Origin of the sequence: Mesorhizobium sp. M0174 (genome assembly GCF_040322275.1) — a bacterium.
Taxonomy (GTDB): domain Bacteria; phylum Pseudomonadota; class Alphaproteobacteria; order Rhizobiales; family Rhizobiaceae; genus Mesorhizobium.
The window spans coordinates 1-103,512 of the sequence record NZ_JAMYTB010000015.1; the positions used below are offsets into that span (position 1 = coordinate 1).

A 103,512-nucleotide genomic window follows, 5' to 3' on the forward strand; every position below is an offset into this window, starting at 1 on the left:
ACCGGATCGCGGCGCAGCCGGTTGGCGTCGTTGCCGTCCTCGTAGCCGGCGGCGATCATCTTCATGCGAAAGCCGATCATGTCCGCCAGGCTGTGGACGACCTCGTCCGGGCAGCGCGGATCGTCGATGCAACGCGCCAGACGCTCGGCCACCCGCAACTGCTTTTCCACCTCGGCCAAGGCCAGAACGCCGCTGTTGGACGACAGCATGCCGCCGTCGAAACGGGCGACGACGGACTTGCCGCCGACTGATGACAAACCGCTCCGCGGCAGCGCAAGATCGTTCATGGTGGGTGTGGTCTCCGGGAAATGGTTCGGATCGGCTTAAGCAACCAAATCCTACGTCATTTCAACGATCAGATCCCGAGCAGCCAGCCAGTATTCGACCGTCGCTGGCGCCTCCGCCCACTGAGGCCTTGTGCTTCCTCCAGCGAGTCAAGCCGATCACCATGCGTGTCGCCAGTTCTGGTGCTCACCCACGTGCCATTTGCGATCTTGTGTCGGTGAGAGCACCGCAAGCACCTCCCCTGCTAGAGGGCAAGGCGGCTTGCGTCGCCCGTGTTGTTACTATTCTTCGCTGTGGTCGGAGTTTTTTCCTTGGCTTCGGAATCGGGACATTCGGCTTTGCAAAAAAATAGGCCATCGTGGTCGATCGTCACGCCCCCGAGTTCGGCGGCACGATGGGACGACAACGGCAGCGCAAGCTCCATTTGCGCGAGGGGCTCGTCCCTTCAAATACTTGATGCATTTGCGCTTTGCGTACCTCCGTGCATGTTGCTCGATGCGGGCGGAGACCTCTGTCTAAACGATCGCGCATCGATGCAACGCCCACGCGTAGATCGCCATCATCGCGGCGATCGCTTTGCCGCGATCGCCGCAGCCGTTTTCGAGCACGACAATCATGCCGGCGCTGTCGGCAGCGATGCGCATGCAAAAATTCACAGATGCATTCTGGCCAAATGCTAGCTGCCCAGCAAATGTCCGGCATTTCGCAAGGCCCCTAGGAAGAGACTGGCATGGCCGTTGGCATCGATCTTGGCCTGCATCGACAGGGGCATGTTGTGCCAGTTCTCCAAGGGCGCAGTGAAATGTGAGAATGTACCGTTGACGATGCAATGGTGGGTAACAAGGCCCTGTCTGTCCAACGCCAGCACGCCGATCTGGTCGCCCTGATATCGGATGGCTGCGACCCGCTGGACCTCCGCGTCACCGTCGACCCGCACGTCGAAAAGCAGGATGCCGCGGCTCCTGGTGGCTACCTCGGCGGCCTTTTCAGCGAAGCTTAAGGAGAGCGACCGGACGCTTTCGACCGCCAGCTGTAAAACCATCAAATCCAGTTCATCCACTGCCATAAGGTACCTGCGCGCAACACATGGGTGATAGCAATCGACCACACTGCTTGTTCACAGATGTCGGCTCACGACCGATCATTCAGGGTTTGCCGGTCGTCCATTGACCGAGGGCGTGCTCCGGTTCGAACCGATCCTGAAGCGGAATGCGCTGGATCTACGGAACCCGAGGAGCAGGCCAGCCAAAGTTGCCGCGACAATTGATGTCGTGATCATTCCAGGCATCTGCATCGGCGTCGCTGAACATCCCACTGGTAAGTCCGTTCTCTTGCGGCAAGCCCAACCTCGGGCCGTCTTGTACCTGAAACCCTCGCGGTGGCGTCCCTCGAAGCTCGGGACCGCCGGGCGCTTGATCGTCGAGAACTTTGTTTACGAAGGTCCGGACCTCCTGCAGAGCATATTCTGGTGCGCTCGCCTTTGAGCATTCCGCTGAAGCGTGACGTTCCGCTAGTCCGTGTTCCTTGCAGACTCACCGCGAGGGCGCCTTGCACACAGCGGCACGTCAGCGCATGAAACTCGTCCCCCGTTCACTTCACAAAATGGATTTCCTGAAGTACTGGGAGCGCAGAGAAATCTCCGGTCGCAGCCTACCCGGTTAAAACAAGGACCCAATGATGAAGACTCTCGTCGTCTGCTCCGGCGGATTGGACTCGGTTACCCTTGCTCACAAGGTGGCAGCGGAGCACGAACTCGCCGGCCTCCTATCTTTCGATTACGGCCAACGTCATAGGAAGGAATTGGGCTTCGCCGCCCTTTGCGCGGAGCGACTGAGCGTCCCGCACCGCATCATCGACATCCACGAGATCGGCGGCGGCCTTTCCGGCTCCGCGCTGACCGATAATGTGGACGTGCCCGACGGGCACTACGCCGAAGACACGATGAAGGTCACGGTGGTGCCGAACCGCAACGCCATCATGTTGGCCATTGCCTTCGGCTTCGCCGCAGCGCACGACGCTGACGCGGTGGCGACGGCCGTGCATGGTGGGGATCATTTCATTTATCCCGACTGCCGTCCGGCCTTCATCGACGCTTTCCAGATGATGCAGGACCACGCGCTCGACGGCTACGCGAAAATTCGCATTTATGCACCCTATGTGAATCTCACGAAGGCGGACATTGTTAGGAATGGAGCAGCATACGGCACGCCATTTGCGCAGACCTGGTCCTGCTACAAGGGCGCCGAGCGTCACTGCGGGAGGTGCGGGACCTGCGTCGAGCGGCGCGAGGCGTTTCATCTCTCTGGGCAGCCGGACCCCACCGACTACGAGGACTCCGACTTCTGGCTCGATGCGCTACGAAGGAGGACCGCGTAATGTTCCGCATCACCAAGGAATTCCACTTCTCAGCCTCGCATCAGCTCACCTCGTTGCCACCCGATCACCAATGCGCGCGCCTGCACGGGCATAACTACATCGTTGAAGTGGAGCTTTCAGCGAATGGACTGAACGAGAACGGCTTCGTGCGCGACTATCACGATTTGGCGCCATTCAAACGCTACATCGACGAGAGCTTCGACCACCGACATCTCAACGACGTGCTGGGACATGAGCAAGTCACGGCGGAATATCTGGCCAGACATTTTTATGAATGGTGCAAGGCACGCCTGCCCGAAACCTCGGCCGTGCGGGTGAGCGAAACGCCGAAAACCTGGGCGGAATACCGGCCATGACCGATACGCATCCCGCAATCCGCGTGAGTGAGATTTTCGGGCCGACGATCCAGGGCGAGGGCGTGCTCGTCGGTTTGCCGACGGTCTTCGTCAGAACCGGCGGGTGTGACTATCGCTGTTCCTGGTGCGACAGCCTGCATGCGGTGGACAATCAATTCCGCCATGAATGGGAGATGATGTCCATTGGCGCGGTGTGGCAAAACGTGCTTGCGCTTTCCGGTGGCCGCCCGCTGATGGTATCGCTGTCAGGCGGCAATCCGGCCATCCAGCCGCTCGGCGCGCTCATCGAGCGAGGCCATGGTGAAGGTTACCGTTTTGCGCTGGAAACCCAAGGTTCGGTGGCCAGGGACTGGTTTGCCGACCTTGACGTGCTAGTCCTCAGCCCAAAGCCGCCGTCAAGCCAAATGACGACCGATTGGGCCGCTTTCGAGGCGTGCCTCCAGGCGGCACAAGGCAGGCCGCAAGTCGTGCTCAAGCTCATTGTTTTCGACGAAAGTGACTACGCCTACGCGAAAGACGCCGCTGCGAGATTTCCGCGGCTTCCGATCTATCTGCAACCCGGCAATCACACGCCGCCACGCCCCGCAAATGAAGACGCGCCTGTCGACCTTGACGGAATATTGAAGCGCATGGAGTGGCTGGTTGATAGCGTGACCCGCGACAGGTGGTTCGAAGCCCGTGTGCTGCCGCAGCTGCACGTTATGCTCTGGGGTAACAAGAGAGCCGTCTAGCCTGGGCCCGCTTTTCACTGAAACTGCGCCGGCGGATATTCGGGTGGACGGGTTGTCCCACGCTTGACGGCGCTGCCGGGGTGCTTGCGGACTTTCTGCCACCGGCACCAAGAGCGTGGCCAGCCGCTTACGATTAGGATTGTTGCCGAGGCTCGGTTTCGACGGGCGTCGGCCTGGCGGGAACCAATCAAAGGTTAGCGCGAGCCACGGGTGGAATAGTATGGTGTTGCGATCCGGCGGCGCCTGCTGCAGCTGGCACGGTCCTTGCGGATTCTCGTTGCAAGGCCGAAGGGAGCTGTCGGCCGACAACCATGATCTGGCCAGGACGATTGTCGACTGCTTCCGATACAGAAAAGAGGCCGGACTCGACGTGGCGCTTCAGGGACTGCGAAATGGAATACGGCGCCGGAAGGCACGACCGGACGATATCGTCGCTATGCCAAGACGCGTCTGGTCCGCTCCGAATCCTGTCTTGACACGACGGTCGCCGGTCAACAGTGAAAAACGTAGCGCAATCGGTTCACGATCGACTGAGAACCATGACCGTTCCTCTGCGGTGCTCAGACTGCCGCTGAGTGCCTGGCCGTTCCAATTTCGAAATATTTGTCGAACTTTGCCGCGATGCTCCTGACAAAGGGCCGGCTTTCCGCAGGCACGACGAAGCGGTCACCATCAAGTTCAAGCAACCGCGCAGGATCTTGGAGGGCCGTGGAACTCGCCTTGAGGAGAAGTCTTTGGCCGGCTTCGCCAAAGCGCTCCACCAGCTCAATCGCCGAGAAGGCGAAGTCACACATCAATCGCTCGATGATCCAGCCGCGAGCGCGGTCGTCTTCGGAAAGCGCAATGCCGCGGACCGCAGCCAGCCCGCCGTCTTCGACCATGCGCCCATACTCGGCGGTCGAAGGCATGTTCTGTGCATAGCCCTGGCGAAACTGGCTGATGGACGATGGGCCGAGGCCGATCAAGGTCTCGTAGCGGTCCTCGGTGTAGCCTTGGAAGTTCCGGTGCAGTGTTCCGGCGCGGGCGGCAAGCGCGAGGGCATCGCCCGGCTTGGCGAAATGGTCGAGCCCGATTGCTTCGTATCCCTGGTCCATGATCGCCCGCGCCGCCAGTTGCGATTGGGCAAACCGCTCCGCCGGACCCGGCAGCCATGCCTCGTCGATCATCGTCTGATGTTTCTTGAACCACGGCACATGGGCGTAGCCAAAAAGCGCGATCCGATCCGGTTCCAGGGTCAGTGCCTGTGCAACCGTGGAGGCGACGCTCTCCCTGGTCTGATGCGGCAGGCCGTAGAGCAGATCGAGATTGACGGATTCGACGCCGCGCGAACGAACGCCATCAACAACCGTCTTGGTCTGCAGAAAGCTCTGCTCGCGGTTGATCGCTTTCTGCACCTTCGGGTCGAAATCCTGGACGCCGAGGCTCGCCCTTGTCATGCCGATTTCGGCAAGTGCATCGAGGCGGGCATCGTCCATATCGTTGGGTTCGATCTCAACGCTGATCTTTGCACCGGGGAGAAAGGTGAAGCTGTTGCGCAGGACGGTTCCCAGCGCCACCAGATCCTCCGGTTTGAGCATCGTTGGCGAACCGCCGCCGAAATGGACGGCACGCACGCGGCCCTTGCCTGCGACAAGACTGGAGACGGTTGCGATCTCGGCATGCAGTGAGCGCAGATATGTGGTCACTGGTTCGTAGTGGCGTGTCTGCTTGGTGTGGCAAGCGCAGAACCAGCAAAGCTTGTCGCAATACGGGATGTGCAGATAGAGCGAGATCTCATCGCCATCGTTGAGCGCCTGCAGCCAGCCACGACAAATTGCAGCATCAATGCCTGTATGAAAATGCGGCGCTGTCGGATAACTGGTATAGCGCGGGACGTTCTCGCCAAGTCTGGCAGCTAGCTCCAGTCGCATGTCGTGGTCCACCGTGTTTGCGTCGCCGGAACTGTGGATGCTTGGATGAGCCTAAGCCCTGATTTCGATCAACGTTCAGCACGGACAAACTGCCGCAAGGATTTTTCTACCGTCGATTGCTATCCTGCCCGCACTGGACCGGTAGAGCGATCGAATGACATTACGGCAGGACATTCACAGTTCCGGCATTCCCGTTCTTTGCCTGTCTTGCGAGGCACGGCACCGCGGTGTCTGTGGTGCGCTCGAACCAGACCATTTGGCTCAGCTCGCCAAGACGTCGTCGCGGCACAATATCGAGCCGGGGGTCGAACTGATCGGCGACGCCGAGGCGGTCGACTGTTATTCAAACGTGCTTTCAGGCGTGGTGAAGCTCACGAAGAGCCTTTCGGACGGCCGCCAGCAGATCGTCGGTCTCCAGTTCGCGCCGGATTTTCTGGGACGGCCCTTCAAGATGAAAAGCGCGATCAATGCGGAAGCGGCAACAGCTGTCTCGCTATGCTCGTTTCCGAGAGCGGCCATCGAACGGATGATGAAGGAATCACCGGAATTTGTGCATCGCCTGCTCAAGCAGGCGCTGAACGAACTCGACGAGGCACGCGAATGGATGGTGACTCTGGGGCGCAAGACCGCACCGGAGAAGGTGGCGAGCTTTCTCCTCATGATCGCCCGGAACATCGGTTCCAGTGTTGACCCGGCGGCTAGGTCGGCGTGCTTCGAGCTGCCGATGACGCGTGCCGACATCTCTGATTTCCTTGGAATTACAAACGAGACCGTGAGCCGTCAGCTGACCAGCCTGAGAATGGACGGCGTGATTCGGATCGAGAACAACCGCCGTGTCACCGTGGACAGCATGAGCCGGCTGGAACGGCGCTGCGGCGGCCGAGGCGCAACCGCCCTTTGAATGACACCGAAGCTGCATGGCCTACGTCACTTACTTCGTTCGGGGCAGGGCATGCTCGCGTTGGGCTTAGAAGAAGTCGCATAGCGATAGCCCGCTCTCCATCCGATCGGATGAGCCAGGTGCGTTTCGGCCAACTCGTCGGCGAAGCATCCATCCTCGAGGTGCTCGACGTGCAACCGGCTGTTCCAGGCAGGATCGCACTCGGCCGAAGTCAATACGCCTCATACGCAGGGGAAAATTGCCGTTCCCCCGAATCATGAATGTCACGAAGGCAGCGCAACGCTGGCGCTGGCTGTCCCAAGGCATTGAAACGATCGACGTTCGGCAAGGCATCGGCCTACTTTCCAGCGTCACAGAAGGCGCGCTTCCCACACGCCCGCGATCGCCTCCATACCCGGCCAGACCGGGGACGCCGGGCCTGTCCATAAGCGTGGCGGCCGGTGCTGCGCTTCCACATTCGATCGCCACAGTCTGATCGCACCGAACTCGATGCTGCTCGAAGCAAAATCGTGCGGCTCTGACATGGATCAGGGCGAGCAGGCCACGGCTGCGCAATAAGGCACTGCGGTTTGGCGCCCGCCGGAATCGGAAATCGGGGCTTGCGATGAAATTCGGCACAGAGATCGTCCTTCTAAGCCTGTTTGCGTTTGCGGCCCTGGTGGCTGCCGGCTTCGGCGTAGATGAACCTTTTCGGCGGCATATGTGGGTTTTGTTCTTCGCCGTGGCTGGCTTCACTGCGATTCTGTTGCGCAACACGGAGTTCAAGCCGGCAGTTCCGATCGACCCCGCCGCTTACATGGATGGGCCGATCCGCTACGGTGCCATCGCCACCGTATTCTGGGGCGTCGTCGGCATGCTGGTCGGCGTGGTCATCGCCCTGCAGCTCGCCTACCCGGATCTCAACATCCAGCCCTGGTTCAATTTCGGCCGACTGCGGCCGCTGCACACATCCGGTGTTGTGTTCGCTTTCGGCGGCAACGCGCTAATTTGCACGTCTCTCTATGTGGTGCAGCGCACGTGCCGCGCGCGTCTGTTCGGCGGCGATCTCGCCTGGTTCGTGTTCTGGGGCTATCAGCTGTTCATCGTCATGGCGGCAACCGGCTACCTGCTCGGTATCACCGAGAGCCGCGAATACGCCGAGCCCGAATGGTATGTGGACCTGTGGCTGACCATTGTATGGGTCGCCTACCTCGCCCTGTTCCTCGGCACGATCCTGAAGCGCAGGGAACCGCACATCTACGTCGCCAACTGGTTCTATCTGTCCTTCATCGTCACCATCGCGATGCTGCATGTGGTCAACAACCTGTCGATGCCCGTGTCGTTCGTGGGTTCAAAGAGCTATTCAGCGTTTTCCGGTGTCCAGGATGCCTTGACGCAGTGGTGGTACGGCCACAACGCCGTCGGCTTCTTCCTCACCGCTGGCTTCCTCGGCATGATGTATTATTTCGTGCCCAAGCAGGCCAACCGACCGGTCTATTCATACCGGCTGTCGATCGTCCACTTCTGGGCTTTGATCTTTCTCTACATCTGGGCCGGTCCGCACCACCTCCACTACACCGCCCTGCCGGACTGGGCCCAGACGCTCGGCATGGTGTTCTCGATCATGCTCTGGATGCCCTCGTGGGGCGGCATGATAAACGGCCTGATGACGCTCTCGGGCGCCTGGGACAAGCTGCGCACCGACCCGATCATCCGTATGATGGTGATGGCCATCGCCTTCTACGGAATGTCGACCTTCGAAGGCCCGATGATGTCAATCAAGGCCGTCAACTCGCTCTCGCACTACACCGACTGGACCATCGGTCACGTCCATTCGGGCGCGCTCGGATGGGTTGGCATGATCTCGTTCGGCGCGATCTATTTCATGGTCCCGAAGTTATGGAACCGCGACCGGCTTTATTCGCTGCGGCTCGTCAACTGGCACTTCTGGCTGGCGACGCTTGGGATCGTCGTTTACGCGGCGGTGATGTGGGTGTCCGGCATCATGCAGGGCCTGATGTGGCGCGAATACAACGAGCAGGGCTTCCTGGTCTACTCCTTCGCCGAAACCGTCGCCGCCATGCATCCCTACTACATCATGCGTGCCATCGGCGGCGCGATGTATCTGTCGGGCGCCCTCATCATGGCCTGGAACATCGCCATGACCATCCTCGGCTACCAGCGCGAGGAGGATCCGATGCCGCGCTCCATCCCCGCCCTCCAGCCTGTGCGATCAGGAGCCAGAAAATGGGCCTGATGGACAGACACGCGGTCATCGAGAAGAACGCCACACTTCTTCTCCTCGGGTCCCTGCTGGTCGTAACCATCGGCGGTATCGTCGAGATCGCGCCGCTCTTCTATCTCGACAACACCATCGAGAAGGTCGAAGGCATGCGGCCCTATTCGCCGCTCGAGCTCGCCGGGCGCAACATCTATGTGCGTGAGGGCTGTTACCTCTGCCACAGCCAGATGATAAGGCCGTTCCGCGACGAGGTCGAGCGCTACGGCCACTATAGCCTGGCGGCCGAGTCGATGTACGACCACCCGTTCCAGTGGGGCTCGAAGCGCACCGGGCCGGATCTCGCCCGGGTCGGCGACCGCTACTCGAACGGATGGCACGTCCAGCATCTCACCGAGCCGCGTTCGGTGGTGCCGGAATCGATCATGCCGAGCTACGCGTTCCTGAAGGACATGCCAATCGAGGTGAAGGATTTCTCGACGCATCTGATCGCCAACAGCCGTGTCGGTGTGCCCTATTCAGACGACATGATCGCTCATGCCAATGCCGATCTCATGGCGCAGGCCGATGCGAATGCCGATACATCGGGCCTGGAGAGACGCTATCCGAAGGCCAAGCTTGGGGACTTCGACGGCGATCCGCAGCAGGTCACCGAAATGGATGCGCTGGTCGCCTATCTCCAGATGCTCGGCACGCTGGTCGATTTCAGGACCTATGACGAAGCCGCCGGTTACCGCTGAGGAGAATGGCGATGACCTACAATTTCATGCGGGAGTTTGCCGACAGCTGGGGCCTGCTTGCCATGGCACTTTTCTTCCTCGGATGCGTTGCCTTTGCATTTCGTCCCGGCAGCCGCAGGCAAGCCGAGAGAGCCGCTCACATTCCTCTCAAGGACGACTGATCATGGGCAGCGAGCATATCGACGAGGTTTCGGGCATCTCGACGACCGGCCATGAGTGGGACGGCATCAAGGAACTCAACAACCCGCTTCCGCGCTGGTGGGTCATAACCTTCTACATCACCATTGCCTGGGCGATCGGCTACAGCGTCGTCTATCCGGCATGGCCGATGCTGACTTCCGCGACCAGGGGTGTGCTGGGGTATTCGAGCCGCAGAGACGTCAAGAATGAACTGGCGGCGGCCGAAGTGGCCAAGGGTAAATTTGTCGCTGCCATTCAGGCGAAGACCGTCTCCGAGATTACAGCCGACAATACGCTACGCGAATTCGCCATCGCCGCAGGTGGCGCCGCGTTCAAGGTCAATTGCGTGCAGTGCCATGGCTCGGGCGCTCAAGGGTCCAAGGGTTTTCCCAACCTAAACGACGACGATTGGCTGTGGGGTGGCAACGCCGAACAGATCCAGCAGACGATTGCGCACGGCATCCGCTTCGCATCAGACCCGGATACGCGCCTGTCGGAAATGCCTGCTTTTGGCGACATCATCACGACGGATCAGATCAAGCAGGTCGGCGCCTATGTCGCAAGCCTCTCCGATCCTGTTCAGGACACAAGCCTGATCGAACTCGGCGCCAATGTTTTCGCCGAGAATTGTGCGGCCTGTCATGGTGAGAATGCAAAGGGCAACAGGGAGCTCGGCGCACCCGACCTGACCGACGCGATCTGGCTTTACGGGTCTGGCGAAACAGCCATCGCCGCGCAGGTCCGCGCCCCGAGGCATGGCGTCATGCCGGCCTGGATCGGGCGTCTCGGCGAGATCAAGGTCAAGGAACTCGCGGTCTATGTCCATTCGCTTGGCGGCGGAGAATAGGAACGCAAGCCTATTCTCGTCCTCCCCCCAACCGCCAAGCGACGAGGCCCGGCGCGAGCCGGGCCTCGGCATCATCCAGAAACCGACGGGTCGGGCTTCCGGCGAAATCGTCGCTGGTGACTGGAGCTTCTCGTGCTCGATAACACGCAAATAGAACGGCTCGAAGCCAATGCGGTCAACTCCGCCAAGACCCGTCAGCCGCTCTATGCCGGACGCAAGAAGATCTTCCCGAACCGGGCTTCTGGCAGTTTCCGCCGCTTCAAGTGGTCGGTGATGGCAATCACGCTGGGGATCTACTACCTGACCCCCTGGCTGCGGTGGGATCGCGGGCCATTTGCCCCTGACCAGGCCGTGCTGGTCGATCTTGCCAACCGCCGCTTCTACTTCTTCTTCATCGAGATATGGCCGCAGGAATTCTACTACGTCGCCGGCCTGCTGGTCATGGCCGGTGTCGGCCTTTTCCTGATCACATCCACCGTCGGCCGGGCCTGGTGCGGCTATACGTGCCCGCAGACCGTGTGGGTCGATCTGTTTCTGGTCGTCGAGCGAGCCATCGAGGGCGACCGCAACGCGCGCATGAAGCTCGATGCCGGGCCCTGGACTGCGCGCAAACTCGTGCTGCGAACATGGAAACACGCCATCTGGCTGGTCATAGGTGCGGCGACCGGCGGCGCGTGGATCTTCTATTTCGCCGACGCGCCGACCCTGCTCGGCCAACTCTTCACGGGCACCGCAGCCGCGGTCGCCTACATCACCGTCGCCGTGCTGACGGCGACGACTTATACGTTCGGCGGGCTGATGCGCGAGCAGGTCTGCACCTACATGTGCCCATGGCCGCGCATCCAGGCGGCCATGCTCGACGAGAATTCCCTCACCGTCACCTATAATGACTGGCGCGGCGAACCGCGCTCGCGTCACGCCAAGAGGGTCCTTGCCGCCGGGCAGCCCGTCGGCGACTGCGTCGACTGCAATGCCTGTGTCGCGGTGTGCCCGATGGGGATAGACATTCGTGATGGCCAGCAGCTTGAATGCATCACCTGCGCGCTCTGCATCGATACCTGTGACGGTATCATGGACAAGCTCGGCAGGGAGCGCGGACTGATTTCCTATGCGACGCTGGCCGACTACAACGCCAATATGAGGCTGGCGACCCCGGGCGGCTCCGGTTCAGTCAACCCGCCACCGGTCAGGAGCGCTGACGGCCTGTTCTCCGACAAGGTGGCCCGTTTCCATATCCGCAAGATCTTTCGCCCGCGCACCTTCATCTACATGGGCGCCTGGTCGGCGGTCGGTCTCGCGCTGCTCTATTCGCTGCTAACCCGCGAACGGCTCGAATTGAATGTCCTGCACGATCGCAACCCGCAGTTCGTGACGCTGTCCGACGGTTCGATCCGCAACGGCTACACCGTCAAGCTGCTCAACATGATCCCCGAACCAAGAACGATCATTGTCACGATGCAGGGCCTGCATGGAGCCGAAATGAGCGTTGTCGGTATCGACCTGGCGGCGGATCGCTCCTTCGCCATCCCGGTCGAACCCGACCGGCTCAAGATGCTCAAGGTTTTCGTGCGTCAGCCGGCAGATCAGGTTCGGGGTGCAGCGCAAAGCTTCAAGTTCCGGGTCGAAAACAAGGCAACGTTCGAGTCGGACGAATACACGGCCACTTTCAACGCACCGGAGATCGCCAGATGAGCGACACCTCGCGACAATCCCGCGAATTCACCGGCAGGCATATGCTGTTCACCATCCTTGGCTTCTTCGGCGTGGTCATAGCGGTCAATCTGACGATGGCGACGCTCGCCAACACGAGCTGGACCGGCCTTGTCGTCGAAAACACCTATGTGGCGAGCCAGCAGTTCAACAAGAAGGCCGAGGAGGGGCGAGCTCAGGCAGCCCTCGGCTGGACTGGCAAACTGACCATCGCAGGCGGTGAGGTCCGCTACAGCCTCACCGATGCTGTCGGCAAGCCGGTTGCCTTGCATGGCGTCAAGGTGCTGTTTCGTCATCCCGCCTACGAGGCCGAGGACAAATCCGTCACTCTTGCCGCTGCCTCCGGTCAGATATTCGCCGCGCACCACATGCCCACGGATGGCGTCTGGATCGTCGAAATCGACGCCGATGCGAGCCTTGCGGAACCCTATCGCGACGTTCGCCGGATCATGATTTCCCACGGGGCGCTGCAATGAGCTGCTGCGCGCCAGGCGCCGAAATGGCATTGGACCTGGAAAAGGTCACACTGGTCCTGCCTTCTGGCCAGGAAATCAGACTGGCGAGCCGCTCGATTGGCGAAAATCTTCGCCAGACCGACCTTTCGGTGCCGGCTGTGCATTGTGCCGCCTGCATCCAGACGATCGAGACGGCGATCGGCAAGCTGGATCGCGTCGAAGGCGCTCGTGTCAATCTTTCAACGAAACGTGTTTCGGTCCGGTGGCGCGGCGACGAGGTTCCGCCATTCGTCGCCACACTTGGACGGCTGGGCTATGGCGCGCACCTGTTCGATCCCGAGGCTGACGGGAAGGACAGGACGCTCTCGGAACTGATCCGCGCCGTCGCGGTCGCCGGCTTTGCGGCGGGCAACATCATGCTGCTATCAGTCTCCGTCTGGTCCGGCGCGCAAGGCGCGACCCGCGACCTGTTCCATTGGGTCTCGGCCTTGATTGCCATTCCTGCGCTCGCTTTCGCCGGCGGCATCTATTTTCGCTCGGCCTGGAATGCGCTGCGCCACAGCCGCATGAACATGGACGTGCCGATCGCGGTCGGGGTATCGCTCGCTTACGCCATGAGCCTCTACGAGACGATCAACCATGGCGACCATGCTTATTTCGACGCGTCGGTGTCGCTGCTGTTCTTTCTGCTGATCGGCCGCACGCTGGATCACGTGATGCGGGAACGGGCACGGACGGCCGTGAACGGACTGGCTCGGCTGGCGGCGCGCGGCGCCATGGTGCTGCGCGAGGATGGTTCGCGCGACTACTTGCCGGTTGGCGAGATCGAACCAGGAATGGAGCTCTTGATCGCGGCCGGCGAGAGGATGCCCATCGACGGCAGGATCATTGGCGGGGCGTCGGATCTCGACTGTTCCCTGGTTTCCGGGGAAAGCACGCCCAGAACGGTGGGCCCGGGGGCGCAGGTCCAGGCCGGTACACTCAATCTCACCGGTCCGCTGACCATCGAGGCGACGGCCGCCGCGAAGGATTCCTTCCTGGCCGAAATGGTTCGGCTGATGGAAGCGGCAGAGGGCGGCCGCGCCCGCCATCGCAGGATCGCCGATCGCGTCTCCGCGCTCTACGCCCCCGTGGTCCACCTCACCGCCTTTGTGACGTTCCTCGGCTGGATGGCGGCGACCGGCGACTGGCACCGGGCAATAACAATCGCGATCGCCGTTTTGATCATTACATGCCCGTGTGCGCTCGGTCTCGCCGTGCCGATCGTGCAGGTGGTCGCTGCGCGGCGGCTGTTTGAAAGCGGCGTCATGGTCAGGGACGGCTCCGCCATGGAGCGCCTGGCCGGGATCGACACGGCATTGTTCGACAAAACCGGCACGCTTACGCTCGGACTGCCCAGGCTGATCAATGCGCCGTCCATCGATCCGACGATGCTCGCCATGGCGGCCGAGATGGCAGCGCATTCCCGCCATCCCTTTTCGAAGGCAATCGCTGGCAATGCAGCCTTTGCCGGCCAGCCGAAACTCGCGTCCGTCAGCGAGCATCCGGGCTTCGGCATCGAAGCCATCGCCGAGGGCAGTACCTGGCGGCTGGGTCGCCGCGGATGGGGTGAGTTGAAAGCCCGGACCGGCGGCGAAGGCAAACAAGGCTATGGCGGAACCGTTCTGACGAAGGACGGGGTCATTGTCGCGACTTTCGATTTCGAGGATGAGCTGCGTGCCGATGCCAAGGCGGCCATCGAGCAACTGAACGGCGCCGGCGTGTCGGTGGAGATGCTGTCGGGCGACACAGAAGCTGCCTGCGGCGAGGTGGCGGAAGCACTGGGCGTCGAGCGCTTCCTTCCCGCGTTGCTTCCCTCCGGGAAGGTCGAACAGATCGAAGCATTGACCCGAACTGGCCACAAGGTGCTGATGGTCGGAGATGGGCTCAACGACACGCCTGCATTGGGCGCCGCACACGTTTCGATCGCTCGGGCCACGGCGGCGGATATCGGGCGCAACGCCGCGGATTTCGTGTTCCTGCGTAAAAGTCTCCTGGCGGTCCCACTTGCTTTAGACATTTCGCGGAGGGCCGGACGGCTGATCCGGCAGAACATCGCCATCGCGATCGTTTACAATGGCATCGCCGTGCCGGTCGCCATTCTGGGGCACGTTACGCCACTCGTCGCGGCGGTCGCGATGTCCGCCTCCTCCCTCCTGGTCATCGGCAATGCGCTACGCCTGCAAGGTTTCGTGTCAAGTGCATCGGTGCAAGATGCCCGACATGACAGGCGCTCCGACATTGGCGCACTGGCACAATCCTCATGACGACGCTCGCCTACCTCATACCTGTGGCCCTGTTCCTCGGAGCGCTTGGGCTGGCGGGGTTCCTGTGGGCCTTGAGGAGCGGCCAATATGAAGATCTCGATGGCGCCGCCGAGCGGATCCTGATCGACCGCGACGAGCCACGCAGTTGACCCAGCCTGCCCTGCGAGGACTCGCTCGAATATTTTCCGCGGTTGCTTCGCGTCATGCCGATTTCGGCGCGCGACGGGTGCGAACGGATCAGCCAGAATACGTTGCCGAACTTTCGGCCAGGAAAGGGCCGCACCGAACGGGAAGCCGGCCATTCCATGATGACCTGACCAGACCATGGCGTGGCGATCGACCAGTCGACCGTGAACCCGCCGTTGCCGCGTTTATCGAGTCTGGTTGATCCACATCAGGGTTATCTCTTCATCGGCATGGTTTATTGAGCATTTTTGAACGGAGAACGGATGTCTAACGGACGGTTAGGTCGCGTGGAGACGCTTGGGAGATGAGCCGCAAACCGTGGATCGATTGCGATGCGTTCCAGTGCCCTTCGTCGCAGATAGCCGACGCAATGGCGGCACGCTGATGGCCGGCTCTGTCGATAGATTCGACGTTATTGTCGTCGGAGCCGGGCCGGTCGGACTTTCCTTCGCCGCGTCGCTTGCCCAGAGCCGACTCAAGGTGGCAGTGGTTGAACGGCAGTCGCTCGAAAGCCTGGCGAATCCGGCTTTCGACGGTCGCGAGATCGCGCTGACCCACGCATCGGTTGGAATCCTTCGCGAGCTCGGCGCCTGGGATGGCATCCCCGCTTCGGACAAATCACCGCTACAAGGCGCGCGCGTGCTCAACGGATCGAGCCCTTTCGCCCTGAGCTTCGATTCTCCCAGCGGATCTGGGGAACCACTCGGAATTCTGGTCCCAAATTGTCGGATCCGCGACGCCCTGTTCAAGATTGTCCGCTTCCAGGATCCTGCCCGGCTGCTGTGCGGCCACTCGGTCGTCAATGCAACAACCAGCCACAAAGAAGCAGTCATAACGCTCTCTGATGGCAGGCAATTGGCCGCTCGGCTGCTCGTTGCAGCGGATTCGCGTTTGTCCGCGACGCGCGACCTGCTCGGCATTGGCGCCGACATCAATCGGCTTGGCAACTCCATGCTGATTTGCCGGGTGAGGCACGAGCGCGCCCATCACCAGATCGCGGTCGAATGGTTCGATCACCATCAGACGATAGCGATGTTGCCGCTCATGGAAGGCGTGTCGTCGCTGCTTCTCACTTTGCGCTCAAGCGAGGCCGACAGACTGCTTGCTCTCGACGACGATTTGTTCCTCATGGAATTGACGAGCCGGTGTCGAGGACGCCTCGGAGAGATGACCTTGGCAAGCACCCGCCATGCCTATCCGCTGGTCACGACCTGGGCGCACAAGTTCTGGGCTCCGAGTGCGGCACTGATCGGCGATGCTGCCCTCGGCATGCACCCGGTGACCGCGCATGGCTTCAACATCGGCCTCAGTGGCCAGAAGCAACTCGCCGATAGAATCCTGGCGGCATGTCGCGAGCGCCGCGACATTGCTGATCCCGACATGCTCGGCAGATACGAAAGCCGGCTGCGTCTGTCGGCGGCACCACTCTATCATGCTACGAATGTACTTGTCGCTCTCTACTCAGGCGAGCACCCGACGGCACGGCTTGCAAGACATGCGGGGCTTCGCTTTGCCCAATATCTTCCCTTTATCCGCCATGGCATTTCGGCCATGCTCAGGCGGTGAATCGCAGGCAGCGCTGCCGCTCTGGAACGCTATCTCGGCCCGGCTTTTTGTCTCGCCGGGCGCGTTGATGCCGTTGGCAGGGCTGCTTCCATGGTGACGTTGCCGATTCTGGGATGATTCGGATCAAGGCACGCGTGCGGGCAAGAGCTCGATGGTCAGACGGCAAGGCCAAGAGCAGACGTGCGCCCCGAAGACATGGTGAGCGCACTGGTTAGCCCCGCTGGATAGTTAACCCGTCCTTCAGTGGGCCTGCGTAAGCTTGTCCTCGCGAACAACGATGGGAGCAAGCCGGTCCGTCCATGGCCCCGAAGAAAGTAGACACGCTGGAGGCCAAAATCCGTCAGGATCAGCTTGCTGACCTGAGGACCGGCCTCTTCGTGTCGATGCCGATAAGCGCTATCCTGTCAGGCCTGATTTTGACGGTGCACGCCCTTTCTGGCAGCGGCTTTGCCGCTGCAATCTGGTTCCTGGCCGTCAATGCGATAAATGCCGCCCGCCTTGCACTCGCGCGTTATCAGCTAAAGGAAACGGGGCGCCATGACGGATTAGTGGGGGTTTTGCCGCGGCTTCGCTGGTTTGGCATCCTTGCTCTTCTGGCAGGGTTTGCCTGGTCCTTCCTGGCCGTCCTGACTGTTGGATACACGACACCTCAAGCACCGCTGCATCTGGTCATTCTGGCGGGCATTTCCGCTGGTGCGGTTACATACGGCAGTTCGTATGCCGCGGCGGCGATCAACTTCATCACACCTCCGCTCCTCATCACGGTGGGTTGCCTTTTGGCGAAAGGCAATTTTGAAGACTACATTCTGGCTTTTACCGTTCTGCTCTTCATGGGCGGCTTGGTTCGAGCTTCGTTTGTTGGGCAAGCACGGTTCCGCGAAGCGAGCCGCCTGAGGCATGAGGCCGAGCGGCTTGCGGCGGAGATGAAGGCCAGTTCCAGGCAGGACCACCTGACGGCCCTTCTCAACAGGCGTGGCCTCGAACACGCTATCGGACGGTTCGAGACTGCGGATAGCCCCTTCGTGGCAATGCTGATTGATCTGGACGGGTTCAAATCCGTCAACGATACCTACGGTCACAGGACCGGTGATGAACTGCTTGTCAGGATCGCCCGCCGCATAGAGGAGGAAGCACCGGAAGGCTCAACGCTCGCTCGTATCGGCGGCGATGAATTCGTGCTGTTTTTTCCCTCAACGAGGGTTTCGCTTTCTGCCAGTGATCTCGCCTCCAATATCATAGCCAAAATTGCCCGCCCCTATCGGGAGGTCGCGTCCGTCCGGGTCGGGGCATCAATAGGAATATACCTGGCGGAAAGCCCGGGCCTGACCGAAATGTTGTTGCGGGCGGATATCGCCCTTTACACGGCCAAGCGTCGTGGCAGGAACGAATTTTGCCTGTTCGATGCCGAACTCGACAGGGAACTGCAACGCCGCCAGTCCGTCGAACGGGACCTTCATTCGGCGATAAAGACGAGAAGCTTGCAACCTTGGTTCCAGCCGATCGTGAAACTCGACACCGAGGCCGTGGTCGGTTTTGAAGCCTTGCTGAGGTGGTCCCATCCGACTCATGGTGCCATCTCTCCACCCGAAATCATCACAGCTGCACGCGAAACCGGAATGCTTCAGCTGCTGACGCAAACCGTCTTCGCCGACTGTTGTGCTTTTATCGACGGCTTGGTGAAAGCTGACTGTCGTGATTTCCGTGTGGCGATGAATGTTTCGCCGCGCGAACTGGAAGCCGGCGATATCGACGACATGGTTTTGGATGGTCTGGCGGCAAAAGGCGTCCCTGCAACGATGTTCGAAATCGAGATTACCGAAGAATCCCCGGTGGACCCGGACAGAGTGGATGAAAAGCTCGGACGGCTTTCACATGCGGGCATTTCCATCGCGCTCGATGACTTCGGCACCGGCTTTTCTACGTTGGCATCGCTCAAGGACAGTCGGATACGCAAGGTCAAAATAGACCAGGGCTTCATTCGCGGCTTGGCCAAGTCCCGAGAGGACCGACTGCTTGTCAAATCGGTCATCGATCTCGGTAACATGCTCGGGATCGAGGTCATGGCCGAGGGCGTCGAAACAGAGGCGGATCGGCAAACCCTGCACAAGCTTGGCTGCCGAACCGCTCAAGGCTTCCTGTTCTCCAAGGCTGTGCCTCTGAGCCAAGCACTGGAAATGGCAGTCAAACAGCACGCGAACCAGTTGTGACCGCTCCCGCCGCGCCGTCTCTCGCGGCCGTGCGCTCATGAGTGAGGGGTATCTGAACTTCCTTGTTTGAAGAGCATGACAATCCGTGCTGTGCGTCAGCCGGCGAACAGTTCCTTGTAGCCGGTCGTCACCATCCAGTTCGCCCGGTCGATATGGCTGCGAAGAGCCTTGCGGGCGCGGACCGGTTCAAGGGCCGGGTCGATGCCTAGAATGAGATCGGCCATCTCCTCTTCGCTGGCATTGTCGGCGCAGGCATCCAGGATCCGCAGGTAGATCGTGAAATGCTCCCTGTCGTAGCTCGTGAGGTTCTCCGACCAGGGGACTTCATCGCTCAACGTTGAGCTTCGACTCTCATCTGTTCCCATTGATCGATTCATGCCTGTTGCGAGCCTCGGCTGTTGAGCGCTGGATGCAACGCAGCATATCCCAAAATGGGATAATCCGAAACCGGGATTAGTCGCTGATCCGGTCTTTACCCGACCGGTTCGCCTACATGCCCAAGTCTCTTCGATCGCCCCGCCACCAGCGGTTTCTGGCCCAGTTGGTTTGCCTGCGCAAGGCCAAAGGCCTGACTCAGGCGCAGGTGGCCGAGAAACTTGATCGTCCCCAATCCTTCGTGGCCAAGTACGAGGGTGGAGAGCGGCGTCTCGACGTCATCGAGTTTCTCGACTTAACTGCGGCGCTTGACGCTGATCCGTGCGAGATTCTGTCCAGCCTGCGGTCCTAGCGGGCGCCCACGCACCAACGGCTCGCGCCGGTGCCGTGAACCGAGCGCGCTTTTCGTCGGCAAGCTGCCATTCCGCTGCGGGTGGGTCTTTACCCGGCCATGCCGATATAGGATGATAATCCTAGGTGGGGCGATTCCTCAACGGAGATCGCAATGGCTAGGACCAAACATTCCAAGCAGCTTTCACAGGCTGAAATCGAGCGCTTTCTGGCGGAGGCGGAACGGCTGCACAAGAGCATCGTCCAGCCGCTTCTATCACCTACCAGCAACCATTACCGGGCTCTCCAACGCACCCATGAAGCGCTGTTAAAGACGGTGAAGGATATCACGGGTAAGGATGCGCCGTTCATTCAATGGTTCGGAACAGGACCGGTGAATTAGACCCGACTTGTAGACCCCAGGCCGCAAACGTCGCATTCTCTCTTCGGAGGGAAGGAGCGTGGGCACCATCGCTATCAAGACAACTCCTGGCTGGCTTTCTTGCCTTCGAATCGACCCTGCCGCTCTCGGCTGCAACATCAAAGCCAATATCAGCTACAACACGGGCGAGCGCATCTATCATGTTCCCGGACAGGAATATTACTGGGAGACGCGCATCAACCTGTTGAAAGGCGAGCGCTGGTTTTGTTCGGAGGAAGCCGCGCGCAAGGCTGGGTGGCGGAAGTCTCGGGTCTGAGCGTCTGTGGTAAATGCTTGCGAAAATGCTGCATCGCACATGTTTTCGGTGCAGCATTCATTTGAAGTATTTATCGCGATCCGTTCGAAAAATCTGTCCAGCCTGCCGTCCTGGCGGGCGCCCGCGCGCCTGACGACGCGCACCAGGTGCTCGTGAACCGAGCCCGCTTTTCTTCGGCAAGCTCAGGCGGTCTCGGCCATTCGGCTTCGCCCCTTGGCGTGGGCAGCCCTTCGGGCTGTGACGGCCGCCGCCCTTGCGGGCGGCGCGGTTTGTCTGTTGGCCTTTCCCGGTGGCGCGGGGTGGGCGGCACTCCCTTCTAGGCCCGCCGCGGCAGCCCGCAACCCTTCGCGTGCCGCTCAGGGTCCTCCTCTTCGTTCCGGTCCTTCGGATGCGGTCCGCCTACCACGGCGGGCCTTTCCGGTCGCGACTCGCCGCCCATCCCGCTTCCGGGGAAAGGCGCGGCGATTGGCGAGCGGAGGATGAGACGATGCATGCAAACAGCAAGCGTTGTGCCAGCACAGAGGCTGGCGCAGGCAAGGGCGGGCGCCCCGGCGCCAGCCTTTATCAGGAGATCACCGACCGCATCATTGCCGAGCTGGAGCGCGGCACCGTGCCATGGGTCAAGCCATGGGGCAGGGCAAAGGCAGGCCTTGGCCTGCCGAGGAATGCATCCTCTGGCCGCACCTATTCCGGCATCAATATCCTTATCCTGTGGGGCGCGGTGATCGAGCGCAGCTATCCCAGCCAGAACTGGCTCACCTTCCGGCAGGCGCTCGTCCTTGGCGGCAACGTCAGGAAGGGCGAGCGCGGCACGACCATCGTGCATGCCGACCGCTTTGTCCCCAAGGACGAGAAGGAGCGCGCACGCCACGAGGGCGATGAACCACAGGCCGTGCCTTTTTTGAAGCGCTTCACCGTCTTCAATGTCGCGCAGTGCGATAATCTTCCGGAAGACCTCTATGCCGCCGCCGAGCCGCTGCCTCAGTGCGAGATCGTGCCGCAGGCCGAGACGCTCATTCGCGCCAGCGGTGCGGATTTCAGGGTCGGCGGCGATCGCGCTTTCTACATGCCGGGCAGCGACCACATTCAGGTGCCGCCGCAGCCGGCGTTCCATCACCAGATCGACTATTACCGGACCTGCTTTCACGAGCTTGGCCACTGGACCGGCCACCCGACGCGGCTTGCTCGCGACCTCTCCGGCTCGTTCGGCTCCAAGGCTTACGCGCGTGAAGAATTGGTCGCCGAAATCACTGCCGCCTTCGTCTGCAGCAATCTCGGTATCGAGCCGACCGTGCGTCATGCCGATTACATCGGCTCATGGCTGAAGGTGCTGCGCGAGGACAATCGCGCCATCTTCCGTGCCGCCAGTCTTGCTTCCAAGGCCGCCGATTTCCTGCTCGGCCTTCAGGCCGATGCCGAAGGCGAGGCGCAGGAAGGGATTGCGGCATGACGATGCGCGATCCTCAACTGACCGCGAGCGAGCCGACGCCGCAAGGCGAGCAGATGCTCATTCCCGGTGTCCGGCCGATCACCACGCGCGATCGGCTCACCCTCCTGATGGACGCGCCGATGTGTCCGCGCGCGGCGCAAAAGCCGCTCGATATCGGCCTCTTCGATGAAGCCAGCAGAAATCAATTCGACCTGTTCTGACAAGGAGTCTTCTTTCCATGATCCTGATCACCGATCCACTGCGCGCACGACTGCTCGCCAATGGCGCCGCCGACGCCGACATCGACCATTTTCCCGTTGTGAAACTGTTTAATCCCACAGGTGCCGCCACGTGGCTTCTGAGCGAACTCGACGCCGATGGCGACACGCTGTTCGGCCTTTGCGATCTCGGCTTCGGCTTCCCCGAACTCGGCAGCGTCAGTCTGGCCGAGCTTGCATCCGTAAAAGGTCCGCTTGGCCTCGGCATCGAGCGCGACCTGCATTTCCAGGCGCGCTTTCCGCTCTCCGTCTATGCCGAAGCCGCCCGCATTTGCGGCCACATCACCGAGGCCGAGCGACTTCTGCGGCAGGCAGCAGACGCCCTTTCAAAGCCCCATTCCGAGCTTCCGCCCGACACGGCGGAACAGCAGCGCCGATAGGGGCAAAAACCGTCCCGCCGCGCCGGCCTTCGGCCTCTGCGGCGGGACAACCTCAACCAAAGCGAAGGAGAGTAACCATGCAGCTTGCCCACATCCGTTTGGATCGGCTCAACATTTCCGCGCTCAACATGCGCCATGGAAAACGCGCGCCCGACATTTCCGACATCCTGCCATCCGTGCGTGCGCGCGGCGTGCTGGTGCCTCTCCTTGTGCGGCCGAACGGCCAGCCGGAAACCTTCGAGATCGTCGCCGGCAGGCGGCGCTATTTCGCCGCGAAATCGCTTGCCGACGAGCGCGGCGAAGGCGATCCCTTGCCCTGCGCCATCATGGAGGACGGTGACGACGCCGATGCGCTGGAAGCCTCGCTGATCGAAAACCTCGCCCGCCTCGATCCTGACGAAGTATCGCAATGGGAGACGTTTTCGCGGCTCGTCAGGCAAGGCCGCACCGTTCCAGACATCGCTGCGACCTTCGGCATCACTGACCTGAAGGTCAAACGCATTCTGGCGCTTGGCGACCTCTTGCCCAAAATCCGCGAAGCCTATCGCCGCGAGGAGATCGACGCCGAGACGGTGCGCCATCTCACCATGGCGTCCAAGGCGCAGCAGAAGGACTGGCTGGCACTCTGTGCCGATCCCGATCAATACGCGCCGCGTGGCTTTCAATTGAAGCAATGGCTGTTCGGCGGCCAGTCGATTTCCACCAAGGTGGCGCTGTTTGCCATCGACGAATATCCCGGCCTGATCACCTCGGACCTGTTCGGCGAGGACAGCTATTTCGCCGATGCCGACCTGTTCTGGCAAAAGCAGAACGAAGCGATTGCCGCCAGACGCGACACCTATCTCAACGACGGCTGGAGCGAGGTGGTGCTGCTGGAGCCGGGCCAGTATTTCCACCCATGGGACCACGAGAAGACCCCGAAGAAGAGGGGCGGCAAGGTCTTCATCGCGGTCACGTATCGCGGCGAGGTCGAGTGTCACGAGGGCTGGCTGTCACACAAGCGAGCCCGCCGCGCCCGCGAGGGCGGTGAGCAAGAAGAAACAGCCGCCAAGCCGCCGCGCCCCGAACTCACCGGCCCGATGCAGAACTATGTCGATCTGCATCGCCATGCCGCCGTGCGCGCGGCCATGCTCGACCATCCCGCCGTGGCGCTGCGCCTCGTGGTGGCGCACGCCATCACCGGTTCCGGCTTGTGGCAGGTGCGCCGTGAGCCACAGCGCGCAGCCAACGAGACGGTGACTGCCAGCCTTGACGGCTGCAAGGCTGAAGCTGCATTCGGCAAAAAGCGGCGCGAAGTGTTGGCCCTGCTCGGATCACCGGATGAGGATGGCGTGGTCGCCGGCGGCAATGGCGACGCCTTTGCTATCGCCGGCGTGTTCGCGCGCCTCTTGGCGCTGTGCGACGACGATGTCATGCGCGTTCTCACCCTTGTCATGGCCGAGACGCTTGCAGCCGGCAGCACCGTCATCGAGGCGCTCGGCAACCATCTGAACGTCGATATGGGCACATGGTGGCAACCGGACGATGCCTTCTTCGACCTCTTGCGCGACAAGGAAATCGCCAATTCGATGCTCGCCGAGGTCGGCGGCAAGCTGGTCGCGGACGGCAATGTCGCCGAGAAGGTCAAGACGCAAAAGAAGATCATCCGCGACTTCCTGGCGGGCGAGAATGGCCGCCTCAGGGTCGAGACCTGGCTGCCGCGCTGGATGAAATTCCCGGCCGAAAGCTACACCAGCCGCGGCGGCTTCCGCACCGCCGATCAGTGGGCACAAGTGCAGCCGCTGTTCGCGCGCGAATAGTCGATCAGGGCCCGAGCGGCGGTTCTCTCGAGTGCCGCCGCTCAGGTCGCGCGCGCCGCTCCGGACCGCGCCGGCTGCCGATCGGTCGTCATGTCGAGCCAGTGCCGCGCGCGAGAAATCCCGACGCCAATTCGCCCCCGTTTCGGCAGCCCTGCACCACGCCGGGTTGCTTGCCGAGGCGCCAGGCGCATGGGTCCAATTGTCCGATCCGGTTGCCGACAGAGCCCGCGCAGCCGGCGCCCTGTAATGCCGCCTGCTCGTTGTGCCGCCGATCGCGCCACCTGTCTCCATGTGTCTCAGGGACCATTCCCCTGCGGCTGGCTTGACGACCTATGGGCGGATCCGGCCCGCCCGAAACCCTCGCCAGCAGCTTTTTTCCCCGCCGCCTGCGGCGGCTTCCTCGCGCCGCTTCGCTTCAAAAAAGCTGTCCGCTCGGGTCCTCCGCTATCGCTGCGGCCGTCCCGGTTCCGGCGGTCCGGACGCGCCCATCACGGTCCGCCATCGCAGGGGAATGGTCCCCGGCGAGCACCAAAAGGAGACTAAAATGACCGCGATCGGATACGTTACCAAACAGGAAAACGGCGGCTACAAGGGCCAGCTCAAGACGCTTAGCGTCCGCGCCGACATCGACATCGTGCCCAATCAGGCAAAGAGCGCCGACACCCATCCCGACTTTCGGGTGCTGACGCAAGGGGTCGAAGTAGGGGCCGGCTGGATCCGCACCGGCGAGACCTCCGGCAAGGACTATGTGAGCCTGTCGATTGCCGCCCCGGAGTTCGGTCCGCGCAAGCTCTACGCCAATCTCGGCCGCGCCGCCGGCCAGGACGACGACGACACATACGCCATCATCTGGAACCCGGTCGACTGAACCGCCAGCCTCGAGCCCCGCGCCGCCACCGGCGCGGGGCTCTTCTCAAGAAGGGGCGGCGAAAACTCGCCCCCCACTCTTCGCCCGTCCCCAAAACGATCTCGCTCGCCGATCCTCGCCTTCGCTTGTCCGTAACGAAACGAGGACCATCATGGACGACGAAAACGAACGCGCGGCCCGCGCGAAGAAGGGCAGTCCGTTTCTCAACACCGCGCAGGCCGCCTTCTATATCGGGCTATCCCAGCGCACGCTGGAGAAGATGCGGCTCAAGGGCGGTGGCCCGCAATTCCGCAAGCACGGCCGCTATGTCCGCTATCACATCGACGAGCTCGACGACTGGTCGAAGGGACGCGCGCAGGAGACCAGGCCCGAGGATGGCGGGCACAATTCCGGCTCGGCCGGTGAGGGAGGCCGCTCATGAGCCGGCGTCCCACTATCCGTCTGATCGGCAGCCATCTGCGGCGCATTCGGGCGCGCAAGACGATCGCCGTGGCCACAATAGGCCTCGGCCTGATCGGCTTCGCCGCTTTCGACAACCCATCGCCCTGGCTGGTCTGGAACGCCTCGGCCAGTGCGCCGGTCGGCCTCTATCGCGTCGCGTCCGGATCACCGGCTCGTGGCGATCTGGTGCTCGTCCGCCCGCCAAAACCGGTCGCCGATCTCGCCGCCGAACGCTTCTATCTGCCCAGCAATGTGCCGCTGGTCAAGCGCCTTGCCGCGCTGCCTGGCGAGCATGTCTGCGCCTTCGGCGACGCCATCATCATCGGCGGCGAGATTGTCGCGCGCCGGCTGGCAACCGACACGCAGCACCGTCCGCTGCCTTGGTGGAATGCCTGCCGCAAGCTCGCCGCCGACGAGTTTTTCCTGCTCGGCAACGATAGAAACCGCTCCTTCGACAGCCGCTATTTCGGGCCGGTGCCGGCCGAAAATATTGCCGGGAGGCTCGTGCCGCTATGGACCGAGTAACCCTCCTGATGCTGGGCATGGTCGCGATAGCGCCATGCGCCTGTTCCGCCGCGACCGACGCTCAGCCGGCCGCCATCTCCCGTGGTCCGCAGCTCCAACGATGGCAGCACTTGATAGCCGAAGCAAGCCGGCGTTTCAGCATTCCACAGCCCTGGATTTATGCCGTCATGGATGCCGAAAGCCGGGGGCAGACAATGCTGGACGGACGGCCGATCGCCTCACACGCCGGCGCCATTGGCCTCATGCAGGTGATGCCCGGCACCTACGAGGAGATGCGCGCAGAGCTTGGCCTGGGGGCCGATCCGCACGACCCTCGCGACAACATTCTGGCAGGCACTGCCTATCTGCGCGCCATGTATGACCGCTTCGGCTTTCCCGGCCTGTTTGCCGCCTATAACGCTGGGCCGGACCGCTACGAACAGCATTTGCAGCGTGGGCGACCGCTGCCCAGCGAGACGGTTTCGTATCTGGAAGAGCTCAAGGCTGCGGGGATTTCGGCCGCCGACATGGACGCGTTCACCGGCAAATCCCGTTCCGGAAAAGCGCCGGAAATCCCGTCCGGGCAGTCGCTGTTTTTCCTGCGAAACGGTGTTTCCGCGACCGATCCGAATGGCCAAATTGTGGTGCCGCTCGGATCGGAGCGAGCAAGGTCAGGCCGGCCGGATCGCAGGTGAGGGCAGGGGTACCGTGGGTCGCGCCGGGCAGGGAGGCAGGTCCGCGGAAGGCAAGATAAAGGCATCGCCTCCTGGAGGCGGCGAAGTCTTTGTCTGCACATCGTTTTTCACGGAGGCTGCGTTCAGCGTCAGGAGAGCTTCTGCCGACAAACCTTTGATTTTGTTAAAGATTGCTAGGAGGCTCAATGCAGGATGAAGAGTTCAAGCCGAGCCTGGGCAAAATCGGATCGCGCGGCTCGAAGGCAGGCAAGCGTTTCGCCGGCCAGATCCGCGCCGCGATCAACCGAGCCGGCGGCGGCAGCGGTCGCCGTGGCCGCTTCATCGGAAGCCGGGCGGGGCGCGGCGGGGCTGCTGCCGCCGTTCTCAGAGCGCGCGACCCCCACGCGGCGTTTCGGCAGCGGCGCGCCGTCGTCAAGGCGCGTATCGTCAAGCTGGCCGGCAAGGGTGTTGACGGGGCACGTGCACACCTTCGCTACCTCCAGCGCGACGGCGTCACCCGCGAAGGCGAGCCTGGCGAGCTCTATAGCGCCGACAGCGACCGTGTTGATGGCAAGGCCTTCATCGATCGTGCCGATGGCGACCGGCATCAGTTCCGCTTCATCGTCGCCCCTGAAGACGGCATCGAGTATGACGACCTGAAGCCGCTCACGCGGCGCCTCATGGCGCAAATGGAAGAAGACCTCGGCACCAAGCTCGACTGGGTCGCTGTCGATCATTTCAACACTGGTCATCCGCATACCCATATTATCGTCCGCGGCAAGGACGACCGCGGCGAAAATCTTGTCATCGCGCGAGACTACATCTCGTCTGGAATCCGTGAACGGGCGGCCGAGCTGGTCAGCCTCGACCTTGGCCCGAGAACGGACCGCGAGATCGAGCAACGCCTGCGCCAGGAAATGGAGCGGGAACGCTTCACCAGCATCGATCGGCAGCTGCTCCGCATGCGCGACCATGAGGGGCATGTCTCACCGGCCAGCCGAGACACGTTTCGCCAGACGCTGCACCAGGGCCGCCTGCGCAAGCTCGAGCGGATGGGTCTGGCTGAGGAAGTCGGCTCGGGCCGCTGGCGCCTTGATGGCGAGCTTGAAGCGACGCTGCGCCGCATCGGCGAGCGGGGCGACATCATCAAGACCATGCACCGCGAACTGACCGGCAAGGGGCTCGCCCGCAGTGCCGCCGACTATGTTGTCCATGATCGATCTGCAGAGCAGATGCAGCCTGTCGTCGGCCGCATCATTGCGCGCGGCCTGGCCGACGAAATCACTGACCGCCATTACCTCGTCGTCGACGGCGTGGACGGCAAAAGCCACTATGTTGATATCGGCAAAGGCGAGGCCACCCAACCGACGCCAGAGGGCTGCATAGTGCGGGTCACGCCGAGGGACGCCGGGCCAAGGCAAGTCGACCGCACAATTGCCGAGATCGCCACGGCCCATGACGGGCGCTACAGCATCGATATCCATCTCAAGCATGACCCGTCGGCCACCGAACGCTTTGCCGAAACGCACGTGCGGCGACTGGAGGCGATCCGCCGGGCGACCGGTCGTGTCGAGCGCGAGCCGGACGGTACATGGACTATCGCGCCGGACCATCTCGACCGCGTCGCGGGCTACGAGCGTGAGCGAGCGAGGGCCGAGCCTGTTGTCGTCGACAAGCTCTCGTCAATGCTGCTGGAGAGCCAAGTCAGCTTCGACGGCGCCACCTGGCTCGATCGAGAGCTGGTTTCCGACATACCGGAGGCCTTGCACAGCTCTGGTTTCGGCCGCGATGTCCGAGAGGCGCAAGGCCGCCGACGGCAGTGGCTGATTGCGCAAGGTCTTGCGCATGAAGCGCAGGATCGGGTCGTCTATCGCGCGAACATGCTTTCGATGCTGCGCCAACGCGAGTTGAACCGCGTGGCCGGCCAGTTGTCGAACGAACTCGGTCTGTTCTATTCTGAAGCCCAGAGTGGAGATCGAATAGACGGCACGCTCCGCCGCTCCGTCGAGCTCGCCGGCGGAAAATACGCTGTCATCGAGAAATCGCGCGAGTTCACGCTGGTGCCATGGCGGCCGGTGCTTGAGCATCATATCGGCAAGGAGGTTTCCGGCGTCGCGCGTGCAGAGGGGATTTCATGGACCATCGGCCGGCAGAGAAGCGGACCAAGCATTTCGTGACATGGCTACACAACTTCTTTTGCCCGCGTTGAAACAGGTACTCAGTCCGGACGGAGTTCGCCTGCTAACTGCCCGCGGCATTGATCTCGCGAGGGATAAATGGCTGGTCGTGCAAGACTTATCGTTCGCTCTACAAAAAGCGCCGCGATGATTCATCGTGTTCCATGATTCTGAGCCAAAACCCTCCTGCGACACCACGGCACTCTTCCCGGTGCCACGGAGCCGCGCCGACGACGGCGGTGCCGGCCTGGTTGCGCAGGGCTGCCCCGACCCAAACAGTTGCGGCGCATTGAGGACATTGCAATCACTGCCGGTGCGGCCATCGGCGCGCTCGATGAGATGGTCCGCCAGCTAGAGAGGTGGGCTGGCGCCTTGTGACAGCGCGTAGGGCTTTCGGCGGCCGCAGTACGGCGAAGCAGGCTCGCGGCGTCGAGGATGAGGCCGCACTTCGCGATGTTCTTCTGCTCACACGACCGGAAGACGAGGTCGGCCCTGCGGGCCGGATGCTGTTGGCCGGGCGTGAACTGGCAGCCCATCCCGCTGAGGATCTTCTAACGGGAGAAACCTCGCTGCGGTGGGGAAGATTTTGGTCGACGCCCGCGATGACGAGGCGGTCAGCGACCTGGCCAGACGAGCTTCGGCAGTTTTCCGCTGCGGCATGGTGACGTGCGCGATCATGGCCGCCGAATGAGATCGCTTCGAACGCACCGTCGGATGCTGGCTCGCCGACGCTTTACTGGCTGGGTTGGGGCCATGCGGTGCCGCTACTGGGCACCGAGGCAGCTTTGGGCATGAGACCCGATCAATCGCGGCGGGCCCGACGGTCATTGCGGCATCTGGAGTCGAGGCCGGGTCAGACCGGGCGAAAAACCTGCTCGTCGCGCAGGAGCCCCGCGTTGCGCCGTCGATCTTTCCGCCCAACTCAGCGCCGCGCCGACCAGGGCTTGCCATTGCCCCGAAACTGAGGCCAAGGCGACGGACCCCCCTGCGTATACCGACGCCATACGCGCGCCCGTCGGCGAGCGAACCGTGGACCTCACACAATCTGAGGTGCTGGTGACGATGTGCATCGCCTACTTCCATCCGCACTCCACCCACGAGCTCACCCGTGCGCCCGCGGTGCTGCGAACCCGCCGACGAATATTTGGCAGAAGCCGGAGTAGGCGCTCACCCGCGACGATTTTTTTGGCCTTGACCGGGCCGGGCGACGCGACCCGAGCGTCGGGACAAAAAGCCGGGAAGGGGAGGGCACCAGCCCGGTTGAAGCCAAGGGCATGATGATGTGAGGACGATCTGCTGGCAAGAATTTGCGGAGATCGATGCTGTCATGGCGCGCTCGTCGAAGACTCTGAGCGGCGCCGACGTGGCTGCTCGAAGGAGAACACTTCACTCCGTGACCGGCCGGACCTGATTACGATCTCCATTGGAATAAAGAAGAACGACGGGCCGAATGGCAGGGTTGATCGCCAAGATGCGCGATCTGCCGGCTGTCCTGCGCGCGTGCGGGAGTCGCCACCATGAGCTTTACGACAAAATTGCCGGCAGAGGCCGATTTCAAGAAGGTCTTGCTCTATGCTATCAGGAGGCGGTCGCACGCAGCGCAAGATCGGCGGAGAACTTTGGGATCTCACGAGCAGAATCGAGTTCGCCACTTTGCTTGGTGCGGCGATTGCTGTCACAGCGATGACAATTCGCAGGATTGTGCGCCACCTTGGATTTGTGTCGCGGAGCTATGCTTAATTTATGATGTGACTGCCGACAGTTGGCATTGAAGTCATTGGCGAGCCATGCCGGCGTGGCATTCCCCTCACGGATCACTTGATCCGCCGCCCGAAGTAAGGCGTGCCTGTAGGCCGGGATCGGTCCCGAATGCTCGTAGGACGGCAATTCGCTCGGGAGCCCGATCAGATTTGAAGCTCCGCGACCGTCTGGCGCCGACGGCAGCCAATAGAAGCGCGTCTGACCGATCGTGCGTCCATCTCCAGAAGCCCGCTAGCAGGTTGTGACCATTGCTATGGCAATGCAGCAGTCCTGGATGGCTGCATCAAATCCACGCGCGCGCTGAAGCATCGTGAAAAATTCATGGAATATTTCAGCTGATAAAAATGAGCCGATTCAATTTCGATCGATCAATCAGCGCCCTTCTCGGGGCTGTCGGTCCGCGTCGCGCCTGACGGCGGCGCTATGCTGGTGCTCCTACGGCCGCCCTGTTGAACCGCTTTCTCCAGCACCGAACTGAATTGGTCCCGCTGGCGGACATTTCGATGCTTCCGCCTTGTAGGCCTTCTTTGTTGCGGCCGGCTCTGCGGCACGGCTGCGCCGACGTGAACGTGCTTGGCGGCACGTTTTGTGAGGGAGGGAAAGAGGCGCGCGGCCCTCTCCCTGCAAGCCGCCGATGGCGGATTCCTCCGTCTGCCCGCTTCGCTCCGTGCAGACCGGGGAGATCCCTCCGCCCCCTTGCTCGCCGCTGCTCGCCACGATGCAGGGGGACAGGCGACCTGAACCCGTGCCCAAGCCGATCTGATGGCAGAGGCGGTGGGGCTGGACATGGGCCCGTGGTGGACGTACGTGCCACACAAATCCTCATGCTCGCCTAACCGGCCGCAACGTATGGCAATCCGGGCAGTCCCGACGAAAGATGGAGTAGGTCTCCGCCATTCCCGTGTCCGAACCCAGAAAAGTTACTGGTTTCCTTACGGGCGCGATACAAAGGGCACAGGCTGGACTTGGCTGCCGGGGGCGGGGCTTGTCGACCGCTCGATCGAAAGTGAGAGACGAGGAGGAGAATCACCGACCTGCAGAGCGGCAAGGCGCTCGCCTACCTCCCTGTCAGTCACCGTTAGCCGATGGTTTAGACGAAGATAGTCCGTCCATGTCGGCGTGCGGAATGTCTCGGTCCAAAGAGTCGAGTTCTGAAGATCGCGCTGGAGAGTCCAGTCCCGCGCACCGGCACGGCTCTGAACGCGCCGCCTTTCGCGCATGCAGCTCAGAAATTCCTCGATATTCTCCTCGGGTATCGAGTACTCCACCTTGATCACGATCGGGCCGCTCCTGGGCTTCAAATCGAGGGCCAGTTCTGGTGGCCTGAAGTCGAAGGCCCCTTGATCCGATTCCTCCCATAGCCGTACCGGCAATAGCTTTCCCACGGCTGCAACCAGCAACAGCGCCGCTGCAGCACCTTCCAAAGCCCACGTCAGGGAATAGTACTGCGCGACAGCACCCCAGATCCAGCTGCCCGCTGCCATGCCGCCGTAGGTCAGGGCGTAATAGATCGACAGGGTGCGACCAACGACCCACCTTGGGCTTGCCAACTGCACACACACGTCGGTTCCGGTCCAGGTGACAACCCAGCCTGCGCCAGCGATTGCAAGCGCGATCGCTGCTACAGCCACCGATGATGTGAGAGCCAGTAAAAGGCAACACGTTGCGCAAGCAACGGATGCGAGCGTGATCAATCGATTTTGGGACGTGATGCGTCGCAAGTAGCTATTGCCAATGCCCGCGATGAAGGCGCCTGTGCCGAAGCCGGCTAACAGGACGCCGTAAACAATTGGCCCCCCCGCCAGTTGGTCGCGAACCACGAGGGGGAGCAGAGCAAGGATCGAGATGCTTGACAGCCCGAACAGGGTTGCGCGCACGATCGCCACTCTGATCTCCGAGGAGATTGCCGTGAAGCGCATGCCATCATGAATGGCCGTCGTCATCCGCTCGCGCGGAAGAGGCGAAGAGCGAACTTGCCACTTGGAGCGCAGCACAGCGCTCAACGGGACCAGGTCGGTCAGCGCAGCGAAGGCGAAAGCCGTAAGGGGGCCCAGCAAAGCCAAAATTACACCGCCCAGCGCCGGTCCTATGCTCCGAACCACGTTGTACCCCACCGACATCAGCGTCACTGCAGCGGGTATGTCGCGCTTTTCCAGGATGTCGCCGACCGAGGCGTGCCAGGCTGGATCATTCAAGGCAAAGCCGCATCCCGCCAAGAAACTCAGTCCCAAGATCATCCATGGACTGACAAAGCCGAGTCCAACAGAGAGAGCCAGCGCCGTGGATGCCAGTGCGATCAGGCAATGTCCGGCAAGCATCACGCCGCGGCGGCTGAAGCTGTCTGCAATCGCTCCAGCAAGGATCGACAAGAAGAAGGCGGGCAGTGTCGATGCAGCCTGCACGAGCGCAACCATCAGATCGGAGGCTGAAATCGTTACCATAAGCCAGCTTATAGCCACGCTCTGCACCAGCCAGCCAAGGCTGGATATCTGCGTGGCTGTCCAGATCGAACGAAAGACCGGATTCTGAAGAGGGATCAGTGTGTTTGCCGCAAAGGGCGGGGAATCTTGACGCCGCATGACTTCTCACCTCCACCACGTAGTTCTTTCGCTCACTCACTTGCTGACAGCGGTGCGCTTACGCACAGCTGCGTCACAACCAAGTTCCGATATCGCGCTCGCAACAAAGTAGATGTCGCATCCACGGTGCTGATGCGCGATGAGTGTGCCAGTTGGGCGTCAGCTGGTCTGGGTCGCGCAGCCCGATGGGGTGCGGTCTGCCCTGCGACTCTTGGCCTTGGACGGTGCTACCGCCCCGATGGCCGGGTTGTCAAACTGCCACGGTGCTAGCAGCGAATCCTCTGCCGATCGTCGGCCGCAGGATCGCGGTGGTGGCGGACGAGTATTCTGATCCGGAGAAAGGCAGCGGCGCGGTCAAGATCACGCCGGCGCACGACTTCAACGAATTTGAGGTCGGCAGGCGCCATAAGTTGCCGGCGATCAATATTCTCACCGTAGAGGCGGCGGTCACCCTCACGGACAATGACGACTGTCTCGCCGGGCTGGAGGTGACGCCGTAGCGCCATGCGGTCCGGGACGAGCTCGACGGTCTGACGCTTACATCTCGCCGAACTGGTATCCAAGCAAGCATGAATTCCATAACCAGGTGCCGACGTGGAACTATCTCGTCGTCCACGCCCACGGACGCATCACTGTCCGGGATGATGAGCGCTATGTGCGCCGTAACGTGGCGAAGCTCACTCATATGCATGAAGCCTCGCAGCCTGCCCCGTGGAAGATGGGCGACGCGCCGAAGGACTTCATTGACACGATGGTGAAGGCGATCGTCGCCCTGGAAATCGAGATCACCGGCCTGGTTGGTAAATCAAAACTCAGCCAGAACAAAGAGGTGCGCGACATTCAGAACGCTGGTGAAATGCTGAATGCCCGAGGCGTCAATGGGATGGGAGAAGCGATGCTCGCGGTTGCGGCGGCCAAATCCCAATAGCAACTATCTTGTCCCGACAAGCCGCTGGTGCTGGATTTCCAACGGGTGACCTTGAGAGACAAATGCTTCGGCTCGCCGGAAACGCGACCAGCATCTGACCACCCGCTATGCGGCAGATGGACAAGAACTCAGGCCGCCATCGCCAGCCACATCCGCAATGCCGCCGGATCGATGGAAGCTGCTTACCCCGCCAGCCTCTCCGGTCATGCCGCTTGAGTCGTTAATACCTTGAACAGCAGCCTGGCGGTTAAACCGCCTTGCGTGTTCGGTATGGCGGCACAGCGGTTTGGAGGTCGGAGCCGACTGGCAGCGAACGCCACGCCCCACGGTAGCGATGCCTCGCAGCCAGGTTGGATGACCAAGCAGCGGCATGTGCGGCAGGCTTGCACCCGCTTCAGATGCGAGACGGGTCAAGACAATCATCCTGCACAACGCCACGCGGCGGTGAGCCGGTTTCGAAAAGGGCGGCCCCGGCCGTTCATACAAGTGGAGTTGGGGGCGCGGGGCCGGATCAAGTCTATCGCGTTGGACCCGCCGGGACCGCGCGTACATCATCCCGGCAACGCCAGGCGCTCGCCTCGCGTCATGCGGGCTTCGGCTTGGCGCGCCGAATGTCTGGACCGGCATCGCGGAGCAATGGCGCACCAGTCTACGACATGGTGCGTAGTCGCCATGCTGCCCCTGGCCAGATCGTAGATGACCTCGGCTTGTTCGCCATGGCGAGCCGAAGCACGTTGACGGCCGTGCCGGGTGATGCGCCGTCCCAGACTATCATCCCAAAATCGGCGCGCGCCATCTCCCGGTCTTTGGCGGCGTAGATCCAGTATCCTCTAGCACCTTCAGGAGACGGGACCCGGTAGGCAGCCCAGTCGTCCAGACCATTGCGGGGTTCCTTGGCCGCATGGAAGACCCCGACATGTTTGTAGCCGTAGCCCGCGAGCAGGCCCTGCGCCTCGGCATCGGCTCCAGACGCGTCGCCAATCAGCACGCCGTGCACGGCAACAACGATTGGGCGGATCCGAGCGATGGCAGGTTCCGTCAGCTCAAATATCTCGCGTGAACCCCCTATGAATATCATCGACATCATGACTTTCCCTTCTCTCCAGGGCTCCCTCGCTCTGACCGCCGTCTCCCTCTGGCCCTGCGTGAGGGGTCACCCGAACGCCGAGACGGCGAAGCCGGCTCGGGGAGCGGCGGGACGCCGCAACTAGAGCCCGGTCGGCGGCAGGCCGGCGCGCAGACCTGCCGCTTCCGGAGGCGCTACGCGCGCGGAGCTAGTGGCCTTTGTCGGCCAGCCAGAGGCTCACGTCCTGGATCGAGCGCATGAGCACCGACGGATTGTCCCGCGCGGGAATGAAGCCCCAGCTCTGCCAGTAGCGCTCTGCCTCGGCATCGATCGCCCGCACCACCACCGCGCGGCCGCCGACGATGTCGGCGCCGGCGACGCAGCGATACAGCGCGTCCTTGACCAAGCCGCTACCGACGCCTTGTCCGGCATAGCGGTGGTCGACGGCGAGTTGTCCGATCAGCAGGCAGGGGATCGGATCGGGCGGGCGTCCGGTGCGGATGGCGCGCGGTGCGCTATTTGGCTGGATCACGCCCGGCGCGAGGCCGTAATACCCGACGACTGTTCCCTCGTCGTGAACGACCAGGACGCGGGTAAACCCGCGGGCCTGGTTCGTTCGCGCGAAGCCGGCCAGCCAAGCATTGAGCGCCGGCTTGCCGCAATCGAAGCTGTCGAGGCGGTGTGCATGGTCGAGGAGTTCGATGCCTGAAAGCGCCACCTAGCGGTCCCAGGGCGGGGACCGACGCAGCCGCTCGGCCGCCTTCGCCGGGGGCGCAGCGGCCGGGGCTGAGATCGCCTGCATGAAGGCGTCATAGGCTTCCGGGGACACGCGGATGACGGTTTCGTTGAGGATGGCCGCCTGCGCCTCGTGCAGCGCGGCGCGCCGCATGAACTCCGTGCGCGACAGGCCGAGCAGCTCCGCGCCGCGGTCGATGATGGTGAGATCATCGTCGCGAAACCGCATCGAGACGGGTGCTTCCTTCCTGGTGGGTGTGGTGGCCATGGCGCGCTCCTGTGCTGCGGACGTATATACGTTAGTGTAACGCGGAACGCAATACTACGTTCCCTGGCGACGTCTCGTGGCGGATGGTCTCAGGATTTCTCGCCGCATCGGTTCTTCTCGGCTTCTCGCCCCAGTCGCCATTGCCGCAACCCAGAGCAAGGTGGCTTTGGTCAGCTCCGGCGGATCAATTACGGCTTAGAAAGCGCATTTGTTTTTGGCGGCCGGATGAGCGGGTCCAGAAGCGAAGTCGCTGCCATGACTGTCGCCGGACGAGCCCCGGCTATCCCGAAGCTGATGAACATCTGACGCGATGGCGACTTTCGGGCCGTCACGCCACAAAGGAGGAACGGCTATGAAGGCTGGGCGGCGGCACTTTCATTCTCAGGCGCCGCTCTATGCCACCTGTCGGCCAATGTGACATCGCCACTGCGGTCCTTCGAACAAGTCGATTCGATTCTGAATTTCGGCCTTTAGATGATTGTAGCGATTGAATCAGCGACAAGGGCTGGGCAATCGCGGTTGTGGTGACCGCGAGCCACTAAGCTTGTGCCGTACCCTTACAATGATTCATCAAGGCGTTTACCTCGGCAATCACGAGATCCGGCGTGATGTCGAACTTGCATCGGACTTTGACCGGACAATGCCGCACTTGGTCCAGACCACATCCGCGACATTCAATAACACTCATAAGCATGCTGACCAAGGGACCTCGAAACCCCCAAATCTCCGGTAGATGTGACGCCGTGAAAATGCCGATAGTAGGGCGGCCAAGCTGGGCAGCGACATGGCCGGTGCCTGAATTGTTCGAAACGACGAGGGCGGCCGAATTCACGAGACAATTGAATTCCAATTCTGACAAGTCGACAGCCGTCCGAATGTTCGCGGCCCCACGTTCCCTAGCTATCTTCGCAACCTCCTCAAGCGCTTCCAGGCATTCGCCACGGCCAACGAGGACCACCTCACCACGGGTCGAAAGAGCAGCGACAACTTTGCCAAAACTTTCAATCGGCCAATCTCGCAGGCTGGAATTGGAGAACGGAGCCACGACAATCGGGGCATTGCCTGTAGTCGAATTCTGTGGGTGACCCGCTCCGCTTTCGAAATAGGCAGCTGCCTTTGCGACCAGAAAGAGGAGGATTTCTGACACATGCTGGAGACGCACCTGCTTACGGTCAATGAACCAATCAAGCCATCTACGGGGGATTTTGTTAGCAAGCCCTATTTTTTGGACCAGCTTGTAGAAAATGGTTCTGCGCAGTTTCAGATTGAATGGCGCTATCGCAATATCGATCTGATGCATGCTGTACGGATCAACTATCGCCGCACGGTGCCTGGCGGGAACTTCAAGCAAGATCGGCCTTGTTTCTTCCGGAACACGCATATCAATGGCAAGATCAAACTCGCCGGTCAGCAGCGGCCTTATGTCCGCGGCTTCTTTGCGCGTTTTGACTTTTGGGTTGCGAGGAAAAAAGTCAAAAGCAACGTGATCGTCGGCGAGGTCGAACTGTTTTGCAGTAGCGATGTTCCAGCTTCCCACCACCAGCGTAATGTGGGCATGCGCAAAACGCTGACGAAGGTCCTTTAAAGGCCCTAGAGACATCCAAAAGTCGCCGACATGATCAAGCTTGAGGACCAAAATTCTCATCCTTGCGCTTGACTGTTCCGGCTCTTCCCAGCTGCGGTATATAATTTGATTGCCGTCGTGCTTTGTAAAATATGCCATTGCCATTCCGAAGATTATACGGTCAACACTGATAGCCCGGTGACGCGTGTGTAGGTTGGAGTGCTCCCCACTTTGTCCGCGTCTCCGCAAGAATTCTGCCATCAGATCCAAGCCGCGCTCCAGCAGGAGCTGTTGGGCGAAGTCTGCATCTCTAGCGATGGTAGCGCGCCAAGAAAGCCAGCTATGTCCCGACCCGCAATGTGAGGGGCTTCGTCACGGTCTCGCATGCAGTGAGTTCGGCAACGCCGAGTAGACGGTGACCGCCAAGCCGCCGTCCCCAGATCTCGGAGCATAACGGCAGTGGCCTCGCTCTTTGGTCGATGCTGATCCTGAATGCGACCGTCGCCGCCGGCGACGACACCGCCGGCCGCATTGACCGTCTCGGGCACGCCCTGTCGCTGTGGTCCCGCATCACGGTCGCTAGCAAGGACCCGCCGCAGCCGCTTTTTTCTGCGCGTCCGGTCGTCCAAGGTGAAGTGGACGAATCAACCCTGTGATGAAGTCGACTGCCTGCCAGCGGTGAGGTGGCAGGCGGCATCGATGAACACCATTATTCGCCGAGCTTGGATAGCGGCACCTCTATCACGCTGAGAGCCTGTTATGCTGGTCCAGCGTTTGATCGCAGTCTTGATCCATGCGAGCAGCTTGTGAGGGATGCAATCGAACGAGGCGCTGCTCCCACAGCCGTCGCAGGCCCTCCATCAGAGCTTCACGCTTAGCCTGATCCGGCGCAATTGTATTGAGGAGATCTCCCAACACGGCTTCGCCCTCAATCCGCATCAGCAGATTAAACAAGTCGTGTGAAATTCGTACACTGTCACTGCTGAAGTGGGTCGTGCTGATCTCGCAGTGAGTCTCCCGACGATCTGGCGCTTTGTAAGCGCGGGTTTGATGGAGGGACACATAGGGTGGCAACGAAACCGCAAGCGCAGTCCAATCCTGCAGCGTTGCAGCCCGCTTTTTTACCAGGAAGGGCCCGACCACAAGTCCATCCAGCTCTGTCGTCAGAAAGGTGGCAATCGCGTCTGCAACCGAATCCACGATCGGTTCGGCATTGTTGTTAAAGGACGTATTGAGCAGAATTGGAGTGCCTGTGCGCTTCTTGAACGCATTGATGACCTCCCAGTACGCGGGATTGGCGTTGCGCGATACTGTTTGCAGGCGAGCGGTACCGTCGACGTGCGTGATGGCACCGAGCAAGGCGCGCTTTGAGTCACGCACGCGAACGACGAAATTCATGAATGGAAATTCGTGCCTACCGTCCGGGAGGTCGAAAAATTCGCTCGCATCCTCCTCCAGCACAGATGGCGCGAAGGGCCGATAGCCTTCGCGCTTCTTGACCATCGCATTGATCCGGTCCTTGTTTGCGGCGGGCCGAGGGTCGGCAAGAATGCTGCGGTTGCCCAGCGCACGTGGCCCAAACTCCGAACGACCCTGCACCCAGCCGATCACGGCGCCGTTGGCGATCCAGTCGGCTGCACTGCTTGCCACGTCATCAGAGCGTTCAACCTCGAGATGTCCGGCCCATGCATTCAGTTCCTGTTGCACGGCGCGCTCGCTCCCGAGATCAGGACCCCAATAGACCCCCTGCAGTCGCTCACACGGCGCGGGGCGGCCCATCTCGTTAGAGACTATCAGCGCAGCTCCCAATGCGCAGCCAGCGTCGTGAGACGCGGGTTGCACGAAAATGTCTTCGAAAAGCCCTGAATACAGCAGCTTACCGTTCATCGTGCAGTTGTGGGCCACCCCCCCCGCCAGGCACAACCGCTTCATGCCGGTGGCCTCACGGTGATGCCGGAGAATGTGGAACACGATCCGCTCAAGCGCTTCCTGCAGTGACGCACTCACATCTCGATGCTGCTGGGTGAAGGGCATTCCCTTTCGCCTGACCTCGATATTGCGGAGCAACGCCGGACCGATGCGGTCGAGGTGAACACGGTAGCCACCGCCGTTGGCGGAGAGCTCGTAGAACTGCTCGAAGAGCTCGCGATAGGGAGCGGGGTCGCCGTAGGGCGCGAGTCCCATTACCTTATACTCGTCGAACAAGCCGTAGCCGAGATAGCGGATCGTCTCGAGATAAAACAGCCCAAGAGAATTGTTCTCGGGGAAAGCCTCGAGTTGCGTAATTTCTGTGCCAGACCCTACCGCCAAGAGGCCCGATAGGAAATCACCAGAGCCATCAATCGCTAGAATGAGACTTTGTTCGAAGCCCGACATTGCAAAGGCGCTCACGGCGTGCGCCTGATGATGACTTACGAATGAAATACGCGAATTGTCCAACTTAGTGCCGAACTCACGCGTTAACAGATCCTGCACCAACGTTTTAGCATCCAACGGAATGGAGAGAATGTCCGGGTGGGATGCGGACATACCTTCAAGCATGGCGTTGGCATAGGGCTCGCTGGCGTAGAGCGCGACACGATCAATGTCGTTGAGCTGAACCCCCGCCGCTGACAGACAGTATTGAATCGAACGAATTGGGAGCTTGTTGGAGTGTTTCATCCGATTGAGGCGTTCCTCTTCGACGGCTGCTATCACCCGTCCGTCTCGGACGAGCACCGCGGCGCCATCGTGCATAAAGGCATTCCGAAGCTCGAATCGGTTTTCATGGACTTGGTCAAGTCCGCCGCTAATTCCTAGACACAGCATTTCTTTCTCCACATAGTGACGGGCAAGCCAAATTGGCCTGCCTCAGACCGTTTCCAACTAAATAGGCCGCGTTGTCGCTTGCAGCTGCAACCGCCTGTCAGGCATCACCGGCATCAAAGAACGCCTCATAAGGGTCCGCCTGAATCAACATGAGATGCTTCGATCGTGGCGCCTGCCATACCATGACGCCGAGAGCTTGGCTGGATCATCGAATCTTGAGCGGCTGCTGACTTGCATGCCGGCGATGCCGTTTTCATCTGCAGCACGAACTTGTGACGCGGGCTGCCTATATCCTTGCGAAGGGGCGGCTGTTGACGAATAATGCCGCGCCGTGAACTGGCCCGATTTCATTCCCCGAAAGACCGTCGCACAGGCGACTGACATGTGCTGCACTGTCCGCCTGCTTCCCGGTCGCACATCCGATAACGCCTTCGCTTGTGCAGGAGGCCGCATCGCGTCATTCGTCGGCCAAACATGGCACCGACTGGAAGCCCGGCAATACCGCGTAGATGTAAAGTGCGCTGATGTTGTATGGTAGCGCTGCCGGCCGGGTCTCCAATCCTCTGCCCAAACGAGCGGACTGCCTGCGGCAAAAAGCCCGCCACAAGCAGAATCGCGCTGGGCAGCTGGCTCGCCTGCAAGACTTCGCAGCTCAGGAACATTGGGGACGACTAGCGTCGAACCGCCGACATGATCGGCCAGTTGCAACTCACTTCTCGGCACGACCTCCACTGCACGTCAGGGCGCATGGAAGATTTTCTCCTTTGGATGGGTGACCGGTGCGGACGTGCTTTTGTCCATGCAAGATTTCCGAAGAGTTATGAAATCGTTTGTTTCGATCAAAGTCATCCACGCTATGAATAGCTGCCGGACATGCGCTTCAAAGGGGCTTAGGCTTCCCGGATGGCTACTCCGATTCGAAGCGCGTGGCATTCCATGCGCTCTATGACAACATTTTTCAGCAAAGGGTATGAGAGCAAACCCACACTTCTTTTTCAGAAGTCGCTTCGAAGCAGCCGAGGCCTTGATGGGCTTCTTCACCAAGTTCGGCGATGGTGCCGCAGACATTCTTCCTCTTTCCGGGCTGAACAAGCGCAGAGTTCGCGCCTTGGCAGTGTATCTGGGCGCTCCGTCTGATCTTGTTGAAAAGATCCCGACCGCCGACCTGGAGAACCTCGTCCCGGTCTCACATACGAGGAGATTGACGACTTCCTCGAAGGCCAAGAGATCAACGAAGCGGCGCACAGGCGTATACTTCATGCGCATTCCAGCACAGCCCATAAGCGAGCGCTTCCTTCCCGTCACAACGATTGCCATGACGGGTTCGATATTTAGGCATCGGCAATAGCGTCTCAACATACACGATCGATGGGCTTGCCGCAGTTAGGCAGCTAGCGGCCTGAATTACCGCTGGAGCGAAGCGCTGCTCTTTCAGCCCGCATGCGGTCATGAGGTTGACAGTGTCGGCACGTATCGCCGAGGCCGGCACGCGAACTCATTCTCCCTGAATGCCTGCTCTATCGATCTTCCGCAGCGTACCCACTTGACCGGTCGCTTCGACATTCCAGGCACCTGGATTCTAGCCGATCCTTGCCGCTCTCCTTCGGCCGGTCGCAATGCTGGACGTGCGGCCGTTACGCGATGCAGAGCTGTTTGTCAGATGCGTGATGCGAAACGTGAGATGCAGCTCCAGTTTTGGCGATGGCGGGCTCGCCGCATTGTTGATATCATCCGCACAGAACAGGCGCGCAAATGACATCGGATTCAGAGAAGGCTGAGGCGGTCGAGCAGTTACTTGATACACCTGACCTTGCAACCGCACTGGAAAGCGAACAGTTCAAGAAATTCCTCGACCAGGTGCCGATCGCCATAGCCGTTTCGGACCTTGCCGGTGAAGAGCGCGTGGTCTACGCCAATCCGGAATTCGAGAAACTCTCAGGCCTGATGGCCGCCAGGCTCACCCAAGAAAACTGGGCGGCCCTTTTAGGCATGGGCCTCCATCAGCAAAAGGACAGGCCGCTAGCCGAGGCGGTGGTCGAGGGAACCGATTTGGTCGGCACCTTCAGGCTGGAGCGCGGCGAGGACAAACCCGCGATCGTCGACGTTTATTCCAACGTGATCGAAGACGATAACGGCAAGGTTTGCTTCCGGCTGGTGGCGCTGGTCGACGTATCGGCTCACGGCGAGGCGGGAGATCAGCGCTCGGTGGAGGAGCGTGTCAGCGAGAAAGACACGCTGCTGCGCGAACTGCAGCACCGGGTGAAGAACAACCTGCAGATGATCACCGCGCTGATCCGGCTGGAAAGCCGCAACGCGACCGAGGCCGACCGGAGACGGTTTGAGCGGCTTGCCGGTCGCGTCGACGCTCTGGCGATCCTCTACCAGACGCTAACGGCCGACGAGCCGAAGGAGGAGGTCGATCTTGGCGTCTATCTCAGCCAGATCGCGTCCGCGGTGATGAGCTCGCATGCAGTCGAGGGGATCCGGCTGGATATGAAGGTGGATACATATCCCGTGTCAATAAACGTCGCCATGCCGGCCGGGCTGGTCGTAAACGAATTGCTGACCAATTCACTAAAGCATGCGTTCCGGGGCCGCGATGGCGGCACGATAACACTGCACAGCGTCGTCGATGGCGACGGCTGCCGGGTTATAGTGGCGGACGACGGAATCGGCCTGCCGGAAGGCGAGGTGTGGCCCAAACCAGGCAAGCTCGGAGCGCTGATCGCGCGATCGCTGACCGAGAACGCCAAGGCGCAGCTAGCCGTCGAGTCCAGCGCCAACAAAGGGACGAAGGTGACCATCGTTTTCAAGCGGTCGGCGGCAGCAAGCTGAACGGTTGCTGTCGAACTAGCAGGCTGGCGGCTGGCTTCATGTCGCGGCTTTGAGCAGGTGGCTGCAAATAGGCTAGGTCGCCCTTCACGGCCTGCTTCACATGGTCGAGGTCTTCCATTATGCTCCAGGCTTGCTGCTTCCGACTTCGGCGGCCAGTCCATCCCCACCTAGCGGAAGGCACTCCCGCCTGATTACGTTGCGGCTTGAGTCTTGACGGCGGGGGCACCTGACGCCTTCGCGCTCATCACGCGCGGGCCGGCAATTCAGCAGCGAGTCATCGCTTGGCCAATCTTGCCGAGGACGAAGGTCTAACCTACAAATAAAATTGGTCCGACTGTTCGTGGCCGGAGGTAACCGCTAATTTGCGCTATCGGGACAGGAGAGCAGTGCTGTAGGCAAACCGCGATGCGTGCATTCGTTCGATTGGTTCTACGATTATCCTGACGCCTGGGGTGACCAGTTGCACCAGTATTTCCTACTACGCGCAATCTTTGTAGGGTCATGTGCAGATCATCGCGGCCCGCCAAGACATCGGAAAACTGATCGACGATCCTTCAACCCCTGAGATATTGCGCGCCCGAATGGCATCGGCGGCCGCCACATAATAGTTTGCGGCAAAGACGGCCGCGATCGAACGGCTGAGGACGCGCTCGCCAACAGATTGCGCGACAGACGATGGGGTGGATACCGCGGATACGACGCCTGGTTCGATGCTCCGATCAACAACGTGAAGCTCGCCGCGACTTCCGTCTACAGCGATTCGGTTCAAAGGCTTGGCGCGTTGGACAAAGCTCGCCGCGCCGAAGCGCGATGCATAGAAGCCGGGATAGTCGCCCGAACACAAGTCGAACAAGCGGAGTGGTCGACCGTTTCGTCCTCCCCGGGGACGAGCCGGTTGCTCTGGCCTGGGGCGACCTGATGGGTCTTGCGGAGCACCGTCTCCAGCATGGCGATCAGGTCTTCGGGAAGTATGGCCTCATTCTGCACAGACGGTTTTGCATGGCTGTTACGGATGCCGGCGGGCACGGTGGCGATATGGCGGTCCTTTCGATCGAGCGGCTCGCCACGCTGCGTATAATTCCACGCCAGGGAGGAGAGACGGCGCTCGATCGTCGCCACAGAGTTTGGTTTCTTGTCTCCTGTAACCTTTCTGGATGCACAGGCCGTGATGTAGAGGCCGACGGTCTGCGGATCAGGCGGCAACACCTCCGAGGTGCTGCCGGCGCGCCCAGGCGCAAAAAATCCGCTCTCGACCGAGCGGCGTCAGACCGGTATTCTTATGGATGTTCATCCGGTCCCCCTGGAGTCACTGAAGCTTCGACAATCTCAGCTTTCCCGGTTCGGACCGGATGGACAAGCTACTGAAAGCTCACAACTAGCTACCAATGCGATCAGCTTTCGGGCTATCGGGCGCATCCAGGGAGGATGGGTATGTTCTTGGCTAACGGGCTCAAGCTGCGGGACCGCGGGTGCACGCTGGCACTGATGTTGGCGATCATATGTGTATGTGCGCCTGCACTGGCGGCAAACGCGTCGGATCAGGCGTGCCGGTCCATCGCCAAGCTCAAAATTCCAAGCGTGATCTTTACCGAGGCTAGCCTTCAAAAGCCGCAGGAGATCCCCGCAGATCCCTTCACTGCATTCACCGGCGCCTCGCCTCAGGCGGTAAAAGTGGGCGGGCACTGCCTTGTCCGAGGTGTTATCGGGAAACGCCAGGGGGGCGATGGTCAATCATATGGCACCCGGTTTGAGGTGCGTCTTCCGACGACCTGGAACGACATGTTCCTTTTCCAGGGCGGCGGCGCAGTTGATGGCTTCCTGGCGCCGGCCGTCGGGACCATTCCTTGCCGGAACTCGACCGCGGCTCCCGGGCTCTTGCGCGGCTACGCTGTTGTAAGCATGGATGGCGGGCACCCAAGCCCCGATCCGGCTTTCGGGGTCGATCAAGCCGCACGCATTGATTTTGCGTACGCCTCCATTGGCAAAGTCACTTCGGTCTCGAAGCAGGTGATTGCAAAGTTCTATGGGGCGGCTCCGAAAAAGTCGGTGTTCATGGGATGCTCGAATGGCGGTCGTGAGGCGTTGATAGCGGCTCAGCGATATCCGCTCGAGTTCGACGGCATTGTTGCAGGTAGCCCGGGTTTTCGTCTCAGTGCCGCCAACATTGCCGAAGCCTGGGATACTCGCCAGTACATGAGCATCGCTCCCAAGGATGAGGCCGGCCATCCCATTCTATCCCGCGCCTTCTCCCAGCAGGATCTGAACATCGTCGCCAAGGCGGTTCTCGCTGCCTGTGATGCTCGCGATGGCATTGAGGATGGCGTCATCAACGCCTGGCAGCAGTGCCGGTTCGACCCAAAGGTCCTGTCCTGCCAAGGCGATAAGACGGACAGCTGCCTCACGGCTGGTCAAGTGCAGGCCATGAGCCGCGCGTTCGCGGGTCCGGAAAGCTCCGATGGCGAAAAGCTTTACAGCGATTGGCCATATGATACGGGCGTTGCGGGCGCGGACTGGAGAATGTGGAAGCTGGGCAATTCCCCCACTTCCCAGTCGGATGCAAATAACATCGTTCTGGGAGCCCGCTCGCTTCAATACTACTTCATGACGCCCCCGGCGCCGAATTTTGACCCCCTGAAGTTCGACTTCGACAAGGATCCGGCACGCGTTGCGGATACGGCCAAGCTCAATGATGCGACCGGCACGTATCTCGCCAGCTTCGCTGCCCACGGTGGAAAGCTGCTCTTGTTTCAGGGACTTTCCGATCCGGTCTTCTCAGCCAACGATCTGGTGCGCTGGTACAAGCAAGTCGTCGAGGTCACAAGCGGCGGCGATTTGGAAGCGACTCGCCGTTTCGTGCGCATGTTCATAATCCCGGGGATGACCCACTGCGGCGATGGCCAAGCCTTCGACGACTTTGATCCTTTGGCTGCCATCGAGGGCTGGATAAACCAAGACAAGGCTCCGGATTCTCTCGCGGCTGGCAGCAAGGCATTCCCCGGCAAGCACCAGCCGATCTGCGCTTATCCCACTCAAGCTGCCTATGGCGGTAAGGGAAATCCCGATGAGATCGCGAGCTATTCGTGTCGGGGATAAGAGACCTCGTCATTTGTTCGCTTCAATCTGCGCGCATTCCCGGAACAGGTCTCCCGGACCTAGGATCGGTTGGAAAAGCTAAACCCGGAATTTGTGGGCCGTGCCATAACGCAGTTGATGATCATGCCTGACTACGAAGCGTCGCCGCCGATAGTCTGGACACAGCGCTCGCTGTGCTCGATGAGGTAATTGTTATCGCCTGAGATCTGACCGCCTCATCCCAGCGGACAAAACGGGGGCATCAGAGCCCGGACGCCTTGGTGAGATTTACGCGGAAACGATCGCGCCGGCGCTGATAATTTCGCGTCATCTCCGCGGAGGCATGGCCGAGCTGTTTTTGCACATTGCGTTCGTCGACCTCGGCCGACGAGGCGAGGCCGGCGCGCAGTGAGTGGCCGGCGAATTTCTTGGCCCGTTCGCCCTCCGACAGATCGCCACGCACGCCGGCGGCGAGCGCCGTGCGCTTGACCAGCCGCGCAACCTCCTGGTCGTTAAGCCGATCGGCGCCGACTCTTTTGCCTTGCCCTATTACCCTTCGGAACAAAGGGCCATGGCCGATCCGCGCCAGCTTCAGCCAGGTTTGCAGCGCGACCACCGGGCAGGTGGCGTCGGAGGAGCCGCGGCCAACCTCGACCTCGCGCCAACCGGTTTTGCCGCGCAATGTGACAAGCAGACCCTTATCGGCAAAAATCTCGACCCAGCCGCGCCCGTCCTCGGTCTGATGCCTGCCGACGTCGAGGCCGACGATTTCGGATCGGCGAAGGCCGCCGGCGAAACCCAAAAGCAGCATGGCGCGGTCGCGCAGACCACGCAGCGTGCCGCGGTCGAGGGTCTCGAAGATGCGATCAGATCCTCGGGCAGGACCGCTTCCTTCTGCCGGGGAGGGGAGGCGTGGGTGTTTCGAACGCCAGCCATCACCGTGGCGATATGCCGGTCCTTGCGGTCCAGCGGCTGGCCGCGCTGGGCAAAATTCCAGGAGAGCGACGAAAGCCGGCGCTCGATGGTTGAAACGGTGTTGGGCTTTTGTCGCCAGTGGCCGTACCTGACGCGCAGGCGGCGATATAGAGCCCGACGACCTCAGGATCGGGCGGGAACATCTCGATGCCTTGGCGCCGGCACCAGCTCGAAAAATGCTTCCAGTCGGCTGCGTAGGCGCGGCGCGTGTTGGCCGAACTCGCCGCCTCGATATAATCGCGCGCGCGGCCGGCGAGCGCCTCAAGCTGCGCAGGCAGGCTGGGATTGGCAATGGCTGGAAGGGGAGGGGACGAGGCTAGGTCGGCATCGCCCATCTGCATGACGATATCGATGATGTCGGGCAAAGCCGCGGCGCTTTGTGTGTGAAGCTTGTCCGAAATTCGTAGCATATTTCGGACATCTTGACCGTCACTTCGTCCGAAATCGGACCACAGATTTCGGACAAAGCCCCGGCATCAACCCGCCAATATCTCGATCTGCCGTCGCCGCTGCAAACGTCGCCTGTGAGAGGCGAGCCGCCTCTAAACTGGTCGTATATCCCGATTAATAATAAGAATGTAGTCAACTTCCATATTTTAGAGGGCACGCATGCTGCCACTCAACCGGCCTGATCACCACACAAAGTGAGGAAGAACCTGGTTAGGTGCAAAGCGACAATTGCCTCGACAGCGGGTCCCGGAAGGTTTATGCTGCCCAATCTTACCGCAATCCGAAATGGCGATTGAGTACCTTCACGAGTGAAGGGATTCCCGCGGTCTTAGAGATGAGTTGTCGAATGGCGCGAAGTCGCACAGAATCGCGAAGTCGCACAGAATCGTGTGTTTGATACCGATCAGGATCGCGAGCTATTTCAGGCGCAGAGAGGTCTTGCGCCCGATGCACGAGTTGCTCCCGGTCCAACGGAAGTGAATGGGGTGGAACTGCTTTGTCGACCAAATTGTTGACGGAACGTCCGGCGCCCATTGTTGCTACATGTCTGGATTCTTGGGGCGTTTTGGATGATGCAATCCACCATCTCACTCCAAAGGGCAGTGGAATCTGGAACAATGTCGCTTTTGTACGCAGGACATCCTTCGCGCCCGATTGGCATATTGTCTTTAACTCTGCTTCTATTTTTGGGCTCCCTGTTGATATCGAGGCGAGTCCAAACAGGACAATTTTTGCAATCGGCGAACCGCCGACGAAAGCTCATCGCGCATTTCATGAAGGGCAAGGGAAAAATACCATCGTCCTGACGTCTGACGCAGAGCTGGCTGCTCGGCAGAATGCAGAGCGCCGATTCGTTTTGTCTCCACCTATCACTCGGTCTTGGTCTGTAACAAAGACATATGACCAACTTCTGGTCAGCGAAGTCGTGGACAAGCCGCTTCGGCTCTCATGGATTACCAGTAACATCGCCCTGCTTAAAGGGCATCGATATCGGCTGGCGTTTCTGGAACGGCTGAGAGAGGAGCTCGATTTTGACCTGTTCGGCCGAGGTTTTCGGCTGATTGGAGATAAATGGGACGCACTCGCACCGTACCGTTACAGTATAGCTTTCGAGAATACTCGTGCTGATTACTATTTTACAGAGAAGCTTATGGACTGCTTCGTTGCTGAAACAATGCCGATCTATTACGGCAGCCCGGCAATCACGAGGTTCTTCCCTTCCGACTCAATGGTTCTGATTGACCCAGAGGACAAGAACGTAATCCAAAAAATTCAAGAAATCATCGACTCGGACCTCTGGAAGGAGCGTCGCGGCGCAATACAAGAGGCGAAGCGGTTGGTTCTTGAGAAATACAATACGTTTGCTTATCTCGCGGGCTTCATCGAAAGCGTTCACGATAAACCCTTACCGCCGGAAGTTATACACATCGGTTCGCCTGCGGTCGATTTTGGGACAGACGAATGAAGTACTCCAACGCTCGCTTCGCGTGCCCGGCGGTTGGTGGTCTGGCGAGATCGGTACGGAGCGCTCGGCGGAGAATGCCTACCTGCGCAGACGGGCCGGCACGGGCGCACGAGGTCATGCGCCCCCGGCTGCCGCTGATCAGACGAACTGGGGAAGGCCAGGAACGGAATTGAGGACCTCGTCCACGAGTTCGTCGCCGGCATGTTCCTTGGCGAAGGCGATCGTCTCGTTGGCGATGGCGGCGATCTTTAGAATGCTGAGACCCTCACTCATCAATTGCTGGCCGAGCCCCATGAGGCCGCCTCCGCCCTCTGGGTCGTTGCCATGATACTTCGCCACTAATTCCGAAGCTCCGGGAATGGCCGCGATCATGCGCGCAACGGGACCGTCGGCCGCGTGGCGTTGCAGGAAACCCAGCATTAACCCAACGGCCTTCTCTGCGAGAGCCGGGCCGATGCCGGCACCAGTGGCGATGCGCGATAAGAATTCTTCCATGGCAGGGTTCGTCTCTCTTTAATGAGGTTTACACGGGGCCGGTCCGGCGCCCAAAGCGCCCTTGGCCGAACCACAATTGAACTCCACAAAAATAGGCCGGCGGAAGTGCTATTGCAACTGCGCGTAAAACCGCCTCTGTCAACGCAAGCTGCGTCGGACGTGCGTATTTCGCAAAAACGGGACAGTCGTTCCGCTAAATCGCGGACAGCAGTTTCACTAATTCGCGGACAGCAGGATGGGGTCGGCGCTCGGTTGCCTGGTTGAAGTCATTTGCGATTGATTTCGCCGTTTTCGGCGCCGGTCAAGGGCGGCGGTGTTTTTTGCTTTCTCATGCTGTCGCCTTCGAGGGTGATGCGATGGGCGTTGTGGATGATCCGGTCGAGAATGGCGTCGGCTATTGTCGGCTCCGCGAATGCTTCATGATGCACCTTTCCTTGATCGCCTGGTCCGTTGCAGTCGGCGTTGAAGTTGATCGATCTGGTCGCTGGAAAGGTTTCCGCTTGGCCGCGGGCGTCACCATTTCTTTCCCACAAGATCCTTCAACGCGGCATTGTCGAGCATGGCGTCGGCCAGAAGCCGCTTCAGCCGCGTGTTCTCGTCCTCCAGAGCCTTCAGTCGCCGAGCCTCGCAGACATCCATCCCGCCGAAGCGGGCCTTCCAGTTGTAAATCGAGGCGTCGCTGACCCCGTGCTTGCGGCACAGATCGGCAACCGATACCCCGGCCTCATGTTCCTTCAAAATTCCGATGATCTGCTCTTCAGAGAAGCGGCTACGTTTCATGTCCTGGTCCTCTCGATGGGCCAGAACCAACTTCAAACCGGATTAGATCAGAGGGGCAAGGTCAAGGTCGATGACTCAACTGTTGTGTGGGGAGAGCTCTTACTTCTCATTCGCTCCAAATGCGGACGCGGCGCACGAGCTCGGAAGTTGAGATCCCGTAGCGATCGTGAAGCGTCGGCAGCGCGCCAGCGTCGAGGAACTCGTCGGGCAGGGCGATCTGGCGAAAGACTGGGGTCACTCTCTCGCGCATCAGCAGCGCGGCAACGCCTTCGCCAAGGCCACCAATGATGGTGTGGTTCTCCGCCGCCACCACCAGCCGTCCCGAACGGCGCGCGGCAGCGAGTATCGCCTCCGTATCCAGAGGTTTGATCGTCGGAACGTGCAGAACGGCGCAGCCGATCCTGTCGGCTTCAAGCGCCTTCGCGGCCTCCAGCGCGCGCATGGTCATCAGGCCGCTGGAAATGAACAATACGTCCGCGCCCTCGCGCAGCATTCGCGCCTTGCCGATTTCAAATGTATAGTCGTCTTCGTCGAGCACGACAGGAACCTTACCGCGCGAAAGCCGCATGTAGACCGGCCCGTTGTAGTCCGCGATCGCCTCCGTGGCCTGTTCGATGTCGAGCGCGTCGCAAGGGTCGATGATCGTCAGGTTCGGCATCCCGCGGAAGATCGCGATGTCCTCCGTCGCCTGGTGGCTGGGGCCGTAGCCGGTCGTCAGCCCCGGTAAGGCGCAGACGATCTTCACACTGAGTTTCTCCTCGGCGATCGCCATGCAGATGAAATCGTAGGCACGTCGCGATGCGAAGACGGCGTAGGTGGTGGCGAAGGGCGTAAAACACTCCCGCGCCAAGCCGGCGGCGGCGCTCATCAGCACCTGCTCCGCCATGCCCATCTGATAGAAGCGGTCCGGATGCTCCTGTGCGAAGACATGGAGATCGGTGTATTTCGCGAGGTCCGCCGTCAGGCCAACTATCCCGGGCCGCTGGTGCGCCAGTCTGGCCAGTGTGTGCCCGAACGGCGCATTGCGTGTCGGTACGCCATCGGGCGCGATCGACGCGATCATCGCCGATGTGGTCTTGCGCTCACCGGCATTGGCGGCGTGGCGCGGCGCGAACTTTGACAACCTCAACGCGGACGTCCCTTTTCCAAAGCTTCGAGAGCTAACGTCCATTCGTGCGGTTCGACGCGGATGAAATGCGTGATGTCGCGGGTTTCCAGGAATGGCACACCCTTGGCCATGCGCGTATCGCAAACGATCACACGCGGACGAGGTTCCTTCAGGCCGCGCGCCATGTCGAAGGCCTTGCGGACCGCCTCGATGTCGTTGCCGTCGACGCGCTGCGCATGCCAGCCGAACGCCTCGAACTTGTCGGTCACCGGTTCGGAGGAGAGCATGGCCGTCGACGGACCATCGGCCTGCTGATTGTTGAAGTCGACAATGGCAATGAGATTGTCGAGCTTGTGGTGGGCGGCCGACATCGCGGCTTCCCAGGTCGAGCCCTCACCGAGCTCGCCGTCGGACAAAAGATTGTAGACGAAACTGTCGCTTCGCTTGCGCGTCAGCCCCATGCACATGCCAACGGCAATGCCAAGGCCGTGACCGAGCGAGCCGCCGGTGATCTCCATGCCGGGCGTGTATGGCGCCATGCCGGACATCGGCATACGGCTTTCATCGCTGCCATAGGTTTCGAGCTCTTCCTCCGGCAGCACGCCCGCTTCGATCAGAGCCGCGTAGAGCGCGATCGCATAGTGTCCGATCGACAGCAGGAAGCGGTCGCGTCCCTCCCACAACGTGTCCTCCGGCCGGTAACGAAGCGCATGGAAATAGGCGACGGCAAGCACGTCGGCGACACCCAGCGCCTGTCCGACATAACCTTGGCCCTGGACTTGACCCATCCGCACGGCGTGTCGGCGGATACGATAGGCTCGTTCGGCCAGGCTGACATTGCTGCCAGCGCGAGGCATCTCAAGCTCCGTTGTCCACTCAGCCATGGATTAGCATCCCACCGTTGACATCGATCACGGCGCCGGTGATGTAGCTGGCCAGATCGGAAGCCAGGAAGAGATAGGCGCCGGCTACGTCGCGCGCCTCGCCCAGCCGGCTGAGCGGGATTCCCTTGATGATGTCGGCGCGCATGGCGTTGGTCAGTTTGCCGCCGGTGATGTCGGTCTGGATCAGGCCCGGTGTGATGCAGTTGACGCGGATGCCTTCGGGACCGAATTCGCGCGCCATGGCCTTGGCAAGCCCCAGAACACCCGCCTTGGCAGCCGAATAGTGCGGGCCACCGAAGATGCCGCCGCCGCGCTGGGCCGAAACTGACGACATGCAGATGATCGAGCCGCCGCCATTTTCGCGCATGTTCGGGATGAATGCCTGGCTGAGATGGAGCACGCCGCGTAGGTTGACATCGAGGATGCGGTCCCAGTCAGCCGCGCTGATCTCCAGCGTCTTGACCGGCTGCGTGACGCCCGCATTGTTGCAGAGCACATCGATCCTGCCCAAGGTTTCTGTCACTTGCGCCGCCGCCCTCTTGCAGGCGTCGAGGTCCGCGACGTTGCACCCAAGGCCGATATGGTCGGGTCCAAGCGACGCAGCGGCGTCACGCGCTTGCCCGTCATCGAGGTCGAGTATTGCAACGCGAGCCCCGTGCTGTACCATCAGCGCTGCCGTGGAGCGGCCAATTCCCCGGGGGCCCGCGGCCCCCGAAATCACCACGGCCTTGCCCTTCAGCAACAAGTCGAACTCTCCTGCTATTTCTGTTTGCCGGTGATCTAAAGTCGGTAGAACCGGGCGGCGTTGTCATGGAACAGCGCGAGCCGCTCCTCGTGCGGGTGGGCGATCGTAATTTCCTTGAAGGCGTTCAAAATGGCGTCGAAGCTCGAGAACAGCTTGTCGACGGGGAAGTTCGTCGCGAACATCGAGCGGCCGACGCCGAAGGCTGCGATCGCCTCCTCGACATAAGGACGGATCGAGAACGTGGTCCAAGTCCAGTCGCCCATGCCGAGGCCCGAGATCCAGGCGACGTTCGGCGCTTGCGCTAACTGGTGCATGCCTTTTTTCCAGGCGCCAAAATGCTCGGCGCCGTCGACCTGCATGCCGGTGTGATTGAGAATGATCTGCACGTCGGGAAAGTCGCGCGCCAGTTCGAGGAACTCGCTCATCTGCGGATAGTAGAGCTGCGGGTCGAAGCTCAGCCCGCGCTTCGCCAGCTCCCGGAAGCCGCGCCGCCATTCGGGCGTACGACTGACCTCCGGCCGCGCCAGATAGGTCTTGGCGGGGTCGGGATGATAATTCATCGGCTGCCGCATGCCGCGGAAGTTCGGATATTCCATGTGGCGGTCGAGGAGGTCGCCGACGTGGGGTTGGGACAGGTCGGCATAGCCGACGATGGCATGCGGAAAGCCTCGCTTGTTGGCGATCTCCTGCAGCCAGCGCGTTTCACCAACCGGATCGCCGGGATCGAGAAGCAGCACTTCGGCTCCGGTGGAAAGGGCACGAGCGATCTGGACGATCTGGCCTTCGTGGAGGGACAATTTGCGTGCCGGCATTATCGATGATCGCTTCGCCGATCGCTGGGTCGATCAGCTGGAGCGCTCCGAGCGCAGTTTCGCGCGTGCGGCGACGGCTTATCTGTGACCAGCCCGAACTCGCATGCACAATGCCGATGTTTTCCGCGACCGGACAGCTCGGGCAACAGCGCCAGCTCCTGATGCACCACCGCGATGATCGGGCTGTTGTGGTCGGCCTTCGACGAGGCGAAGCCAATCTCGCCGGCTTCGCGTGAGGTCAGCCCTGTGACGATGCGGATGAGAGTGCTTTTGCCGGCGCCGTTGCCGCCCAGGAGCGCTTGGATTTCGTCGGCCCGGACCTGAAAACTCACACCCCGCAGGACACGGGTTGCGTCATAACTCTTCTCGATATTGGCAGCTTCGATCAGGGGCTTCCTGGTCAATACCTGTCCAACTCCCGGCACGTTGCCGGCGCTACCCAAGCTTTGGGTTGAACTCGGCTCCATCCTGTATCTCCTTCCGGGACCACTGTGCGACCGATTGACATTCGGCTCAATTTTCGTTTCTTAACATTCTGTGTAGCTGAGCTTAACTGACGAGGACGAGGTCAGACATCAAGTTCAATTCGAGACGCATTTCGAGGCAGTCGCGCGGCTCGGCGGCGTGGCAAAGGCCGCTCAGGAATTGCAGGTGACACCTTCGGCGGTTAGCCAGCAGCTGCGGCTGCTCGAACACCAACTCGGGGTGCGGCTTTTTCAGCGCGAAAAGCGCCATCTCTCGCTCACGATCGACGGTGAGCGGCTCTTCCAGACCACGACCCAGGCTTTCGAATCCATACGCGAGGTGCGTAATGCCATTGTGCGGCAGCGCGAAAGCTTCCAGCTTAGCCTGCGCGTCAGTCCTTCCTTCGGCGAGAAATGGCTGGCGCCGCGGTTGGCCGAGTTCAGCAAGGGCTATCCGAGCTGGAATTTGCGCGTCGACGCCACGCCCAATTTCTCGGATTTCGAAACGGAGGTCATCGATCTCGATCTTCGTTATGGCGACGGCGGCTGGGCCGGCCTTTATTCGGATTGCGTCGTCAACGATCTGATCCTGCCGATGTGCTCGCCTTCCTATCTTGCCGAACTGCGCGCGATCTCACCGGATCCGCGCGAGCAGCTTCGCCATGCGCGGTTGATCGACAGTGTGAAGGCCTATTTCCGGTGGGATTATTGGCTGCCGTGCAACGGTATCCAGGGCGCCCGCATGACGTATCCCTATCGTTTCGACCGTTCGTCAATGTCGGTTCAACTGGCGAAGGACGGTGCAGGTGTGGTCCTGGAAAGCACATCCATCGCATTCGAGGACCTGGTGTCGGGTTCTCTGGTTCCGGTCTCGATAGAGTTCGAGGTCATCGAGTTTCCGGGATACTGGCTGGTCTGTCCTTCGCGGCATATGAACCGGCGCGCGGTTCGCCTGTTTTCGGACTGGGTGTCACGCATGGGTAAGCGCGACACCGATCTGGCTCGCCGGTTTCTGGCGGATAAGCAACTGCGCATATCGTTCGAACGACGGCCTCATTTCGGGGCACGGGATGACAAAGCGGCGCCAATGGCGTGAACAGTTCGGCGTTCAAGACACGGCAAGACGAAGATTGACAGCACGTTGCGGTTGAGGAGCTGGCAAAACGCAGGCTGTGTGCAAGCGAATGGGTTGGCCCCGCTTTTCATTTTCCGCGTAGCCTGTGCCTGTGGCTGCCCGCGCCACAAGGCGTTGGTGCACAAATGTGGCATTAGGCACAATCAGCTCTTTGATGCCGCCTGCTATGTCGGCCTTGCCGGGCAGCGAACGGACTCCGGGCGTGCGCACGCCGTCATGCGGTTGAGAACGGCGCAGCCGATGGCGACCTCGGTCTGCTGAGCCGAAAAGGAGCGGGCTCGCAGGCGACGTCCGATCAGCCCCTTGTAGCGCCCGACGGCGGTCTCGATCAGGGCGCGCTTGCCATAGCCGGTGGACGCCTGCCAATTCAGCCTTCCATCATTGGCGATCGCCGTGATGTGACCGTCCCTTTGACCGGGTGGTCCGGTGTCATCACTCTCCACGGCCGTTGAACGTGGCGGGATGACTATCCTTGCGGTGACGCTGTGTTGCAGCACCGCGCAGTAGGTGGGACCGCCATCATATGCTCCGTCGGCCGTGAATTGGTCGATCTCTGCGTCGATCCGGTCGAGCAGCGGCTTCACCTGCGAGGGATCGTCGCCGTCCTGGTCGGTCAGACAATGGGCGATGATCTCGCCGCTGTCGGCATTGAGAACCAAATGCAGCTTGCGCCAGGTCCGGCGTGATCTGGCACCGTGCTTGTCTTCCAGCCATTGGCCGGCGCCGTAGACTTTCATCCGGTGCTATCGATCAGCACATGCAGCGGACCGTCCTCGGATGCCGCCGCCGCTTGGCCGATGGTTCCCATATCTGCGCCCGGCGGCTTAGCGTCGTGTGATCGGGAACCGGTAGATCAAGCCCCATCAGATCGAGCAGCGAGGTCGCCAATCCCTCGCTCTGGCGCAGACGAAGCCCGAAGAGGCATCCCAGTGTCAAGACCGCCTCGATGGCGAGATCGGAATTGCGGGGCTGGCCGCCGCGGGTCGTTCTTCGCGGCGCATGCCACCTGGCCAAGGCTTCTTCTGTCAATCACAGCGTCAGACTGCTGCGCCGCCGAAGGCCCGCCTCGTATTCCGGCCAGTTTGTCACCTTGAATTTCATCTTCGCGACTCGGTGACGGCGGCTGGCATTGTGTTTGTAGGGCATTGGGCGAAGATCATGTCGTTGGCGATCTCGCCTGCCTATCGGCAAACCCTTGAAAAATGTTCCACGCACCAACGCCTCGACAAGCACCTTTCTTCATACATTTCCCGAACGACCCGCAGCGCAAAGCCTCCCCATGAGAAAAGAGCTTCCCATGTCTTTCACGCCATTGGTTGCCCCCGAGATCAAGGCCCGCTACCCGGATTTTCATCTGATCAGCATTGTGGTGCGGAACGCTGAAATCGACGTGCCGGATGCACAGGCGTTGAACGACACGATTGCGGCGGCGGAACAGGCCGCGCTTCGCGATGACGCCCAAAGGGACGCGCATCTTGCGGCGTGGGCCGTTGCCTACGAGGCTTTCGGCACAAAAGCCAATCGAACGCCGTGCTCGGCCGCCGCGCTTCTCAAGCGGGTGCGGAAAGATGGCTCTCTCCCGCGGATATCCCCACTGGTTGATGCCTACAATGCCGTCAGCGTGTTGTATGGCGTTCCGATTGGCGGGGAAGATCTCGATCTCTACCAGGCGTCCCGAGACTTTTAATTGCGAAGGGAGCGGAGCCATTCGACACGATCGAGCAAGGTGAAATGGTAACCGAGCATCCCGAACCGGGCGAAGTCATCTGGTGCGATGATGCCGGTGTCACGTGCCGCCGCTGGAACTGGCGGCAGGGGCGGCGCACCATGGGTCACGGTCGATACCCGCGCCATGTGGCTCGTGCTGGAAGCCCTCGGCCCAATGTCAGCTATACAGATGATGGGCACCGGAGAGCATTGATGGGACTTATCCAAGCGTTGTGCCCGGGTGCGCGAATCGAAACCGCGCGAATCGACGAGTCCACTACATCTCGTGTCCCTTAGGGCATGGCCCCACCGAGAAACACCCCACTCAGCCCTGTCCGGATCTGGCGCTCCTTGCTCGCTCCGCTGGCCTACACAGTTGATTGCGAACGACCCAGAACGGCTCTCGAAAACGAGCGTCGAACGAAATCAGATCACTGCTTGTTCTCCCTTAGCGTTGTTTGGCGTACTTTTTTCGCGATGCCCTCTTGTGGGCCGTGCCATAACGCAGTTGATGATCATGCCTGACTACGAAGCGTCGGCCGCCGATAGTCTGGATACAGCGCTCGCTGTGCTCGATGAGGTATTGTTATCGCCTGAGATCTGACCACCTCATCCCAGCGGACAAAACGGGGCAGGGAGGGGGGCTTTTCAGAGCCCGGACGCCTTGGTGAGATTGACGCGGAAACGATCGCGCCGGCGCTGATACTTTCGCGTCATCTCGGCCGAGGCGTGACCGAGCTGCTTTTGCACATAGCGCTCGTCGACCTCGGCCGAGGACGCGAGGCCGGCGCGCAGCGAATGGCCAGCAAACTTTTGACCGCGTTCGCCCTCCGACAGATCGCCACGCACGCCGGCGGCGAGCGCCGTGCGCTTGACCAGCCGCGCAACCTCCTGGTCGTTAAGCCGATCGGCGCCGACTCTTTTGCCTTGCCCTATTACCCTTCGGAACAAAGGGCCATGGCCGATCCGCGCCAGTCTTAGCCAGGTCTGCAGAGCGACCACCGGGCAGGTGGCGTCGGAGGAGCCGCGGCCGATTTCGACCTCGCGCCAGCCGGTTTTGCCGCGCAATGTGACAAGCAGACCCTTATCGGCAAAAATCTCGACCCAGCCGCGTCCGTCCTCGGTCTGATCCCTGCCGAGGTCGAGGCCGACGATTTCGGATCGGCGAAGGCCGCCGGCGAAACCCAAAAGCAGCATGGCGCGGTCGCGCAGACCACGCAGCGTGCCGCGGTCGAGGGTCTCGAGCATGGCAATCAGATCCTCAGGCAGGATCGCTTCCTTCTGCCGGGGCGGGGAGGCGTGGGTGTTGCGAACGCCAGCCATCACCGTGGCGATATGCCAATCCTTGCGGTCCAGCGGCTGGCCGCGCTGGGCAAAATTCCAGGAGAGCGACGAAAGCCGGCGCTCGATGGTTGAAACGGTGTTGGGCTTTTTGTCGCCAGTGGCCGTACCTGACGCGCAGGCGGCGATATAGAGCCCGACGACCTGAGGATCGGGCGGGAACATCTCGATGCCTTGGCGCCGGCACCAGCTCGAAAAATGCTTCCAGTCGGCTGCGTAGGCGCGGCGCGTGTTGGCCGAACTCGCCGCCTCGATATAATCGCGCGCGCGGCCGGCGAGCGCCTCAATATGCGCAGGCAGGCTGGGATTGGCAATGGCTGGAAGGGGAGGGGACGAGGCTAGGTCGGCATCGCCCATCTGCATGACGATATCGATGATGTCGGGCATGTCGTCCTCGCCGGAAGCAGCGGATGATCGTTGCGCGTCGCCAGCCATGCTCATGCCGCTTCGATATCCGTTTGGGAGAAGTCTTTGCCGACGAAAAGCAGCGGTTCATCCGCACGCTTTGCCAAAGCATAGGACAGGCAATCGGCAAAATTCAGCGCCGCCGGGTGGTGGCCCTTGCCGTAGGTCAGCCAACCTTGGGTTGCCAGATCAACCAATTCGGAGTCGACAGGAATGATGTCGGCCTCGATTTTGCGCAGCCAAAGATCGATCTCGGCCAATGCGTGTTCGCCGCGCCTGCTGACCAGCACCATGCGTGCCTCGAGCACGCAGGTTGCCGGGACCAGACGGATTGGGTCCAAGACCAGCGCTCGTTCCAGCCTTGCTGCCTCAGGCTCGCTCCGAAGGATCGCTACAACAGCTGAGGTGTCGATCACCATCAGTTAGGGATTCCATGCTCGTCATACCCGATGATCTCCTCGTCGCTGCGACTATCCAGTTCAGGCAATCGTGCCACTCTTTCTCGGATGGCGCGCAATTCTGCCAGCAGACGCTCCTGAGCGGTCTCTCCAAAGCCCAAGCGATGCAAGCGCTCGCTCAGGGCCTGATGAATGGCTGCTGTCTTACTGATACCCTGGCGACGCGCGAGTTCGTCGGCGAGAGCGACGGTGGCCGGATTTTTGATGTTCAGGGACACGAAAGACTCCAAAAATCTACCTTTCGGGTGTATTCTACCATGGTTGCCTAGGCTCGTAAACAACGAACGATAATGCAACATTATCATTCGTTTTGAGTGGACGACAAGCGCAGCGCTTTCTGCGCAATCCGATTGCCAAAAGCGCCGCCATGATTCATCGTGCTGTCGATGATTCTGGGTCCTAAACCCTCTCCGCGCCACGACGCCACGCCTGCCGGTGCCCCTTCGATCGCGCCGATGGCAACGGTGCCGGCCTGGCTACGTCGGGCGGTTCCCGATGCGCAAAGCCTTGCGGGAAAAGGCGTTGAGGACGTCGCGCTCGCCGCCGGCGCCACCATCGGCGCGCTCGATGCGGTGGTCCGCCGGCAGGAGCGATGGGCCGGCGCCTGGCGGCAGCGGCTGGCGCTTTCGGCGGCAGCGGCAACTGCGAAGCAGGCCGGCCGCGTCGAGGATGAAAGCTCGCTGCGCGATGCCGTGCTGCTCACGCGGCCGGGCGACAATGTCGGGCCCGCCGGTCTTTTGCTCCTCGCCTGGCGTCGGCTGGCGACCCGGCCGGCTGAGGAATTGCTGACGGCGAAAAACCTCGCTGCGGTGCTGGAAGATCTCGGTCACGCCCGTGACGACGAGGCCGTTAGCGATCTGTCGACGGCGCTACGGCAACTCGGCGCCGGCACCGATGTGGTCGGGATCCTGAACGGTGCCTTCATGGCCGCCGAACGCCACGGCTTCGGCCGCGTCCTCGGAGCCTGGCTCGCCGATGCCCTGCTGGCGCAACGGCTGGGTTGGGCGCATGCGGTGCCGCTGCTGGGCGCCGATGCGGCCTTGGGCACAAGCGCCCGCCCGCGTCGATCGGCAGCTGGCTCTGTCGCGACAAGCATTGAGACACATCCCGAGCGTGCGAAAGGCCTGCTTGCCGCGCAGGCACGCGCTGCGTTGCGCGCAATTGATCTTCACGCCGAACTCGGGCGACGCGCGGACCGGCTGCTTGCCGTCACGCCGAAGCTTAGAGCCAAAGCAGCGGACGCTGTTGTCGACAAGCTCCTGTCCGACGATGCGATCGTGGGATCCGAAAAGATCGCAGGCATGAGCGACCGTGGGCTGCGCCGCCTGTTCGACCGGCTGGTCGAGTTCGGCGCCGTCCGCGAGATGTCCGGCCGCACCGCGTTCCGCATGTACGGGCTCTGACGACCATGGTGGAGGCAGTGCGCAGGCGAGGGGGGAGCCCGTCAGATAACCGTCGATCGGCTGACCAGCTGTTTGACCGGGAGCTGGATCACCTGCCGCCGGAGGCGCGCTGGCGAGAATGGATGCATCGCGTCGAGGCAACGATTTTTGCGGCCAGCGAGCCGGTCAACCGCGAAACGCTCGCCCGCATCGTCGGCAAAAGCTGCAGCATTGATCTCCTCATCGACGACATCCGCGAAGAACTGCGCGGTCGGCCCTATGACCTCGTCGCCGTCGCCGGCGGCTGGAAGCATCTGACGCGGCCGGCCTATGCCGATGCCATCCGTGCCGCGGTCGGCGGAAACGAGCGAGCCGTGGATCTGACACAATCTGAAGTGCTGGTGCTGATGTGTGTGGCGTACTTCCAGCCGATCACCCGCGCCGAGCTTTCTTCCTTCTTCGGCAAGGAGATCAGCCGCGATCTCATCGGTCATCTGCGCGGCGCGAAGCTGATTGCGTCCGGTCCGCGCAGCCCGACGCCCGGCGCGCCCTACACCTACGTCACCACCAAAGAATTCCTGCTGGAGTTCGGTCTCGACACGCTGCGCGACCTGCCGGATTTCGAGGCGCTTGAAGATGCCGGGCTGCTGTCGAAGGAGAAGCTATTGGCGGGCGACATTGTGCCCGACTTTCCCGGCAGCCAGCAGGACGTCGGCGTCGAGATAGAGGAATAGGTTCGTCGGAGGGGGAGGGGATCGATGACTGGGAAATGGTCGCGATCGGGAATTCCGCATAAGGGCTGGACCTGCGTCAATGTGGAGGATCTCGATGAACCGTCTGAGATCTGCGAAATGTGCGAAACCCAAGAGATCAGATACGTCCATTACATGACTCATCCTGACCATGCCGAAATGCTCGGCGTGGGGTGTGTCTGTGCGGAGAAGATGGAGCAGGACTACGAGGCGCCGCGAATGCGCGAACGTGCGCTCCGCAGTGCTGCACAACGCCGACGCAATTGGCTCCAGCGTAAGTGGCGCGTCTCGCACGCTGGCAACAGCTATCTGAATACCGACGGGCTGAACATTTCGATATACCGAAAAGGATCGGACAGTTGGGGCGGCCGGATCTTGGAGCGCTCATCCGGCCGATCCGTGGAGTCTCGAAAGCGCTACGCTACCGAAGCCGCGGCAAAACTCGGCGCATTCGATGGGATGATCTTCTTGAAAATGAAAGGCTGGCCAAAGACATAGAGCTCCTCAGTATTTGCGGCTAGTGTCACACTAGATCTGAGAATATGTCATCCGGATCGGGTACCAGCAGGGCGAGTCGGATGTTCGCTGGGCGACCTTCCTCATGGAACCAGAGATCAACTATTTTGGTGTCGTCGCTGGATGGCCGGGGAGATGCGTCCCTGACGCGGAACGTCGTCGGCAAATTCACGGATGTTCCGAACACCAACGCGTGCTGCTTGGGGAGGGATGGCAATCGTTTGAGAACGGCGTCGGAGATAAATGGAGTCATCTGACGGATTTGCGACAGGTCGTCTGGGTTCTGAATGCGGTGAACGACAAAGTTGGAGCACTGAGACAACACGGTTTTTGAAAGCTCGCTTGGCCTCTGTGATGCTACCATCAGGAACATACCGTACTTCCGACCCTCCTTGGCTATCCGTTCAAAAACCTTCGCTGCGTCCAACGCATAACGGGAGGGTGTGGAGGCAATATAGCGATGAGCCTCTTCAAGCAGCAAGTGAACTGGGAAGCGGTTGCGCGGATCGGCTTGCCGCAGCAGCCTAAACGTCATGCGTGCCAGAACCGAGCAAAAAAGCTCGACGACGTCATCCGATACGGCGTTCATATCAACGATCACGATCTGATTGGTCTTAGTCAGGCCACTGCCCTTCGCGGTCAGCCCGAGGATTCGGGCGAGGAATTCATTCTGACCTTCACCGGCTTGCCCCCCGACTGGCAGTGAGTGGCGCAGAAATTCATACTCCCGACGCTCCTCAAGTGATTTGAGGCGGGTGACCATCTGCGAGCAGTAGTCACGAATCTGGCGGTTGCCGTGTGCCTCCTCGTAAAGGATGGCGAGATCCATTGCCTCTCCTAGTGAGCGGAAATCGAAAGGGATGTTTTCGTAATCCGGCAGCTTCAACTCGTCGATAACAAAGGCATTCTCGCCGACGAGAAAATCGTCCAAACCTTGGGCATCAGCCAGCTGACCGTAGCTAATTGTAATAAAAGGTTGGATGGATTGCAGATTGATTTTACCAGTGTTGAATCGCTGGAGGATGCCAACTATCCGGTCATGCTTGGACGGGCTGCTGGAATCGTCGCGCATGATCTGCGTGATGCACTTGGCGAGGATGTGGTTCTTCACGCCGCCGAGATCGTCCGCACCAGCTTCTGAGAACATCGTTGAAAGGCCAAGCGCCATACGCAGTATGGGGACCTGCGTGCGTTCGCTCGCCTGGAGCAGAAGTTCCCATTCTGAGAGGTCCAGAAACCAATGGGGCAAGCGGAAACCAGTTGCTGTTCCATCGAGTATAACTCGGTCGACCCCAATACCGCCCGACTTTGCCAGTGGTTCGAGCGCCTGCCGATACTCGCCGTTGACGTCGAACACCACAAACGTGGCACCTCGGGCATGATGTTCGTCCGGTTTTTCAAAAAGCTCCTGTAGAATCGAAGCGACTGTGCACGACTTTCCGCTTCCCGTGTTGCCAAGCACTGCAACGTGGCCACCGAAGAAATCGTCGAGGCGGACCTTCACCGCATAGTCCTCGAACACGACGGACTGACCGATGCTTAAAACACGAAAGCGGGTGGCGTTCGCCGGCACACAGTTTTGCCCGTCAGGCCCGATACCGGCCTCAGCCTCGGTTTTCGTCTCAAATATCCTGTCGAGTTCGCTATCGAGAGCATACAATGCGTCGGCATAGAGCGAAGGGAAAACCGACACACCGAACCGGAACTTTCCGTCCCCTGAAGCAGGCAGCATACCTACGGGCACCACGTCGAGGAATTTCGCCGATCCGGCCCTGTCGAGGTCGCCTCTCGAGGATGCAGCAACATCACGTTCGCGCAGCCCCACAACTTCAGCGACAACATATTCCGCGTGAGTCGGTATCATCAGGAACGAGCCCAAACGTGCGACGTAATGCACGTCGTCAAAGCCCACGACCGTGAAGTTGTCGGTTCCCGCGTGCATCTCGACCACAAACCTGTCTGCTGCCACTGATGTGACCTTGCCGACGGCGCGTTTGCGATCGTCGTGACTCATTCGGTATCGTCCTTGTCCGGAGCCAATTCCTTCATCACTTTGCGAACGGCGTCGTCGATACGCTCGCTTGGCCGCTGAGGCATGAACCGATCGACCATCGTGTCGAAATAATGTGCCCTTGTACCCGGCTCGGGACCATCGCCACCGATTATCCAGATCCGCGGATCACCAAGGGCGCGCAGTTTGGCAATCTCTCCGGGTGCGTCCGGTGACGCAAAGATAATCAACCGAAAGGTCGGTATGGTCAGCGCCTGGTAAATGATGTTGTTCAGGTGCTCATCCCCGAACCCGTAGCCCGAAGTCACAAGCACGCTTTGCTCGCGGACGATGCGCGACTGGAATTCGCGAAAGAGGTCGGCATACGGTGACCCTAGACTCGAGTTCTGCTTTGCCGGCGTGGGAAAGATCATCATCTTGGCGCTGCCGTCGGCCGGCCACTTCTCACGGATTGGGAACAGGCCGTGATCGTCTTCGGTCCAGCTGATCGATCCGTGTAACTTGCACAGGTAGACAAACGCATCGACTGCCGACCATTTGCGGTTTGAAAGATCGAGCTGCTCAGCCAAGGCGTAGCGAAATGTGGAGGGATTGAAACGCCGCTCTATGATGCCGGAGAAACCGTTGGCATAAGGAATGCCGAGGCGGTCCATCGCAGTTTCATTGAACAGATCATAATTCGTGGTGAACACCCATGGCCGGGGTAGGCTTCGGTCGCGCAACACTAATTTTCGGTAGAACTTCTCATAGAGGTCGCGGACAGCTGTATCCCCCTTCGCGAAAGCACCGTCAGTGCACCGCTCCCAGAGGAATGCCTGGACCTTGTTGATTACCTCCGTCAGCTCTTTGGCTCGCGCCCAATGGGATGATTTCGCACTGCGTTGGGAGACGAAACGAAGACTGTGCAATACCTCCATCAGGCGCTCAAGGTTGCGCGCGTACTCATCTTCGAGTTCGACGCCCGCCTCTTGGAGAATGGCTACTTCTTCTTTGGTTAGAAGCCAGTCAGGCGGCTCTACAGGGGGAACGTCGGCGCTGCCTTCGCCCAATAGATCCTCGTCTTCCGCAGCCTGCTGTGCGGCTGCCAACGCTTGGGTGGTAGTGTTGCAAAATATCTCAGCGAGGGGCTGCATGGTTGAGATGCCTCGCTCCTCTCCGTCGACACGCAACGAGGAGCAGCCAGCGCCCAACAGGAACGCCACGTTGCGCGCGTTCAGGGCATCGGCGATGCCTTTTTGAACTGTCTCGACTCCTTGGGACCAATCTATGTTGGCCGGTGTCGAATCGCCGTTGCGGACAATCTGGAATTGGCGCCGCGGCGCCACATCCTCGTCAGCCATCCCCCTTCTTCCCCCATATGCGAGCACCAAGAATATGCCGCAGTAGTGGCCCACCGTTCAAATTAAAGCAAAGATGATTTGTAACGACCGGGAGGTCAGCACCTGCAAACTACGCTGCTTTGAAGCGATCCGCTGCTGAAAGCCGTTGCATGAGCGGCTCCGCTTCGGGCCAACGATAGATGTCCCCGCGCAGAAACCGAAGTTCGTCGTCGAGATTCTCCTCAGCGATTTCGGCCCACCAGGCCTTTGGTCGACCGTCGCTGCCATCCGACCATCGATATCCACGCGCCTTCAGATGATCCTTCATCTCGAAGGGGCTGTTCTCAGCCCACACGCGGACGCGGAGTCGTTGGCTTGCAGCGTAGAGCTCGGCGAATGGCGTTGCGTCGCTGCCGGCGATCGGTCTTGCAAGAATTTCGAGGAGGGCATGGCAATCATCGGTCGCGCGATGTCCGTCATGGAACAGGCCTGATTGCCCGACGAGATAACCAAGTTTGTTGCCCTCAAACCCGTGATCCGCCCAGCGGATTTCCGTCACCGAGCAGGCCCATGGTTTCGGGATGAACGATGGCGATAGACGCTCGCAAAACGGCCTGTCGAAACCGGCATTGTGAGCAATGATGAGATCGGAAGGCTCAATAAGTGCGTCGAGTGCGCCGAGATCCACCGTCTGTCCAGCTACCATCTCGTCGGTGATACCGGTGAGGCGCGTGATCTCTACCGGTATCGGACCCGACGGCTGACGTAGTGCGCTGAATACCCCGACGACGTGACCGATCATCCCTGCATCGTCATAGGTGAAAGCAACCGCGCCGATTTCAATCACCTCGTCGCGGGCATGATTGAGACCGGTCGTCTCGACATCGACCAGGACAGCAAGCCTCGGAAATCTGCTGCTGGCGCGATCGATGATCGGACGGGGCACCAGCCTTCGCAAAACCTTGAATCGCCCGGTGTCTTCTAGGAGCTGCACCAGACCATCCTCAGTCTCCGGTGCAACATTAGGCTGTTTCCGCGCAGGCCGAGCCGGAACAACGCGTCGCGGTGTTTCCCTATAGCCGGGATCAAGGTCGAACAGATCGAACTGTCCAGAAAGCGCGTTCATCAAATTGTCCGGCCAGGAGAGTAACAACCAATTCCGACAGGGTAAGATGGCATCGTTGACCGTTCTCCATGCAATTAAGGCGACTCGGGCCTAGCCTTGCAATCGCTATTTTGCAATTATCCGCTGTCTGCTGCGGGGGTGTGATCGACGGTCGATGAGTATGGTTCCGTCCGGACCAGGCGAAACGTTCCGCTCTTTCCGACCCTCATATGATTGCGACCTGCCAGCTATAATTTCGAATATCTCAGCTGTCCGACGGCGTCGTTCTTGCTCACTGTCGGGGCGTTCCAGGATGGCAGCAAAGACTTTCTGGTCAAGGCCGAAGTAGACACCGTCTTCAATTTCGCGACCAACATATCCGTCAACAACTTCTGCCGGCAGATCCGTCGTAGGTTCGTCCAGGAAGAAGGAGTATGCCTTGGCGAGCGCATCAGCACGTCGAAGTTGACAGCGCCGCCTTTTCCATCACCGGGAGGGTCGGACACGAACCCCTCGGTGCCGGCGCTCCTGAGCATGAAGAAACTTTGCACACCGGGTCTTTGGCGCCTTGCCATTGACCGAATGAAGGGCGGACACTTGCCCGAGCGCCTTGCTCACAGCACTTACCGCCGGCCGCCGAATCCGGCCCTTGCTTTCGAAGACATGACTCTCCGTGCGGCGTATGCCGATGAAATCGGGACGACTCTTTGCGGCTGGCGGGGACGCGCCCGTCTTCGGGGCAAGCGGAGTGGCCGGTGAAGTCCACGAGCAATTCGACAGCCCACCCACATGGACGAGATATTCAATCTTCATCCTGTCCTGCGCGTACCAGTGGGTGAATGCCTCGCCGAGCAGGAAGGAAACACCGACCTTCTCCGACTGCTCGAGATTTGCGGAAGTAAAGCGTCGTGTTTAGCGCATTGTCGAGATAGCCAGTCGCCTCCACCTACCCACGACGCGCACGGCCGCCTTTCGGCTCGGATCCCCCACGGTCAGCAATGACCGGATATTGTCCGCACGTGTCGCGGTCAGTGCGACGGTTCCGTTCAGCTTCTTGAAACGTCCCGAGAAATTCACCGACGTAACGTTCCCGGCCATGGTCAGGCACCTCCCCGAAGGGAGACACCAATAGACTGCAGGGCTCCTATCAGATCTGGGTGCTGCACTAGATTTATTGCTGGCGTCGCGTCCAGCTTTCCCTCAATGGCTCTATCGTAAACGGCCACGCACTCGGCGGATGTGAGACGGGATGCATAAAGCAGGCCGTCGATCGCAAAGGCGCCATGAACCGCTGCGCTGAGTTGTCGCCCCGCTCGGTGCTTCTTGGCTCGAGCGGCGTCGGTGCTGACCCCCAACCTGAGGAGACCCGTGGTCCGCAGGTCGAGCACCACGAGGGGAGAAGTCGCAGTTATCTCCGCCACAGCCCACTCTTCGATCTCGCTTTGATCAAGGACACGCTTCATCCTCCCCTCGAACCTGTCCCGGACGATGGTCTCGGCAATTGCGGTTGCAAGGTCGCGCGCGATGTAGACGAGTTGAAACGTCTTATCCGGACTTGAGAAGCGTGTGTGTCCAAATCCCGTCCCCAGCGGCGTCGCCATATGCGCGGCGCGCATCACGCGGAGGTATGAACGCGGCTGAAATCCGAGAGCGAGGTCTGCGACTGTCTTGGGATCAAGCTTCACGATCAGCTGAAGTCACGTTCGGCGGCCGCAACAACCTCGCTTACCTGTCCAGCCTTGATGAGGTCGAGGGGAGCGCCCCCGATGCTGGGCTTCGGCTGAATCAGCCATTGCCAGGCCGCGCGAGAATTACGGATGATCCTGGTGACTTCAGACATCCCCTTGACCGGCCGGCCGTCCACAAACTGTGCCAAGGGAAAGACATGCTTTCGTTCACCCTTCAGCAAGCCGATGACGGCTCCCCGTTTTTGCCAATCATGGAGTGTGGATCTTCTTGTTCCAAAGGCCTTCTCAATATCGCTCGGCCCTGCAACCGGCCCGGCCCAGTCTTCGAGGCGAACCGCTGTTGCATATTCCGCGACCCGTCGCCGACCTTCCTCGAGATCTACTACGTCGCCGAGTCCCGCGCCGTGACTGACCTCAACAGGCCTTTCGACGTCGAGCTTGATCAGCCTGCTGTCGCCTCGACCAGCGAGATCCGCGACCACCGTCTCCATTGCCTGGGCAAGATCCTTTTCATGGACCAGAATCTGACGCTGGTTCTCCTCCGAAAGCCGGACAGCTGCCGCAGTGACCGCAGCTACCATTTTGCTCTTGCCCTTTAGTGCCGATCGGGAGATTCCTGGGTTGTGCCGTGCCAACACTTCAAGAATGTCGGCGACGGCCGCGCTGCTCACATTAACGTGCACGCCTGTTCCAGATTTTCGAACTGTTGCGACCATGGCGGCCTCCATTTCTGTCACACATACATAGTCCGGATCGTCCGAATTGTCCAGATCGTATGGAGGCGACTTGTCTTTGGCTGTCGCAACGACGTCGCTCGGAATTCGCGAAATGATGGGATGAGCGCTATCTTGTTTATGGCGGGGGCCGAGACATCAGAAAAGGTCCTCGATGTCGCTTTCACTGCCCTAGCTGCGCGGCCGCGCGCCGAGTTCAAGGCCAAGAACGCAAAGTGCGCCATCAGCGTGCGCAGCTGGAGCGCGGGCTCCGCGGCTTCGAGCCGGGATGCGGCGCCCTGGCGCAGATGAATTTTGCTGCCCAGCGCGCCCTGTGTGAGGCTGGTCTGCTTGCGGGCGCGGCACACGATAGCGCCGAGTTGCTTTTCGTTGCGGGCGATCGGATCGGTGATGGCGAGCCTCCAGAGAGACTGCCAGCTTACCCCTGTGATGTGTGGCGCGGGTGTCGTGAGAAATCCACCTCTAGCGGTCATCCTGATTAAACGCACGTCGCCGCATTGACAATGTCAGAAAAAAATATCAACATATCTGACATTGGGGAGATTCCAATGAGTGACGGTCCGCATAAAAGCCTGCCATTGCGTCCTAAATATCGGCGTGTCGCTGAATGGGCGTACAAGCCGGCATTTTCTATGTCCGAGGTCTGCGAAGCGACCGAATCCGCGCTGGTTCAGGACGCCAATATGGAAGTGCGCGGTGTGATCAGGCAGCTGATTGACATTGTTGACGGTGGCGATCTTTTCAGCACGCGGCCGGATGAATTGCAGCGGCAGCTGCAAGAGCTGCGCGATGATCCGGCGGTGCATCCACTGGCCGCAAACGCGATCGAGTGCACCCAAATGGCCGTCCAGCAAGGCTTGCAAGGACGTGATGCGGTCCAGGACGGGATTGTCACGGCCTTGAGCGAGCGTCTGCATGCGAACGCGCGAACTACTGAGGAGCACTACCTCGTCGAGCGCGGGCCAGGTGCAAGCCGCACCATCCGCGATCGCATGGGCGAAGTCAGCGCTAGAATGAACGAGAACGGCTCGTTCACCCGTATCGCTCGTTCGCTTTTCGGTGACAGCACGGTCGCCATCACGAGAACTCCCGCGGCGCGCAACGGTCTTGACGATGGGGTTTCCCTATGAAGGTTCTTCATGGGGAATGCCCCGCACTCAAGGTTGCCGTTATTGAGGCCGGCGGGAAAACCAAGGAAAGTTGGCAACCGGTCGAGATTGGCAAATCCATCATTTTCAACATGAAGGATTTGGACGACTACCGTACGAAGAATTGGGACACTCGTATCTTCGACACCTTGGTCCTGAGCGCTGCAGTTGAATATTGCGACAAGACGTGCAAGCGCTCGGCATGGGGCTGGATGCGGAAGTTCGAGTTAGCTGTCCCTGTCCATGATTTGGCTCGCTGGCAAGAACCCGAGGTCATCGCGGCGCTCGTTTCCGTTTTGAAATTTCTAACTGGCGATGAGTGGAGCCTCTCTTTCTACCAGCGCCAGCGGGCGCCCGAGGAAGAGGTCGGTCAGCAGAGCCGTTTGGAATTTGGTGATGCCACGCGCATAGTGACGCCGTTCAGCGATGGTTTGGATTCGCGGGCGGTGAGCGCTTTGCTTTCGGCAGGAGGGCGCCCGGATCGGTTGATCCGTATCAGGGTGGGCTCGAAAAAAGATGATCGCCCCCGTCGCGACGCTCGAAAGCTTCCATTCCTGAACATTCCCTTCAGGGTCAAACCTGGACCGGACGGCTTCAACGAGTCCTCCGCTCGGAGCCGCGGCTTCAAATTCACTCTTTTGAGCGCGATCGCAGCCTATCTGCTCGGAACTCATGACATAGTCATGCCGGAAAGCGGTCAGGGCGCGCTCGGGCCTTCGCTGGTACAAACCAGTCATGGCTACGAGGACTACAGAAACCACCCACGCTTTCTCACCAAGATGGAGCGTTTGTTCGCTGCGCTTTTTGACTACGATGTCGCCTATCGGCTTCCGCACTTGTGGAAAACGAAGGGCGAGACGCTTCGCGAGTTCGCGGCTCTTCCCATCGAGCCGAAAGAGTGGATCGAGACGCGATCGTGCTGGCAGCAAAACCGTAATTCCTCCGTAGATCACAAGTGGCGCCACTGCGGCATCTGCGCTGCCTGTATGCTTCGCAGGCTCAGCTTTCATGCGGCCGGTGTTGACGAGCCGAAAGAGAATTACATCTGGGAGGACTTGTCAGTTCCCAAGTTTGCTCGGGGAGCTGCCAGGGATTTCAACAAAATAACAGGGGCGATGGAACAGTATGCCATCGCCGGCGCACTGCACCTTGATCATTTGGCTGATTTGGGCTCTTCACCCGCCCATCGGAAACGCATGAGCCGTCACGCGTGGCAATTGTCCGAAGTATTGGACATGTCGCATGCGGATGCGGAAGGCGAGCTCTTGGGCCTGCTTGAACGGCATGAACTTGAATGGAAGGCATTTATGAAAGATCTCGGACCCAAATCGTTTGTCGCTCAGTGGCTGGCCTGACAGCGATGAGTGAGGCCAATAATCAGCTCTCACTAGTGGAAGTAGGCGAGAGAATTCGCATCGCGCGTGAAAGTGCGGGCAAAACCCAGGCGGAGGCTGCCGAGGCAATCGGTGTGGCACGCACTACCTTAGTTGCGATGGAAAAGGGTACGCGGCGCGCAAAGATTGGGGAGTTGCAGAGGCTGGCAGGGTTCCTAGACACGAACACCAACGCGTTGCTCCGCAAGGAAGCGGTCCACGTCGAGCTAACGCCGAGATTTAGGAAGCTGACCGAAAACGAAGAGCCATCGGTTGCGAAAGCCGCCGACCTTTTGGCGCAACTCGTAAGGGCTGAGGTTGAGCTTGAGGCTCTGCTCGGTGTCGAATATGCGCGCAACCTGCCGCCTGAAAGACGCATCCTTGTTGGCGACGTTCGCCAACAGGCAGAACAACACGCTTTGGAACTTCGCCATTGGCTCGGTCTTGGGCTTGCGCCGATCGCAGATATAGTCACTCTGCTCGAGCTGCAGATGGGTGTCCGTGTTCACGCTCGACGCCTAGCGGCGAAAATCTCAGGCTTGTTCGCCTATGATGAAAAGGTGGGTGCCTGCATACTTTTAAATGCGAACCATCCAATCGATCGGCGCACTCAAACGGCCGCGCATGAGCTTGGTCATTTAGTAGCTACGCGCGGAGACGCAGAGGTCTATGAGATCGATGAACTGGAGAGTTCGCGCGAGGAAAAATATGCCAATGCCTTCGCAAGGAGCTTCTTGACGCCGGCGCAGGCTGTTCGGCAGAAATTTGCTGAAGTTACGGCGGGTGCTACGAGCCTCACTCGCCGGCACGTGATCGTTCTTGCCCACTATTTCCATGTTTCGCGCGAAGCGCTTGTCCGGCGCCTTGAAGAGCTCCAGCTTACGAAAAGAGGAACTTGGGATTGGTTCGTTCAGAACGGAAACATTACGGATGAGCAAGCGCAGCAAGTGTTAGGTGACGTTTCGAGGAGTGATAGCCTGAAAGACGACGCGGCCAGACCAGTGTCGCTGAAGATGGGCCTGATGGCATATGAGGCGGCAAAGCGGGGGCTCCTTAGTGAGGGGCAAATTGCAAGGCTCCTTCATATCGACCGGATCCAGGTGCGCGTTTTGCTAAGTGATATTGATGCCGAGGAAAGTGGGGCCAATGCGGCGACCTCAATTCTCCGGTGATCTTCCACCGAAACTAGTTGCTGACACCAGCGTCATTATTAATCTCAATGCCACTGGCGCTGCGCATGAGATCATTCGGTCACTGAATGTCACGCTGAGTGCAAGTACCGTCGTGAGAGATGAGCTCATCCATGATCGGGTTAGCGGGCGCAATGACGCCGACCTCGCTCAACAGCTGGTACAGGATGAATTGCTGCAGTTTGCTGAGTTTGACGAAAAGAGCGGGGCGATATTTGAAAGCCTGGTCAGTGGCGCCGCGGAGACGACTCTGGATGATAGTGAGGCGGCGACATTGGCCCTCGCTGTATCGTCTCAGGGATTGGCAATCATTGATGAACGCAAAGCAATTAGCATCGCCACTCATCGCTTTCCAACTCTCCAGCTGCTCGCCACGGTGGACCTTTTGCGACTTGATCGCGTCCTTTTAGCGCTCGGAAACGAACGTCTCGCAAAGGCCGTGATAAGCGGCCTGAAGGATGCACGGATGGCAATCCCGGAGCGACACCATGGTTGGATTGCCGACCTTCTTGGTGACCAGATTGTCGAGTGCCGGAGCTTGCCAGCGGCACTGCGCCGAGCACCGGCCTGATCGCTTCCCAGCTTCCGTTTGCTCTCTTTGCGGTCTCAGACAGACGGTTGGGCATCGCGAAGTGAAGTAAGAGATCGTCTTCTACCATCGCGGAGAAAACGCCGAATCTTCAAGCTCTTCGGCCCAAAGCTGAGGCTGTGACTGCAGGGTTGTGGTTCGACTTCTTTCAAAACCAATTTCAAGGGTTAGTATCTGGAATCTCGCAAGCCGGCCGTCCTCGCCTGCAAAGCGGACCCTCGGGGTGGCCCGCCAACGCCCGGGGTCGGTAGACGCGCGGTCGATACCGACTTGCACTCGAGGAGGGTCTTTCCGACACCGTGCTCGTAGAGCGCCGAAATCGCCGCATCGAGGTCCGTTCCAGACGCTAGGCCAAGACCGGCGGCATTACGCGTGGCGTAGTCCAGAATCTCGTTGCGGCTACGCGCGATACCCTCTGCCAGATAGTTGGCAAGCCGCGGCGTGAGCTGCTGCCGCCAATCGAACAGGATGCGCAAGGTGCGCGCGAGCGTGCCGATGTAGTGGGGGTTGGCCTCGAGATTGATATCGACGATGCCATGCTCGATGCTCGCCCAGAACCGCTCGGACCGGGTGATCTCCAGCGTGCGGCAGTGGAACAGGACTGCATCACAATCGAAGAACGTGGTTTTGACTAGGTCAGTCAGCGAGTGGACCGCGACGTAGTCATTGCTGGCCGCCCACGTCGTCTGCAAGGCCCAGACGTCAAAGTCGAAGCGGCCGTACTTCAAGCGATACCCGCCAAACCGGTTACGCTCACCGCCCAATTGCCCGAGCAGCGCCTCCAATGCTCCAGGGACGGCGTCAACCACGACATCGACATCCGACCTGAAGGAATTGCGGCCGTCGCGGGCGAAATCGCGTGGCAGGCCGCCGAAGATCGCACAATCCCCGACCGGACTCAGACGGTCGATAAGATCGCCGATATCGTGCCCTTGCGGCCCTCGGATGAAATCGGCAATGTCCGAGCTGAGACCGTGGTCCAGCATATGCTGGGATGTGGTCATGCCGCGCCCCGTGCCCGCAGGTCTTTCAGCAGCGAGATCGCGAAGCCGTCCGTCATGCCCGACACCATGTCCGTCATCAGTTGCAGTTCACGATAGCGGATAGGCATGCGGTTGTCCGAAGCCTCAGCGACGCGGCGGTAATTCTCCGAAATTCGGGAATAGACATAGCTGTGAAGGGGCGATGTTCGCTTCGAGGCGATATCCAGCGGATCTTTCCGGTTGGTGATGGCTGCCCAGAAGATGTCCATGAGTCCGTGAATCGTCTGATGGCCCGTCAGTTCAACCTCAAGCACCTGGCGGTGCGGGTAGATGTGCTTGCCGGCGAATTCCTTGAGCAAACGCCATAGGCGTGCCGCTTTGGACACTGCCATCAGTTCCTTGTCGAACGTGCCGGCCATAATGGCGTCCAGGTTTGTCACGAACGCATCTGTCGCCGCGACGATCATCACACCAATCGCGTTGACCCGAAACATCTGCATTGTGATGTCGTCAAGCTCTGCCGCCGACAGGGATTTCTCACGGAATTCTTGGTGCTGCTCCTTGGCCTTCTCGACTACCTTGAGGACGGACTCGTCCTCCTCTGCCTTGTGCATCAGGTAGCCGACGAGACGGTCGAAATTGACGAGCCCCTTCTTCGCGGCATCTTCAACATCGACGACGGAGTAGGCGATGTCGTCACAGGCTTCCATGACGAAGGTAAGCGGGTGCCGAATACCTTCAGCAAGCCCGGTTTCAGCCCAGACTTCCTTAGCGATGTTGGCTTCTGACTGGAAGAAGTTGAACTTCTTGCGAGCCAGCACCGACTTGTTCACCTTATCTGAAGGACTGGGGTATTTCATTAGAGCTGCGAGGAACGCGTAGCTCATGTTGAGTCCGAAGTCATCGTTGACGATTTGCAGCCGGGTCAGCAGCCTGAATGCTTGAGCGTTTCCTTCGAAACGAAGGAAATCTTCGCGCAATGCGGCACCATCCAGACCTTCAAAGATCTCTGGTCCCTTGGACTTCATCCAAGATTGGATCGCATCCTCACCTTGGTGACCAAAGGGCGGATTGCCCAGGTCGTGGGCCAGCCCGATCGCTTCTAGCAGGGCAGGGACGTTACGCCCGGCATTTACGGCTTCGGGCAAATTCAACTTGTCGGGATAGACGTGGACCAGCGCGGTACCGAAGCTGCGTGCCATGTTAGCTACTTCATGGCTATGGGTCAGGCGGGTCCGCACGCTGTCATGGGGGTCCAGTGGAAAAACCTGCGTTTTGTCCTGCATACGTCGAACAGGTGTCGAGAACAGAATGCGGTCATGATCGCGCTCCAGCTCGGTCCGGTGTTCGGCGGTTTTGGCGGAGCGCTCGGCGGCCTTGCCCTTGGCCTTATCCTTGCGCCGTTGCGCATTGAGTAACTTTTCCCAATTTAGGTCAGCCAATGTCCGTCGCCCCTATCTTCGCTCCGGTATCGGCTCGGTGCTACGATTCGTCAATTGGCAGAACCTTGTTGCTGGAAAAACCACGCTAACAATGATCAAGCACAAACCATCATTGGCTCTCCACCCAATTGGCGCATCAAGTCCTATCAGTGATGTTCTCTATCTGTTCTAAATCAGAATAATCGTAGGGTCAACGGTACCCGCCGCGCCTAGCCCATTAATCGACTTCCTCCGCGATGTGGCCGCTCATGTTCTGGCATCGAAAGTCTGGTTTCGGGAATCGCAAATGGGTGATGACTCCGATAGGGTCGTCAGACGAATGGCGGCTTCTTGCTGCTGAGCCGAACGCCGACCTTCCACACATGGCCCGACAGTGCCGCAATACTGATCGCGATCCTTCGGCGCGAATGACTTATGGGGCAGAGAGCAAAGACGGTGCTTTCGGGCTCGATGTTCGCGTTATCTGCTTAGAAAGTCGCATAAATGGCAGTGTGGAACTCAACGGCGGCTCATTGGTTTTGCGGGTTCAGCTCGTGGAAAAGGTCCGTCGGCCTTTCGTGAATGCGGGTTTCCGCATCGCCTACCTCGATTTGGTCGATGACCGCCGGACAGGCGAGGCGGAGCCGTATCTCGCCCGAGAGCACATTCGCGCGCATGATTTCGACGAACGCGCCTATCTTTTCATCCGCAGTGAGAAACCTGCGTTTGACGGATGCAGTGGTGCTACGCTTGTGGAGCCCCGGGGCGTCTCTATGCGGCAATCCTTCATCGTGAGCCGATGCTATTGTGCAAGTTTCGCAGCACTGCGGGTGGCGATGTCGGCCAAGACAGCATGAAGAAGCGTTCCAACTTCCTGTTCGGCGACGCCGGGTGCAATTCCTGATTCGGACAGTTGAACGAGAATTGCCTTGGCGGTGTTGCGCCAGAAGGCGTTCGCGTCCTTCCCGTTCTTGGATTCCAGGACCCGGGCGATCCCTTCGACCAACTTCCGCCGCCGATGCAGCGGAAACGCGCTTATGTTTGAATCACACATCGATCACCTCACCCCTTCAGTCGCGCGAATAAGCATTGGCGGGTGAGAAAATTTGGTTAACAGCGCTTTTGGACAATGGTCAGCAATGGAATAAAGCGTCTACCCAACAAGCCAAGAGGTGTGCCACGTGTTGATGATCGGCGCGTGCTGAACGGCATCTTCTGGGTGCTGCGCTCCGGTGCTCCATGGCGCGACCTGCCTCAGCGCTATGGCCCGCGCACCACCTGTTGCAACCGCTTCGTCCGATGGCGAAAAGCAGGTGTGTGGCTGCGCAGTAACGAGTCTACGGCCTAAGGTTTGCGGAGCCTCACGCCGGCGCGGCTGCCGTTCTCCGGGATGAACTCGACGCCGGCGGCCTAGAGGGCGATGCGCAAGGCAGCAACGGTTCGCTCTTGTGTGGAGCCCTGTCGGGCCGCGACATCTACTTAATGTCTATTTTAGACAGTCGCCGCGACCATAACTTTTGGTAACAGGTCAGGGTCGCGGGATGCCGAGCCGCTTGAAATACCGAGTTACGTCCGGATGCTCGCGATCGTCCCGCCTCAACCGCGCAAGCGCGTCATCATCGCCGGCGAGCGCCATAGCCAAACCGGGAGCGCTTATTCTCCACGGAGCACCGGGCATTGTCTGGTTGTGAAGACGGTGCTTGATCACCAGCCGCCTGAGTGTGTCTTCGCTTACGTTGTAGTCGTACCTGAACAGATCAATGGCCCTCTGGACCGTGATCTCCTCTGCCCGTGGGATGTAGAGCGGCCGAAGCCGTTCGCCTGTTTCCGGCGCTGTTTTGACAGGGCGCGCATTGGTCATTCGGCCCATCGCGCTTTTCTGCGGCCCGCCGTTTCGCCCGACATCAGGGAACGATATCTTCCCCCATGTATTAGAAACCCATGGACACTATGGAACCCCACGGCCACGGGATGGCGGCCGATCTTTTGACATCGGAAGTTGCCAATGCCAGGCAGCGCATCCACCGGACCAAGCTCGCGATTCAACGCACTGAAGAAATGCTGGCGGAAAATCTCGCGCTGTGCAGCAGGATACGAACTGCGGTCGAGGCCGCAGACCGCTTGGTGAAGATCGATCCCCCCAGCTTCGAAGGACGTCGCGCGGGTTGAACTGGGCCGGCGTTTCATCGTCGCGACCTTGCGGCACCCTGCCGCAAGAGCCTGCCCTGTTGGCATCACAGCGTGAGCAAACATTGGACAGTAGCATTTCAACGGTCGCTGTGTGCAACACCGACGCTAGATCGACACGATCTTCTGTTCAAACAGCGGGGATTAATGCTCGGCGGATCGAAGGGGGCACGGGGGTCTTCGCGCGAGCCAGTTAGCCGATCTCCCGCTCAGAAATTTCAGCCAAATATTCCGACCTCCTGATGGAACCCATTCGTTGCGGGCGAGTTGCGGCTCATTGGGACGGACTTCCCGAACATGACAACGAGCAACAAAGCAGACCATCAGTCTGTCTCCGGAGCGTTTCGGAAACTGATCCGTTCCGAAGGCTATCGTCATCACGTACAAACGTTCTTAAATCTGGATGTCGAACCAGAACTGCCGCCAACCCTACAGTCATTACTTGCGGCTATTGATCGGGCCAAACAGGGGCCGACGGAAGAAGTCCCTTAGCCGGCTGGCTGAGCGTCAGGTCAAAGAGTATAGAGGCTCGCTTCGTGGCTTGTCCCCCTGATTCCCACTCAGAAGTTATCAAACATTCTTCTTGATTTTTCTCGACAGAGGTCATGAATGTTCCCTTGGGTTCTCGCTGAGGTGGGAGGCCTTGTATGAACGTTTGGACGAACTGCCGACCCGACAAAGTGACTGCCGAACACCTTGTTCACGAGCTGATCCTACAAGTCCGTCGCGGCCAAATCATCTCCGTCAAAGAGACTATTGCAGCGGTGCGCCGAGACGGGCCACATCTGGCGGAAACTGACTGCGAGCTGGTGGAGCTTATCGTCAATGTTGCCCCAGCCTTTGGCCTGTTCGTCGGGTTCGATCTTCGCGAATAACCGCCTCCTCAACAGGGCGGACCGTGGCGACACGGTCTCGATCAAAGCGGCACTACGCGAAGCTCGGGAGACTGCGCCTTATTTGATGGCCTCCAACGAAGAACTAACCGAGGCGATCGTCGAGGCAGCAACTGCCATGGGCCTCTGCGTGGCTATCGACGGTCGCGAGTAGCTGTCAGCCAACTTCAGCCGCTGTGGCATCGCAACGGAAGCGCGCCGTCCTGCGCCATTTCAATAGTCAGAGGTAATCCGTAATTACCTTCGCAACCTGCTCACTCTGCCTGTAGAACGGGAACTGGGCTGAGCAAAAGTATTTGCTGGAGGAACTTGATCGGGCCGACAAAGAGTGACCGCATGGCTCTCCACTGGTTCAACCCTCCGGTCCCGGTCAAGACCGAGCGTCCCGGGATCATCCGCAGCGTAAACAACGCCGAAGCAGCCGGCGAGGAGCTGATGAAGTGGACCAAGCGTGGCCCTTGGTGGGACCTCGCGGTGCGTGTTTGCATGGCCGTGATTTTCGACGAGATGGAAGCTGAGGAGGCCCGCAAGGCATTCCTGGCTGCTGCAAAAGAGGAGGGGACATTACTCCCCCAATGAGAACCAGCTAAATTGGATGCGGTATAAGGTTCTAGGTGTCTATTACCAACACCGCCTTCGCGAAAGGAGCCCGCCGCCGGTGAGGGAGAGGCGACGGACCCCGCCACAGCGGCTGCACATCCACGAAGAATCCCGCTGCCACCTCTAAACCCGCGAGGGCCTACATCGTTCCCTTAGCTGCGGCTAAAGCGGGGTTGGTCGGCGGGCTCTTGCCGCTCTAAGTTCCCCCTTATGGGTCCTCTCTGGTTCTCTCCCCCGGTCTACGTGAAGACGAAACGTCCGGGCAAGTGGACCAAGGCTGTCCAATCCTGCGTCGATGCATTCGAGGGCAAATCCTCCCCCCAAGAGGTGCGTGAAGCCTTCGAGGCGGCTGCCAAGGAGGCCAACGTGTATCTCTCCCCTGAGTAGGAGGTATCATGGCGCCCATCTGGTTCGTCCCTCCGGTGTTCGTGAAGACTGAAACCGGTGTCAGGCATGGCTGCAACAATGCGAAGGAAGCCCTTGAGCAGCTCAAAATGTGGACCCGCCGAGGGCCTCGCTGGCATAAGGCGGTGACCCTCTGCCTGTCAGCCTTGGAGGGCGATTCGATTGACCCCCACATAATACGAAAGGCCTTTGAGGCTGCCGCTAAGGAGGCCAACGTGTATCTCTCCCCTGAGTAGGAGGTGTCGTGGCAACCCATTGGTTCTCCCCTCCGGTGTACGTCAAGACCGACCGACCTGGGGTCACCTACCGGTGCAACAATGTCGAGTGCGCCGCCGAGGAACTCCTGAAGTGGACCAAGATGGGGCCCAAGTGGCGGAAGGCTGTGCAACTATGCATCGAAGCCGTCGAGGATCGGGCGACCCCCGAGGAGGCTCGTAAGGCCTTCGAGGCTGCTGCCAAGGAGGAGGGGGTGCTCCGTGAGTAGCAGGCCGGTGCCCATGGCTATGTTGGGAAGGACCCCCTAGGCTGTCTGAATGCTGACCAAGTCCGCGCTGCTCGAAATAGACCCGGATACGAGAGCATTGACTCTGGTCGGCGCATTCATGGGCATTTTGCACTTCTTGAAACTGGTATCGGAGCTGCTCTGGGCGAGGTACTTGGCGTCAATGGGGCACGTTGAGGTAGGGGGACCGGAACCGGAATGTCAGGCTTCGAAACCCGATGGCAGAAACCAGATACGCTGTGGCGGCATTTGAGGGCACGTTCCTGCTCTTGATTATTGCCTGTGAGCTGTGTGCGAAAATCGGGAATGGAAGGGCCGGAGGCAGGAAGCACGGCCTCAGGCCGAGGCGCTAATCAAGCGGGTCGGCAATGATCGCGAAAAGCTCAACACGGCCGGCAGCGAAACTAAAGAAGTAGTCGCGCGTTGGACGGCGGATACCGCTGTTTCGTCTCTCGAGTATGGTTTAGGTCAGAGTGGTCAAGCCAACGTCGCGTAAGGCAATCAATGCGTCGAGCGCTAGTCAAGCGAAGTCGCCCGCTCGTGACGAGGTCACTTTAGCGCCGCCCGCTTTCCGGCCGGTCCAGCTCGCAACCCTCGTGGACACGGTCCCTGCCGGTGATCGTTGGATCCATGAAATGAAATACGACGGCTATCGTATTCTCGTTGCCGTCGGCGGAGGCGAGGCGCGAGCCTACACACGATCTGGTCTGGACTGGTCTAGCCGTTTTCCCTCGGTCCTCTCCGAGGCTTGCAAGCTCAAGGTGCGCTCCGCCCTGATTGACGGCGAGGCTGTGGTCGTCGATGCGGAAGGAAGATCTAACTTCCAGGCGCTTCAGAATGCATTGAAGGGTGCCCCGGCGACTATCGACTTTTATGCGTTCGATCTGCTGCAGCTCGACGGCGAAGATCTGACAAGGCTTCCTCTTCTTGTGCGCAAGGCGAAGCTGGAGGCGATCTTGCCTGCGAAAAATCCGGTCCTTCGTTACTCCGACCATATCCTCGGCCGCGGAGAAGAGCTGCTCGATCGCTTCTGCGCAGCCGGCCTTGAGGGCGTCATCTCAAAGCTCGCGGATTCGAGTTATGTGGCGGCCCGCGGCGCAAGCTGGCTGAAGATCAAATGCATCAGGCGGCAGGAATTTGTGATTGTCGGCTGGACGCCGTCCGACAAGGTCCGCGCGTTTCGGTCCCTGATCCTTGGCGTTCATGACGGCGGCAAGCTGCGTTACGCCGGGAAAGTCGGCACCGGCTTCGATACCGCTGAACTTCTTCGTCTCTTGAAGATCATGGCGCCGCTTGAGCAGAAGGCCGCCACCGTCGACGCACCACGCGCCGAAGTGCGCGGCGCACACTGGCTCCGTCCGAAACTGGTCGCTGACATTGCCTTCACCGAAATGACAAATGAAGGGACATTACGACATCCGAGCTATCTTGGTCTCCGCGAAGACAAGAAGCCGGAGGCGGTCGTGCTCGAGACGGAACGTCATGCAGCCGATCTCGCCGCGTCTGCGACAACCACCATCGCGATAAGTAACCGTGACCGCGTCATCTATCCGGAGTCCAACATCACCAAGGGACAGCTCGCCGACCATTACGCAGCGGTCGCGGCGATCATGCTTCCTTGGGTTGGCAGCCGGCCGATCAGTCTGGTTCGATGCCCACAGGGCCGCGCGAAGAAGTGCTTCTTCCAGAAACACGACGCCGGCAGCTTTGGCGACAAAGTCCACCACGTCGGCATCACAGAGAAAGACGGGCACGAGGAACCATATCTCTATGTCGACGATGCCGACGGACTGATGACTTGCGTCCAGATGGGAACGATCGAGCTGCACGGATGGGGGGCTCGGATCGAGGATGTCGAAAAGGCCGACCGCCTCGTGTTCGACCTCGACCCCGATGAAGGCCTCGATTTTGAGGCCGTCCGCGCCGCTGCCTTTCAGTTCCGCGCTATCCTTAAATCGCTGGGACTTACGACTTTCCCGATGCTGACGGGAGGCAAAGGAGTGCACGTCATCGCGCCGCTCACCCCTGGCGCCGAGTGGCCACAGGTTAAGGACTTCGCGTCTCGCCTGGCGCAGGCGGTCGCCCGGAGCGATCCGGCCCATTTCACGGCCGTGTTGTCAAAGGCGCGCCGCAAGGGTCGCATCTTTGTGGACTATCTACGCAATCAGCGCGGGGCGACCGCGATCATGCCTTACAGCGCGAGATCACGTCCGGGCGCTCCTGTCGCGGCACCGATCACGTGGGCGGAGATGAAGACAATAGACGCGCCCTCTCATTTCCACGTGGGCGATGCTCCTGAATTAAAGAAACGCGCAGCCTCCAAAGCTCTGGCGGGATGGGGTCGCGCTGACCAATCCTTGCCCAATCTGTAGCGTCCGACGCGGGAAGAGGCAGTAAAGCCGGGATTCAAAGGGCAACGCGGCGCTCACGGCCTTGCCTCATTGGAACCTGCGGAGATCGGTCTCGTTTGGCTGAAGCCATGGCAAAAATCGATCCGAGGACCGTCGCCAGTCTTTTAAGGGAATACGCGCAACGGGCGTCTATGCGCGGCGACAATCCCTATCGCACAAAGGCATACTTGCGCGCGGCAGACAGTCTGATGGCGCTGTCGCAGCCGCTTGATCGGATCATCGCCGCCGGCGCCCTCACCAAGATCCCGGGGATCGGTGACGCGATCGCAGACATCGTGACCAAGCTTTACCAAACCGGCACGCACCCAAGCCTTGAGAAGCTGCGCGAGGATGTTCCAGCGGGCGTGATGGAGCTGTTTGCCATACCCGGGCTTCGTCCCGATAAGATACTGAAGCTTCATCAGGCGCTCGGCGTGAACTCGCTGGCGGAGCTCGAGGCCGCAGCGAGAGAAGACCGCATCCGCCCAGTCAAAGGCCTCGGCGCCGCGCTTCAGACAAAGCTGCTGCAGAACCTGGCCATCGTGCGAAGCGGCGAAACGCAACTTCACCTGCACAAGGCCGCCGCTCTTCTCCACCATGCGGTCATATCGGTAAAGCAACAGCATCCAGAGTTTTCGCGCGTGGAAATTGCAGGTGACTTCCGACGCGGTTGCGAGCTCGTTTCCGACTTCGCCCTGGTAGCGCAGGCCAGAAAGTCGACTGGAATCGAGGATATGGCCCTCAGGCTTGTTGTCACGGACAGGAAGCACTTTGGCGCGAGCCTGCTCGAGGCAACCGGTTCGGCAGACCACCTTGAGCAACTGAAGACGTTCGCGGCCGACAAGGGATTCACCCTAAACGCCGACGGGCTTCATCGCGGGAGAAAGCTGATCGCGTCAGCGACAGAAGAAGAAATCTACCAAGCTCTAGACTTGCAGTTTATCGAGCCTGAATTGCGCGAAGGCAGGGACGAGATTGAGCGAGCGGCAAAGCAGAAGCTACCCGCCCTCATTCGGGATGAAGATCTGCATGGCATCCTGCATTCTCACACGACCGCATCCGATGGCACCGAAACGCTTGAGGCAATGGCTGAAGCCACGCGTAGGCGCGGTTTCGAATACTATGGTGTCGCCGATCATTCGCAGTCCGCTCACTACGCAGGCGGCCTTTCGTTGCAGGAGATTGCTGAACAGCACCGCGAAGCTGACCGGCTGAACAAGGCATACAATGGAAAATTTCGCATATTGAAGGGCATCGAGGCGGACATCCTGGCGGATGGCTCGCTCGATTACCCGAATGATATCTTGGAGACGTTCGATTTCGTCGTCGCGAGCGTGCACAGCCGCTTCAACTTGCCCAAGAAGGAGCAGACGGAGCGTATCATTGAAGCGATCGGAAATCCTCGGACGACAATCATCGGGCATATGACCGGTCGCCAGCTGTTGCGCCGGCCCGGTTATGATCTCGACGTCGACAAAGTCCTCAAAGCGTGTGCGAAACACGGCGTCGCTGTCGAAATCAACGCACATCCTTGGCGACTCGACCTCGACTGGCGCTGGCATCAAAAGGCACTCGATCAGGGCTGCATCTTCAGCATCAATCCCGACGCTCATTCGATCCACGAGCTCGATCACATGCATTGGGGTGTCGAGATGGCGCGCAAGGGCGGTGTCCCTGCGAAGCGGGTCCTGAACGCGATGTGTTTGACGGCTCTCCTTGCGCATCTCGCACGGCGCAGGCAAATCTCCTAACCTGCTTGTGCGCCTATCAGCGCAGGAGTCCGTCCTTCTCAAAATCTTCCCAGCCGCGCAAACTGGAGTGCGCGTTCTCATCGGGGCCATGGCCAGCTGAAGCTGAAGTTCCGCGACCGCTTCTTTGAGCACGTTTCATAGCGGCCTTGCCCGCGGCTCGCCGCCTATTGTCTGCAGCTGTCGCTGCGTCCTGTTCGCGCCAGACCGTAACCAGGTCGCGGTCAAGCACATCCTCCACGTGCTGCGGGTCGAACACGTGAAAGGTGATGTTCCTTGCCCGCCCGCGGAGTTTCACCGTTTTCGTCCCGGCGCTCTGCAAGCGACCATCTTTCAGCCAGCGGTGCCGTTCGGCCGTCGAGATCGTCAGAATGTCCTCGATTTCACGGGGGATTACGGGCAGGTCTTCGATATTCTGCAGTGCTTTGGATACGATCCCGAATACCACCTGCACACCATTCTCGGCGCCCTCAGACAGGCGCAGGGTAAGCACGCGGGACTCGATATTGAGCAATTTCCTGAACTCCGTTGGAAGGCGGGCGCGTATTTCGAGAAAAATACCCCTCGCTCTGACGGACGATCCAAACGTTGCAGCCGGGGTTAAAGGCCACTCTCCAATCAGCTTCGCTGTTGCATTGATTTTACGGCGCGTGGACATGCCCCTTTATATAGGTCCCCGATAGTCGGCAGCGATGAGCCGATCGCAAAGCCAACAGAGTTCTAATCCGCCAGCGGTCTGAACCACGATGCCCAAAGGCGCAACCACGATTGTGAGCGGGGCCGTTTGCAACTTCGGCTAACAGGAAACGGCAGAGTTGATCTCGAAGTGCGATATCAGGCGCGTCGCCGCCTGGCGGCTTTTTGGGGGCCGTTTGCTGTCCGTCCGGTTATTGCCGAGGGACCAGTTAAAGCCGCCGTTCGGCTCACGACCTCTTCGCGGAATACAAGGCAAGTTCAGATCCCGCGGAAGCCGACATTGAACTGCCTCTCCGTTTACACGTTTGGCAAATGTTGCGAATGGAGGGAGTTGCATGTTTGAAGGTTTCTCGCTGGAGCAGATCAAACTTCCGGAAGCGACGCTCAGAGTGCGGGTTGGTGGAAGGGGCCACCGCTTCCTGATGCTGCACGGTCATCCTCGCACCCATGCCACTTGGCATCGCGTGGCGCCGATTTTGGCTGAGGAATACACCGTAATTTGCCCTGGTCTTCGGTGCTCGCCCTTGCGGTGTGTCGCAACACAATCAGCGCGTCCGGTTTGCCGTGAACAGATCTTGCTGATGCACCAGTTCGTCCGCGACGGGCTGACGGAGGCGGCGTGTGCCATTCGGGTGGATGGCCGAAAATAACCCCACCTCTGCATGACGCGAATTGTCCCAGCCCGGGTAGGCCGTTATCGGGTACAGGCAAATACCCTCGAATCGATGCTCCGACACCCATAGCGGCACGCACCTCATCGCGGCATACATAGTGGAGCCAAGCCGGCCCGCCGGATCCCTCTGAGCCGGTCTCGGCAATGAACATCGGCTTGCCGTACCGATGAGCAACCTCGAGCAACATTTCCGACAAAGCGCGGTACTCATGGTGTCCCATCGATATCGTCGGCCCGTTTATTTACCATTGATTGTGCGGCTAGAAATTCAGGCCCACGACATCGACAACATCTTCGCTCCCGCCCAACTCAGGTTCGACGCGGCCCAGCAACATGTCGTAAGCTTCGAACTGCCCCTGACGGGCGTTTTCGGCCCGACCCCGTTCGCTGCGGGTCCGGTCACGAGGAGCGATTTGGATAAGGGGCTCGGCCCAGACAAATCTGCAGGCGGGGTCGATCTCCCGCATTGCACGAACACCCGCGATGGCAGCCTTCACGAGATGCCGCTTGAACCATCCACGTTTGTTCGGCCCCACGCGGGAAATAGCCGACCTCAACAGCCCATGCGAAAAAGGAGATCTAGTTGATGGGACACAACAGAGGCGGTGTTCCGGCGATCGAACGCTGTACCCTCACGGCTTCTGCCGCGAACGAGGCATAGGCATCGATGAAATGCAGCGATCCCTGATCGACATGGTCTGGAGATCCGTAATGGAAGATGTCCCAGATAACCTGGACACCTGCCGATCGGGCCGCCTCGACCATTGGCGCCCAACTTGACCAGTCATAGGCGAAGCTTGCGGAACCGGAGCCTCCACCTGGTGCTCGTCCATACGCCCCACTTCGCTCATTCGAAGTCTTCTTTCAGCAGTCGGCTTCGAACTCGGCCGCCTTGTTAGGACCCGGAACCGCGTTGGCGAAATACCGCATCCAATGGGGCGCGCGCCATCTTCGTTGCTCAGTCCAGCTCGTCCTTGCGTGACCGGGTAATGCCGAAACGATTGGTCTAGCCTTTGTTCCTGTGGTGGACTGTCCGGAGCTGGGTGGCGACTGAGGAACAAGGAGGGCCGTGCCAAGTTCGGGGCGATATACCACCGCCGCCGATTGACTCGAGCGGCTGCTCAGCAACAAGAGAGGCACGGGATCACATGACCGTTCAGATTCGACTTTCCGAGATCGACCACGCCAGGCGCGAGGATCGTGGCGACGGCGCTTGGAGCATCGCACCGGACTTGGGCTATTTGCGGCTAGCAATCGTCAATGTCGTGTTCTTCGGCGCACCGGGCAGCGGAGATCGGAACTGGGTGCTGATCGATACCGGGTTGCCGACGTCCCGCAGCAGCATTCTTGCGGTCGCGGAAAAGCGGTTTGGCACGAACGCACGGCCGGCCGCGATCATTCTGACCCACGGCCATTTCGACCATGTGGGAACGGTTCTAGACCTCGCGAACAAGTGGGACGTGCCTGTCTTCGCGCATCCACTCGAGCGCCTCTATTTGGACGGAACCGCATCCTATCCGCCACCGGATCCCTGGGTCGGGGGTGGACTGATGGCGCTGCTTTCGCCGCTTTTTCCCCGCGGGCCAATTGATCTTGGCAACCGTTTGGAACTCTTACCTGCCGACGGATCGATCCCCGGAATGCCGGGATGGCGATGGCTACACACGCCCGGGCACGCCCCCGGGCATATCTCGCTCTGGCGCGAGGAGGACCGCTCGCTGATCGTAGGGGACGCTTTCATCACCACCGGTCAGGAGTCAGTCTATGAGGTCGCCGTTCAGGATCTTGAGATGCACGGTCCGCCGCGCTACTTCACGCCGGACTGGGATGCGGCGGAAAGATCCGTGAAGGACCTGGCTGCCCTGAACCCGCAGATGGTCATCAGTGGACACGGTGCGCCTGCTGCGGGAGTGGGCATGCGTCAAGCTCTTGACAGCCTGGCTGAGCGGTTCAGGGTGTTGGCCGTCCCGCCGAAATTGAAATTCGTGCGCGAGCCGGCGGCAGTCCTAGGTAGCTGAGGCTAACTGAGCCGCCGTCGTTCTGAAGTATGATCAAGTTGGGCAGACTCTATCTCTCGAGCCGGTAGAGTTACCCGTCGGGTCGCGCTCTCCATCGTCGCCGACAAACTCTGACAAGCGGAACAAACCCGGGAGGCGCCGGGTTAGGGTCGCTCGATCGGTGCAGGGCGACTGCGGCCAAGCGCCCCGAAGTTCTGCGTCAGGAGAAGACGTCAGATGGAAAACGAGTACCCCGAAGGACGCGTCCTCTCCGCCGGTGAGCCGACCGGCAAGAAGTTGTTCGAGCCCACACGGGTCGTCATCCGCCAAGACTTGGCTTCGTTTCGCTCATCGGCCAAACCGTGGAGGAGACCAAATGGCAAATCTGGGAAGATTGGCGATCGCGATGCTTGGCGTTCTGGCATACCAAAATCGCGACAAGCTCTGTGAATTGATTCCGGGAGCGGGGTATCTTAACCCAAACGACCCGCAACGCAGAATTCTGGCTCAGATAACGAATGGCGTGTCGAGGGCTGACCTTGGTGAGATCCTCGACCGGTTCAGGGAGGTGGGGGCAGGATCGAAGGTCGACTCGTGGGTTGGCAGCGGGCCAAACGAACCGATCGAGCCAAGGGACGTCGAAGCGGCAATGGACGAAGGTACACTCACGTCCATTTCGATGCAGACGGGCCTTTCGCGCGAGGAGCTAATCAGAAGGATTGCGCGGGATCTACCCGAGGCAGTCAACGAGATGACGCCGAATGGTGAATGGCCGCCTGAGCCGAGACAAGGCTTGGATGAGTCGACCCTGCTCGACAATGTATCCTAGGAGACACAGCCAGGAATGCAGCCGGCCAAGGCGAGATCCGGGGTGGCAACTCTACACTCGGGGACGCTCCTGCGCGATCGCCTTCATCCGCTCGGGAACCAAGGATCTGGTTCGAGCGCGCCGAACGCGCAACTGGCCGCCATCCTGAAAATGCGGCACCGCTGCATCGCGGCGCCCTCGCGCTCGCGTATATCGGTGAGCGGAAGAAGGGCGCGTTCCTGGCTGGCCAGAGCGCTGGCGATCGATCCGGACGACTTCGTGACGCAGTACAACGCCGCTTGCATGTATTCCGTGCTCGGGGAAGTGGAGCAGCGGTGCGGTACCTGGAAAGAGCCGTCGGAGGAAGCATGAGTCAGAACGTATTGGAACGAATCCGTCACGAAGTCGATTTCGACGCCATTCGCGATCACCCGCGGTTCGTGCAGCTTCTTGGTTCACTTGGCTTGTGACGCACAGCTGTACTTGCACAGGCTTCGGCCTGCCTAGCAGCCGCGTTCGCGGCGCGTCCGCTTTGGGTGGCGGATTCAACGGATCGCAGCAACACACGCTCTTTTCTGAAAGTGGAGTGTGAGCCATGAAGCAGCGAAGTCGCATCTACTACTCGGCCGCTCAGCGGCCTGAGTTTGGGTTCGATGGCAGGCGGGCGAGTCGATGAGCTCGATCGGACGACGATTCGATCGGAAGTCTTCATCGGTGCCGCCGCGCCTGGGCCTTGCGCTGGCGGGCTGCCACCCTTGCCTGTCGCCGGTGGTGTTTTCCCCCACATTTTGCTGCCGCTGCTTGTGCTGCTCACCTGGCCGCTCGCCATGGGCAAGTATTTCGCCCCGGCATCGTCTCTGCGGGGTTTGCTTCGTCGGCAAAGGACATCGCCAGCTGGCCTCACAGCTGCGGTCGATCGCGGCCGAATCGGGATTGATGCTGGCCGACGCGCTGGCCGGCGGCCGCTTCACCCGCTACAATGATCTGTTGATGCCTGCCGGCATTATTGCCGGGGCCGGCGACCGGTTGTTCGATGCGAAAGCCGAGGCTCTTAGACTACAATCGGAGATTCCTGGTTCCTTTGTCGATATCATCCCGCAGGCCGGCCACATGGTCCACCACACCGCACCGCTAGCTGTTCTCGCCATGGTGGACAGGGTCGCTGCCGCGGCCAGCAGTGAAGTAGGCCGGCACTGGCGCGATCCCGAAGAAGTGGAATCGCGATTTTCGGAAAAGATCATGCTCAAAAGCAATAGGTAGAACCCCGTCCCGACTCTATCGGGTGGCGAATCCGATGATTTACTTCACGGCGGCACGCACTTCAGCGAACCGCATCCTGTGCATCCATCCGCGCCGGTTCGGCTAACATCGACGTCGAGGTCCCGTATCTTGGGGATTTGGCCAGGGGAACGGCCCCAATTCCGTGTTCGGCTTCTGCCTCTCTTTGTGGCTGCCAGTATCTAGTCGTCTGCAAATCGAGGCCACGGACTGACAAGCACCCCCGCACTACAAGGAGCTGGCGGTCGGAGAACAAATGTAGACATGTCGCACCATCCTTGCGGGTACGGCTTGCGATGCATACTGACGGTCGAGGGCTTAATGTAACCAAATCAACGGCTCGGCGTTTCGGTCAGCGCCGTTGCAATGAGCGAAGCCATAACCTCTGTCACGAGCATAGACTGGCGATTTCATGAGTCGCAATTTTCTGGTGATCGAACCTGAGGAAGGCATTGCCGTGCTCAAGGGGCTTGCCTCCTCGGCGCGGATCTCGATGCTGAAACTGCTGCATGAGAAGGGGCCGATGAATGTCAACGAAATCGCCGCCGTGCTGTCGCTTCCGCAGTCGACCGTCTCGACCAACATCCAGGTGCTGGAGGATGCGGGGCTGATCCGCACCGAGAGAGCGAAGAAAGGCAACCGGAAAATCTGCTATCCGACCGCCGAAAAAGTGCTCGTCGTGTTCAAGAGCGAATATCGTGCGGTCAAGAACGACGCGATCGAAGTGTCGATGCCGATCGGGCTTTATACCGGCTTCGAGGTTACCGCGCCCTGCGGCCTTTGTTCGCCGGACGGCATCATCGGTCTGCTCGATGTTCCCAACACTTTCCTCGATCCGGACCGCATGAAGGCCGGTCTGCTATGGTTCACGCGCGGTTTTGTCGAATACCAGTTCCCCAACAATGCCAAGCTCGCCAATGCCGAGATCACCGGACTCGAAGTTGCGATAGAGCTGTCTTCGGAAGTGCCGGGCACCAGCGCCGATTGGCCCTCGGACATCACGCTGACGATCAATGGCGTCGATGTCGGCACCTGGACGTCGCCGGGGGATTTCGGCGACAAGCGCGGCGTCTTCACGCCCACCTGGTGGAAGCTTAAGGGCTCGCAATACGGTAAGCTGAAGAACTGGCGAATTGCCAATGACGGCACCTATGTCGACGGCCTCAGGATTTCCGAAACCGGCCTCGCCGCACTCGATCTGAAGAGCCATCATTCAATCCGCGTCCGTATCGGCGTCAAGGACGATGCCAAGCGCCCCGGCGGGATCAATATTTTCGGCAAGGGCTTTGGAAATTACGATCAGGACATCCTGCTCAGGATCAAAACCGCGTGAATCGATTGGCCGCGTTGCTGCGCTCAGTTACAGTTCATTGCTAGGCTAGGCTTGCAGCTGGCACCGCCGTCCATGAGGCGACCGGCTTGCCTGACGTGTATAGATCCCTCGTCGCAAGCTTTGCCCACTGGCTGCGAATCCCCTGCTACCCTCAATCACCAGTACAAAGGGATCCGTCCCACCAACCAACAGCCAGATTATCCTCCGTTCCGGCAAATGCCGGAACTTACCATCTAGGCAACTCTCGAAAGTATATGCCGATCCAGGTCACACTTAGCCAACCCGAACCGCCAGCGATGGTTCGTAGCCTCACGCCTGCTCTGGTAGAACAAAGTCAATTGCCGGCCTTCGATCATTACGGTCGAATGGCCATTCTCGCCGGGCTCACCAGGGTCGAGAACGGGGCCAACGGAAACGTAGGGACCCTTGACGTCATTGGCGATGGCGAAGAAGACGCGCTGCCGGCTGCCGCGCGGACCTTCGGGGAGGAAGCAGGTGGCGTTAAGAAGCACACGACCGTCCGGCAGCTCGACGAGCTGCGCGCCTTCGATCCCCCATTCGTAATCCGGGTGTTCGCGCGCATTGTGATGCGGCACGTCGAGATGATCGAGTATCTTGCCGAGACGTTTCCATGGCCCGAACCAGGAATCGGATTGGCTGCGCGCCAGATAGACATCAGGCTGGGGCACCCTGGTGAATTTGGGCATGCCTGAATAGACGATATAGCGCTTGCCTCCGACGATTGCGGGGTGGGGATCGTAGATGCCGTCCTCATCGGTGTCGGGCAGCGACAATATCGCCGGATTGAGCACCACCCAATGAAAGCCGTCATTGGAGACCGCGTGCTCGCAACGTCCGCCGGACTTCATGAATTCGGTCTGGATAAACATGTGGAAGACGCCGCACTCATGAATGACGCCGGGCGCCGCAATGCCCGATCCGGTTACCGGCAAAACGATCGCCTCGTGCTCTGTCCAGGGTCCATAAAGATCCGGCGCTGTGGCGTGGAGGATTTTCCAGCTCTCGGTTGTGACGGTGCCGCTGGAGCCGAAGACGTGCCAGAGCGTGCCATCGAACACCGGACAAGGGTCCTTCAGATCATCCACAACCTGCGGGTGAAACAATGGAAAGACGTTGGTTTCAAAGTCGATCTTCATTCGCCAGCCATCCCTCGATTCGTCTCGGGCTCCATTCAAATGAACCACCGGCGCGACTCAGATGAATCGATTCCAAGCGTATTTATAGCTCCGCTGATGAACGGTTGTTGAACGATTGAAGGATTTGAACCGCTCTGTGGCAAAGGGCCACATTTGGGGAGCCCGACCTGACGCGAGGGGCTTCATCATGTGGATCGAATGGGGGCGGCCGGCTCGCCCCTTCTCTGTCGAGCCGTCGCAAGTGGAGCGGACGGCTGGTCTCGCCCGAGACAGTTTGGAGCTATGGAACAACTTATCGGGATGGAAGTTATATAGAAGGCTGCGAACTTCATGTCAAAGCTGCCTCGATTGACTTTTGTTAGTCGAGGCATTTTGTAACTATATCGAAGGATAATCTACATGGAAATGGCGGCGGGCCGGGCCAAAACACCAAAAAACCCTGTACAACCGTCTATTTTAATTTGCTTTTCACACCTCCGATGGAACTTCGTATATCAGAGACCACAACACATTCTGACCCTGGCGTCAAAACAGCAACAGCTAATTTACTTCGAAGAGCCGATCTTCGATGAGAGGCGCCACCCTTCGATGCGGGTGCACAATATTACCCCCAAGATCAGAATAGTGACCCCGCTGATCCCAGTTGGTACTTCCGCGACCAGGGCGGACGCAATCCAGCGCAGGTTCGTCGATCAGATCCTCGCCTCCACGCCGCATGACCGATTGACGACCTGGTATTACACGCCCATGGCGCTACGCTTCAGCGATCATCTCGCCTGTGACGTCTGCGTCTACGACTGCATGGATGAACTCTCCGCGTTCAAAGACGCTCCCGCAGAGTTGACGCAGTTGGAAAAGGCGCTGTTGCAACGTGCCGATGTCGTCTTCACGGGCGGGCAGAGCCTCTACGAGGCCAAGCGCAGCTTGCATCGGGCGATCTTTCCCTTCCCGAGCAGCATCGACGTTACCCATTTCCATCAGGCTAGGGCGCCAGGTGAAGACCCATTCGATCAGGCCGACATACCTCACCCGAGGGTGGGGTACTTCGGGGTCATCGACGAACGGCTCGACCTTGAACTTATCGCGCATGCGGCTGCGGCAATGCCAGACGTGCATTTTGTCATGCTCGGCCCTGTCGTCAAGATCGATCGGGCGAGCCTTCCCACGGCAGGCAACCTGCATTGGCTGGGCGGCAAGTCCTATGCAGACCTGCCGAACTATCTCAGGCATTGGAGTGCCGGCTGGATGCCGTTCGCGCTCAACGAAGCGACCCGCTACATCAGCCCGACCAAGACTCCCGAGTTTCTTGCGGCAGGACTGCCGGTGTTGTCCACGGCGATCGTCGACGTTGTGCGTACCTACGGCGTCGAAGGCCTTGTCGAGATTGTCGAGGCGGAGGACATCGAGGCCAAGCTTCGCTCGATCCTGGCCCACCCCCGCGATTTCCTGGTGAAGAAAGCCGACGCCTACCTCGCCGACATGTCCTGGGAGAAGACCTGGAGCGCGATGGCTGCCCACATCGAGCGCGCCCATGCGATGAAGAGCGTCGTCCCATTCCTGAGGAGGGCGTGAGCGTGTTCGACTGGTTGATCGTAGGGGCCGGTTTCGCCGGCAGTGTGCTGGCCGAGCGTATCGCATCGCAACGGCAGGAAAGCGTCCTGATCATAGACCGACGAAATCACGTCGGCGGCAATGCCTATGACTGCTACGACGAGGCGGGAATACTAATTCACCGTTACGGGCCTCACATCTTTCACACCAACGCCCAATCGATCGTCGACTATCTGTCGCAATTCACGCAATGGCGGCCTTACGAACATCGCGTGCTGTCGCTTGTCGATGGAAAGCTGCTGCCGATACCGATTAATCTCGACACCATAAACCGCCTCTACGGCCTTGAATTGACGTCCGAGCAGCTGCAGGACTTCTTCGCTTTCCGACGCGAAACGGTCAAAGAAGTCCGCACCGCCGAGGACGTCGTGGTGAGCACAGTAGGCAGAGAGCTCTACGAGAAATTCTTCCGCGGCTACACCAGGAAGCAGTGGGGTGTCGACCCTTCCCAGTTGAGCAAGTCAGTGACGGCGCGAGTCCCGACCCGGACCGATCGCGACGATCGGTATTTTGGCGACAGCTTCCAGAACATGCCGGCAGGCGGGTATACGCGCATGTTTCAGCGCATGCTGGATAGTCCCAAGATCAAGATCATGCTGCAGACCGACTACCGCGAAGTTCGCGACAAGATCCCCTTCCAGCAGATGATCTACACCGGTCCGATCGACGAGTATTTCGACTGGAAGCTTGGTCGCTTGCCCTACCGTTCGCTGCGCTTTGAGCACACGACACTTGATTGCGAGCAGTTTCAACCGGTCGCCGTCGTCAACTATCCGCAGACGGAAAAATACACACGGATCACCGAGTACAAGCATCTGACCGGTCAGCAGAGTCCGAAGACCAGCCTCACCTACGAATACCCCACCGACGTCGGAGATCCTTATTACCCGGTGCCGCGGGCCGAAAACGAGGCTTTGTACAAACGATACGAAGCTTTGGCCGCGGCGTGCCCGGAGGTCTGGTTCGTCGGACGTCTTGCAACATATCGCTATTACAATATGGATCAGGTGGTCGGCCAGGCATTGGCTACGTTCGGGCGCATTCAGAGGAGCCTGCCGGCAACCGCGATTGTGCCCCCGTCGGTGCAGCGCGAGGCGGCCGAGTGAACATTACATAGTTGAGGGGCATTCGATCGATCCTACGTTGGGTTGTTGTGTTGGTCACGGACGCGGCCGATTGGCCGAATTCGGCATGCAAGTTGCGGCTCGCAGCAATCGAGGCCTTCCCTAGCCGTTATCCTCGGCGAAACCCGCCAAGCTCACCGTCCTGGCTCTCATCACCGCGGCCAAGCTTCGCGACAGTTTTAGTCATGTCGTCGTTAACGCAGGAAGCCCGGCGCCCTGTTCGACCGGCAGAACTATACCGCGCTTGCTGGTTCTTTTCCAAACACCTCGAACAATCGGCGCTGGCGTTCCAACTCGTCCGCAAGTGGCTTGCGAACAGTGCGCGAGCCGTCCGCATGAATGGTGGAGAACAAGCCGACTTCGGCGTGGCGCGAATTGTCCCAACCTGGGTAGGCCGTCACCGGGTACAGGCATATACCCTGAACAGGTGCACCGAGGCTCGTCGCATCGCGCACTTCGTCGCAAACGTAGTGAAGCCAGGCTGGCCGGCCTGAACCTTCGGCGCCGGTCTCGGCGATGAACATCGGCTTCTTGTATCGCTCGGCGACCTCGACCAGCATTTCCGAAAGTGCACGGTATTCGTGGTGCCCCATCGGTATCGTTGGGCCATTCAAGTACCATTGGTTGTGCGGATAGAAGTTGAGGCCAATGACGTCCACAACGTCCTCGCTGCCGCCCAACTCCGGTTCCACGCGCCCAATCAGCATGTCATACGCCTCGAATTGCCCCTGGCGAGCATTTTCGGCGCGCTGCCGCTCGGGGTGAGTACGGTCACGAGGAGCAATATGGATCAGCGGTTCAGCCCAGATGAACCTGCAGCCGGGTTCGGCCTCCCGCATGGCCCTCACGCCGGCGACCGCTGCCCTGACAAGGTGTCGTTTGAACCACCCACGCTTGTTCGGCCCGACGCGGGGGAAATAGCCGACCTCCACAGCCCATGCAAAAAACGAAATCTCGTTGATCGGGCACACCAGGGGAGCCACCCCGGTAGCGGAGCGATGAACCCGAACAGCTTCCGCGGCGAAACGGACGTAGGCCTTGATAAACCCCGGGCCACCTTGGTCGATATGGTCTGGCGAGCCATAGTGGAAGATATCCCAGATAATCTGCACCCCGGCCGCCTGGGCTGCTTCGATCGCCGACGTCCAACTCGACCAGTCGAAGACTCCGGGCGCTGTTTCAATCAGGTGCCAGCGCAAGCCGTCGCGGATCGTGCGAAGCCCAAGCTCGGCACAACGGCGATAGTCGGCATGTGCATGGATGTCATGTGAGGTCGCGCGGATCAGATCAAGACGGGCCCCGTCGGCGCGCCTGTGGGAGGAACACTCGAAACCAGCCATGAAAAAGCTGTCGAACCCGGAAGAGCCTGCCGTGGGCCGACGAGCGGTATCCTCGTTCATACCAACATCCTGTCGCCCAAGGCGTGGGCAAGTAATCGCATTCGCAGTCCCCCATTGTCAGTTCCGGTGGCCTAGTCGAAACCGGTCGGCCACCACCACGTCGACGGCTCGGCGGCTGCGGTGTACACGTGTGCCTGGATTGGCGAATACAACCAAGCTCCAATCCCGTCTGCCGGGGGCCGCGGTCGCGTCGATTCGATCCGAAGTTATGCGGCCTGTTGCATCGCCCGTTCGTTGACGCCTGTTTCGCCTAGTCGGGTGAGCGCCTCATCGGTTGCTTTTTCTTCCTTGAGCGTCTGTTCGAGTAGCGGGACGGCGTCTTTCAAGCCAAGTAACCCGGCCCATGTGACAAGAGTCCCGTAGCGCGCTATTTCATAATGTTCGACGGACTGGGCTGCAGCCACGAGACCCGCGTCCAATGCCGGAGCCTCCTCGAATTCCTCCAAAATCTCCTGTCCTTCTTCGATGATGCCGTCGATCGCCGGGCACGTTTTCCCTTGGGCTCTCTTGCCAAAGGCGTCGAAAACTTGCTGCAGACGCTCGATCTGACCTTCCGTCTCGTCACGATGTTTTTCGAACGCCGCCTTCAACTCTTCGGACTCCGCGCCCTTTGCCATTTTCCGGAGCGCCGTCAGAATCTTGCGTTCGGCGTAGTAGATGTCTTTCAGACCATCATAGAAAAGGTCTTCCAAGCCCTTGGAGCTGCCCTGAGAGCTTTTTTTCGTCGCCATTGTCATCTCCTCTTTCATTTCTATCGACGCATGCATGGCTCTAACTGGACCAGTCTCTTGTTGTTCCTTCGGCGACGGCACACCGGCAGCCAACAGCGAGCGACGGTCGGGTTGACCGCTGATTTCAGTCCGCCGCGCCAGCAGCGGCTTGAGCATCTCGGCTGCGCTCCATTGCGGAAGTTCCGGAATGAGGATCGTCTGCCTGAAGGGTTTCCGCTGTCATCGAGTCCTTGCGGCCGCATTTTTCGCAACGGACCTTTGCCCGCACCTGATCAAGGTTCCCGATCTCTTCTCGGGCCCCCAATGGCGTCGAACCTGGACGAAGTTGCCGACCAGATCAGCAGTGTATAGGGGCCGCGGACCTGTTTTCCGATGTAGTTGAACTCACCTTGAGGCAGCTGCTCGCGCAGGCGTTTGGACGACAGGCGGACGGCATCATGGCCTCTAAATTCGAATTCGAGGTCAAGAGGACCACGTCCACAGCATAGTTGCACCTAAGATCCTCCTCGATGTCGCCAGCGGCGCGAAGCCTCAGATGGTCTTCGAAAACCCCTCTGCGGACCGAGCATGTCATGTCTCCTTTGCAGTACCGGAAAGGCCGTGGACAGCCGTGTCGTCCTTCGCGATGCTGAACGGATGCGACGGCGGTTTGTTCCTGAGGCCAACATGCGCTGGAGCCGGATTGACTTGCACCCCCGATCACAAACGAATGAGAACATTCAATCGGGGTCCTCATGGCTTCCGCCATCGACATTCTGGCATGCTGACCAGCGACGAGGTCGGCAATTGTCCAGGACTAGAGCGGCCGGCCAGGTGCAGCGGTGCCGGGGGGACCTCACGCTCCAAGGCCGTCCTGGCCTTCGCCAGCGACAACCACAAGGCCTGCAAAAAAGCTTCATCTGCTTGCGGTGTTAATCCGACCTCCTTGCAATGTTCAACGATCCTGTCCTGGATCGACACTGCGGTTTCATACCGTTGGACAACCCTTGCCAGAACGTCCTGACAGGTGCCAATCGCCACCTCCCGAATGTGGTCAGCGACGGGAGAGAGGGCAGCACGGGTGACATCATGAGCAACGGGGGCGTCCCGATCAGTCGGATGTATTCCGCCTCGGGCTGCCCATAAGAACGATCCGCCAACGCGCGTCTATAGCAATAGCTTCAGCCTTCAATTGAACAAAGCAATCGTGTGGGGACCGGTCCTCACCCATGACCAGGGCTGCCCCGGTCATACCGTCAAAGCCAATAAGGCCAACCTCGGCCTCGACCTCAGCCCGAAGCTTCGCCACCATTAACCCGAGGCCGCTCTCGAAGAAATCGACGGTGTCAATCGGGACCGAGGTCTGCTCCAGGTGCGTCCTCAGTCCCAAGTGACGGGCTTCGAGGTGAGGCTGCAGCAACGTCAGATCCGGTGCGCTCAGGCGCCGCAACAGTTCGTTCTTGAACGAGGTTTCCATCTGCGCTGTCTCCCGATCGGGGCGGAAGGGCGATGGTCGCTCGCAGCTGAGGACGCCCAGTCAGGGGAAAGTATACCTAAAAGGGCGGGGAGTCTCAAAAAGCTACTAGGCTGACCAGAGAAGCTCGTCAGTCTGGCGATCATCAAGATGCTGCTAACAAGCAGTGTCCGCCTCTACTGGTCGAAGGTTGCCTTCGCAATCTGGTGTGCGCCTTTTGTCGAAGCATACGGCCCCAAACTGATTCATCCTCTGGGGAAGCCAAGCGGTATCGACGCTGCCTGAAAACTTACGCGCAAGCTCCACACTTTCGGGGGGCGCTTTGTCGATCGACCAGAGTAGCCAAGCACCCCTTCTGTATCCCATAGTATTCGTCTTCGCCTATTGCTCCGGAACGGCAGAGGTTTGCGGACGATTTCGTGCTGCTTCGGCAATTTCCGGGATGTATTTCGTCGCGGTGCAGCTTCGGTTCACATTGGCGCGTGCGTCGAATACCTCTTTCTCGCAGACCCGCTTGGCGAGCTCGATAGGCACATGAACTGCCAGAGGCACTTCCACCTCGGAGATTCCAAGCTCCCTTGCGATCTGCTGTTTCACTTCGTGCCTGCCAAGCGAAACGTCGACGCCGACATCCTGGGCATCTTCGGTTGTCGATGATGCGCCTTGCCCCGGCAGATCTTGCTGCTCGGTCTGAGCAAATGACTGCACGGCAAAAAGCTGCAAGGCGAACACGGCGAGCGGCAAAATTCGTTGGAATACTCTCATGCCTGGCTCCTGCAGGTGCCTTTAACAACGGCAAAGTATTTGAAGCGTTCCAGAGGCGGGGATGCGCGCGCTCAGCGGCAGTCGAGGCGGGTTTTTTCTGTTGGAATACGATATGGCGACCGTGGTTGGGTGCGACAGCCGACTGTGCTGGCACATCGGAGTGTAGGAATTTGCCTACCGAGAAAGAAAGACAAGCCAGAGACGAGCGCGCCTCGGATGCTGCACGAGGATTGACCGACATTGAGCGTGCGGCACGAGACGCAAAGACCGCGGCTTCGGGAGCAGCGCCTGAAGGCCGCACTTGCTGTGACGTCGGCCCGCGGCATCTAAACCGAAGAGGACACCAAAACCGTGAAAGCCTAGCAGTCACTTGCACCACACGGACTTGCATTCAACCCCACGGTGCTCAAGATCCAAGTAGGCTCTGCAGCTCTCTAGGCTCAGAACGTCGTGCACCCAAGTTAGATCCTGCTGCAGCAGTCAGGACTACCCCAGAACGAATATGGCCAGCAGGGCAACAAAGAGAACAAGGGCGATCGCGGCGCCCCAGATGAGGACCTTTCCGGTGCCGCGTTGCTCTTCCTCGCGAGAAACGTCTTTCGCCATCCATGCATCCTTTGCGAAGGTCCAAACTGAGCAACGTGCCGTGCCAGGCTGTTCCCAACGCTCTCGGAGCCAACTTGGTGTCAGTCCAACTGCCGGTTGCCGTAGGGCTTCTTCGCTCTAGCGCTATCGGCAATACAGCGCGGCTCTCCTCTGAGCGCGACCGCAGCTCCCTTCAGGCATGATGCGCGAGCAGGCGGATATGTATCTGACCGAAAGCAAACAGAAGCCAGGCCTGCCCACTGAAAGCACAAGCAAGCACAAGGTTCCTCAACTGACGCTCGGCTGGCGGCAACTTGCTCGCCAGCCGAGTTGACTTCAGGCGGTGGTCGGGGGAGATCAGCCAGCCACACGCTGGTGATTCCAACCTGAGCCGATGTGCCAATCAGCAACCTTCGTCGGTCTTTTTGACCTGGCCTGGCGCGGCGGTGTTGGCTGCCGTGTCCTGCTGACCTGGCGCCGCCTGCTGAGCGCTGCCAGTCTGCTGGCCGGGCGCGCAGTCTCTGGCCGAGTTCGGATTTGTGGTGCCGCTGGTGGTGGTCGTGTCGGTGCCTTGATCGCCGGACATGTTGGTCCCGCTGCTCGTCGTGCCGGTGCCCTGATCCGTCGTGCTGGGCATGGTCGTCGTGGTCGAGGTTCCGCTCGTCGAGGTTCCGCTCGAAGTTCCGCTGGTCGTCTGGGCAAAGGAAAGCCCGGCCGACACCGCCAGCACGGCCGAAGCCAAAAGGATGCGTTTCATCTTCTTTCTCCTGTCTGAATGCGCGGGATGCGCCTGGCAAATTGAACAGGCAGACAGAAGGAGTGTTCCCCGATGAAGTTCAACTTTTGTAACTCTGGTCGTAGGTCAGCCTTAGGATGGCCGGCGTATATTAGAACCTCATGACGGCGGCTCGAGTCGAAAAGCAATCAACGAGCGGAGAGGCCGTCGCGTTCCTTGTGACTGCGGTGGCGCGGTGAGGCACAAGGCTCAATGCGGAGCGCCAGCGGCCGCGATCAGCGCCTCGTCGAGAATCCACTTCAGCTTCGCCGAGCGCTGGTAGCTTCATCTGCTTGCCGTTCTTACTTGCCAGGAACGACATGCAGCGGTCGCAGTATGCCATGCGGGACCTTCAATATGTCGCCGCGTCGGATGGCCAGGAAGCGGCCAGTGCCAGTTGGACTTTGTGATGGAGCGGCGCAGCGGCGAGCGTCCACGGGCCGTTTTCCTTGCGCCGATCTTCCCGATCTTCGCCTTTTCCACGCATCGCTGCAGGATTTTTCGCGAGGTGAATTGAGACCCGCCACGGCGCTGATCTCTGCGACGGTCAAGGCCCGTTCGGCGGGCTCTACTCCGGAACAATGTCCTCTTCTGAAAGTTTCCTTAGATCGCAAAGGAGATTCGAGATGTCAGAAAGCCGCGAATGGTTTGTCCAATGGCTTAGAGATGCCCATGCCATGGAAGAGCAGGCCGAAACGATGTTGAACGGGCAGTTGAGTCGTATCGAGAATTATCCCGAACTGAGCGACCGAATCCGACAGCACCTCGACGAGACCAAGCAACAGGCTGCCCGGCTCAAGACTTGTCTCGATCAGATGGACGAGGGTTCATCCACGATGAAGGATGCTGGCGGTAAGCTGACGGCGATGGCGCAATCGCTGAGCGGCGTCTTCGCTGGAGACGAGGTGATGAAAGGATCGCTCGCGAGCTACACGTTCGAGCACATGGAAATCGCCTCCTACACGATCCTGATTGCCGCTGCTCGATCGCTCGGCGAAAGCGAGGTACTTCGGGCTTGCGAAGAGAATCTGCGAGAGGAAGTCGCGATGGCGGATTGGCTGAAATCCCGTCTTCCCTCCACGACCGAGCAGTTCCTTGCGCGGGCCGAAGCGGACAGCGACAGCGCCAAGCGGTGATCGGGTAGGAACGTAGTAACCGTAAACTGGGTGATCGGGATTCGTCCGCTAGCGCGTCCCCCTTCGTGAACGCTGGGCAACGAACACGCCTAGCAGGCGGTCGTCGAGCTGCGCATTTCGAGAAATTGCAACGACGAGCGATGCTAATATTGCGGCGTCGTCACTTAGAGAGTCGAAGCGTTCGCCTGCGCAAGCCTGGTCAAATACGCATTGGCAATAGCCAGATCGGAAGGGCTAGCGCAGCGCTCGGCGAAATAAAGCTCGAGTGGGCGTGTTAAAACGTTCCAAACGAGGTCGCGATAGCGGAATGCCCGAGAACGCTCTAGATGACTGAGCAGTTGCGTGCGCGGGCACCGGCAGCGCCAAGCCGGATCGGAGAAAGTTCGTCCTGACAGCGGACAGAGCGCGCCGTTGCGCTCACGTTATGGGGTCGGCAGCACTTGCACGGTTTTCGGGGTGAATTCCGCTTCAGCCGGTCGCTGGCGGTTTCGCTGAAGGCCGTGACCGACCGGCCGACGATCATCATGCTCGAAGGGGTTGACCGCTTTGTCCGATCTTCTCCGCCGTGCGCATCGTCATCGCGCCGTCCGTGGTTCCAGAATATGCAATCCGATGGCTGAACTCGTCGGGACTCGATAAATGTCAGCGCGGCATCATACTTTGCCTTCAGGACGACTGTTTCTCTGCAATGACCTCTGTCTACGCTCTTCCAGTTCGGTCGGTGTCCATCTGCTCATTCACACGTCGTTGATAGGCAAAGCCGACAGCCGCGGCGACTGCCAAACCTGCCGCCGCCAGAAGGAGTTTGTCCTCGGTATGCTCATTGCCCGATGCGTCTTGAACAGCTAACGAAGCTTCATCGAAGGGTGCGGATGCTCTCGCGGCAGTCTCGCCCTCGTGCGGCCCAACGCCGCTATGGCGGATACCCGCAGCTAGACGTTCTGTCTTCTCTTTTACAGTTTCCTTGGCCACGCCGGTCAACTCGGCAGCTTGGCGTTTTATTTTACCAGCCGTTTCAAGAGCGAAATCACTGACGCTTTCCGCCAAATCACTAGATTGCTCCTTCAGGCGCTCCTTGGCGTACGATAGGTGATCCACCTGCTGCTCGCCGGGTGGCCGGGCCGAATTGGTCCGCAATAAGCTGAACAATCCCGCTCCGACAAGTGCGGTTGCGATCGGCGGACGGCGGAGGAAACGCCACCCCAAACCGGCCCCAATCGCCAAAGCAGCGCTCGGATTGGCAGCCGCCTTGGCCTTGAGATCGTCAATAATCGCCTGCGCCACCGA

At 60.1% G+C, this 103,512-nt stretch carries 98 protein-coding genes and 9 pseudogenes; 62 read left to right on the top strand and 45 right to left on the bottom strand.

What is annotated here, in order from left to right; genetic code table 11:
• From NKJ13_RS23315 to NKJ13_RS23330, 4 genes are all read right to left on the bottom strand, one after another.
• Nucleotides 1-287, bottom strand: a 287-nt coding sequence (locus NKJ13_RS23315; protein ID WP_352778477.1) for a transposase, incomplete at its 3' end; no start/stop codon positions are given.
• A 242-nt stretch (nt 288-529) separates the two neighbouring features.
• Entirely contained in the window at nt 530-709 is a 180-nt protein-coding gene (locus tag NKJ13_RS23320; protein WP_352496237.1) for a hypothetical protein, read from the bottom strand.
• A 91-nt stretch (nt 710-800) separates the two neighbouring features.
• Nucleotides 801-929 carry a hypothetical protein gene (locus NKJ13_RS23325; protein WP_023722056.1) on the bottom strand — a complete coding sequence of 43 codons (129 nt, stop codon included), beginning with the start codon at nt 927-929 and terminating at the stop codon, nt 801-803.
• A gap of 32 nt (nt 930-961) precedes the next feature.
• Complete coding sequence (locus tag NKJ13_RS23330; RefSeq protein ID WP_352618370.1) at nt 962-1,351, bottom strand: hypothetical protein; 390 nt, start codon at nt 1,349-1,351, stop codon at nt 962-964.
• 611 nt (nt 1,352-1,962) lie between these two features.
• Here NKJ13_RS23330 and queC point away from each other — a divergent pair.
• From queC to queE, 3 genes are read left to right on the top strand one after another with little or no spacing between them, the layout of a single operon-like run.
• A complete protein-coding gene (queC, locus tag NKJ13_RS23335; RefSeq protein ID WP_023679622.1) occupies nt 1,963-2,661 on the top strand; it encodes a 7-cyano-7-deazaguanine synthase QueC in 699 nt (232 codons plus the stop codon).
• On the top strand, nt 2,661-3,017 hold the full coding sequence (gene queD, locus NKJ13_RS23340) for a 6-carboxytetrahydropterin synthase QueD (RefSeq protein WP_023679623.1): 357 nt from the start codon (nt 2,661-2,663) through the stop codon (nt 3,015-3,017). The genes queC and queD overlap by 1 nt, the downstream gene beginning before the upstream one ends.
• Nucleotides 3,014-3,748, top strand: a complete 735-nt coding sequence (gene queE, locus NKJ13_RS23345; protein ID WP_352474110.1) for a 7-carboxy-7-deazaguanine synthase QueE — start codon at nt 3,014-3,016, stop codon at nt 3,746-3,748. The genes queD and queE overlap by 4 nt, the downstream gene beginning before the upstream one ends.
• A 560-nt stretch (nt 3,749-4,308) precedes the next feature.
• On the opposite strand, the gene hemN is transcribed toward queE, so the two are convergent.
• Nucleotides 4,309-5,658, bottom strand: a complete 1,350-nt coding sequence (gene hemN / locus NKJ13_RS23350) for an oxygen-independent coproporphyrinogen III oxidase (protein WP_352778478.1) — start codon at nt 5,656-5,658, stop codon at nt 4,309-4,311.
• Between the two features lie 154 nt (nt 5,659-5,812).
• Here hemN and NKJ13_RS23355 point away from each other — a divergent pair, with 154 nt between their 5' ends.
• The 11 genes from NKJ13_RS23355 to NKJ13_RS23405 all read left to right on the top strand — a co-directional run bounded on the left by NKJ13_RS23355 (nt 5,813) and on the right by NKJ13_RS23405 (nt 18,974).
• A complete protein-coding gene (locus NKJ13_RS23355; protein WP_352493084.1) occupies nt 5,813-6,559 on the top strand; it encodes a Crp/Fnr family transcriptional regulator in 747 nt (248 codons plus the stop codon).
• A gap of 604 nt (nt 6,560-7,163) precedes the next feature.
• Nucleotides 7,164-8,795, top strand: a complete 1,632-nt coding sequence (gene ccoN / locus NKJ13_RS23360; RefSeq protein WP_352778480.1) for a cytochrome-c oxidase, cbb3-type subunit I — start codon at nt 7,164-7,166, stop codon at nt 8,793-8,795.
• Nucleotides 8,786-9,517 (top strand): cytochrome-c oxidase, cbb3-type subunit II, encoded by a 732-nt coding sequence (ccoO, locus tag NKJ13_RS23365; RefSeq protein ID WP_352474114.1) that lies wholly within the window; start codon nt 8,786-8,788, stop codon nt 9,515-9,517. Before ccoN ends, ccoO begins: the two co-directional genes overlap by 10 nt.
• A gap of 11 nt (nt 9,518-9,528) precedes the next feature.
• Entirely contained in the window at nt 9,529-9,678 is a 150-nt protein-coding gene (locus tag NKJ13_RS23370; protein WP_352457387.1) for a cbb3-type cytochrome c oxidase subunit 3, read from the top strand.
• A gap of 2 nt (nt 9,679-9,680) precedes the next feature.
• A complete protein-coding gene (ccoP, locus tag NKJ13_RS23375) occupies nt 9,681-10,544 on the top strand; it encodes a cytochrome-c oxidase, cbb3-type subunit III (RefSeq protein WP_352778482.1) in 864 nt (287 codons plus the stop codon).
• Nucleotides 10,545-10,676: 132 nt separating this feature from the next.
• Nucleotides 10,677-12,236, top strand: coding sequence for a cytochrome c oxidase accessory protein CcoG (gene ccoG / locus NKJ13_RS23380; protein WP_352778484.1), 1,560 nt, complete (start codon nt 10,677-10,679; stop codon nt 12,234-12,236).
• On the top strand, nt 12,233-12,730 hold the full coding sequence (locus NKJ13_RS23385; protein ID WP_352517892.1) for a FixH family protein: 498 nt from the start codon (nt 12,233-12,235) through the stop codon (nt 12,728-12,730). The genes ccoG and NKJ13_RS23385 overlap by 4 nt, the downstream gene beginning before the upstream one ends.
• The gene (locus NKJ13_RS23390) at nt 12,727-15,015 is read left to right on the top strand and encodes a cation-translocating P-type ATPase (RefSeq protein WP_352778486.1); all 2,289 of its coding nucleotides are present in this window, start codon (nt 12,727-12,729) and stop codon (nt 15,013-15,015) included. Before NKJ13_RS23385 ends, NKJ13_RS23390 begins: the two co-directional genes overlap by 4 nt.
• Complete coding sequence (ccoS, locus tag NKJ13_RS23395) at nt 15,012-15,164, top strand: cbb3-type cytochrome oxidase assembly protein CcoS (protein WP_023679633.1); 153 nt, start codon at nt 15,012-15,014, stop codon at nt 15,162-15,164. The genes NKJ13_RS23390 and ccoS overlap by 4 nt, the downstream gene beginning before the upstream one ends.
• A 421-nt stretch (nt 15,165-15,585) precedes the next feature.
• Nucleotides 15,586-16,767, top strand: a complete 1,182-nt coding sequence (gene ubiM, locus NKJ13_RS23400; RefSeq protein WP_352778556.1) for a 5-demethoxyubiquinol-8 5-hydroxylase UbiM — start codon at nt 15,586-15,588, stop codon at nt 16,765-16,767.
• Between the two features lie 299 nt (nt 16,768-17,066).
• Nucleotides 17,067-18,974 carry a putative bifunctional diguanylate cyclase/phosphodiesterase gene (locus NKJ13_RS23405; protein ID WP_352778489.1) on the top strand — a complete coding sequence of 636 codons (1,908 nt, stop codon included), beginning with the start codon at nt 17,067-17,069 and terminating at the stop codon, nt 18,972-18,974.
• A gap of 95 nt (nt 18,975-19,069) precedes the next feature.
• Here NKJ13_RS23405 and NKJ13_RS23410 read toward each other — a convergent pair whose 3' ends face one another.
• Nucleotides 19,070-19,351, bottom strand: a complete 282-nt coding sequence (locus NKJ13_RS23410; protein WP_352610886.1) for a DNA -binding domain-containing protein — start codon at nt 19,349-19,351, stop codon at nt 19,070-19,072.
• Nucleotides 19,352-19,467: 116 nt separating this feature from the next.
• Here NKJ13_RS23410 and NKJ13_RS23415 point away from each other — a divergent pair, with 116 nt between their 5' ends.
• The 12 genes from NKJ13_RS23415 to rlxS all read left to right on the top strand — a co-directional run bounded on the left by NKJ13_RS23415 (nt 19,468) and on the right by rlxS (nt 28,927).
• Entirely contained in the window at nt 19,468-19,701 is a 234-nt protein-coding gene (locus NKJ13_RS23415) for a helix-turn-helix domain-containing protein (RefSeq protein ID WP_352778491.1), read from the top strand.
• A gap of 153 nt (nt 19,702-19,854) precedes the next feature.
• On the top strand, nt 19,855-20,082 hold the full coding sequence (locus NKJ13_RS23420; RefSeq protein WP_352748082.1) for a hypothetical protein: 228 nt from the start codon (nt 19,855-19,857) through the stop codon (nt 20,080-20,082).
• A 73-nt stretch (nt 20,083-20,155) separates the two neighbouring features.
• Nucleotides 20,156-20,377 (top strand): sunset domain-containing protein, encoded by a 222-nt coding sequence (locus tag NKJ13_RS23425; RefSeq protein WP_502901939.1) that lies wholly within the window; start codon nt 20,156-20,158, stop codon nt 20,375-20,377.
• A 487-nt stretch (nt 20,378-20,864) separates the two neighbouring features.
• On the top strand, nt 20,865-21,827 hold the full coding sequence (locus NKJ13_RS23430) for an ArdC family protein (protein WP_352778493.1): 963 nt from the start codon (nt 20,865-20,867) through the stop codon (nt 21,825-21,827).
• Nucleotides 21,824-22,027 carry a hypothetical protein gene (locus tag NKJ13_RS23435; protein ID WP_352593339.1) on the top strand — a complete coding sequence of 68 codons (204 nt, stop codon included), beginning with the start codon at nt 21,824-21,826 and terminating at the stop codon, nt 22,025-22,027. The genes NKJ13_RS23430 and NKJ13_RS23435 overlap by 4 nt, the downstream gene beginning before the upstream one ends.
• A 17-nt stretch (nt 22,028-22,044) precedes the next feature.
• A complete protein-coding gene (locus tag NKJ13_RS23440) occupies nt 22,045-22,464 on the top strand; it encodes a DUF2958 domain-containing protein (protein WP_352593336.1) in 420 nt (139 codons plus the stop codon).
• A 77-nt stretch (nt 22,465-22,541) separates the two neighbouring features.
• Nucleotides 22,542-24,263, top strand: a complete 1,722-nt coding sequence (locus tag NKJ13_RS23445; protein WP_352778495.1) for a ParB/RepB/Spo0J family partition protein — start codon at nt 22,542-22,544, stop codon at nt 24,261-24,263.
• A 544-nt stretch (nt 24,264-24,807) separates the two neighbouring features.
• The gene (locus NKJ13_RS23450; RefSeq protein WP_023672372.1) at nt 24,808-25,131 is read left to right on the top strand and encodes a DUF736 domain-containing protein; all 324 of its coding nucleotides are present in this window, start codon (nt 24,808-24,810) and stop codon (nt 25,129-25,131) included.
• A gap of 151 nt (nt 25,132-25,282) precedes the next feature.
• Complete coding sequence (locus NKJ13_RS23455) at nt 25,283-25,552, top strand: helix-turn-helix transcriptional regulator (RefSeq protein WP_352453595.1); 270 nt, start codon at nt 25,283-25,285, stop codon at nt 25,550-25,552.
• Nucleotides 25,549-26,097 (top strand): signal peptidase I, encoded by a 549-nt coding sequence (gene lepB / locus NKJ13_RS23460; protein WP_352502721.1) that lies wholly within the window; start codon nt 25,549-25,551, stop codon nt 26,095-26,097. Before NKJ13_RS23455 ends, lepB begins: the two co-directional genes overlap by 4 nt.
• Nucleotides 26,085-26,771 (top strand): lytic transglycosylase domain-containing protein, encoded by a 687-nt coding sequence (locus tag NKJ13_RS23465; RefSeq protein WP_352778498.1) that lies wholly within the window; start codon nt 26,085-26,087, stop codon nt 26,769-26,771. Before lepB ends, NKJ13_RS23465 begins: the two co-directional genes overlap by 13 nt.
• A 185-nt stretch (nt 26,772-26,956) precedes the next feature.
• The gene (gene rlxS, locus NKJ13_RS23470) at nt 26,957-28,927 is read left to right on the top strand and encodes a relaxase/mobilization nuclease RlxS (protein WP_352778500.1); all 1,971 of its coding nucleotides are present in this window, start codon (nt 26,957-26,959) and stop codon (nt 28,925-28,927) included.
• 1,749 nt (nt 28,928-30,676) lie between these two features.
• Here the strand turns inward: rlxS and NKJ13_RS23485 are convergent.
• Both NKJ13_RS23485 and NKJ13_RS23490 read right to left on the bottom strand, forming a co-directional pair.
• Nucleotides 30,677-30,895: pseudogene (locus NKJ13_RS23485) on the bottom strand (hypothetical protein); the annotation flags it as partial.
• A 725-nt stretch (nt 30,896-31,620) separates the two neighbouring features.
• On the bottom strand, nt 31,621-33,267 hold the full coding sequence (locus NKJ13_RS23490) for an MFS transporter (RefSeq protein WP_352493105.1): 1,647 nt from the start codon (nt 33,265-33,267) through the stop codon (nt 31,621-31,623).
• A gap of 281 nt (nt 33,268-33,548) precedes the next feature.
• Here NKJ13_RS23490 and NKJ13_RS23495 point away from each other — a divergent pair.
• Both NKJ13_RS23495 and NKJ13_RS23500 read left to right on the top strand, forming a co-directional pair.
• Nucleotides 33,549-33,764 (top strand): annotated as a pseudogene (locus tag NKJ13_RS23495) (hypothetical protein); the annotation flags it as partial.
• An 89-nt stretch (nt 33,765-33,853) separates the two neighbouring features.
• Complete coding sequence (locus tag NKJ13_RS23500; RefSeq protein ID WP_502894959.1) at nt 33,854-34,195, top strand: FMN-binding negative transcriptional regulator; 342 nt, start codon at nt 33,854-33,856, stop codon at nt 34,193-34,195.
• A gap of 649 nt (nt 34,196-34,844) precedes the next feature.
• On the opposite strand, the gene NKJ13_RS23505 is transcribed toward NKJ13_RS23500, so the two are convergent.
• From NKJ13_RS23505 to NKJ13_RS23520, 4 genes are all read right to left on the bottom strand, one after another.
• Nucleotides 34,845-35,279, bottom strand: a complete 435-nt coding sequence (locus NKJ13_RS23505; protein ID WP_352778503.1) for a hypothetical protein — start codon at nt 35,277-35,279, stop codon at nt 34,845-34,847.
• A gap of 190 nt (nt 35,280-35,469) precedes the next feature.
• Entirely contained in the window at nt 35,470-35,979 is a 510-nt protein-coding gene (locus NKJ13_RS23510; protein WP_352453588.1) for a GNAT family N-acetyltransferase, read from the bottom strand.
• Entirely contained in the window at nt 35,980-36,264 is a 285-nt protein-coding gene (locus tag NKJ13_RS23515; RefSeq protein ID WP_352453587.1) for a type II toxin-antitoxin system TacA family antitoxin, read from the bottom strand.
• Nucleotides 36,265-36,802: 538 nt separating this feature from the next.
• The gene (locus NKJ13_RS23520; RefSeq protein WP_352453586.1) at nt 36,803-37,987 is read right to left on the bottom strand and encodes a glycosyltransferase family 9 protein; all 1,185 of its coding nucleotides are present in this window, start codon (nt 37,985-37,987) and stop codon (nt 36,803-36,805) included.
• Nucleotides 37,988-38,307: 320 nt separating this feature from the next.
• Here NKJ13_RS23520 and NKJ13_RS23525 point away from each other — a divergent pair, with 320 nt between their 5' ends.
• Nucleotides 38,308-38,484 carry a hypothetical protein gene (locus NKJ13_RS23525; RefSeq protein ID WP_352457364.1) on the top strand — a complete coding sequence of 59 codons (177 nt, stop codon included), beginning with the start codon at nt 38,308-38,310 and terminating at the stop codon, nt 38,482-38,484.
• A gap of 85 nt (nt 38,485-38,569) precedes the next feature.
• On the opposite strand, the gene NKJ13_RS23530 is transcribed toward NKJ13_RS23525, so the two are convergent.
• On the bottom strand, nt 38,570-40,636 hold the full coding sequence (locus NKJ13_RS23530) for a carbamoyltransferase family protein (protein WP_352778505.1): 2,067 nt from the start codon (nt 40,634-40,636) through the stop codon (nt 38,570-38,572).
• Nucleotides 40,637-41,648: 1,012 nt separating this feature from the next.
• Between NKJ13_RS23530 and nadE the strand changes: the two are divergent.
• The 3 genes and pseudogenes from nadE to NKJ13_RS23545 form a co-directional block, all read left to right on the top strand.
• Nucleotides 41,649-41,971: pseudogene (nadE, locus tag NKJ13_RS23535) on the top strand (NAD(+) synthase); the annotation flags it as partial.
• 417 nt (nt 41,972-42,388) lie between these two features.
• Complete coding sequence (locus NKJ13_RS23540; RefSeq protein WP_352778507.1) at nt 42,389-43,471, top strand: sensor histidine kinase; 1,083 nt, start codon at nt 42,389-42,391, stop codon at nt 43,469-43,471.
• 661 nt (nt 43,472-44,132) lie between these two features.
• Nucleotides 44,133-44,390, top strand: coding sequence for an aminopeptidase (locus NKJ13_RS23545; RefSeq protein ID WP_352778510.1), 258 nt, complete (start codon nt 44,133-44,135; stop codon nt 44,388-44,390).
• Nucleotides 44,391-44,392: 2 nt separating this feature from the next.
• Here the strand turns inward: NKJ13_RS23545 and NKJ13_RS23550 are convergent.
• Nucleotides 44,393-44,711, bottom strand: a pseudogene (locus tag NKJ13_RS23550) (integrase); the annotation flags it as partial.
• Between the two features lie 191 nt (nt 44,712-44,902).
• Between NKJ13_RS23550 and NKJ13_RS23555 the strand changes: the two are divergent.
• Nucleotides 44,903-46,564, top strand: coding sequence for a tannase/feruloyl esterase family alpha/beta hydrolase (locus NKJ13_RS23555; protein WP_352778512.1), 1,662 nt, complete (start codon nt 44,903-44,905; stop codon nt 46,562-46,564).
• 241 nt (nt 46,565-46,805) lie between these two features.
• Here NKJ13_RS23555 and NKJ13_RS23560 read toward each other — a convergent pair.
• Nucleotides 46,806-47,853, bottom strand: a pseudogene (locus NKJ13_RS23560) (site-specific integrase).
• 611 nt (nt 47,854-48,464) lie between these two features.
• On the opposite strand from NKJ13_RS23560, the gene NKJ13_RS23565 reads away from it, so the two are divergent.
• Nucleotides 48,465-49,433 carry a glycosyltransferase family 10 domain-containing protein gene (locus NKJ13_RS23565; RefSeq protein WP_352453731.1) on the top strand — a complete coding sequence of 323 codons (969 nt, stop codon included), beginning with the start codon at nt 48,465-48,467 and terminating at the stop codon, nt 49,431-49,433.
• A 138-nt stretch (nt 49,434-49,571) separates the two neighbouring features.
• Here the strand turns inward: NKJ13_RS23565 and NKJ13_RS23570 are convergent, their stop codons facing one another.
• From NKJ13_RS23570 to NKJ13_RS23605, 8 genes and pseudogenes are all read right to left on the bottom strand, one after another.
• On the bottom strand, nt 49,572-49,928 hold the full coding sequence (locus NKJ13_RS23570) for a hypothetical protein (RefSeq protein WP_352453730.1): 357 nt from the start codon (nt 49,926-49,928) through the stop codon (nt 49,572-49,574).
• A gap of 266 nt (nt 49,929-50,194) precedes the next feature.
• A pseudogene (locus NKJ13_RS23575) lies at nt 50,195-50,350 on the bottom strand (ATP-binding protein); the annotation flags it as partial.
• Between the two features lie 71 nt (nt 50,351-50,421).
• Nucleotides 50,422-50,708: pseudogene (locus NKJ13_RS23580) on the bottom strand (transposase); the annotation flags it as partial.
• Between the two features lie 106 nt (nt 50,709-50,814).
• Nucleotides 50,815-51,837, bottom strand: coding sequence for a transketolase family protein (locus NKJ13_RS23585; RefSeq protein WP_502901938.1), 1,023 nt, complete (start codon nt 51,835-51,837; stop codon nt 50,815-50,817).
• Complete coding sequence (locus tag NKJ13_RS23590) at nt 51,834-52,673, bottom strand: transketolase (protein ID WP_352453734.1); 840 nt, start codon at nt 52,671-52,673, stop codon at nt 51,834-51,836. Before NKJ13_RS23590 ends, NKJ13_RS23585 begins: the two co-directional genes overlap by 4 nt.
• A gap of 19 nt (nt 52,674-52,692) precedes the next feature.
• Nucleotides 52,693-53,445, bottom strand: a complete 753-nt coding sequence (locus tag NKJ13_RS23595; RefSeq protein WP_352778514.1) for an SDR family NAD(P)-dependent oxidoreductase — start codon at nt 53,443-53,445, stop codon at nt 52,693-52,695.
• 35 nt (nt 53,446-53,480) lie between these two features.
• Entirely contained in the window at nt 53,481-54,257 is a 777-nt protein-coding gene (locus NKJ13_RS23600) for an amidohydrolase family protein (protein ID WP_352778516.1), read from the bottom strand.
• Nucleotides 54,257-54,724, bottom strand: a complete 468-nt coding sequence (locus NKJ13_RS23605; protein ID WP_352778518.1) for an ATP-binding cassette domain-containing protein — start codon at nt 54,722-54,724, stop codon at nt 54,257-54,259. Before NKJ13_RS23605 ends, NKJ13_RS23600 begins: the two co-directional genes overlap by 1 nt.
• Nucleotides 54,725-54,881: 157 nt before the next feature.
• Between NKJ13_RS23605 and NKJ13_RS23610 the strand changes: the two genes are divergently transcribed.
• On the top strand, nt 54,882-55,817 hold the full coding sequence (locus NKJ13_RS23610) for a LysR substrate-binding domain-containing protein (RefSeq protein WP_352778520.1): 936 nt from the start codon (nt 54,882-54,884) through the stop codon (nt 55,815-55,817).
• A gap of 203 nt (nt 55,818-56,020) precedes the next feature.
• Here the strand turns inward: NKJ13_RS23610 and NKJ13_RS23615 are convergent.
• Nucleotides 56,021-57,002: pseudogene (locus tag NKJ13_RS23615) on the bottom strand (IS5 family transposase).
• Nucleotides 57,003-57,153: 151 nt separating this feature from the next.
• On the opposite strand from NKJ13_RS23615, the gene NKJ13_RS23620 reads away from it, so the two are divergent.
• The gene (locus NKJ13_RS23620) at nt 57,154-57,543 is read left to right on the top strand and encodes a B3/B4 domain-containing protein (protein WP_352778522.1); all 390 of its coding nucleotides are present in this window, start codon (nt 57,154-57,156) and stop codon (nt 57,541-57,543) included.
• Nucleotides 57,544-58,211: 668 nt separating this feature from the next.
• On the opposite strand, the gene NKJ13_RS23625 is transcribed toward NKJ13_RS23620, so the two are convergent.
• From NKJ13_RS23625 to NKJ13_RS23635, 3 genes are read right to left on the bottom strand one after another with little or no spacing between them, the layout of a single operon-like run.
• A complete protein-coding gene (locus tag NKJ13_RS23625; RefSeq protein ID WP_352778524.1) occupies nt 58,212-59,345 on the bottom strand; it encodes a site-specific integrase in 1,134 nt (377 codons plus the stop codon).
• Nucleotides 59,342-59,728 (bottom strand): type II toxin-antitoxin system VapC family toxin, encoded by a 387-nt coding sequence (locus NKJ13_RS23630; protein ID WP_352467886.1) that lies wholly within the window; start codon nt 59,726-59,728, stop codon nt 59,342-59,344. Before NKJ13_RS23630 ends, NKJ13_RS23625 begins: the two co-directional genes overlap by 4 nt.
• Nucleotides 59,728-59,985 (bottom strand): type II toxin-antitoxin system VapB family antitoxin, encoded by a 258-nt coding sequence (locus NKJ13_RS23635; RefSeq protein ID WP_031195575.1) that lies wholly within the window; start codon nt 59,983-59,985, stop codon nt 59,728-59,730. The genes NKJ13_RS23630 and NKJ13_RS23635 overlap by 1 nt, the downstream gene beginning before the upstream one ends.
• A 168-nt stretch (nt 59,986-60,153) precedes the next feature.
• On the opposite strand from NKJ13_RS23635, the gene NKJ13_RS23640 reads away from it, so the two are divergent.
• From NKJ13_RS23640 to NKJ13_RS23650, 3 genes are read left to right on the top strand one after another with little or no spacing between them, the layout of a single operon-like run.
• Nucleotides 60,154-61,170 (top strand): DUF1403 family protein, encoded by a 1,017-nt coding sequence (locus NKJ13_RS23640; protein ID WP_352778565.1) that lies wholly within the window; start codon nt 60,154-60,156, stop codon nt 61,168-61,170.
• Nucleotides 61,171-61,175: 5 nt separating this feature from the next.
• Complete coding sequence (gene scpB / locus NKJ13_RS23645) at nt 61,176-61,883, top strand: SMC-Scp complex subunit ScpB (RefSeq protein WP_352752473.1); 708 nt, start codon at nt 61,176-61,178, stop codon at nt 61,881-61,883.
• A gap of 24 nt (nt 61,884-61,907) precedes the next feature.
• On the top strand, nt 61,908-62,399 hold the full coding sequence (locus NKJ13_RS23650) for a hypothetical protein (protein WP_352624870.1): 492 nt from the start codon (nt 61,908-61,910) through the stop codon (nt 62,397-62,399).
• Between the two features lie 25 nt (nt 62,400-62,424).
• On the opposite strand, the gene NKJ13_RS23655 is transcribed toward NKJ13_RS23650, so the two are convergent.
• The 3 genes from NKJ13_RS23655 to NKJ13_RS23665 all read right to left on the bottom strand — a co-directional run bounded on the left by NKJ13_RS23655 (nt 62,425) and on the right by NKJ13_RS23665 (nt 66,873).
• Nucleotides 62,425-64,431 carry an ATP-binding protein gene (locus NKJ13_RS23655; RefSeq protein ID WP_352624868.1) on the bottom strand — a complete coding sequence of 669 codons (2,007 nt, stop codon included), beginning with the start codon at nt 64,429-64,431 and terminating at the stop codon, nt 62,425-62,427.
• On the bottom strand, nt 64,428-65,768 hold the full coding sequence (locus tag NKJ13_RS23660) for an SIR2 family protein (RefSeq protein ID WP_352624867.1): 1,341 nt from the start codon (nt 65,766-65,768) through the stop codon (nt 64,428-64,430). Before NKJ13_RS23660 ends, NKJ13_RS23655 begins: the two co-directional genes overlap by 4 nt.
• A gap of 109 nt (nt 65,769-65,877) precedes the next feature.
• Nucleotides 65,878-66,873 carry a 3'-5' exonuclease gene (locus tag NKJ13_RS23665; protein ID WP_352624865.1) on the bottom strand — a complete coding sequence of 332 codons (996 nt, stop codon included), beginning with the start codon at nt 66,871-66,873 and terminating at the stop codon, nt 65,878-65,880.
• A gap of 267 nt (nt 66,874-67,140) precedes the next feature.
• On the opposite strand from NKJ13_RS23665, the gene NKJ13_RS23670 reads away from it, so the two are divergent.
• Entirely contained in the window at nt 67,141-67,611 is a 471-nt protein-coding gene (locus NKJ13_RS23670) for a hypothetical protein (protein ID WP_352624863.1), read from the top strand.
• A 341-nt stretch (nt 67,612-67,952) separates the two neighbouring features.
• Here NKJ13_RS23670 and NKJ13_RS23675 read toward each other — a convergent pair whose 3' ends face one another.
• Both NKJ13_RS23675 and NKJ13_RS23680 read right to left on the bottom strand, forming a co-directional pair.
• The gene (locus NKJ13_RS23675; RefSeq protein WP_352752471.1) at nt 67,953-68,537 is read right to left on the bottom strand and encodes an RES family NAD+ phosphorylase; all 585 of its coding nucleotides are present in this window, start codon (nt 68,535-68,537) and stop codon (nt 67,953-67,955) included.
• Nucleotides 68,538-68,539: 2 nt separating this feature from the next.
• Nucleotides 68,540-69,256, bottom strand: a complete 717-nt coding sequence (locus tag NKJ13_RS23680) for an antitoxin Xre/MbcA/ParS-like domain-containing protein (RefSeq protein WP_352778526.1) — start codon at nt 69,254-69,256, stop codon at nt 68,540-68,542.
• Nucleotides 69,257-69,822: 566 nt separating this feature from the next.
• Here NKJ13_RS23680 and NKJ13_RS23685 point away from each other — a divergent pair.
• From NKJ13_RS23685 to NKJ13_RS23700, 4 genes are read left to right on the top strand one after another with little or no spacing between them, the layout of a single operon-like run.
• Nucleotides 69,823-70,404: a hypothetical protein gene (locus NKJ13_RS23685; RefSeq protein ID WP_352778528.1), complete on the top strand. Its 582-nt coding sequence runs from the start codon at nt 69,823-69,825 to the stop codon at nt 70,402-70,404.
• Entirely contained in the window at nt 70,401-71,777 is a 1,377-nt protein-coding gene (locus tag NKJ13_RS23690; protein WP_352624858.1) for a 7-cyano-7-deazaguanine synthase, read from the top strand. The genes NKJ13_RS23685 and NKJ13_RS23690 overlap by 4 nt, the downstream gene beginning before the upstream one ends.
• 5 nt (nt 71,778-71,782) lie before the next feature.
• Nucleotides 71,783-72,967: a helix-turn-helix domain-containing protein gene (locus NKJ13_RS23695; RefSeq protein ID WP_352624856.1), complete on the top strand. Its 1,185-nt coding sequence runs from the start codon at nt 71,783-71,785 to the stop codon at nt 72,965-72,967.
• Nucleotides 72,942-73,556, top strand: coding sequence for a PIN domain-containing protein (locus NKJ13_RS23700; protein WP_352778531.1), 615 nt, complete (start codon nt 72,942-72,944; stop codon nt 73,554-73,556). The genes NKJ13_RS23695 and NKJ13_RS23700 overlap by 26 nt, the downstream gene beginning before the upstream one ends.
• Nucleotides 73,557-73,741: 185 nt before the next feature.
• On the opposite strand, the gene NKJ13_RS23705 is transcribed toward NKJ13_RS23700, so the two are convergent.
• Nucleotides 73,742-74,578, bottom strand: coding sequence for a hypothetical protein (locus NKJ13_RS23705; protein WP_352624853.1), 837 nt, complete (start codon nt 74,576-74,578; stop codon nt 73,742-73,744).
• Nucleotides 74,575-75,999 (bottom strand): dGTP triphosphohydrolase, encoded by a 1,425-nt coding sequence (dgt, locus tag NKJ13_RS23710; protein ID WP_352624851.1) that lies wholly within the window; start codon nt 75,997-75,999, stop codon nt 74,575-74,577. The genes NKJ13_RS23705 and dgt overlap by 4 nt, the downstream gene beginning before the upstream one ends.
• A gap of 248 nt (nt 76,000-76,247) precedes the next feature.
• On the opposite strand from dgt, the gene NKJ13_RS23715 reads away from it, so the two are divergent.
• Nucleotides 76,248-76,835, top strand: coding sequence for a hypothetical protein (locus tag NKJ13_RS23715; protein WP_352752486.1), 588 nt, complete (start codon nt 76,248-76,250; stop codon nt 76,833-76,835).
• Here NKJ13_RS23715 and NKJ13_RS23720 read toward each other — a convergent pair.
• Entirely contained in the window at nt 76,781-77,032 is a 252-nt protein-coding gene (locus NKJ13_RS23720) for a DUF6074 family protein (protein WP_352541505.1), read from the bottom strand. The genes NKJ13_RS23715 and NKJ13_RS23720 overlap by 55 nt on opposite strands.
• A gap of 75 nt (nt 77,033-77,107) precedes the next feature.
• On the opposite strand from NKJ13_RS23720, the pseudogene NKJ13_RS23725 reads away from it, so the two are divergent.
• Nucleotides 77,108-77,305: pseudogene (locus tag NKJ13_RS23725) on the top strand (transposase); the annotation flags it as partial.
• A gap of 201 nt (nt 77,306-77,506) precedes the next feature.
• Here the strand turns inward: NKJ13_RS23725 and NKJ13_RS23730 are convergent.
• The gene (locus NKJ13_RS23730) at nt 77,507-77,839 is read right to left on the bottom strand and encodes a hypothetical protein (protein ID WP_352778533.1); all 333 of its coding nucleotides are present in this window, start codon (nt 77,837-77,839) and stop codon (nt 77,507-77,509) included.
• Between the two features lie 110 nt (nt 77,840-77,949).
• Here NKJ13_RS23730 and NKJ13_RS23735 point away from each other — a divergent pair, with 110 nt between their 5' ends.
• The 8 genes from NKJ13_RS23735 to NKJ13_RS23770 all read left to right on the top strand — a co-directional run bounded on the left by NKJ13_RS23735 (nt 77,950) and on the right by NKJ13_RS23770 (nt 84,706).
• The gene (locus NKJ13_RS23735; RefSeq protein ID WP_352778535.1) at nt 77,950-78,147 is read left to right on the top strand and encodes a hypothetical protein; all 198 of its coding nucleotides are present in this window, start codon (nt 77,950-77,952) and stop codon (nt 78,145-78,147) included.
• 665 nt (nt 78,148-78,812) lie between these two features.
• A complete protein-coding gene (locus NKJ13_RS23740; protein WP_352492322.1) occupies nt 78,813-79,040 on the top strand; it encodes a hypothetical protein in 228 nt (75 codons plus the stop codon).
• A gap of 354 nt (nt 79,041-79,394) precedes the next feature.
• Nucleotides 79,395-79,637, top strand: coding sequence for a DUF982 domain-containing protein (locus tag NKJ13_RS23745; protein WP_352778537.1), 243 nt, complete (start codon nt 79,395-79,397; stop codon nt 79,635-79,637).
• A 231-nt stretch (nt 79,638-79,868) separates the two neighbouring features.
• Nucleotides 79,869-80,045 (top strand): DUF982 domain-containing protein, encoded by a 177-nt coding sequence (locus tag NKJ13_RS23750; RefSeq protein WP_352778540.1) that lies wholly within the window; start codon nt 79,869-79,871, stop codon nt 80,043-80,045.
• 8 nt (nt 80,046-80,053) lie between these two features.
• Entirely contained in the window at nt 80,054-80,299 is a 246-nt protein-coding gene (locus NKJ13_RS23755; RefSeq protein ID WP_352473718.1) for a DUF982 domain-containing protein, read from the top strand.
• Nucleotides 80,300-80,307: 8 nt separating this feature from the next.
• The gene (locus tag NKJ13_RS23760) at nt 80,308-80,547 is read left to right on the top strand and encodes a DUF982 domain-containing protein (RefSeq protein ID WP_352778542.1); all 240 of its coding nucleotides are present in this window, start codon (nt 80,308-80,310) and stop codon (nt 80,545-80,547) included.
• 491 nt (nt 80,548-81,038) lie between these two features.
• On the top strand, nt 81,039-82,937 hold the full coding sequence (gene ligD, locus NKJ13_RS23765) for a DNA ligase D (protein WP_352778544.1): 1,899 nt from the start codon (nt 81,039-81,041) through the stop codon (nt 82,935-82,937).
• Between the two features lie 107 nt (nt 82,938-83,044).
• Complete coding sequence (locus NKJ13_RS23770) at nt 83,045-84,706, top strand: DNA polymerase/3'-5' exonuclease PolX (protein WP_352778567.1); 1,662 nt, start codon at nt 83,045-83,047, stop codon at nt 84,704-84,706.
• A gap of 16 nt (nt 84,707-84,722) precedes the next feature.
• On the opposite strand, the gene NKJ13_RS23775 is transcribed toward NKJ13_RS23770, so the two are convergent.
• Entirely contained in the window at nt 84,723-85,361 is a 639-nt protein-coding gene (locus tag NKJ13_RS23775) for a hypothetical protein (protein WP_352778546.1), read from the bottom strand.
• A gap of 373 nt (nt 85,362-85,734) precedes the next feature.
• On the opposite strand from NKJ13_RS23775, the gene NKJ13_RS23780 reads away from it, so the two are divergent.
• The 3 genes from NKJ13_RS23780 to NKJ13_RS23790 all read left to right on the top strand — a co-directional run bounded on the left by NKJ13_RS23780 (nt 85,735) and on the right by NKJ13_RS23790 (nt 88,898).
• Complete coding sequence (locus tag NKJ13_RS23780) at nt 85,735-86,049, top strand: alpha/beta fold hydrolase (RefSeq protein ID WP_352467863.1); 315 nt, start codon at nt 85,735-85,737, stop codon at nt 86,047-86,049.
• Nucleotides 86,050-87,220: 1,171 nt separating this feature from the next.
• Nucleotides 87,221-88,090 carry an MBL fold metallo-hydrolase gene (locus NKJ13_RS23785; protein ID WP_352778549.1) on the top strand — a complete coding sequence of 290 codons (870 nt, stop codon included), beginning with the start codon at nt 87,221-87,223 and terminating at the stop codon, nt 88,088-88,090.
• A 355-nt stretch (nt 88,091-88,445) separates the two neighbouring features.
• Complete coding sequence (locus NKJ13_RS23790) at nt 88,446-88,898, top strand: YidB family protein (protein ID WP_352752461.1); 453 nt, start codon at nt 88,446-88,448, stop codon at nt 88,896-88,898.
• An 83-nt stretch (nt 88,899-88,981) separates the two neighbouring features.
• Here the strand turns inward: NKJ13_RS23790 and NKJ13_RS23795 are convergent, their stop codons facing one another.
• Nucleotides 88,982-89,308: a hypothetical protein gene (locus NKJ13_RS23795; protein ID WP_352457919.1), complete on the bottom strand. Its 327-nt coding sequence runs from the start codon at nt 89,306-89,308 to the stop codon at nt 88,982-88,984.
• A 241-nt stretch (nt 89,309-89,549) separates the two neighbouring features.
• Between NKJ13_RS23795 and NKJ13_RS23800 the strand changes: the two genes are divergently transcribed.
• A complete protein-coding gene (locus tag NKJ13_RS23800) occupies nt 89,550-90,137 on the top strand; it encodes an alpha/beta fold hydrolase (RefSeq protein ID WP_352457920.1) in 588 nt (195 codons plus the stop codon).
• A 430-nt stretch (nt 90,138-90,567) separates the two neighbouring features.
• Entirely contained in the window at nt 90,568-91,488 is a 921-nt protein-coding gene (locus NKJ13_RS23805) for an ArsR/SmtB family transcription factor (protein WP_352778551.1), read from the top strand.
• 233 nt (nt 91,489-91,721) lie between these two features.
• Here the strand turns inward: NKJ13_RS23805 and NKJ13_RS23810 are convergent, their stop codons facing one another.
• A complete protein-coding gene (locus NKJ13_RS23810) occupies nt 91,722-92,645 on the bottom strand; it encodes a glycoside hydrolase family protein (protein WP_352508321.1) in 924 nt (307 codons plus the stop codon).
• A 399-nt stretch (nt 92,646-93,044) separates the two neighbouring features.
• Between NKJ13_RS23810 and NKJ13_RS23815 the strand changes: the two genes are divergently transcribed.
• Nucleotides 93,045-94,217, top strand: coding sequence for a glycosyltransferase family protein (locus tag NKJ13_RS23815; protein ID WP_352467856.1), 1,173 nt, complete (start codon nt 93,045-93,047; stop codon nt 94,215-94,217).
• Nucleotides 94,218-94,219: 2 nt separating this feature from the next.
• Nucleotides 94,220-95,362, top strand: a complete 1,143-nt coding sequence (gene glf, locus NKJ13_RS23820; RefSeq protein WP_352778569.1) for a UDP-galactopyranose mutase — start codon at nt 94,220-94,222, stop codon at nt 95,360-95,362.
• Between the two features lie 251 nt (nt 95,363-95,613).
• On the opposite strand, the gene NKJ13_RS23825 is transcribed toward glf, so the two are convergent.
• From NKJ13_RS23825 to NKJ13_RS23845, 5 genes are all read right to left on the bottom strand, one after another.
• Complete coding sequence (locus NKJ13_RS23825; RefSeq protein WP_352778553.1) at nt 95,614-96,780, bottom strand: glycoside hydrolase family 1 protein; 1,167 nt, start codon at nt 96,778-96,780, stop codon at nt 95,614-95,616.
• Nucleotides 96,781-96,986: 206 nt separating this feature from the next.
• Nucleotides 96,987-97,511 carry a YciE/YciF ferroxidase family protein gene (locus NKJ13_RS23830; RefSeq protein WP_023677856.1) on the bottom strand — a complete coding sequence of 175 codons (525 nt, stop codon included), beginning with the start codon at nt 97,509-97,511 and terminating at the stop codon, nt 96,987-96,989.
• Nucleotides 97,512-98,601: 1,090 nt separating this feature from the next.
• The gene (locus tag NKJ13_RS23835; protein ID WP_023677855.1) at nt 98,602-98,967 is read right to left on the bottom strand and encodes a hypothetical protein; all 366 of its coding nucleotides are present in this window, start codon (nt 98,965-98,967) and stop codon (nt 98,602-98,604) included.
• 378 nt (nt 98,968-99,345) lie between these two features.
• On the bottom strand, nt 99,346-99,708 hold the full coding sequence (locus NKJ13_RS23840) for a hypothetical protein (RefSeq protein WP_023677854.1): 363 nt from the start codon (nt 99,706-99,708) through the stop codon (nt 99,346-99,348).
• Nucleotides 99,709-100,717: 1,009 nt separating this feature from the next.
• Complete coding sequence (locus tag NKJ13_RS23845; protein WP_023680319.1) at nt 100,718-101,071, bottom strand: hypothetical protein; 354 nt, start codon at nt 101,069-101,071, stop codon at nt 100,718-100,720.
• A 644-nt stretch (nt 101,072-101,715) separates the two neighbouring features.
• Between NKJ13_RS23845 and NKJ13_RS23850 the strand changes: the two genes are divergently transcribed.
• Nucleotides 101,716-102,225, top strand: a complete 510-nt coding sequence (locus NKJ13_RS23850) for a ferritin-like domain-containing protein (RefSeq protein ID WP_352508344.1) — start codon at nt 101,716-101,718, stop codon at nt 102,223-102,225.
• A 699-nt stretch (nt 102,226-102,924) separates the two neighbouring features.
• Here the strand turns inward: NKJ13_RS23850 and NKJ13_RS23855 are convergent.
• Nucleotides 102,925-103,512: hypothetical protein (locus tag NKJ13_RS23855; RefSeq protein ID WP_352778555.1), on the bottom strand; the 588-nt coding region annotated here is incomplete at its 5' end.

What these genes read in the sequence shown, in the direction of transcription:
- NKJ13_RS23320 (WP_352496237.1), bottom strand. Translation starts at nt 709, where the DNA reads ATGGAGCTTGCGCTGCCGTTGTCGTCCCATCGTGCCGCCGAACTCGGG.
- NKJ13_RS23325 (WP_023722056.1), bottom strand. Translation starts at nt 929, where the DNA reads ATGCGCATCGCTGCCGACAGCGCCGGCATGATTGTCGTGCTCGAAAAC.
- NKJ13_RS23330 (WP_352618370.1), bottom strand. Translation starts at nt 1,351, where the DNA reads ATGGCAGTGGATGAACTGGATTTGATGGTTTTACAGCTGGCGGTCGAA.
- queC (WP_023679622.1), top strand. Translation starts at nt 1,963, where the DNA reads ATGAAGACTCTCGTCGTCTGCTCCGGCGGATTGGACTCGGTTACCCTT.
- queD (WP_023679623.1), top strand. Translation starts at nt 2,661, where the DNA reads ATGTTCCGCATCACCAAGGAATTCCACTTCTCAGCCTCGCATCAGCTC.
- queE (WP_352474110.1), top strand. Translation starts at nt 3,014, where the DNA reads ATGACCGATACGCATCCCGCAATCCGCGTGAGTGAGATTTTCGGGCCG.
- hemN (WP_352778478.1), bottom strand. Translation starts at nt 5,658, where the DNA reads ATGCGACTGGAGCTAGCTGCCAGACTTGGCGAGAACGTCCCGCGCTAT.
- NKJ13_RS23355 (WP_352493084.1), top strand. Translation starts at nt 5,813, where the DNA reads ATGACATTACGGCAGGACATTCACAGTTCCGGCATTCCCGTTCTTTGC.
- ccoN (WP_352778480.1), top strand. Translation starts at nt 7,164, where the DNA reads ATGAAATTCGGCACAGAGATCGTCCTTCTAAGCCTGTTTGCGTTTGCG.
- ccoO (WP_352474114.1), top strand. Translation starts at nt 8,786, where the DNA reads ATGGGCCTGATGGACAGACACGCGGTCATCGAGAAGAACGCCACACTT.
- NKJ13_RS23370 (WP_352457387.1), top strand. Translation starts at nt 9,529, where the DNA reads ATGACCTACAATTTCATGCGGGAGTTTGCCGACAGCTGGGGCCTGCTT.
- ccoP (WP_352778482.1), top strand. Translation starts at nt 9,681, where the DNA reads ATGGGCAGCGAGCATATCGACGAGGTTTCGGGCATCTCGACGACCGGC.
- NKJ13_RS23385 (WP_352517892.1), top strand. Translation starts at nt 12,233, where the DNA reads ATGAGCGACACCTCGCGACAATCCCGCGAATTCACCGGCAGGCATATG.
- NKJ13_RS23390 (WP_352778486.1), top strand. Translation starts at nt 12,727, where the DNA reads ATGAGCTGCTGCGCGCCAGGCGCCGAAATGGCATTGGACCTGGAAAAG.
- ccoS (WP_023679633.1), top strand. Translation starts at nt 15,012, where the DNA reads ATGACGACGCTCGCCTACCTCATACCTGTGGCCCTGTTCCTCGGAGCG.
- ubiM (WP_352778556.1), top strand. Translation starts at nt 15,586, where the DNA reads ATGGCCGGCTCTGTCGATAGATTCGACGTTATTGTCGTCGGAGCCGGG.
- NKJ13_RS23405 (WP_352778489.1), top strand. Translation starts at nt 17,067, where the DNA reads ATGGCCCCGAAGAAAGTAGACACGCTGGAGGCCAAAATCCGTCAGGAT.
- NKJ13_RS23410 (WP_352610886.1), bottom strand. Translation starts at nt 19,351, where the DNA reads ATGAATCGATCAATGGGAACAGATGAGAGTCGAAGCTCAACGTTGAGC.
- NKJ13_RS23415 (WP_352778491.1), top strand. Translation starts at nt 19,468, where the DNA reads ATGCCCAAGTCTCTTCGATCGCCCCGCCACCAGCGGTTTCTGGCCCAG.
- NKJ13_RS23420 (WP_352748082.1), top strand. Translation starts at nt 19,855, where the DNA reads ATGGCTAGGACCAAACATTCCAAGCAGCTTTCACAGGCTGAAATCGAG.
- NKJ13_RS23430 (WP_352778493.1), top strand. Translation starts at nt 20,865, where the DNA reads ATGCATGCAAACAGCAAGCGTTGTGCCAGCACAGAGGCTGGCGCAGGC.
- NKJ13_RS23435 (WP_352593339.1), top strand. Translation starts at nt 21,824, where the DNA reads ATGACGATGCGCGATCCTCAACTGACCGCGAGCGAGCCGACGCCGCAA.
- NKJ13_RS23440 (WP_352593336.1), top strand. Translation starts at nt 22,045, where the DNA reads ATGATCCTGATCACCGATCCACTGCGCGCACGACTGCTCGCCAATGGC.
- NKJ13_RS23445 (WP_352778495.1), top strand. Translation starts at nt 22,542, where the DNA reads ATGCAGCTTGCCCACATCCGTTTGGATCGGCTCAACATTTCCGCGCTC.
- NKJ13_RS23450 (WP_023672372.1), top strand. Translation starts at nt 24,808, where the DNA reads ATGACCGCGATCGGATACGTTACCAAACAGGAAAACGGCGGCTACAAG.
- NKJ13_RS23455 (WP_352453595.1), top strand. Translation starts at nt 25,283, where the DNA reads ATGGACGACGAAAACGAACGCGCGGCCCGCGCGAAGAAGGGCAGTCCG.
- lepB (WP_352502721.1), top strand. Translation starts at nt 25,549, where the DNA reads ATGAGCCGGCGTCCCACTATCCGTCTGATCGGCAGCCATCTGCGGCGC.
- NKJ13_RS23465 (WP_352778498.1), top strand. Translation starts at nt 26,085, where the DNA reads ATGGACCGAGTAACCCTCCTGATGCTGGGCATGGTCGCGATAGCGCCA.
- rlxS (WP_352778500.1), top strand. Translation starts at nt 26,957, where the DNA reads ATGCAGGATGAAGAGTTCAAGCCGAGCCTGGGCAAAATCGGATCGCGC.
- NKJ13_RS23490 (WP_352493105.1), bottom strand. Translation starts at nt 33,267, where the DNA reads ATGCGGCGTCAAGATTCCCCGCCCTTTGCGGCAAACACACTGATCCCT.
- NKJ13_RS23505 (WP_352778503.1), bottom strand. Translation starts at nt 35,279, where the DNA reads ATGTCGATGATATTCATAGGGGGTTCACGCGAGATATTTGAGCTGACG.
- NKJ13_RS23515 (WP_352453587.1), bottom strand. Translation starts at nt 36,264, where the DNA reads ATGGCCACCACACCCACCAGGAAGGAAGCACCCGTCTCGATGCGGTTT.
- NKJ13_RS23520 (WP_352453586.1), bottom strand. Translation starts at nt 37,987, where the DNA reads ATGGCATATTTTACAAAGCACGACGGCAATCAAATTATATACCGCAGC.
- NKJ13_RS23525 (WP_352457364.1), top strand. Translation starts at nt 38,308, where the DNA reads ATGCTGATCCTGAATGCGACCGTCGCCGCCGGCGACGACACCGCCGGC.
- NKJ13_RS23530 (WP_352778505.1), bottom strand. Translation starts at nt 40,636, where the DNA reads ATGCTGTGTCTAGGAATTAGCGGCGGACTTGACCAAGTCCATGAAAAC.
- NKJ13_RS23540 (WP_352778507.1), top strand. Translation starts at nt 42,389, where the DNA reads ATGACATCGGATTCAGAGAAGGCTGAGGCGGTCGAGCAGTTACTTGAT.
- NKJ13_RS23555 (WP_352778512.1), top strand. Translation starts at nt 44,903, where the DNA reads ATGTTCTTGGCTAACGGGCTCAAGCTGCGGGACCGCGGGTGCACGCTG.
- NKJ13_RS23570 (WP_352453730.1), bottom strand. Translation starts at nt 49,928, where the DNA reads ATGGAAGAATTCTTATCGCGCATCGCCACTGGTGCCGGCATCGGCCCG.
- NKJ13_RS23590 (WP_352453734.1), bottom strand. Translation starts at nt 52,673, where the DNA reads ATGCCTCGCGCTGGCAGCAATGTCAGCCTGGCCGAACGAGCCTATCGT.
- NKJ13_RS23600 (WP_352778516.1), bottom strand. Translation starts at nt 54,257, where the DNA reads ATGCCGGCACGCAAATTGTCCCTCCACGAAGGCCAGATCGTCCAGATC.
- NKJ13_RS23605 (WP_352778518.1), bottom strand. Translation starts at nt 54,724, where the DNA reads ATGGAGCCGAGTTCAACCCAAAGCTTGGGTAGCGCCGGCAACGTGCCG.
- NKJ13_RS23620 (WP_352778522.1), top strand. Translation starts at nt 57,154, where the DNA reads ATGTCTTTCACGCCATTGGTTGCCCCCGAGATCAAGGCCCGCTACCCG.
- NKJ13_RS23625 (WP_352778524.1), bottom strand. Translation starts at nt 59,345, where the DNA reads ATGAGCATGGCTGGCGACGCGCAACGATCATCCGCTGCTTCCGGCGAG.
- NKJ13_RS23630 (WP_352467886.1), bottom strand. Translation starts at nt 59,728, where the DNA reads ATGGTGATCGACACCTCAGCTGTTGTAGCGATCCTTCGGAGCGAGCCT.
- NKJ13_RS23640 (WP_352778565.1), top strand. Translation starts at nt 60,154, where the DNA reads ATGATTCTGGGTCCTAAACCCTCTCCGCGCCACGACGCCACGCCTGCC.
- scpB (WP_352752473.1), top strand. Translation starts at nt 61,176, where the DNA reads ATGGTGGAGGCAGTGCGCAGGCGAGGGGGGAGCCCGTCAGATAACCGT.
- NKJ13_RS23650 (WP_352624870.1), top strand. Translation starts at nt 61,908, where the DNA reads ATGACTGGGAAATGGTCGCGATCGGGAATTCCGCATAAGGGCTGGACC.
- NKJ13_RS23655 (WP_352624868.1), bottom strand. Translation starts at nt 64,431, where the DNA reads ATGAGTCACGACGATCGCAAACGCGCCGTCGGCAAGGTCACATCAGTG.
- NKJ13_RS23660 (WP_352624867.1), bottom strand. Translation starts at nt 65,768, where the DNA reads ATGGCTGACGAGGATGTGGCGCCGCGGCGCCAATTCCAGATTGTCCGC.
- NKJ13_RS23665 (WP_352624865.1), bottom strand. Translation starts at nt 66,873, where the DNA reads ATGAACGCGCTTTCTGGACAGTTCGATCTGTTCGACCTTGATCCCGGC.
- NKJ13_RS23680 (WP_352778526.1), bottom strand. Translation starts at nt 69,256, where the DNA reads ATGGTCGCAACAGTTCGAAAATCTGGAACAGGCGTGCACGTTAATGTG.
- NKJ13_RS23685 (WP_352778528.1), top strand. Translation starts at nt 69,823, where the DNA reads ATGAGTGACGGTCCGCATAAAAGCCTGCCATTGCGTCCTAAATATCGG.
- NKJ13_RS23690 (WP_352624858.1), top strand. Translation starts at nt 70,401, where the DNA reads ATGAAGGTTCTTCATGGGGAATGCCCCGCACTCAAGGTTGCCGTTATT.
- NKJ13_RS23695 (WP_352624856.1), top strand. Translation starts at nt 71,783, where the DNA reads ATGAGTGAGGCCAATAATCAGCTCTCACTAGTGGAAGTAGGCGAGAGA.
- NKJ13_RS23700 (WP_352778531.1), top strand. Translation starts at nt 72,942, where the DNA reads ATGCGGCGACCTCAATTCTCCGGTGATCTTCCACCGAAACTAGTTGCT.
- NKJ13_RS23705 (WP_352624853.1), bottom strand. Translation starts at nt 74,578, where the DNA reads ATGACCACATCCCAGCATATGCTGGACCACGGTCTCAGCTCGGACATT.
- NKJ13_RS23715 (WP_352752486.1), top strand. Translation starts at nt 76,248, where the DNA reads ATGTTCTGGCATCGAAAGTCTGGTTTCGGGAATCGCAAATGGGTGATG.
- NKJ13_RS23720 (WP_352541505.1), bottom strand. Translation starts at nt 77,032, where the DNA reads ATGTGTGATTCAAACATAAGCGCGTTTCCGCTGCATCGGCGGCGGAAG.
- NKJ13_RS23730 (WP_352778533.1), bottom strand. Translation starts at nt 77,839, where the DNA reads ATGACCAATGCGCGCCCTGTCAAAACAGCGCCGGAAACAGGCGAACGG.
- NKJ13_RS23735 (WP_352778535.1), top strand. Translation starts at nt 77,950, where the DNA reads ATGGCGGCCGATCTTTTGACATCGGAAGTTGCCAATGCCAGGCAGCGC.
- NKJ13_RS23740 (WP_352492322.1), top strand. Translation starts at nt 78,813, where the DNA reads ATGAACGTTTGGACGAACTGCCGACCCGACAAAGTGACTGCCGAACAC.
- NKJ13_RS23745 (WP_352778537.1), top strand. Translation starts at nt 79,395, where the DNA reads ATGGCTCTCCACTGGTTCAACCCTCCGGTCCCGGTCAAGACCGAGCGT.
- NKJ13_RS23750 (WP_352778540.1), top strand. Translation starts at nt 79,869, where the DNA reads ATGGGTCCTCTCTGGTTCTCTCCCCCGGTCTACGTGAAGACGAAACGT.
- NKJ13_RS23755 (WP_352473718.1), top strand. Translation starts at nt 80,054, where the DNA reads ATGGCGCCCATCTGGTTCGTCCCTCCGGTGTTCGTGAAGACTGAAACC.
- NKJ13_RS23770 (WP_352778567.1), top strand. Translation starts at nt 83,045, where the DNA reads ATGGCAAAAATCGATCCGAGGACCGTCGCCAGTCTTTTAAGGGAATAC.
- NKJ13_RS23775 (WP_352778546.1), bottom strand. Translation starts at nt 85,361, where the DNA reads ATGTCCACGCGCCGTAAAATCAATGCAACAGCGAAGCTGATTGGAGAG.
- NKJ13_RS23780 (WP_352467863.1), top strand. Translation starts at nt 85,735, where the DNA reads ATGTTTGAAGGTTTCTCGCTGGAGCAGATCAAACTTCCGGAAGCGACG.
- NKJ13_RS23785 (WP_352778549.1), top strand. Translation starts at nt 87,221, where the DNA reads ATGACCGTTCAGATTCGACTTTCCGAGATCGACCACGCCAGGCGCGAG.
- NKJ13_RS23790 (WP_352752461.1), top strand. Translation starts at nt 88,446, where the DNA reads ATGGCAAATCTGGGAAGATTGGCGATCGCGATGCTTGGCGTTCTGGCA.
- NKJ13_RS23800 (WP_352457920.1), top strand. Translation starts at nt 89,550, where the DNA reads ATGAGCTCGATCGGACGACGATTCGATCGGAAGTCTTCATCGGTGCCG.
- NKJ13_RS23805 (WP_352778551.1), top strand. Translation starts at nt 90,568, where the DNA reads ATGAGTCGCAATTTTCTGGTGATCGAACCTGAGGAAGGCATTGCCGTG.
- NKJ13_RS23810 (WP_352508321.1), bottom strand. Translation starts at nt 92,645, where the DNA reads ATGAAGATCGACTTTGAAACCAACGTCTTTCCATTGTTTCACCCGCAG.
- NKJ13_RS23815 (WP_352467856.1), top strand. Translation starts at nt 93,045, where the DNA reads ATGGAAATGGCGGCGGGCCGGGCCAAAACACCAAAAAACCCTGTACAA.
- NKJ13_RS23825 (WP_352778553.1), bottom strand. Translation starts at nt 96,780, where the DNA reads ATGAACGAGGATACCGCTCGTCGGCCCACGGCAGGCTCTTCCGGGTTC.
- NKJ13_RS23830 (WP_023677856.1), bottom strand. Translation starts at nt 97,511, where the DNA reads ATGGCGACGAAAAAAAGCTCTCAGGGCAGCTCCAAGGGCTTGGAAGAC.
- NKJ13_RS23835 (WP_023677855.1), bottom strand. Translation starts at nt 98,967, where the DNA reads ATGGAAACCTCGTTCAAGAACGAACTGTTGCGGCGCCTGAGCGCACCG.
- NKJ13_RS23845 (WP_023680319.1), bottom strand. Translation starts at nt 101,071, where the DNA reads ATGAAACGCATCCTTTTGGCTTCGGCCGTGCTGGCGGTGTCGGCCGGG.
- NKJ13_RS23850 (WP_352508344.1), top strand. Translation starts at nt 101,716, where the DNA reads ATGTCAGAAAGCCGCGAATGGTTTGTCCAATGGCTTAGAGATGCCCAT.